110 protein-coding genes and 1 tRNA gene (1 of these 111 running past the window's edge) are annotated in these 112,049 nt (G+C 62.8%); 48 read left to right on the top strand and 63 right to left on the bottom strand.

The window, feature by feature from the left end; all coding sequences use genetic code 11:
• Window positions 1–190 precede the first annotated feature (190 nt).
• Window positions 191–586, top strand: coding sequence for a hypothetical protein (locus IAG25_RS19240; RefSeq protein WP_238291648.1), 396 nt, complete (start codon window positions 191–193; stop codon window positions 584–586).
• Window positions 587–592: 6 nt separating this feature from the next.
• On the opposite strand, the gene IAG25_RS19245 is transcribed toward IAG25_RS19240, so the two are convergent.
• Window positions 593–1,504: a LysR substrate-binding domain-containing protein gene (locus tag IAG25_RS19245; protein ID WP_187606268.1), complete on the bottom strand. Its 912-nt coding sequence runs from the start codon at window positions 1,502–1,504 to the stop codon at window positions 593–595.
• Between the two features lie 120 nt (window positions 1,505–1,624).
• Between IAG25_RS19245 and IAG25_RS19250 the strand changes: the two genes are divergently transcribed.
• The gene (locus tag IAG25_RS19250) at window positions 1,625–2,938 is read left to right on the top strand and encodes an MFS transporter (protein ID WP_187606269.1); all 1,314 of its coding nucleotides are present in this window, start codon (window positions 1,625–1,627) and stop codon (window positions 2,936–2,938) included.
• A gap of 53 nt (window positions 2,939–2,991) precedes the next feature.
• Here the strand turns inward: IAG25_RS19250 and IAG25_RS19255 are convergent, their stop codons facing one another.
• Window positions 2,992–3,684 (bottom strand): GntR family transcriptional regulator, encoded by a 693-nt coding sequence (locus IAG25_RS19255; protein WP_187606270.1) that lies wholly within the window; start codon window positions 3,682–3,684, stop codon window positions 2,992–2,994.
• Window positions 3,685–3,905: 221 nt separating this feature from the next.
• Between IAG25_RS19255 and IAG25_RS19260 the strand changes: the two genes are divergently transcribed.
• The 4 genes from IAG25_RS19260 to IAG25_RS19275 all read left to right on the top strand — a co-directional run bounded on the left by IAG25_RS19260 (window position 3,906) and on the right by IAG25_RS19275 (window position 9,115).
• Window positions 3,906–5,450 carry a Rieske 2Fe-2S domain-containing protein gene (locus IAG25_RS19260; RefSeq protein ID WP_187606271.1) on the top strand — a complete coding sequence of 515 codons (1,545 nt, stop codon included), beginning with the start codon at window positions 3,906–3,908 and terminating at the stop codon, window positions 5,448–5,450.
• A 66-nt stretch (window positions 5,451–5,516) separates the two neighbouring features.
• Entirely contained in the window at window positions 5,517–6,515 is a 999-nt protein-coding gene (locus tag IAG25_RS19265; RefSeq protein WP_187606272.1) for a PDR/VanB family oxidoreductase, read from the top strand.
• A 204-nt stretch (window positions 6,516–6,719) separates the two neighbouring features.
• Window positions 6,720–8,525 carry an alpha/beta fold hydrolase gene (locus IAG25_RS19270; protein ID WP_187606273.1) on the top strand — a complete coding sequence of 602 codons (1,806 nt, stop codon included), beginning with the start codon at window positions 6,720–6,722 and terminating at the stop codon, window positions 8,523–8,525.
• Between the two features lie 164 nt (window positions 8,526–8,689).
• A complete protein-coding gene (locus IAG25_RS19275; RefSeq protein ID WP_035501996.1) occupies window positions 8,690–9,115 on the top strand; it encodes an organic hydroperoxide resistance protein in 426 nt (141 codons plus the stop codon).
• Between the two features lie 48 nt (window positions 9,116–9,163).
• Here IAG25_RS19275 and IAG25_RS19280 read toward each other — a convergent pair whose 3' ends face one another.
• The gene (locus IAG25_RS19280; RefSeq protein WP_187606274.1) at window positions 9,164–10,600 is read right to left on the bottom strand and encodes an aldehyde dehydrogenase family protein; all 1,437 of its coding nucleotides are present in this window, start codon (window positions 10,598–10,600) and stop codon (window positions 9,164–9,166) included.
• 158 nt (window positions 10,601–10,758) lie between these two features.
• Here IAG25_RS19280 and IAG25_RS19285 point away from each other — a divergent pair, with 158 nt between their 5' ends.
• Window positions 10,759–11,160: a VOC family protein gene (locus tag IAG25_RS19285; protein ID WP_187606275.1), complete on the top strand. Its 402-nt coding sequence runs from the start codon at window positions 10,759–10,761 to the stop codon at window positions 11,158–11,160.
• Window positions 11,161–11,224: 64 nt separating this feature from the next.
• On the opposite strand, the gene IAG25_RS19290 is transcribed toward IAG25_RS19285, so the two are convergent.
• Window positions 11,225–11,722, bottom strand: a complete 498-nt coding sequence (locus tag IAG25_RS19290) for an H-NS family nucleoid-associated regulatory protein (RefSeq protein ID WP_187606276.1) — start codon at window positions 11,720–11,722, stop codon at window positions 11,225–11,227.
• Between the two features lie 77 nt (window positions 11,723–11,799).
• Here IAG25_RS19290 and IAG25_RS19295 point away from each other — a divergent pair, with 77 nt between their 5' ends.
• Genes IAG25_RS19295 through IAG25_RS19315 form a run of 5 tightly spaced genes read left to right on the top strand, consistent with a single transcriptional unit; the run spans window position 11,800 to window position 15,720 of the window.
• The gene (locus tag IAG25_RS19295; RefSeq protein ID WP_187606277.1) at window positions 11,800–12,138 is read left to right on the top strand and encodes a hypothetical protein; all 339 of its coding nucleotides are present in this window, start codon (window positions 11,800–11,802) and stop codon (window positions 12,136–12,138) included.
• A gap of 25 nt (window positions 12,139–12,163) precedes the next feature.
• Window positions 12,164–12,475, top strand: a complete 312-nt coding sequence (locus tag IAG25_RS19300) for a DUF485 domain-containing protein (RefSeq protein ID WP_187606278.1) — start codon at window positions 12,164–12,166, stop codon at window positions 12,473–12,475.
• A complete protein-coding gene (locus IAG25_RS19305) occupies window positions 12,472–14,145 on the top strand; it encodes a cation acetate symporter (RefSeq protein WP_187606279.1) in 1,674 nt (557 codons plus the stop codon). Before IAG25_RS19300 ends, IAG25_RS19305 begins: the two co-directional genes overlap by 4 nt.
• An 18-nt stretch (window positions 14,146–14,163) precedes the next feature.
• Window positions 14,164–14,751: a cytochrome b gene (locus IAG25_RS19310; RefSeq protein ID WP_187606280.1), complete on the top strand. Its 588-nt coding sequence runs from the start codon at window positions 14,164–14,166 to the stop codon at window positions 14,749–14,751.
• Between the two features lie 3 nt (window positions 14,752–14,754).
• Window positions 14,755–15,720, top strand: a complete 966-nt coding sequence (locus IAG25_RS19315; protein ID WP_187606281.1) for an NAD(P)H-dependent flavin oxidoreductase — start codon at window positions 14,755–14,757, stop codon at window positions 15,718–15,720.
• Window positions 15,721–15,768: 48 nt separating this feature from the next.
• Here IAG25_RS19315 and IAG25_RS19320 read toward each other — a convergent pair whose 3' ends face one another.
• The 4 genes from IAG25_RS19320 to IAG25_RS19335 form a co-directional block, all read right to left on the bottom strand.
• Window positions 15,769–16,701 (bottom strand): LysR family transcriptional regulator, encoded by a 933-nt coding sequence (locus IAG25_RS19320; protein ID WP_187606282.1) that lies wholly within the window; start codon window positions 16,699–16,701, stop codon window positions 15,769–15,771.
• 95 nt (window positions 16,702–16,796) lie between these two features.
• Entirely contained in the window at window positions 16,797–17,135 is a 339-nt protein-coding gene (uraH, locus tag IAG25_RS19325; RefSeq protein WP_035501861.1) for a hydroxyisourate hydrolase, read from the bottom strand.
• A 43-nt stretch (window positions 17,136–17,178) separates the two neighbouring features.
• Window positions 17,179–17,703: a hydroxyisourate hydrolase gene (locus IAG25_RS19330; RefSeq protein ID WP_187606283.1), complete on the bottom strand. Its 525-nt coding sequence runs from the start codon at window positions 17,701–17,703 to the stop codon at window positions 17,179–17,181.
• A 1-nt stretch (window position 17,704) separates the two neighbouring features.
• Entirely contained in the window at window positions 17,705–19,045 is a 1,341-nt protein-coding gene (locus IAG25_RS19335) for an MFS transporter (protein WP_187606284.1), read from the bottom strand.
• Window positions 19,046–19,333: 288 nt separating this feature from the next.
• On the opposite strand from IAG25_RS19335, the gene IAG25_RS19340 reads away from it, so the two are divergent.
• Window positions 19,334–20,281, top strand: a complete 948-nt coding sequence (locus IAG25_RS19340; RefSeq protein ID WP_187606285.1) for a LysR family transcriptional regulator — start codon at window positions 19,334–19,336, stop codon at window positions 20,279–20,281.
• A gap of 109 nt (window positions 20,282–20,390) precedes the next feature.
• The gene (gene uraD / locus IAG25_RS19345; RefSeq protein WP_187606286.1) at window positions 20,391–20,924 is read left to right on the top strand and encodes a 2-oxo-4-hydroxy-4-carboxy-5-ureidoimidazoline decarboxylase; all 534 of its coding nucleotides are present in this window, start codon (window positions 20,391–20,393) and stop codon (window positions 20,922–20,924) included.
• Window positions 20,925–20,945: 21 nt separating this feature from the next.
• Here the strand turns inward: uraD and hpaC are convergent, their stop codons facing one another.
• Entirely contained in the window at window positions 20,946–21,482 is a 537-nt protein-coding gene (gene hpaC / locus IAG25_RS19350; RefSeq protein WP_035501867.1) for a 4-hydroxyphenylacetate 3-monooxygenase, reductase component, read from the bottom strand.
• 292 nt (window positions 21,483–21,774) lie between these two features.
• Here hpaC and IAG25_RS19355 point away from each other — a divergent pair, with 292 nt between their 5' ends.
• Window positions 21,775–22,407 (top strand): response regulator transcription factor, encoded by a 633-nt coding sequence (locus IAG25_RS19355; RefSeq protein ID WP_187606287.1) that lies wholly within the window; start codon window positions 21,775–21,777, stop codon window positions 22,405–22,407.
• Between the two features lie 8 nt (window positions 22,408–22,415).
• On the opposite strand, the gene IAG25_RS19360 is transcribed toward IAG25_RS19355, so the two are convergent.
• Genes IAG25_RS19360 through IAG25_RS19380 form a run of 5 tightly spaced genes read right to left on the bottom strand, consistent with a single transcriptional unit; the run spans window position 22,416 to window position 26,417 of the window.
• On the bottom strand, window positions 22,416–23,159 hold the full coding sequence (locus IAG25_RS19360) for an SDR family NAD(P)-dependent oxidoreductase (RefSeq protein WP_187606288.1): 744 nt from the start codon (window positions 23,157–23,159) through the stop codon (window positions 22,416–22,418).
• A 12-nt stretch (window positions 23,160–23,171) separates the two neighbouring features.
• A complete protein-coding gene (locus tag IAG25_RS19365) occupies window positions 23,172–24,308 on the bottom strand; it encodes an amidase (protein ID WP_187606289.1) in 1,137 nt (378 codons plus the stop codon).
• On the bottom strand, window positions 24,305–24,823 hold the full coding sequence (locus IAG25_RS19370) for a nuclear transport factor 2 family protein (protein ID WP_187606290.1): 519 nt from the start codon (window positions 24,821–24,823) through the stop codon (window positions 24,305–24,307). The genes IAG25_RS19365 and IAG25_RS19370 overlap by 4 nt, the downstream gene beginning before the upstream one ends.
• A 4-nt stretch (window positions 24,824–24,827) precedes the next feature.
• Window positions 24,828–25,205, bottom strand: coding sequence for a hypothetical protein (locus IAG25_RS19375; protein WP_187606291.1), 378 nt, complete (start codon window positions 25,203–25,205; stop codon window positions 24,828–24,830).
• A gap of 36 nt (window positions 25,206–25,241) precedes the next feature.
• Complete coding sequence (locus IAG25_RS19380; protein ID WP_187606292.1) at window positions 25,242–26,417, bottom strand: acyl-CoA dehydrogenase family protein; 1,176 nt, start codon at window positions 26,415–26,417, stop codon at window positions 25,242–25,244.
• 187 nt (window positions 26,418–26,604) lie between these two features.
• On the opposite strand from IAG25_RS19380, the gene IAG25_RS19385 reads away from it, so the two are divergent.
• On the top strand, window positions 26,605–28,071 hold the full coding sequence (locus IAG25_RS19385; RefSeq protein ID WP_187606293.1) for a sensor histidine kinase: 1,467 nt from the start codon (window positions 26,605–26,607) through the stop codon (window positions 28,069–28,071).
• 50 nt (window positions 28,072–28,121) lie between these two features.
• Here IAG25_RS19385 and IAG25_RS19390 read toward each other — a convergent pair whose 3' ends face one another.
• Window positions 28,122–28,622 (bottom strand): aromatic-ring-hydroxylating dioxygenase subunit beta, encoded by a 501-nt coding sequence (locus tag IAG25_RS19390; protein ID WP_187606294.1) that lies wholly within the window; start codon window positions 28,620–28,622, stop codon window positions 28,122–28,124.
• Window positions 28,619–29,902, bottom strand: coding sequence for an aromatic ring-hydroxylating oxygenase subunit alpha (locus IAG25_RS19395; RefSeq protein ID WP_035501880.1), 1,284 nt, complete (start codon window positions 29,900–29,902; stop codon window positions 28,619–28,621). Before IAG25_RS19395 ends, IAG25_RS19390 begins: the two co-directional genes overlap by 4 nt.
• 157 nt (window positions 29,903–30,059) lie before the next feature.
• Here IAG25_RS19395 and IAG25_RS19400 point away from each other — a divergent pair, with 157 nt between their 5' ends.
• Window positions 30,060–30,980, top strand: coding sequence for a LysR family transcriptional regulator (locus tag IAG25_RS19400; RefSeq protein WP_187606295.1), 921 nt, complete (start codon window positions 30,060–30,062; stop codon window positions 30,978–30,980).
• A 2-nt stretch (window positions 30,981–30,982) separates the two neighbouring features.
• Here the strand turns inward: IAG25_RS19400 and IAG25_RS19405 are convergent, their stop codons facing one another.
• From IAG25_RS19405 to IAG25_RS19415, 3 genes are all read right to left on the bottom strand, one after another.
• Window positions 30,983–31,951: a PDR/VanB family oxidoreductase gene (locus IAG25_RS19405; RefSeq protein WP_187606296.1), complete on the bottom strand. Its 969-nt coding sequence runs from the start codon at window positions 31,949–31,951 to the stop codon at window positions 30,983–30,985.
• Between the two features lie 109 nt (window positions 31,952–32,060).
• A complete protein-coding gene (locus IAG25_RS19410; protein ID WP_187606297.1) occupies window positions 32,061–33,470 on the bottom strand; it encodes a spinster family MFS transporter in 1,410 nt (469 codons plus the stop codon).
• A gap of 102 nt (window positions 33,471–33,572) precedes the next feature.
• Window positions 33,573–34,880, bottom strand: coding sequence for an MFS transporter (locus IAG25_RS19415; protein ID WP_187606298.1), 1,308 nt, complete (start codon window positions 34,878–34,880; stop codon window positions 33,573–33,575).
• A 437-nt stretch (window positions 34,881–35,317) separates the two neighbouring features.
• Between IAG25_RS19415 and IAG25_RS19420 the strand changes: the two genes are divergently transcribed.
• From IAG25_RS19420 to IAG25_RS19470, 11 genes are all read left to right on the top strand, one after another.
• A complete protein-coding gene (locus tag IAG25_RS19420; protein ID WP_187606299.1) occupies window positions 35,318–36,259 on the top strand; it encodes a helix-turn-helix domain-containing protein in 942 nt (313 codons plus the stop codon).
• A gap of 263 nt (window positions 36,260–36,522) precedes the next feature.
• On the top strand, window positions 36,523–37,653 hold the full coding sequence (locus IAG25_RS19425; RefSeq protein ID WP_250484655.1) for an amine dehydrogenase large subunit: 1,131 nt from the start codon (window positions 36,523–36,525) through the stop codon (window positions 37,651–37,653).
• 9 nt (window positions 37,654–37,662) lie between these two features.
• The gene (locus tag IAG25_RS19430; protein ID WP_187606301.1) at window positions 37,663–38,220 is read left to right on the top strand and encodes a MauE/DoxX family redox-associated membrane protein; all 558 of its coding nucleotides are present in this window, start codon (window positions 37,663–37,665) and stop codon (window positions 38,218–38,220) included.
• Entirely contained in the window at window positions 38,217–38,861 is a 645-nt protein-coding gene (mauD, locus tag IAG25_RS19435; protein ID WP_187606302.1) for a methylamine dehydrogenase accessory protein MauD, read from the top strand. Before IAG25_RS19430 ends, mauD begins: the two co-directional genes overlap by 4 nt.
• Window positions 38,862–38,900: 39 nt before the next feature.
• On the top strand, window positions 38,901–39,422 hold the full coding sequence (locus tag IAG25_RS19440) for a methylamine dehydrogenase light chain (protein WP_035501898.1): 522 nt from the start codon (window positions 38,901–38,903) through the stop codon (window positions 39,420–39,422).
• Window positions 39,419–39,904: a c-type cytochrome gene (locus IAG25_RS19445; RefSeq protein WP_035501899.1), complete on the top strand. Its 486-nt coding sequence runs from the start codon at window positions 39,419–39,421 to the stop codon at window positions 39,902–39,904. The genes IAG25_RS19440 and IAG25_RS19445 overlap by 4 nt, the downstream gene beginning before the upstream one ends.
• A complete protein-coding gene (locus tag IAG25_RS19450) occupies window positions 39,901–40,365 on the top strand; it encodes a c-type cytochrome (protein WP_187606303.1) in 465 nt (154 codons plus the stop codon). The genes IAG25_RS19445 and IAG25_RS19450 overlap by 4 nt, the downstream gene beginning before the upstream one ends.
• Window positions 40,366–40,376: 11 nt before the next feature.
• Window positions 40,377–41,882 carry an aldehyde dehydrogenase family protein gene (locus tag IAG25_RS19455; protein ID WP_187606304.1) on the top strand — a complete coding sequence of 502 codons (1,506 nt, stop codon included), beginning with the start codon at window positions 40,377–40,379 and terminating at the stop codon, window positions 41,880–41,882.
• A 10-nt stretch (window positions 41,883–41,892) separates the two neighbouring features.
• A complete protein-coding gene (locus IAG25_RS19460) occupies window positions 41,893–43,107 on the top strand; it encodes a porin (protein ID WP_187606305.1) in 1,215 nt (404 codons plus the stop codon).
• Between the two features lie 219 nt (window positions 43,108–43,326).
• Window positions 43,327–44,232, top strand: coding sequence for a catechol 1,2-dioxygenase (gene catA, locus IAG25_RS19465; RefSeq protein WP_187606306.1), 906 nt, complete (start codon window positions 43,327–43,329; stop codon window positions 44,230–44,232).
• 29 nt (window positions 44,233–44,261) lie between these two features.
• A complete protein-coding gene (locus IAG25_RS19470; protein ID WP_187606307.1) occupies window positions 44,262–45,002 on the top strand; it encodes a DUF429 domain-containing protein in 741 nt (246 codons plus the stop codon).
• Here IAG25_RS19470 and IAG25_RS19475 read toward each other — a convergent pair.
• Complete coding sequence (locus IAG25_RS19475) at window positions 44,996–45,484, bottom strand: nucleoside deaminase (protein ID WP_187606308.1); 489 nt, start codon at window positions 45,482–45,484, stop codon at window positions 44,996–44,998. The two genes, IAG25_RS19470 and IAG25_RS19475, sit on opposite strands and share 7 nt — an antisense overlap.
• A gap of 44 nt (window positions 45,485–45,528) precedes the next feature.
• Window positions 45,529–46,437, bottom strand: coding sequence for a LysR family transcriptional regulator (locus tag IAG25_RS19480; RefSeq protein WP_187606309.1), 909 nt, complete (start codon window positions 46,435–46,437; stop codon window positions 45,529–45,531).
• Window positions 46,438–46,572: 135 nt separating this feature from the next.
• Here IAG25_RS19480 and IAG25_RS19485 point away from each other — a divergent pair, with 135 nt between their 5' ends.
• The 4 genes from IAG25_RS19485 (at window position 46,573) to IAG25_RS19500 (ending at window position 50,681) form a co-directional block, all read left to right on the top strand.
• Complete coding sequence (locus IAG25_RS19485; protein WP_187606310.1) at window positions 46,573–47,442, top strand: NAD(P)-dependent oxidoreductase; 870 nt, start codon at window positions 46,573–46,575, stop codon at window positions 47,440–47,442.
• A gap of 14 nt (window positions 47,443–47,456) precedes the next feature.
• Window positions 47,457–48,968 (top strand): aldehyde dehydrogenase family protein, encoded by a 1,512-nt coding sequence (locus IAG25_RS19490; RefSeq protein ID WP_187606311.1) that lies wholly within the window; start codon window positions 47,457–47,459, stop codon window positions 48,966–48,968.
• 59 nt (window positions 48,969–49,027) lie between these two features.
• A complete protein-coding gene (locus tag IAG25_RS19495) occupies window positions 49,028–50,368 on the top strand; it encodes a DUF3100 domain-containing protein (protein ID WP_187606312.1) in 1,341 nt (446 codons plus the stop codon).
• Window positions 50,369–50,462: 94 nt separating this feature from the next.
• Window positions 50,463–50,681, top strand: a complete 219-nt coding sequence (locus IAG25_RS19500) for a hypothetical protein (RefSeq protein WP_187606313.1) — start codon at window positions 50,463–50,465, stop codon at window positions 50,679–50,681.
• Window positions 50,682–50,758: 77 nt separating this feature from the next.
• On the opposite strand, the gene IAG25_RS19505 is transcribed toward IAG25_RS19500, so the two are convergent.
• The 7 genes from IAG25_RS19505 to IAG25_RS19535 form a co-directional block, all read right to left on the bottom strand.
• Window positions 50,759–50,835 (bottom strand) — tRNA-Val (locus IAG25_RS19505).
• Between the two features lie 233 nt (window positions 50,836–51,068).
• Entirely contained in the window at window positions 51,069–51,305 is a 237-nt protein-coding gene (locus tag IAG25_RS19510; RefSeq protein ID WP_187606314.1) for a hypothetical protein, read from the bottom strand.
• 61 nt (window positions 51,306–51,366) lie between these two features.
• On the bottom strand, window positions 51,367–51,615 hold the full coding sequence (locus IAG25_RS19515) for a DUF1488 domain-containing protein (RefSeq protein ID WP_187606315.1): 249 nt from the start codon (window positions 51,613–51,615) through the stop codon (window positions 51,367–51,369).
• A gap of 315 nt (window positions 51,616–51,930) precedes the next feature.
• Window positions 51,931–52,920, bottom strand: a complete 990-nt coding sequence (gene dhaK, locus IAG25_RS19520; RefSeq protein WP_187606316.1) for a dihydroxyacetone kinase subunit DhaK — start codon at window positions 52,918–52,920, stop codon at window positions 51,931–51,933.
• A 21-nt stretch (window positions 52,921–52,941) separates the two neighbouring features.
• Window positions 52,942–53,571, bottom strand: a complete 630-nt coding sequence (gene dhaL, locus IAG25_RS19525) for a dihydroxyacetone kinase subunit DhaL (RefSeq protein WP_187606317.1) — start codon at window positions 53,569–53,571, stop codon at window positions 52,942–52,944.
• Window positions 53,572–53,625: 54 nt separating this feature from the next.
• A complete protein-coding gene (locus IAG25_RS19530) occupies window positions 53,626–55,476 on the bottom strand; it encodes a glycoside hydrolase family 15 protein (protein WP_187606318.1) in 1,851 nt (616 codons plus the stop codon).
• 111 nt (window positions 55,477–55,587) lie between these two features.
• On the bottom strand, window positions 55,588–55,812 hold the full coding sequence (locus tag IAG25_RS19535; RefSeq protein WP_187606319.1) for a hypothetical protein: 225 nt from the start codon (window positions 55,810–55,812) through the stop codon (window positions 55,588–55,590).
• A 137-nt stretch (window positions 55,813–55,949) separates the two neighbouring features.
• Here IAG25_RS19535 and IAG25_RS19540 point away from each other — a divergent pair, with 137 nt between their 5' ends.
• Window positions 55,950–57,560 (top strand): Na+/H+ antiporter, encoded by a 1,611-nt coding sequence (locus IAG25_RS19540; RefSeq protein WP_187606320.1) that lies wholly within the window; start codon window positions 55,950–55,952, stop codon window positions 57,558–57,560.
• 3 nt (window positions 57,561–57,563) lie between these two features.
• On the opposite strand, the gene IAG25_RS19545 is transcribed toward IAG25_RS19540, so the two are convergent.
• Both IAG25_RS19545 and IAG25_RS19550 read right to left on the bottom strand, forming a co-directional pair.
• Window positions 57,564–59,093, bottom strand: coding sequence for a hypothetical protein (locus IAG25_RS19545; RefSeq protein WP_187606321.1), 1,530 nt, complete (start codon window positions 59,091–59,093; stop codon window positions 57,564–57,566).
• Window positions 59,094–59,482: 389 nt separating this feature from the next.
• Window positions 59,483–60,271: a TerC family protein gene (locus tag IAG25_RS19550; RefSeq protein WP_187606322.1), complete on the bottom strand. Its 789-nt coding sequence runs from the start codon at window positions 60,269–60,271 to the stop codon at window positions 59,483–59,485.
• Between the two features lie 143 nt (window positions 60,272–60,414).
• Between IAG25_RS19550 and IAG25_RS19555 the strand changes: the two genes are divergently transcribed.
• On the top strand, window positions 60,415–61,296 hold the full coding sequence (locus IAG25_RS19555; protein ID WP_035501922.1) for a LysR family transcriptional regulator: 882 nt from the start codon (window positions 60,415–60,417) through the stop codon (window positions 61,294–61,296).
• 94 nt (window positions 61,297–61,390) lie between these two features.
• Window positions 61,391–61,801 carry an HPF/RaiA family ribosome-associated protein gene (locus IAG25_RS19560; protein ID WP_187606323.1) on the top strand — a complete coding sequence of 137 codons (411 nt, stop codon included), beginning with the start codon at window positions 61,391–61,393 and terminating at the stop codon, window positions 61,799–61,801.
• Window positions 61,802–61,809: 8 nt separating this feature from the next.
• Here the strand turns inward: IAG25_RS19560 and IAG25_RS19565 are convergent, their stop codons facing one another.
• From IAG25_RS19565 to IAG25_RS19575, 3 genes are all read right to left on the bottom strand, one after another.
• Window positions 61,810–63,141 (bottom strand): hypothetical protein, encoded by a 1,332-nt coding sequence (locus tag IAG25_RS19565; protein ID WP_255503806.1) that lies wholly within the window; start codon window positions 63,139–63,141, stop codon window positions 61,810–61,812.
• 276 nt (window positions 63,142–63,417) lie between these two features.
• A complete protein-coding gene (locus IAG25_RS19570; protein ID WP_255503807.1) occupies window positions 63,418–63,840 on the bottom strand; it encodes a DUF3574 domain-containing protein in 423 nt (140 codons plus the stop codon).
• Window positions 63,837–64,076 carry a hypothetical protein gene (locus IAG25_RS19575; protein WP_187606326.1) on the bottom strand — a complete coding sequence of 80 codons (240 nt, stop codon included), beginning with the start codon at window positions 64,074–64,076 and terminating at the stop codon, window positions 63,837–63,839. Before IAG25_RS19575 ends, IAG25_RS19570 begins: the two co-directional genes overlap by 4 nt.
• Before the next feature lie 253 nt (window positions 64,077–64,329).
• On the opposite strand from IAG25_RS19575, the gene IAG25_RS19580 reads away from it, so the two are divergent.
• The gene (locus IAG25_RS19580; protein ID WP_187606327.1) at window positions 64,330–65,334 is read left to right on the top strand and encodes a hypothetical protein; all 1,005 of its coding nucleotides are present in this window, start codon (window positions 64,330–64,332) and stop codon (window positions 65,332–65,334) included.
• Window position 65,335: 1 nt separating this feature from the next.
• Here the strand turns inward: IAG25_RS19580 and IAG25_RS19585 are convergent, their stop codons facing one another.
• The 8 genes from IAG25_RS19585 to IAG25_RS19620 form a co-directional block, all read right to left on the bottom strand.
• Window positions 65,336–67,723: a DNA polymerase II gene (locus IAG25_RS19585; protein WP_187606328.1), complete on the bottom strand. Its 2,388-nt coding sequence runs from the start codon at window positions 67,721–67,723 to the stop codon at window positions 65,336–65,338.
• Window positions 67,724–67,884: 161 nt separating this feature from the next.
• Window positions 67,885–68,547, bottom strand: a complete 663-nt coding sequence (gene flhC, locus IAG25_RS19590) for a flagellar transcriptional regulator FlhC (RefSeq protein ID WP_035501929.1) — start codon at window positions 68,545–68,547, stop codon at window positions 67,885–67,887.
• A gap of 18 nt (window positions 68,548–68,565) precedes the next feature.
• Window positions 68,566–68,883, bottom strand: a complete 318-nt coding sequence (gene flhD, locus IAG25_RS19595; RefSeq protein WP_014250878.1) for a flagellar transcriptional regulator FlhD — start codon at window positions 68,881–68,883, stop codon at window positions 68,566–68,568.
• A 528-nt stretch (window positions 68,884–69,411) separates the two neighbouring features.
• Window positions 69,412–70,437 (bottom strand): purine-nucleoside phosphorylase, encoded by a 1,026-nt coding sequence (locus IAG25_RS19600; protein ID WP_375336532.1) that lies wholly within the window; start codon window positions 70,435–70,437, stop codon window positions 69,412–69,414.
• Between the two features lie 149 nt (window positions 70,438–70,586).
• Window positions 70,587–73,148, bottom strand: coding sequence for a mechanosensitive ion channel domain-containing protein (locus tag IAG25_RS19605; protein ID WP_187606330.1), 2,562 nt, complete (start codon window positions 73,146–73,148; stop codon window positions 70,587–70,589).
• Window positions 73,149–73,311: 163 nt separating this feature from the next.
• The gene (locus IAG25_RS19610) at window positions 73,312–74,238 is read right to left on the bottom strand and encodes a cation diffusion facilitator family transporter (protein WP_187606331.1); all 927 of its coding nucleotides are present in this window, start codon (window positions 74,236–74,238) and stop codon (window positions 73,312–73,314) included.
• An 18-nt stretch (window positions 74,239–74,256) separates the two neighbouring features.
• Complete coding sequence (gene selD, locus IAG25_RS19615) at window positions 74,257–75,303, bottom strand: selenide, water dikinase SelD (protein WP_187606332.1); 1,047 nt, start codon at window positions 75,301–75,303, stop codon at window positions 74,257–74,259.
• 40 nt (window positions 75,304–75,343) lie between these two features.
• Window positions 75,344–75,904, bottom strand: coding sequence for a putative glycolipid-binding domain-containing protein (locus IAG25_RS19620; protein ID WP_187606333.1), 561 nt, complete (start codon window positions 75,902–75,904; stop codon window positions 75,344–75,346).
• Window positions 75,905–76,121: 217 nt separating this feature from the next.
• Here IAG25_RS19620 and IAG25_RS19625 point away from each other — a divergent pair, with 217 nt between their 5' ends.
• The gene (locus IAG25_RS19625) at window positions 76,122–76,544 is read left to right on the top strand and encodes a BspC domain-containing protein (RefSeq protein WP_187606334.1); all 423 of its coding nucleotides are present in this window, start codon (window positions 76,122–76,124) and stop codon (window positions 76,542–76,544) included.
• 12 nt (window positions 76,545–76,556) lie between these two features.
• Here IAG25_RS19625 and IAG25_RS19630 read toward each other — a convergent pair whose 3' ends face one another.
• A complete protein-coding gene (locus IAG25_RS19630; protein WP_187606335.1) occupies window positions 76,557–77,081 on the bottom strand; it encodes an RrF2 family transcriptional regulator in 525 nt (174 codons plus the stop codon).
• A gap of 406 nt (window positions 77,082–77,487) precedes the next feature.
• Here IAG25_RS19630 and IAG25_RS19635 point away from each other — a divergent pair, with 406 nt between their 5' ends.
• The gene (locus IAG25_RS19635; RefSeq protein WP_187606628.1) at window positions 77,488–77,706 is read left to right on the top strand and encodes a hypothetical protein; all 219 of its coding nucleotides are present in this window, start codon (window positions 77,488–77,490) and stop codon (window positions 77,704–77,706) included.
• Between the two features lie 67 nt (window positions 77,707–77,773).
• On the opposite strand, the gene IAG25_RS19640 is transcribed toward IAG25_RS19635, so the two are convergent.
• The 5 genes from IAG25_RS19640 to IAG25_RS19660 form a co-directional block, all read right to left on the bottom strand.
• On the bottom strand, window positions 77,774–78,565 hold the full coding sequence (locus IAG25_RS19640) for an anti-sigma factor family protein (protein WP_187606336.1): 792 nt from the start codon (window positions 78,563–78,565) through the stop codon (window positions 77,774–77,776).
• Window positions 78,562–79,086 carry an RNA polymerase sigma factor gene (locus tag IAG25_RS19645; RefSeq protein WP_187606337.1) on the bottom strand — a complete coding sequence of 175 codons (525 nt, stop codon included), beginning with the start codon at window positions 79,084–79,086 and terminating at the stop codon, window positions 78,562–78,564. The genes IAG25_RS19640 and IAG25_RS19645 overlap by 4 nt, the downstream gene beginning before the upstream one ends.
• Before the next feature lie 46 nt (window positions 79,087–79,132).
• On the bottom strand, window positions 79,133–79,273 hold the full coding sequence (locus IAG25_RS19650; protein WP_187606338.1) for a hypothetical protein: 141 nt from the start codon (window positions 79,271–79,273) through the stop codon (window positions 79,133–79,135).
• 98 nt (window positions 79,274–79,371) lie between these two features.
• Window positions 79,372–79,752, bottom strand: coding sequence for a COG4315 family predicted lipoprotein (locus tag IAG25_RS19655; RefSeq protein WP_187606339.1), 381 nt, complete (start codon window positions 79,750–79,752; stop codon window positions 79,372–79,374).
• Between the two features lie 187 nt (window positions 79,753–79,939).
• Window positions 79,940–80,938 (bottom strand): AraC family transcriptional regulator, encoded by a 999-nt coding sequence (locus IAG25_RS19660; RefSeq protein ID WP_187606340.1) that lies wholly within the window; start codon window positions 80,936–80,938, stop codon window positions 79,940–79,942.
• A gap of 217 nt (window positions 80,939–81,155) precedes the next feature.
• On the opposite strand from IAG25_RS19660, the gene IAG25_RS19665 reads away from it, so the two are divergent.
• Together IAG25_RS19665 and IAG25_RS19670 are read left to right on the top strand one after the other, a co-directional pair.
• The gene (locus tag IAG25_RS19665; RefSeq protein ID WP_187606341.1) at window positions 81,156–82,208 is read left to right on the top strand and encodes an aldo/keto reductase; all 1,053 of its coding nucleotides are present in this window, start codon (window positions 81,156–81,158) and stop codon (window positions 82,206–82,208) included.
• A 194-nt stretch (window positions 82,209–82,402) separates the two neighbouring features.
• Complete coding sequence (locus IAG25_RS19670; protein WP_187606342.1) at window positions 82,403–83,584, top strand: 4-hydroxybenzoate 3-monooxygenase; 1,182 nt, start codon at window positions 82,403–82,405, stop codon at window positions 83,582–83,584.
• A 48-nt stretch (window positions 83,585–83,632) separates the two neighbouring features.
• Here IAG25_RS19670 and IAG25_RS19675 read toward each other — a convergent pair whose 3' ends face one another.
• Window positions 83,633–85,888, bottom strand: a complete 2,256-nt coding sequence (locus IAG25_RS19675) for an amylo-alpha-1,6-glucosidase (RefSeq protein ID WP_187606343.1) — start codon at window positions 85,886–85,888, stop codon at window positions 83,633–83,635.
• A 179-nt stretch (window positions 85,889–86,067) separates the two neighbouring features.
• On the opposite strand from IAG25_RS19675, the gene IAG25_RS19680 reads away from it, so the two are divergent.
• Window positions 86,068–86,862 carry a sulfite exporter TauE/SafE family protein gene (locus tag IAG25_RS19680; RefSeq protein WP_187606344.1) on the top strand — a complete coding sequence of 265 codons (795 nt, stop codon included), beginning with the start codon at window positions 86,068–86,070 and terminating at the stop codon, window positions 86,860–86,862.
• A 256-nt stretch (window positions 86,863–87,118) separates the two neighbouring features.
• Window positions 87,119–88,816, top strand: a complete 1,698-nt coding sequence (locus tag IAG25_RS19685; RefSeq protein WP_187606345.1) for an acid phosphatase — start codon at window positions 87,119–87,121, stop codon at window positions 88,814–88,816.
• A 3-nt stretch (window positions 88,817–88,819) separates the two neighbouring features.
• On the opposite strand, the gene IAG25_RS19690 is transcribed toward IAG25_RS19685, so the two are convergent.
• Window positions 88,820–89,212: a RidA family protein gene (locus tag IAG25_RS19690; protein WP_187606346.1), complete on the bottom strand. Its 393-nt coding sequence runs from the start codon at window positions 89,210–89,212 to the stop codon at window positions 88,820–88,822.
• A gap of 141 nt (window positions 89,213–89,353) precedes the next feature.
• Here IAG25_RS19690 and IAG25_RS19695 point away from each other — a divergent pair, with 141 nt between their 5' ends.
• A complete protein-coding gene (locus IAG25_RS19695; protein WP_187606347.1) occupies window positions 89,354–90,250 on the top strand; it encodes an NAD-dependent epimerase/dehydratase family protein in 897 nt (298 codons plus the stop codon).
• Window positions 90,251–90,314: 64 nt separating this feature from the next.
• Here IAG25_RS19695 and IAG25_RS19700 read toward each other — a convergent pair whose 3' ends face one another.
• The 3 genes from IAG25_RS19700 to IAG25_RS19710 all read right to left on the bottom strand — a co-directional run bounded on the left by IAG25_RS19700 (window position 90,315) and on the right by IAG25_RS19710 (window position 95,648).
• Window positions 90,315–91,424, bottom strand: coding sequence for a malate/lactate/ureidoglycolate dehydrogenase (locus tag IAG25_RS19700; RefSeq protein WP_187606348.1), 1,110 nt, complete (start codon window positions 91,422–91,424; stop codon window positions 90,315–90,317).
• A 180-nt stretch (window positions 91,425–91,604) separates the two neighbouring features.
• Complete coding sequence (locus IAG25_RS19705) at window positions 91,605–93,074, bottom strand: M20 family metallopeptidase (RefSeq protein WP_187606349.1); 1,470 nt, start codon at window positions 93,072–93,074, stop codon at window positions 91,605–91,607.
• Between the two features lie 96 nt (window positions 93,075–93,170).
• Window positions 93,171–95,648: a penicillin acylase family protein gene (locus IAG25_RS19710; RefSeq protein ID WP_187606350.1), complete on the bottom strand. Its 2,478-nt coding sequence runs from the start codon at window positions 95,646–95,648 to the stop codon at window positions 93,171–93,173.
• A gap of 140 nt (window positions 95,649–95,788) precedes the next feature.
• On the opposite strand from IAG25_RS19710, the gene IAG25_RS19715 reads away from it, so the two are divergent.
• A complete protein-coding gene (locus IAG25_RS19715; RefSeq protein WP_255503815.1) occupies window positions 95,789–95,965 on the top strand; it encodes an oxidoreductase-like domain-containing protein in 177 nt (58 codons plus the stop codon).
• 93 nt (window positions 95,966–96,058) lie between these two features.
• Complete coding sequence (locus IAG25_RS19720) at window positions 96,059–96,568, top strand: DUF1993 domain-containing protein (protein WP_187606352.1); 510 nt, start codon at window positions 96,059–96,061, stop codon at window positions 96,566–96,568.
• A gap of 95 nt (window positions 96,569–96,663) precedes the next feature.
• Here the strand turns inward: IAG25_RS19720 and IAG25_RS19725 are convergent, their stop codons facing one another.
• Together IAG25_RS19725 and mprF are read right to left on the bottom strand one after the other, a co-directional pair.
• Window positions 96,664–97,956, bottom strand: coding sequence for a virulence factor family protein (locus IAG25_RS19725; RefSeq protein WP_187606353.1), 1,293 nt, complete (start codon window positions 97,954–97,956; stop codon window positions 96,664–96,666).
• Window positions 97,953–100,547 carry a bifunctional lysylphosphatidylglycerol flippase/synthetase MprF gene (gene mprF, locus IAG25_RS19730; RefSeq protein WP_187606354.1) on the bottom strand — a complete coding sequence of 865 codons (2,595 nt, stop codon included), beginning with the start codon at window positions 100,545–100,547 and terminating at the stop codon, window positions 97,953–97,955. Before mprF ends, IAG25_RS19725 begins: the two co-directional genes overlap by 4 nt.
• Window positions 100,548–100,994: 447 nt before the next feature.
• On the opposite strand from mprF, the gene IAG25_RS19735 reads away from it, so the two are divergent.
• On the top strand, window positions 100,995–101,306 hold the full coding sequence (locus IAG25_RS19735) for a hypothetical protein (protein ID WP_255503816.1): 312 nt from the start codon (window positions 100,995–100,997) through the stop codon (window positions 101,304–101,306).
• A gap of 16 nt (window positions 101,307–101,322) precedes the next feature.
• Here the strand turns inward: IAG25_RS19735 and IAG25_RS19740 are convergent, their stop codons facing one another.
• Both IAG25_RS19740 and IAG25_RS19745 read right to left on the bottom strand, forming a co-directional pair.
• Window positions 101,323–101,841 (bottom strand): hypothetical protein, encoded by a 519-nt coding sequence (locus IAG25_RS19740; protein WP_187606356.1) that lies wholly within the window; start codon window positions 101,839–101,841, stop codon window positions 101,323–101,325.
• A gap of 161 nt (window positions 101,842–102,002) precedes the next feature.
• Complete coding sequence (locus IAG25_RS19745) at window positions 102,003–102,698, bottom strand: response regulator transcription factor (protein ID WP_035501961.1); 696 nt, start codon at window positions 102,696–102,698, stop codon at window positions 102,003–102,005.
• A gap of 196 nt (window positions 102,699–102,894) precedes the next feature.
• Between IAG25_RS19745 and IAG25_RS19750 the strand changes: the two genes are divergently transcribed.
• Window positions 102,895–103,347, top strand: a complete 453-nt coding sequence (locus IAG25_RS19750) for a response regulator transcription factor (protein WP_035502017.1) — start codon at window positions 102,895–102,897, stop codon at window positions 103,345–103,347.
• Between the two features lie 120 nt (window positions 103,348–103,467).
• Here IAG25_RS19750 and IAG25_RS19755 read toward each other — a convergent pair whose 3' ends face one another.
• The 7 genes from IAG25_RS19755 to IAG25_RS41465 all read right to left on the bottom strand — a co-directional run bounded on the left by IAG25_RS19755 (window position 103,468) and on the right by IAG25_RS41465 (window position 112,005).
• Window positions 103,468–104,403: an aldose epimerase family protein gene (locus IAG25_RS19755; protein WP_187606357.1), complete on the bottom strand. Its 936-nt coding sequence runs from the start codon at window positions 104,401–104,403 to the stop codon at window positions 103,468–103,470.
• A 48-nt stretch (window positions 104,404–104,451) separates the two neighbouring features.
• Entirely contained in the window at window positions 104,452–105,369 is a 918-nt protein-coding gene (locus IAG25_RS19760; protein ID WP_187606358.1) for an ABC transporter permease, read from the bottom strand.
• A complete protein-coding gene (locus tag IAG25_RS19765) occupies window positions 105,369–106,235 on the bottom strand; it encodes an ABC transporter permease (RefSeq protein ID WP_035501965.1) in 867 nt (288 codons plus the stop codon). The genes IAG25_RS19760 and IAG25_RS19765 overlap by 1 nt, the downstream gene beginning before the upstream one ends.
• The gene (locus IAG25_RS19770; RefSeq protein ID WP_187606359.1) at window positions 106,232–107,308 is read right to left on the bottom strand and encodes an ABC transporter ATP-binding protein; all 1,077 of its coding nucleotides are present in this window, start codon (window positions 107,306–107,308) and stop codon (window positions 106,232–106,234) included. Before IAG25_RS19770 ends, IAG25_RS19765 begins: the two co-directional genes overlap by 4 nt.
• A gap of 81 nt (window positions 107,309–107,389) precedes the next feature.
• Window positions 107,390–108,493, bottom strand: a complete 1,104-nt coding sequence (locus IAG25_RS19775; protein ID WP_371882254.1) for an ABC transporter substrate-binding protein — start codon at window positions 108,491–108,493, stop codon at window positions 107,390–107,392.
• Between the two features lie 641 nt (window positions 108,494–109,134).
• Window positions 109,135–109,827, bottom strand: a complete 693-nt coding sequence (locus IAG25_RS19780) for a FadR/GntR family transcriptional regulator (RefSeq protein ID WP_187606360.1) — start codon at window positions 109,825–109,827, stop codon at window positions 109,135–109,137.
• A 159-nt stretch (window positions 109,828–109,986) separates the two neighbouring features.
• On the bottom strand, window positions 109,987–112,005 hold the full coding sequence (locus IAG25_RS41465; RefSeq protein WP_309243947.1) for a YadA family autotransporter adhesin: 2,019 nt from the start codon (window positions 112,003–112,005) through the stop codon (window positions 109,987–109,989).
• Here IAG25_RS41465 and IAG25_RS41470 point away from each other — a divergent pair.
• Window positions 111,980–112,049 carry the 5' portion of a hypothetical protein gene (locus IAG25_RS41470; protein WP_255503817.1) on the top strand. It continues 1,070 nt past the right edge of the window, so 70 of the gene's 1,140 nt are visible here — the first part of the coding sequence; it begins with the start codon at window positions 111,980–111,982; its stop codon lies off the right edge, out of view. The genes IAG25_RS41465 and IAG25_RS41470 overlap by 26 nt on opposite strands.

The raw sequence follows: 112,049 nt of genomic DNA on the forward strand, positions 1-112,049 counted from the left end.
TGTGCTTTAGCGTAGCTGCGTCGTGCAACACATTTATAAAGATGCACACGAAGCGACGTCGCGCAGTGGCGAGCGTCGCGCATATCTCTTGGCGTCGCAGGTGATTTCCAGGCAACCGGTTACCGTCATCGATTTTTAGTGACGGTGGAATGTCGCACGCATACGATCCGCGCACAATGCGGGAGGACATGTGGAAACGGAACTCAGTCAACGGCTTGCGAAAGCGTTATGGCGTTGTGCATCGCACGGGCACGTGCTGACCTATCAGCGTTTTCATGCGCAATGCGACAAGAGCGTGCCTTTGCCACAGCGCTATGCCGCGCTCGAATCGGCGATCAAGACGCTCGGTGATGTAAGCAACCTAGACTACGGCGTGCTCATGGCGCTCGACAACGGCTTGCCGGGCGCGGAGTTCTTCCAGCGCTATCTGCGTTATCGTCATGGGGAATACGTCATGCAGATGGGCGATCCGAAATATCAACGCCAGACGCTTGCGCGCAAGCGTACGCTCGTCGCGCGCGAACGCGATCGCGTGTATGCCCATGCACGTACCGTGGAGGAGGAAAGGGCCAGGCAGGCGGCATAGCCGGAATCATGTTTCGGCCTCGTCCGTTTCTCCGAGGCCGGCCTGCGCCAGCACCCAGTCGCAGAAGCATTTCACTTTCTCGACATCGCGTTCCTTGACGCGATAGGAAAGAAAGTGCGTCTCCTTGGCGAGCGGCGCGAACACACCCGCGCCCAGCTCGATCAGATCGCCGCGCGCAAGCTCGCGCTCGGCGAGGCGCGTCGTTTCCAGCGCGACGCCCATGCCATCCACCGCCGCCGATATCGCGAGCGCCGCACGGTCGAACGAAGGGCGTGGCCCGCGCGGCATTTCGAGGCCGTTGAGCGCGAACCATCCCGGCCATGTCACGCGGCTCAATTGCGAGTCGATCAGCGTCATCCTCGCGATCTGCTCCGCGGCCGGCACGCCGTCCTTCAAGAGCGAAGGCGAACACATCGGGATGATGCGCTCCGTGCCCAACGCGCGCGAGACGACACCGGGGCGATCATGCGCAAAGCCATACGAGATGGCGACATCGACCTCACGCGCGCGGGCGAGATCGGCGGGCTCCGCGTCCGATGACAAACGGATCGTCACGTTCGGATGCGTCTGCATGAATTCAGGCAGACGCGGCCCGAGCCATTTCACCGCGAAGCTCGGCGCGCAGTGAACGGCGAGCACTTGCGCGAGCGGATCGAGCGTCACTTCGGCGCATGCGGCTTCGATCACATCGAACACACGTCCGAGGCTCTCATGCAGGCGCCGGCCTTCGGATGTCGTCTCCACACGCCGGTTGCGCCGATGAAAAAGCGGCCTGCCGAAATACTGTTCGAGTTCCTTCACCTGATGGCTGATCGCCGATTGCGTGAGATGAAGCTCGCTTGCGGCAAGCGTGAAGCTTTCGAGCCGCGCTGCGGCTTCGAACGCGCGTAGGAGGACGAAGTTAGGGATACGCCTCATGGAAACACCTTATGCATGAGCCCTCGTCATGGTTCTATGAACAGGCATCGTTTGTCTTTCGCGTGCGGGGTGACGAACATGTGAGCGATCAAGACGCATCACATAACCAGGAGACAGAGCATGAGTTCCCACAGTCCGGTTGCGTATCTGACGGGCGACGAGTCGTCCACGTATGCGAAAGTGACATGGCGTCTGCTGCCATTTCTTTTCGTGTGTTATCTCTGCGCGTATCTCGATCGCATCAACGTGAGCTTTGCCAAGCTGCAGATGCTCAACGACCTGCATTTCAGCGAGGCCGTCTATGGCGCGGGCGCGGGCGTGTTCTTCGTCGGTTATCTGCTGTTCGAAGTGCCGAGCAATCTTATTCTGTTGCGCGTGGGCGCGCGCCGCTGGATCGCGCGCATCATGGTGACGTGGGGCGTCATCTCGGCGGGCATGATGTTCGTCACCACGCCGACGAGCTTCTATATCATGCGCTTTCTGCTCGGCGTTGCCGAGGCGGGCTTCATTCCCGCGATCCTGCTCTATCTCACGTACTGGTTTCCCGCGTCGCGCAGAAGCAAGGTCACCGCGCTTTTCATGACAGGCATTCCGATGTCCGGCGTGGTCGGCGGTCCGCTGTCTGGGTGGATCATGACGCATATGAGCGGCGCGCACGGCATAGCGGGATGGCAATGGCTCTTCCTGCTCGAAGGCATTCCGACAGCGATCTTCGGCGTGGTCGCGTACTTCTATCTCGACGACAAGGTGGCCGATGCGAAATGGCTCAGCGATTCGCAAAAGGCCATGCTCGAAGCCAATCTGCGCGACGAAAAGCCCGCCCATGCGCTGCATTCCGTGCGCGACGGCCTGCTGCATCCGAAGGTGCTGTTGCTCTCCGTGACTTACTTCTTCTTCACGATGGGCCTCTACGGCGTGAGCTTCTGGCTGCCGACGCTCGTGAAGGCGAGCGGCGTCACCGATCCGCTCAATATCGGCTTGCTCGCGGCGATTCCCTATGCGGCGGGCGCCATTGCGATGCTCGCGGTCGGCCATAGCTCCGACAAACATGGCGAGCGCCGCTGGCATCTGGCGGGCGCGGGTTTCGTCGGGGCGATCGGACTGTATCTGAGCGTGGTCTATGCGCACTCGACGCTCTTCGGCATGATCGGCCTCACGCTCGCGACGATGGGCGTCGTCACGACCATCTCGCAGTTCTGGGTCCTGCCTCCCGCGATTCTCAGCGGTGGCGCGGCGGCTGCGGGCCTGGCGCTCGCCAATTCCGTCGGCAGCATTTCGGGCGTCGTGAGTCCGTGGGTCATCGGCGTGATTCAGACGCATTCGGGCTCGACCGGCAGCGGCGTGCTGGGCCTCGCGGCGAGCTGCGTGATCGGCAGTCTGCTCGTGTTCGCCGTGCCGGCCGCGCTCGTGAACAGCCGCCGCCGCAACGATTGAAGAACGCCCGCAGGGAAGGACGGCCCCGTGAAAGCGGGGCCGTTGGTCTGTCATCACGTGGCGCTCGCGTCCCGGTCGCGCTGTTCGCTCAGCACGAGGCCGAGCCGCTCGACGAGATTCTTGCGCGCGTTCGCGGTGTGCAGATCGGTGAGTTCGGCGGCACGCTGGCCGTCGCCTTCGGAGATGGCGGCCGCGATGGCCGCGTGCTCGTCCCAGATCGATTTGCGTTGTCCCGATGCTTGCAGTACAGCGCCCATCACGCGGCGCAGATGGACCCAGTGTGTCTGCGCGGTCTCCGCGATCAAAGGATTGCCCGACGCCGTATAGATCGCGTTGTGGAAGGCCATGTCGGCGTCGATCATCGCTTTCACGTCGTCGCTCTTCGACGCGCGCCGGCCGTTAGCGATGATCGATTTGTCGATCTTCGCACCGCGTTCGGCGGCAAGACGCGCGGCGAGCGAATCGAGTGCGCCGCGAATCTCATAGAGATGACTGATCCACGCGGGATCGAGCGGGGTCACGAGCAGACCGCGCCCGGGTGCATCGACGACGAGGCCGTCTTTCTTTAAAAGACGCAGCGCCTGAAGAACGGGGGAGCGCGAGACGGCGAGCTGCTCGGCGATCTCTTCCTGCGTGATGCGCGTGCCGGGCGCGAGCGAACCGGAGCTGATGGCGTCGAGCAGCACCTTGTAGACCTCGTCCACGTAGTCGGTGCGAGCCTGAAGCTTGAGAAGTTTGGCGGGCATGATATCGGCCGTAATTTCTGGATACAGAATACGGCAAGGTTACAGCGCGCCGATGTGGCCCGTCAACGCGCATCGTTGCAGCACGTGATCGCATTCAGGTTTACCCATAGAGACAAGGCTGCTTCGCGTCGCTAATCTTTGTATACAGAGTTCGGAGTTCGGTAACCGAAACACAGGACTCAGGCATCAATCCATTCAACCCCACTCGAACAGGATCTCCCATGACCATCAAATCGGACAAGCTGGAAGGACAGAAGAGCAGCGGCGGCCCGGCCGCGACAGTCAAGAAGCTGGTGCCGTATGGCGGTTACTACGTGAACAAGGTGCCGGGCCACGATCCGGAACTGACGGAAACCGGACCGGGCACGCCGATGGGCGAGTACATGCGCGCCTTCTGGCATCCGGTCTGCATGTCGATCGAACTGACCGACACACCGCGCTTTCTCAAGATCCTCAACGAAGAACTGGTGGCGTTCCGCGACGGCAGCGGGCGCGTCGGCCTGCTGCATGCGCATTGCGCGCATCGCGGGGCGTCGCTCGAATACGGCGCGATTCAGGAGCGCGGCATCATGTGCTGCTATCACGGCATGGTGTTCGACGTGGACGGCGCATGCCTGCATGTGCCTTTTCCGAAAGGCGAGGAGAAGGAGGCCGAAAAATACGCGTGTTCCATTCGTCAGGGCGCGTATAAGGCGGTCGAGCGGCACGGTCTCGTGTTCGCATATATGGGGCCGCCGGAGAACGAGCCGCCGTTTCCCGAGTGGGAAGGCGATTACACGGTGATGCCCGGCGACGAACTCGTGCCCTATAGCAACTTCCAGCATTGCAACTGGCTGCAAGTACAGGACAACGCCGCCGATAACTTTCATCCGACCGCATTGCATGCCGCAAAGAACGTGGTGAAAGGACAATTTCAGGGCACGACATTCGATGAAGTCGGCGCAGCGTCGATGGAAGTGGCGCCCGACATGCACTTCCAGCCGGTCCAGCAAGGCCGCAGCCTCGCGTGCGCGGGTGCGCGCCGCGTCAACAAGGACCGTTTGTTCATTCGCGTTCAGCATCAAGTGCTGCCGAATCTGAGCCTGCACGCATATACGTCGGAAGACGGCTCGAAGAAAAAGCTCTTCAGCCGCTTCCATATCATTCGCTGGACGGTTCCCGTCGACGATGAAAACAGCAAGATGATCGGCTGGCGCGTGATGGGTCCGGGCATCGATACGCGCGGCGTCGGCAAGAAGGAACTGGTGGGTTACGAATCGATCGATTTTCTCGACGGCCAGGTCGCGATGCGCCGTCCCGAGCGCTTCGGCGATCACACGATCGAGGACATCGTGCCGATTCCGTCGAATCATCGCGAGCGCGCGAACTACAAGCAGGCCCAGTACGCGCCCGGCGACTATGAGGCGATCATCAGTCAGCGGCCGATCGCGCTGCATGCACTGGAAAATCCGACGAAATTCGATGCCGGTGTCTTCGTGTTTCGCAAGATGCTGCGCGATGCATTGCGCGGCTCGAACCCGGCCGCATCCGCGCAAAATTTCGCGGAATGGTTTCGCGATAACGCGGGTGCGCCGAACAGCTTCTGCTCCGGCAACGTGTTCGAGATTCCTGAAGGCGAAACCGTCGAGGAAGAAGTGGTGCGCCGCCGCAAGGTGACGAAGCAGATCGTCGCGATTCTCGCGGAAAGCGAGCAGTTCAAGGGCCAGGCGCGCGCCGCATTCGTACGCGAGCGCTTCGAGGAACTCGAGCAATCGATGAAGCAATAACGCGGGCGACGCGCGGGCGCATGGCGCGCTCGCGATGCCGGATCATCGATTCGAGGAAATACGATCATGTCGACACAACCCATCTCAACCGAAGCGCATGAGCACACTTTGAAACTGCTCGTGCGTCAGGTCCGGTTCGAAGGCCGGGGCATCAATTCATATGAACTCGTCGATCCTGAAGGCGCGCAATTGCCGTCTTTCACGGCGGGCGCGCATATCGACATTCATCTCGCGGACGGCGTCGTGCGGCAATATTCGATCAGCAATGCGCCGCGCGAACGACATCGCTATGTGATTGCAGTATTGCGCGATGAGCGCGGACGCGGCGGATCGAAGGCGCTTCACGATCAATTGCGCGTGCAGGATATCGTGCGCGTGAGCCGGCCGCGCAATAACTTTCATCTCGTCGACGGCGCGCGCCGCGTGTTGCTGATAGCGGGCGGCATCGGCGTCACGCCATTGAAGGCGATGGCGCATGAACTCGACGACGCGGGTATCGACTACGAAATGCACTACTGCGCGAAAGATGCGCGCAGCGCCGCGTTCGCCGAGGAATTCGAGCCGATGCGCGCGAGTGGACGCCTGCATTTTCACTTCGATGGCGGCGATCCTTCGGCGGGTCTCGATATCCGCGATCTGCTGAACACCCCGCGCGAAGGCGAGCACGTCTACTACTGCGGTCCGGGCGGCTTCATGAAAGCGTGCGCGGATGCGGCGCAGCATTGGCCGATAGGCACCGTGCACTTCGAGCACTTCAAAGCGCCTGAACGCGCTCCCGGCGAGCAGGCCGCCAACGATGCAAGCGATAGCTTCATCGTGCGTATCGCGAGTACGGGACAGGAGATCGAAGTCACAAAAGACGAGAGCATTGCCGAAGCGTTGGCCGGAGCGGGCGTGGCGATGGAGACGTCATGCTGCGCAGGCTTGTGTGGAACGTGCAAGGTGCGCTATCTGCAGGGCGAGGTCGAGCACAACGACTGCATCATGAGCGACGAAGAGAAGGCCGAATTTCTCACCGCGTGTGTGTCGCGTGCGACGAGCAAGCTGCTCGTTCTCGATCTCTGATCAACTGAATGGACCGACGACGAAGTCGGTCAACTCGACCTCATGCCGGCAAATCTTTTGAAGCGCAATGAGCGGCAGCAAACACAAGCTATGCCTTTCGCGCCAAGACATAGTTCGTTTGCACATATTCGCCCTGCCAGACAGCGTTACGCAGGAGCCGCTTAATATAATCGTCTCGATACCTCGACACGAGGATGAGATCGAATGAGACCGGTTGTATTCGGGAACCGCTTCGGATGGCTGCATCCGGGAAGTGGCACACGTGGCGTGGTGCTCTGCAACACGTATGGCCACGAATACGTATGGACATACAGCGGCATGCGCCAGCTCGCGGACGCATTGGCCGCGCGCGGCATCTGGGTGTTGCGCTTCGACTACCGAGGCACGGGCGATTCGGCGGGCGCGGATCTCGCACCCGATCAGTTCGAATCGTCGGTGGAAGATATCAACGCGGCGGTCGACTGGTTCAGGACATCCGCCGGTATCGAGCATGTCACATTGTGCGGTTTTCGCGTCGGCGCGGCATTCGCGCTGACTGCGGCACTGCGACAGCCCGTCGACGAACTCGTGCTGCTCGCGCCCGTTGCGAGCGGCCGCGTATATATGCGCGAGCTGGGCATCGTGCGCAAGACATGGCTCGAACTGCTTGCACCGCCTTTGCGCGAAATGCAGCAAGACGATGTATCCCTGAACGTGCTTGGCCAGGTCTATAGCAAGCCGTTCGCCGACTCGCTGAAGGCGATCGATCTCGTCGCGAGTCTGAACGGCGCAACATCGGCGCCTGCACGTCGTGCCTTGATCATGAACGTCAAGACCGGCGGCAAGGATCCGTTGCGCGACGCCCTCGCTGACAAGGGCGTCGAAGCGGAGGCCCGCCCGTTCGAGGACTTGACCGGATTCATTCAGGAAACCGCCTTCAACGCATTGCCGCGCGCCGCTTTCGCCGAAGTCGTCGCGTGGATCGCGGGCGGCGCTGCGCCGCTTTCGCAAGCGGCCTCCACGGTCGATGCCGATAGCTGGCCCGCGCTGCGGATCGACACGCCCGAGGCGATCGAACGTCCGGTGCGTATCGGCGACGAAGGGCTTTTCGGCATCTTGTGCGAGCCGCGCACGGGCTCGTCGCGCGGGCCGGTCTATCTGATCGCGAATACATCGGCGAGCGCGCGTGTGGGCGATAGCAGGTTATCGGTGCGCATCGCGCGCGAGCTTGCACGACGCGGCGTGGCATCGCTGCGTTTCGATGCGCGCGGTCGCGGCGATAGCCCAGCCGCGCCCGGCGAGGTGCAATCGGATACGGCATTCGGCCGCATCTACAACCAGATCGCCACCGACGACACCGCGGCCGCGGCACGCTGGCTCGCGCGGCAAGGCTATAAGTCGATCTTCGCGTTAGGCGTCTGCTCCGGCGCATATCACGCGCTCAAGGCGGCGGTCGTCGAGAAAGCGATCAACGGCGTCGTCACGGTGAATCTGCCGACGTTCAAGCGGCCAGCGGACATCACGCCCGATGGCCTGCGTCAATCGACGCGCAATTCGATGGCGGGTTATGCGTTCTCTATGCTCGATCCGCAGAAATGGAAAGCTATCCTGCGCGGCGAAAAGCAATTGACGCGTGTACTGCGCTTTATGCTCGGCTATGCAATGACGCGCGTGCGTTCACGTATCGTCGATGTTCTGAAGCTCGATCGCCTGAGCCAGACGCCGCCCGAACTCGCGACCGAGCCCGCTGCGGTCATGCGCGCGCTCGATGCAAAGGGCGTGAAGACGGTGCTCGTCTATGGCGCCTACGATGCGGGCATGGATTTGATCGCCGCGCACTTCGGCAAGCAGGGCGCGCGACTGTCGCGTTATCCATCGGTGCGCATGATCGTATATCCGAATCTCGATCATTCGCTCTTCATGACCGCCGGTTCGACGCAGGTCGTCGCGCTGTGCGAGCGCATCGCCAAGGAATCGAATTCACCCGTCGCCGATCCGGCTTTTCCGCGCGAGGAACCCGTCGTACTGTGATTCGCGGCACCGCGCGTCAGCGAGTTCGCCCCGTCTTGGGTATCCTTCGATATTGGAACCCGCCCCTTCGCGGGCAGTGTCCCATCGGGAATCCATGTCAGCGGAGTTCGAGCGGCGCGTTTGCGTCGCGCGAGCCGCTCAACACAATGCACAGGAGTCTGGCGATGTCGATTGAAAAGGTTCTATACCGTGCGCATGCTCATGTCACCGGCGGGCGCGATGGCCGCGCAACCGTGCCCGAAAGCAATCTGGATCTCAGGCTGACGACGCCGAAAGAACTCGGCGGCGGCGGCGGCGATGGCACGAATCCCGAGCAACTCTTCGCCGCGGGTTATAGCGCGTGCTTCATTGGCGCGATCAAGTTCGTCGCCGCGCGCGACAAGATCACGCTGCCGAAAGACGTGGCGGTAGACGGCAGCGTGGGAATTGGACAAATCCCGAACGGCTTCGGCATCGAGGTCGAACTGAAGATCTCGCTGCCGGGCATGGATCGAAGCGAGGCGCAGGCCTTGGTCGACAAGGCACACATCGTGTGTCCTTATTCGAACGCGACGCGCAATAACATCGATGTCAAATTGACGCTGGCATAAGCATATCGTGCGTTCGAGCGTTCTTTTGAACGGACGCTCGAACGCGGGTCACCATGCTTCGCGCATTACCATCAGGCGTGCTTCGGTCATGTCCTCGATCGCATAGCGAATGCCTTCCCGGCCGAGGCCCGAATCTTTCACGCCGCCATAAGGCATGTTATCGACACGGAAAGAAGGCACATCGTTGATCACGACACCGCCAACTTCGAGCGAGTCCCAGGCCTCGTGCGCATGCGCGAGCGAATCCGTAAAAATGCCCGCCTGCAAGCCAAAATCGCTGTCGTTGACGGTATTGAGCGCGTCCTTGAAATCATCGAACTTTTCGAGGATCGCGACAGGCCCGAACGCTTCCTTGCGATAAAGATCCGAATCTCGTCCGACACTTTCCAGAAGCGTCGCTTCGAACATCGCGCCTTCCACCTTGCCGCCCGCGATGATTTTCGCGCCTGCCGCCACCGCGCTTTCCATCCAGCCGGCGAGCCGTTTCGATTCCGACTCGGAAATCATCGGCCCGACGAAGGTTTTCTCGTCCTTGGGATCACCCATTCTGAGCGACTTCGTTTTCGCTATCAGCCGTTCACGCAAGGCCTCGTATAGCGACGCGTGCACGAGAATTCGCTGCACCCCAATGCAACTTTGCCCGGATTGATAGAAAGCGCCGAACGCAAGCCGGTCAACGACATAGTCGAGCTTGCCGCCCTGATCGCTATCGACGATCGCGGCGGCATTTCCACCGAGCTCCAGAATGACTTTCTTCTTGCCTGCTTTAGCCTTCAGATCCCAGCCGACAGCGGGCGAACCGGTAAAGGAGAGGAGCTTGAAGCGCTCGTCGGTCGTGAACAGATCGGCGCCGTCGCGATGGGCCGGCAGTATCGAGAACGCGCCTTTGGGCAGATCCGTTTCCGCGAGCACTTCACCGATGATCAACGCACCGATAGGCGTGCGGCTCGCGGGCTTCATGACGAAGGGCACCCCGGCGGCGATTGCGGGCGCGACCTTGTGCGCGGCAAGATTCAAAGGAAAATTGAAAGGCGAAATGAAGGAACAAGGGCCAATCGGCACGCGTTTTACATAGCCGTGATAACCCTTGGCGCGCGGCGAGATTTCCAGATTCAGTATTTCGCCGTCGATGCGAACCGACTCTTCGGCCGCGACTTTGAACGTATCGATGAGACGCGTGACTTCGCCGCGTGAATCGTTGATCGGCTTGCCGGCTTCGATGCACAAGGCCATCGCCATTTCATCGGCTCGCTCGCGAAAGCGCTTCACGCAATGCTCCAGTACGGCCTGTCGTTTGAACGGAGGAAAGGCGCGCATCTCGGGCATCGCGGCGACCGCGAGGCCGATCGCCTTGTCGATGGCTTCTGCATCGGCGAGCGCGACGCGCGTCGCGACTTCACCGCTGAACTTGTCGGTCACTGCCAGATCGGTATTGGCGGCAACGGGCTCGTTGGCGAGGTAATACGGATAAGTTGACTTCAGCATGAACGCTCTCCTGTCGGGACGCGTTGTCGATATCAGCCAGATTACCGCTTAAATGCAGTACGTGCAGGCGAGCAGGTGATGCGGAATGAGATAGCATGCGAACGGAATCGAACGAAGCGTGGCGTCACGCTTCACATGTCCGACATGCGGAGGAAACGATGCTGACATCTGGAATCGATCACGTGGGACTCACCGTGCGCAATCTCGACGCGACGCGAGACTTCTTCGTTCAATGTCTCGGCTGGCAGATCGCCGGCGAGCGGCCTGACTATCCGGCCGTGTTCGTATCGGACGGAAAGTTGCTGGTTACGCTATGGCAGGTGAAAGACGAAGCGGCGCCGATAGCATTCGACCGGCGAAAGAATATCGGGCTTCATCATCTGGCGTTGCGCGCAGCGGACGAAGCCGCGCTCGCGACAATTCTCGAACGCGTGTCGGCGTGGCCTGGCGTGACGGTTGAATTCGCGCCGGAACAGCTAGGAGCAGGGCCGAAACGCCATATGATGATTTACGAACCGGGCGGTATTCGGATCGAATTCGATTTCGATCCCCGCGTTTAGATCTGACACGACTGCAAGCGAACGGCGGAGTCGTCAACGAACTCCGCCGTTTGCGGATTCACTGTCAGGCGATCAAAAATGGCGTGCGGTCTTCGATGGACGCGAGCCATGCGGGTGCGCGGCCGCGACCGCTCCACGTTGCGCCCGATTGCGGATCGCGATAAAGCGCGGGTTGAGGACCGCGCGGTTGACCCTTTCCGTTGCGCTTGACCGTAGCTTGCGCCTTTCCTTTAGCCTTCTTTGCTGGCGCACTCGCGCCCACCGCGAACTTGCTGCGGTCCTTGGCATTGGCGATCCAGCCGGGTGCGCGTCCACGGCCGCTCCAGGTCGCGCCGGTTTTCGGATCCTGATAAGCAACGGTGCTTTGCTTTTTTGCCGCGGGCGATCGACCTGGTTTCTTGCGAGTACCCGAATACTTTTCGATGTCCGAGATGGTCAATCCGTGGCTCGACATCAATTCATGAATCTTTCGCAGTACGCTTTCGGATTCTTTGGCGACGAGCGCATCGGCTTTCGCTTGAAGTGCTTCGATACGTGCCTGAATACTTTCTAGCGTTGACATGATTTACCTCTAATAGATTGTCATTTGAACTATGCCACGTACATGCGCGACGCGCTAGAGGAGATTCGTGTTAATACATGGCAAATCAGATTGCCAAACGCGCTTTAGGGGATAAGTGGCGCGACACACATTGCGAATTTCATTGCTTTCCAGTCAAGAAATCCCAAAGCTGCTTTCAATACCTTTCTTTAAAGCGCCAGCCCTTCGAGTTCTTTGAGTGCAATGCCGAGGATCGATCAAACGATCGCAATGATCGAAAGGTCACTCGGTTCGTCATCGACCCTGTAAAACAGGCAGACTTCATCAGAAGTGATGCGTGCGATCATCAATCATCATTTTACATGAGGTCGCCTGGCACCTATCTTGTCGATAACAGCAGAAAAACGCAGCCGGCGACCGCTGGACATGCGACATAACGTTCTGAAGATAGGAGACACTGTGATGACCTCGCTTTCCAGCCAGGAACTCTGGCTGACGCCCGCCTTTAAACGGCTCGTTTCCCGTCGCCGCAGATTCGTTGCGCGCCTGACGCTCGGCACGCTGGTGCCTTACTACGCCTTCGTTCTGGTGGCCGGGTTCGCGCCGAAACTGCTCTCGGCCAAGATGTTTGGCGCGAGCGTCATCACGACCGGTTGGACGATCGGCGTATTGCTCATTGCAGGAACGTGGCTCCTCACGGGTCTTTACATACATCGAGCGAACGGAGAATTCGACGCGCTCACCAACGAAATCCTGAACGGAGGCGCGCAATGAATCGTCGCGTCCCAAAGGGCATAGGCTTGCTGAGCGCATGCGCCACGCAATCCGCTCTCGCCGCACCCGAAGCGATCGGCCACGTGCAAAGGCAGCCGCTCAATCTCACGGCAATTTCAATGTTCCTCGTTTTCGTCGTTGCAACGCTCGCTATAACGTGCTGGTCTGCATCGAAGACGCGTTCCATGAAGGATTTCTATAACGCGGGAGGAACGATCACCGGCTTTCAGAACGGTCTCGCGCTTGCGGGCGATTACATGTCGGCGGCGGCACTGCTCGGTCTCACGAGCATGATTTTCTTCAACGGCTATGACGGCATGATTTACGCGGTGAGCTTCTTCGTCGCATGGCCGCTCTTGATGTTTCTGTTCGCGGAAAGGATCAGGAATCTCGGACAGGTCACCATCGCCGACATCGCGTCATTCCGCCTCGATCAGCGAAGAATCCGGACGATGACGGCGTTCGGCTCGCTCACCGTCGTCTGTTTCTATCTCGTGGTTCAGATGGTCGGGGCAGGGCAGCTCATTCAACTTCTTTTCGGCCTCAGTTATGACCAGGCGATCGTGATCGTCGGTGCGTTGATGGCTATCTATGTCACGTTCGGCGGCATGGTGGCGACGACCTGGGTGCAGATCATCAAGGCTGTGCTGATGCTCTTCGGCGCGACATTGCTTGCATCCCTGGCGCTTCGGCAATTCGGCTTCTCGCTCGATACGATGTTCGAGCAGGCGATCAAAACGCACAAGAACGGCATCGGCATCATGTTGCCGAGCAAGCTCGTCGCCGACCCGTTCGCCATGCTTTCGTTGTCGGTCGGTCTCGTATTCGGCACGTCGGGATTACCTCATATCCTCATGCGCTTCTTTACCGTGCGCGATGCGAAGGAGGCGCGCAAGTCGGTATTCGTCGCGACGGGCTTCATCGGCTATTTCTTTCTCGTGGTCGCGTTGCTCGGCGTGGCATCGATCGCGATCGTCGGACGCAATCCGCTCTTTTATGAGGGCGGTGTCGTCGGCGGGAAGCTGATCGGCGGTTCCAACATGCCCGTGATGCATCTCGCGAAGGCGCTCGGCGGCGATCCGGCACTGGGCTTTCTATCCGCCGTCGCATTCGCGACGATTCTCGCTGTCGTGGCCGGCCTCACGATGGCGGGCACCTCCGCGATCTCTCACGATCTCTACGCGATGGTCTACAAGAAGAACCAGGCCACACCGGAAAGCGAGAAGCGCGTTTCGCGCGTGGCGTCGATAGGCATTGCATTCGTCGCCATTGTGCTTGGCATGGTCTTCAAGGATCAGAACGTGGCGTTTCTCGTCGCCCTGACGTTCAGCATCGCGGCTTCCGTCAATTTCCCTGTGCTGACGCTTGCTATCTACTGGAAAGGACTGACCACGCGTGGCGCGCTGATCGGCGGAATCGCCGGGCTCGTGAGTGCGATTTCGCTCGTTGTGTTATCACCCGCCGTGTGGGTCAAGGTGCTGGGGCACGCGGCGCCGGTCTTCCCTTACGACTACCCGGCGATCATTTCGATGAGCATCGCGTTCTTTTTCATGTGGCTGGGCTCGGTCACGGACCGCCGCGCGCAGGCCAACGAAGAACGACAAAGATTTCACGACCAGTTCGTTCGTGCTCAAACCGGAATCGGCGCGTCGGGCGCGGTGAGTCACTGATCCTCGAAAGGAGTTGCCATGAGCCACATTCAGCAAGATGTCACATCGGGACAACCGATACGTTTCAAGTTCAGAGATAACGGCCTCGGGTTTTCGCCGATCACGATCGCGCTTCACTGGATGATCGCGTTGCTCGTGTTGTCGATCATCGCATCGAAAATCGTCGGGCTGGTCGAGCCTGCAAGCGAGTCCGCGCGATTCGTCAATCTGTGCGGGACACTGTTGTTTCCGCTATCGGTCTATCGCTTCTGGGCGCGCATCACGTCGTGGCATCCGTTGCCCGTCGGCACGCCCAATCCCGTGGAAGTGATCGCGAGCCGCTCGGTTGCCGTCGCGCTGGCTTTGGCGATGGTGCTGCTGCCAATCGCCGCGTGGCTCGGGAAATCGAGCGCGGGCGTGCCGATCGGGTTACCGGGTAGATTCACCGTGCCGCCGCTCATGGGCCCGCATGCGGCCGCCGCGCATGTTTTCAGCGTGCTCTTCGATATCGGCGCGGGCGCATTCCTGTGCGGGCTCGCCCTTCATATGTTCGGTGCTTTCAAGAACCATTTCGTGTTGAAAAACGATTCCCTCAAACGAATGCTTGGCAAGCATGTGGAGCTTTGAACCATGACTGCAATCAATCGAAAAGGACAGGCGAACGGAATCGCCGCGCTTTGCGGCGTCAGATATCCGATCTTCCTTGCGGGGATGGCGGCGATCTCCGGTCCCGCGCTCGTCGCCTCAGTTGCAAACGCCGGCGGCATGGGCACGATAGGCGGGCTGAGGTTGCCGCCGCTCGCACTGCGCCGCTGGATCAACGAAACGAGAGCCCTCACGGATAAGCCATTCGGTGTGAATCTCGTGCCCTCGTTCGGCGGACCGGATGTATTCGAGGCGCAATTTCAGGTTGTGCTGGAAGAAAAGCCGAAGATGCTTTCGCTCTTTTATGCGGAAAGTTATCCAGATATGATCCAGCGCGCGAAAGACGCGGGGATGATCGTGATGGTTCAGGTCGGTTCGGTCGAACTGGCGCGCAGCGCCATCTCCAATGGCGCCGATATCGTCACCGCGCAGGGCAGCGAAAGCGGCGGCCATCTGAATCGCGGGACGATCGGCTTGCTGTCCTTGTTGCCGGGAATACTTTCGATAGCGGGAGACATTCCCGTGCTGGCCGCCGGCGGCATCACGAATAGAAACGACGTTGAGACAGTGATGAGCATGGGCGCATCGGGCGTGCTGGTCGGCACGGCGTTCGTGGCCTGCGAAGAATCCAACGCGCATCCGCTTTACAAGCAGAAGATCATCGAAGCGACCGTCGACGATACCGAATACCGCACCGGTTATTCGTTCGGCTGGAAATACGGCACGCCGCACCGTGTCATGCCGAACCGGGACAGATGGAATCTGCTGCGATTCATCGGCGGCGGCGCACGTGTCATCGACAAGCCGAAAATGGCGCGGAAGTTATCGCTCTATGCAGGGCAGGGTGTGGGCAAGATCGATCGTGTCATGCCGGCTGCGGAGCGCGTGGCCGAACTTGCCGAAGGCCTGATGTTCGAGCCCGAGGAAGCATTGCAGCTACGTTACGCGTGATCGAACGTGACTGCGCCCACGATGCAATTCGGGCGCGGTCATTCTCGCTCATAGGCTTGCGTTATCCGCGAGCGAAAGCTCGGATTCGACATTCGATGCCTGAGATCCGTTGCTGAACTGCTCATGCGTTAGCGCGAGCAATGCCGATAAAGCAGGCGTCACCACCGCATCCTGATTGCGAATAAAGACGGTGGTCACATTGGCGAATGCGGATGGCAATTCGTGGCATCGAACGGAGCGCCGGCTGCCATGCCGTTCGACCACTGCCTTCGGCAAAAGCGTGATGCCCATTCCCGCCGCGACACAGGACATGATTCCGTCGAGCGTGCCCAATTCCATGACCTGTCCCGGAATGAGGCCCGACTGATAAAACCATTGTTCGAGCGTCGAACGATAAAAGCAGCCGGTTCTGAACACGAGCACCGTTTGCCGCGACATCGCTTCGACAAGCTGATCCAGCGAGCGGAACTGGACGCTGCTCAGCAACGCGAGTTCTTCGCGAAAGACTTCTTCCTGATGCAATGCGGCGTTCTGATGAAAGCCGCCGACGAAAGCGCCATCGAGCCGATGATTCTCTACTGCTTTGATGAGCTCGCTGGTCGTGCCGGTAATGAGCGAAAGCTGAACCTGCGGATACTTCTTGTGATATTTGGCGAGCACTTTCGGCAAGCGAATGGCCGCGGTGGTTTCCATCGAACCGAGACGCAGCGGCCCCTTCGGTGTGGTGGCGTCGAGCATCGCGCTGCGGCTTTCGTCCATCAGTTGCAAAACACGCCGCGCATAGCCGAGAAACGTGTGGCCGGCGGACGTGAGCATGACGCCGCCTTTCGAACGCACGAACAATTGCTGGCCGAGTTCGCTTTCCAGTTCTTTGATGCGCATCGTGACATTCGACTGAACATTGTGCACTTTCTCTGCCGCCGCGGTGAAGCTGCCGGTCTCAGCCACAGCGCAAAAGATTTTCAAGTGTCGCAATTCCATCGATACGCCCCTTTAATCATCACGAATGATGAAGCATCAGCGCTTCCATTCTGATCGATGATAAGTGGCGTGTAAAGCAATCCACGCGCTGCGATTCAGCTTCCGCGATAGGTGCCGAAACTCCACGGCGAGCATAGAAGGGGCACGTGATAGTGCTGCGCCGCATCGGAAAGCGTGAAGCGCACCGGCACGACATCCGCGAATACATCGGGCGTCTTGAAGTAATCCGCTACCCAGAAGCGCAGTTCGAAATCGCCTGCACGTGCTTGTGCGGCCGGCAGAATCGGTGAATCCGTGCGCCCGTCGCGATTGGTGCGCGTGCGCGCGAGCAGCGTCGGCGGCTGGGTGGCTACGTCGAACAATTCGATCTGCATGCCGGCAGCGGGCTGGCCGAGCGCGACGTCGAGTACATGGGTGGTGATGCCTGCGGCCATGATGTGTCTTCTCCTGATCTCGCGTTTTTGTTTTGCGCTTTGTTCAACTGCCGCGGTAGTAGTTATAGCTCCACGGTCCGAATAACACCGGCAGGTGAATGCGCTGATTGATATCGATGATGCGAAAGCGCAGCGGGATCTTCGAGAGAAACATCGGCTGCGGCAGATTCGCCTTGCGCGCGGCGAAGTATTCGTCCGCATGCAGCAGGAGCTCATACGTGCCCGCGCGATACGTATCGCCGATCAAGAGCGGCGGCTCGCTGCGGCCGCTCGCTGCCAGCGTGATCGTTTGCAGAAGCTTCGAGCGTCCGTCTTCGATCGCGAACAAGTCCACGCGCATGCCCGCGGCGGGCGTGCCGTGCCACGTGTCGAGGCCGTGCATCGTGAGGCGCGGGCTCAGGCCATCCTGTTGCACCGGACCCGTCGTCTGGTTCGGTGCGGGCGACGTCGGGGCATCGGCGGCAAGAGCGGTCTTCGCCATCAACATGCTGCCGCCCAGCGCGACCGATTGCAGCGCAAAGCGGCGGCGGCTCACATCGAAAGCCGGGGAAGTGTCTTTGTCGCGCATGTCAGGCCTCTTGTTTGTTGCCGAGCTTGCGGATGCCGATGATCACGAGCACCGCGGCCAGCACTTCGATGACGGCCACGAGATAGAGACCGGTCGTCAACTTGCCCGTCGCGTTCTTGACGAGTCCCATCACATAGGGCGCGCCGAAACCCGCGAGATTGGAGACGGAGTTGATGAGCGCCACGCCGATCGCCGCCGCGCTGCCGGCCAGATAGCGGTTGGGCAATTGCCAGAACACGGGGATCGCGCTCATCGTGCCGATCAGCGATGCCGTCATGGCCAGCAACGCGATAACCGGCGAAATCTTGTCGAAGCCCATCAGCACGGCGAGCAAGGCCATCGATACGCCGCCGACGATCGCCGCGCCGCTGAAGTGCCAGCGCACTTCATTGCTGCGGTCCGAGTGCGCGCCATTGATGATCATGCCGGCCGCGCCGCACAAATAGGCAAGCGCCGCGATCCAGCCGACGGCCATCGGCGTGCCCACGCCTACATCCTTGATGACGGTCGGAATCCAGAAGGTGAGCGTCGAATTCGCGCACAGCAGGCAGAAGAAGATCGCGATCATCAGCCATACCTTGCGATTCGTGAAGAGCGAGCGCCAGTCGTGGCCACGCTCGCCCATCGCGGCGTTGTCGCGTTGCAAGGCGTCGAGCACGACACGCTTTTCATCGGCGGTCAGCCAGCCTGCTTCCTCGGGCTTGTCGGTCATGTAGAAGTACGCGAACACACCGGCGAGCACGGACGGAATGCCTTCGATGATGAAGAGCCATTGCCAGCCGTGCATGCCGTGCACTCCGCCCATCGACGTCATGATCCAGCCGGCGAGCGGACCGCCGAGCACGCCCGCGATCGCCGATGCCGACATGAACGTGCCGAAGGCCCGCGCCCGCCGCTGCGACGGATACCAGTACGTGAGGTAAAGAATCACGCCCGGATAGAAGCCCGCTTCGAAAGCGCCGAGCAGGAAGCGCAGGATATAGAACTGCGTGGGCGTGTTGACCTGCGTCTGCAACATGCAGATGATGCCCCAGCAGATCGTGATGCGCATGATCGTTTTTTTCGCGCCGATCTTCTGCAAGAGCATGTTCGACGGCACCTCGAACAGAAAGTAGCCGATAAAGAATATGCCCGCGCCGAGGCCATATACCGCTTCGCTGAAATGCAGCGAGTCCAGCATCTGCAGCTTGGCGAAGCCGATGTTCACGCGATCCAGCCACGCCAGCACCCACAGTACGCCGAGAAACGGCAAGAGCCGCCATGAGACCTTGCGATAGACGCTCGCTTCGGCGCTTTCGGCCTCGCTCGCGAAAACCGGCATCTCCTGTTTGATGAGCGACATGGTTTCTCCTTTCCAGTCGGTCTGCGGCGCACGGACAAGGTCGTGCGTTCGGTTGGAAGCAAGTATAGAAACGGCCAGAAAATCGGTAACGGGGGACGGGCCAATAAGCCCCATAGCAACGCGTATATGGGCTGAAAAGCCTTGTGTGGTGCGGCTCCGCGCCGTTTTTTGCAGCGCTTTTTCGTACCTATGGATTACCCTAGCGAGGCTTGCATGAAGCGGTTCCCGCGACGCCGGCTGGCAGAATAACGCCGCGGCGACGCGAACCATCGAGACACGGAACTCACCATGAATCGCACCGACGATCCATTCGATACCTATCTGCTGCGCGTGCTGTGCACGCTGATCGGCGAGCGCAGTGTGTCGCGCACGGCCATTCGTATGAACCAGTCGCAGCCTGCTATCAGCTCTGCGCTCAAACGGCTGCGTGCGATCTTCAACGACCCGTTGCTCACGCGCGAAAAGAACGTGATGGTGCCGACCGAGCGCGCCATTCAACTGGCGCAGAGCGCGCAGGCCGCATTGAGCGCGCTCGATAACCTGCTCGTATCGGACGATCATTTCGATCCGGCGACCACCGAGCAAAGCTTTACCGTGGGCATGCCCGACTATCTGGCGCCGCCCTTTTTCGCGCATGTCGTGCGCGAATTCAGGCGCGCTGCACCACATGCGCGCCTCGTCGCGGTGCCGCTTTCGGCCGCATTCAACTATGAACAGGGGCTATCGGAAGGCTCGCCGGATATCGTCATCGGCAACTGGCCCAATCCTCCCGAGCATCTGCATTTGTCGGTGCTGCTCGAAGACGAGGTCGTATGCGTTGTTGCCCGCGACAGCGTCCACGCGCAGTCAGGCAAGTTCGATGCCCAGGACTATCTGAGCGCGTCGCATATCGTGCCCACGCCGTATTCGCGCGATCAGCGCGGCGTCGTCGATACCGGGCTCAGCACCATGCGCGTGCATCGCGACAACCGCGTGAGTTGCCCGTACTTCAATCTCGCGCCGAGCCTGATTCCGGGCACCGATCTGATTCTCACGACAGGCCGGCACTTCGCCAACTATCATGCGCAGCATCTGCCGCTCGCCGTGCTCGATGCGCCGATCGAATTTCCATTCATGCGGTTTTATCAGCTGTGGCATCCATCGCGACATCGTTCGGCGTCGCACGTGTGGTTGCGCGGCATGCTGACGGCTGCGGCGCAGGAGTTGCGCGCGCTGCGCGACATGAATCGCGCTTAGCGCTATCGCGTTCTGTTATGCGGTCAATAGGATCGGGTGTCTCGCCGCCCGTTCGCGCGCTTCCTATACTCGGCACGAATCGCCATCGATGCCCTATAGGAGAGCCGTCATGTCACAGTCGATCAATCTCGAACCGGTCAATGCGTTCGATCACGCGACCTTCGTCGGCGCCTTCGCGAGCGTGTTCGAACATTTTCCGCAGGCAGCGGAGGGCGCGTGGAGTGCGCGTCCATTCGCCTCGGCCACGGCATTGCACGACGCGATGATGAATGTTATCCGCAGGATGGACGACAAGAACCAGCGCGCATTTCTGAACCTGCACCCGTTGTTGTCCGGCGCGAACATTCGTGCGGGAACCATGACGGCGGATTCCGATGCCGAGCAAAAGAGCGCCGGGCTCGATGCGATGTCGGCCGAGCAGGAAGCATCCCTAGATCGTCTCAATGCCGCCTATCTGGAGCGGCATGGGTTTCCGTTCATCATCTGCGTGCGGCATTACACGCGCGAAGGCATCTTCAGCGCGCTGGAGCGGCGTATCGGGCGCAGCACGCAGCAAGAGCTGGATGAGGCTCTGGCGCAGATCGCGTCGATCACGCGTGCGCGCCTCAACGCGCGTCTCTGCGCGCTGCCTGCAATCATTTAACGCCGCAACGGCGATAACTTTTCATTGCGTGGCGCACACGCGCGGCACGCGATGAAAGTTGCGATCGAAATAAATCAGGCTGTCGCCATCGTCGCGCACGCGGATCGCGGTCGCTTCGACGAACATCACCGAGTGCGATCCCACTTCCTTCGCCTCGACGATGGTGCCCTGCAGGCTCGCCAGCGCATCGCGCAATACCGGCACGCCGTTCACGCCTTCGTCCCATACCGGCAACGAGAAACGTTCTTCCATCGAGAGTTGCGTGAGGCCGGCGAAGTGTCGCGCGATCTGTTCGAGATGACCCGGCAACACGTTCACGCACACGTTGCGATTGTTCACGAACGCGGCATGCATCGCGCTCGACCGGTTGATGCAGACGAGCAAAGTCGGCGGCGCATCCGTGACCGAGCACACGGCGCTTGCCGTGATGCCGCAGCGGCCATGGGTGCCCGTGGTGGTGATGACATTCACCGCAGCGCCGAGATGGGCCATGGCCTGGCGAAACTGCTTGCGCACCTGATCGATATCGGTGAAGTCGGGGCGGGGCAGCGCGGACATAGGAGCGTCTCCAGTTCGTTTCATGTTTAACGTTGTGTATAGCAAACCGTGAATCAAGCGTACGCGCTGAACCGCACAAAGAACATCGGCACGAGCCGCCGACATGCCCGGCGTGGTTACCGAACGCACTAAAGCTTTTACCTATCGCGTGTCGTCGAAGTAAAGAATGGACTTTCGCGGCGCATTTCGGCTGGTTATCATGGCTGTTCCAATAAAACGAGACCTTGCGACGAGACAGCCGAATCCCCCGGCGCGCACGGTCCCTGAAGCCCGCATCGAAAGAGCCATCGCAATGAATTCTCCCGCTCCCGTGGTGTATATCGTCGACGACGACAACGGCATGCGCACCTCGCTTGCGTGGCTGCTCGAATCGGTCGGCGTGAAGTCGGAAGGATTCGCGAATGCCGCGGAATTTTTGCGTGCCTTCGACGTGAGCCGCCCCGCGTGCCTCGTGCTCGATGTGCGCATGCCCGAGACGAGCGGCTTCGATGTGCAGGCCGAGCTCAACCGCCGCGGCGCGACCTTGCCGATCATCTTCGTGAGTGGTCACGGCGATATCCCGATGTCGGTGCGCGCGCTTCAGCATGGCGCGATCGATTTCGTCGAGAAGCCCTATAACTCGCAGCAAATGCTCGATCGCGTGCAGCGCGCCATGAAGCTCGCGACGCAGCGCCATGCGAAAGATCAGCGTCAGCGCGAACTGCGCGAGCGCGTCGAATCGCTGACCGCGCGCGAGAAAGAGGTGTTGCGCGGCGTGATCGAAGGCAAGGCGAGCAAGCGCATCGCCGCCGATCTGTCGATCAGCGTCAAGACCGTCGACGTGCATCGCGCGAGCATCAAGGACAAGCTGGGCGCGGCATCCATCGCCGCGCTCGTGCGTGACGTGCTCGAAGTATGGAGCCCGCCCGGCGACGGACCCGCCTGATACGCGCGCTAACGCATGTACAGGCCGCCGTTCACGTCCCAGCATGCGCCGTTGGCAAAATACGCGTCGGGTGATGCAAGCAGCACGGCAACATCGGCAATGTAATCCGCCGACCCCAGACGTCCCACCGGAATGCCAGCGATAACCTTATCGAGCTTGTCGGCGGGCACGCTCTCATGGACGATAGCCAGATCGAGCGGGCCGGGCGAGATCGCATTCACCGTCACACCATGCGCGGCGAGGTCGCGTGCAAATACCTTGGTCAGCGTGATCGCGCCGCCTTTTGCGGCCGCGTAGTGCGCGCCGGTCGCCGAGCCGCCGTTCTGTCCCGCAAGCGACGCGATATTGACGATGCGTCCCGCGCCACGATCCGCGAAATAGCGGCCCAATACCTGACACCCGAAGAGTACGCTGCGCAGATTCACGTCGATGACCTGATCGAACTGCTCGGCGGTGATCTCCATGACGGGCACGACCTTCGATGCGCCCGCATTGTTGACGAGCACATCGATACCTCCCAAGCGTTCGTGCACGGCGTCACGCGCGCGTTCGAAGTCCGCTTTCGATGTGACGTCGAGTTCGAGTGCGAATGCGCTGCTTTGATCGGCGCTCAACTCCAGTGCGAGAGAACGGGTTGCTTCGATGGCGATATCGGCCAGCGCGACCTTGTAGCCCGCGGCATGAAAGCGGCGCGCGACCGCGGCGCCGAGGCCACGCGCGGCGCCCGTGATGAGCGCGATTCTGTTCGACATGTTTGAGTTCCTTTATTGAGCGAGCGCCGCTTCGACATGCGCGGCGACCGCGCATACCTTTTCGTCCGCGCCCTTGCGCCCGACGATCTGCAAGCCGGCCTTGAGCGATGAACCTTCGACCGGAAGAGGAAGGCTCAACGCAGGATGCCCGCTTAGATTGAACGGCCTGATCAACGACGACATTGCGATCACCGGCGTTCCCCCGCGCGCGGCTTCGAGCGTGATCGGAAACGCGGGCAGCGTGGGGAGCACGAGCACGTCGACATCTTCGAGCGCGCTATCCACGGCCGCCGTGAAGACGCGCCTCACGTTCTCCGCCGCTTCGAGATCGGCCGGCGTGGTTTTCGATGCAAGACGCAAACGCGCGTCGAGATCCGCGCCGAGCTTGCCGGTCTCGACGAGATGACCGAATGCCTTCCACGTTTCCGCGTTGATGACCGCGAGACCGGCGGAAAAAGCATCGGCCATCGACGCCAGTTCGATGCCGCGTGACGCGAATCCCGCTCGACGCACGGCGTGCTCGACCGCTTTGCGGATACTCGCATCCGCATCGACGGCAACGATGCCGATACGCGCCTTCGATGCATCCCTTCGCGCGATGCCCGTATCGAACGAAGGATCGATTGCGGCCATTGTCTCGATCAGCACGCGCATGTCGCGCGCGAAGGGGCCTACGCAATCGAGTGTGGTTTCTACTGGCGCCACGCCGCGACGCGACACCCGACCGAAGGTTGGCTTCAATCCGGTCACGCCGCAGCATGCCGCGGGGCCGCGCACCGAACCGCCCGTATCGGTGCCCAGTGCGGCATCGACGAGCCCGAGTCCGACAGCCGAAGCCGAACCGCTCGACGACCCGCCAGGAATCCGCGTCGCGTCCTGAGGATTCTGCGGCGTGCCCGTGAAGTCGTTGATACCGGTCATGCCGAATGCAAGCTCGTGCATGTTGGCTTTGCCCTTGATGCGCCAGCCCGCATCGAGCAGACGCTGCACGACTTCTGCATATTCGGTGGCGGCGGGTGCATCGGCGAGTGCGCGGCTTGCAGCCGTGGTCAGATATCCCGCTATGTCGATGCTGTCCTTGATCGCGATGGTCGGTGCATCGGCATCGTCGTGCAAGCACAGATCGAATTCGCTGATGAATGCGCTCATGCGTGCGTCTCCTTGCGTGGATTCACTTGCCAGGGCGCGTCGAAGAGACGCTCCGTGCGGAAATGGCGAATCAGCCACGCGTTGTTTTCATCGCGTGAAGATGGCGCGAAATCGATTTCCAGCCGCGCGGAGATAAGCTCGGCCTTTGCATCGACATAAGCGGATGCCTGCAACATGATCCATCGTCCCTTGACGATATCGCCCATAACCTCGATATGCTCGGACGTCAGAAAGTGCACATTGCTGGCGAAATGCGGCGTCGGCGGCAGATAACGTTGAAGCATTTCGACGATCGCCGCTCGTCCTTGCAGACGCCCGAACTTCTTCGCATACTGCGGCCCGATGCCTTCCCACACGGCGTCGTCGGTGAAGAGCGCGGCGAGCGCTTCGCCTTCGAGCGGTGCGCAAGGCACATCGCATAGCGCCATATAGCGCGCGATGGTCTTGCGCACTGCGTTCTGCGCCTCCAGCGCTGCAAGGCGCTTGAGCAATGCGTCGATGTTGGCTTGCGTCATGGCTTCACGCGTTATTGGCTGTGGCCGGCGGCACCGTCAATGCACGTCCCACGCGCGCCTCGATCTTTCCATAGCGCCACAGGTTGTAATCGCCGACGGGCGTCGTGCGATAGAGATTGCACACGGCGACAGCCGTATCGAAGTCGGCGACATCGGCCATGATGTAAAACGTCCACGGCGCGCCATCGGACTGTCCGACGACCAGGCGGTCGTCATCCATCACGCCCAGCACGCGCACGTTCTCCATAGCCTCGATGGCGGATAACATCTTGCCGTAGGCTTGCCACACGTCTCCAATCTGTTCGCGCGGCAAGTCGAAAAAGTTCTGGGTTACGCCGCAGCAGAACAGCACGCGCAAAGGAAGATTTCGGTTATCGGTCATGAAGCGTTACTCCTCTTGTTATGCGATGAAAATGGATCAGAGATAGCCGGGAATCGGCGGCACGCCGACGAACACGGCGCCCGCGCCGTCGTAGTTGCCTTCGCCGAGAAATGCGTGTTGCGTGACGACCATCGCGTCGCGCATCAGCCGTTGCAACGGATGCGTGCGATAAATCGCCATCGTGCCGCCCAGGCGATACGCGCGATTCACTACGTCCGCGCCTTCACGCGCGATCTGCGTTGCCGCCAGGCGCAACAGGCTGACCTGTTCCGCGGAGACTTCATTGCCCGCGAGAATGGACTGCCATACGCTGTCGGTCGATTCGTAGAAGAATGCGCGCGCTGAGCGCAATTGCGCTTCCGCTTTTGCAAGTTCGATACGGTAGTAGGCGCGATCGGCGAGTTGCGGCGCGCCGGTCGTGGTCTTGCGGCCGCCCGCCATATGATTGGCGACGTCGAGAGCTGCGCGCGCGAGACCGAGGTTCACGACGGCGAGCACTTGCGCCGCATACGCGATGGTCGGATATCGATAGAGCGGTTCATCGATTGTCGATACGCCGCCGCGCACGAAGGTCCAGTCTTCGGCGACGAACTGATCCGTCACGCGCAAGTCGTGACTGCCGGTGCCCTGCATGCCGACGACGTTCCAGTTCTCGACGATCTCCACCTGCTCGGGGCGAAACACGGCGGTGCGCGGCTTGCCCGGCGCTTCGCCCGGTTTGCCGGTGCCGATGCCGACACCGAGCCAGTCCGCGCCCTTGCAGCCGCTCGCGAACTTCCACGTACCGTTCACGCGATAGCCGCCCGGTGCGGGTTGTGCGTTCTGCACCGGAAAAAGCCCACCCGCAAAGACCTGATCGGGCCCATCCGCATAGATCGCGGCCTGCGTCGCGACCGGCAACGCGGCGAGATAGAGATTCGCCGAACCGAAGCTCGCGACCCACGCGGCGGAGCCGTCGGCGACCGCGATGCGCTCGATCATCTCCAGAGATTCGCCGGGGGCGCGCGCATCGCCGCCGAAGCGTTTCGGCGTGGCGGCACGATAGATGCCAGCGCGCTTGAGCTTTTCGATGACATCACGCGGCACGTGCGACAGCCGGTCGAATTCGTCGCGGCGCTGCGCGATTTCGGCGATCACATCGTCGAGCGTGATGGCATCGGTTTGATTCGACAGATCGTCGCGGATAGCGAAGGCAGTCGCGGAAGCTGACATGGGTAAGTCTCCTTTTCGTTCGTTTTGCATTGATGTCAGTCTAGAAACGCAAAAAGACCGAAGCAATTGGGAAGGCGAGCGTGCGATTCAGTGAAGCATCCCGGTCTTCTAAAGAAATCTTTAGGGACGCGCGGGACGCGCCGATGCTATGGTTTGTGCTGGTACTGTCTTTTCCTCGCACCTCGATATGAACTTTCCCGCCGAAGACGATTTCCGCCGGCTGCTCGACGCCTTGACGCAATGCGTGCTTCTTCACGATGCGAAGACGAAGGCCATCGTCTGGGCGAATCGTGCGGCGTGTGTCGCGCTCGGCTTTTCGGTCGAGGAACTGCTGCCGCTCAAGGCGCACGACATGACTCGCGACGACATCAGATATCGTCGTGAAATCGCGGTGAATGCGATGGACCGCTCGATCACCGAAGGCCCGCAAAGTTATGAATGGTGTTATCGCTCGCGCGCGGGCGTCGACATGCTGTCCGAGGCGATCGCGACTTATGTCCCGCTTGCCGGGCGCGCGGTGGTGATGGTGCAGTTTCGCGATATCAGCGCGGAAGAAGCGATGCGCCAGAAACTGCGCCGCTATGAAACGCGGCTGCGCGAGTACATGCAGGATCTGGGCGAGGGCGTCGCGGTGCTCACGCCGCGCGGCAAGGTGAGCTTCATCAGCGAATCGGGACGGCGCGTACTGGGTGTTGCGAGCGATGCACCGCTGGGCGTCGCGCTCGACTATTGCGCGAGAGAGGATCGCGACCGGCTGATCGCGCAGTTGCGCAGCGCGACGCGGCAGCAATCGACGCCTGCGCAACGCTATGCGATCACGCGTCGCGACGGCGCGAAGCGATGGCTGCGCATCACGTGCAGGCGAATCGATATCGAGGACGGCACGCTGGTGCATTTCCGCGATATCACCGATGAAGTCGCAATCGAGGACGCGCGCCGCAACGAAGCGCGCATGCTCGAATACGCGGGGCGAAACAACGCAATGGGCGAGATGGCGACGGCAATCGCGCATGAATTGAGCCAGCCGCTTGCCGCCGTGCGCAATTTCATCGAAGGCGCGATTCAGCGGCTCGCTCAGCCCGATTCCATCGATAGTGCGATCTGGGGCTTGCGCGCAGCGGATCGCCAGGCCGAGCACGCGGCGCATATCATCAAGAGTGTGCGTGAGTTCATCGTGAAGCGAGAACCCGTCGAAGCACAGGCGGATCTTCGCGACGTGCTCGCGGATGTCGCGTACTTCATTCAATTGCGCGCGCGAGACGAGGGCGTGACGCTCAGGATCGAGCAATGGAGCGAGCCGTTGCCGGTACGTTGCGAACGCGTGCTCATCGGCCAGGTGATCCTCAATCTCGCGTTCAACGCCATCGAAGCATTGAGCGCCGCGAAATCGTCGACGGAGATCGTCACGCTCGCCACATCGATGAACGGTGACGCGGCCGAGCTTCATGTGATCGACAACGGACCGGGCGTGCCCGACGATGCGCACGAACGCCTGTTCGACGGCTTCTCTTCGTCGAAGGCGGGCGGCAATGGCATTGGCTTGTCGTTGTGCAAGAGCATCGTGTCGCGGCACGACGGCCGTATCTGGGCGCAACGCGCAGCAGGCGGCGGCCTCGAATGCCGCTTCGCGCTGCCCCTGTCTCATCGCGCATGATCGACGGGCAGGCACGCATCGGCGCGTATGCATCGATGCGTGCGCCGCGCTCAAAGCAGGAAGCCGATCGCGCTCAGCGCTTCGGTCGAATCGATCAGGCGGATCACCTTTTCGAGGAGCTTCGGCTCGCCGCTCGCCATGCTGATCTTGTGCGTGAGATCGGCGGCGAAGATCGTCGACACGCCGCGCTTGTACGCGACGATGACTTGCGACGACTTCACTTCGACGACATCGGCGCTATCGCTCGACAACGTGAAGCGCGATACGGTGCGCACCGTTCGAGCCGCGTCGGATGCGGACGCCGAATAACCCGACGTCATGCGCTGCACGCGCAGTTCGCGCATGTGCTGATCGTCGTAGGCGTAGTTCAGGGTGGCGGCGAAGTCGGTCGCGTTCGGATCGATCGGCACCACATAGAAGCCTTTCTCGTCCCACAGATCGAGCCACGCGTGATAGTCGCGCCGATCCAGCAGTTCGGCTTCACGCCAGATGAATTCGATCGCGCGCGCGAAGGTCCGTTGAGAGAAGAGTGCGTTGCGATCGTCCATCATGCCTGCTCCATCATTGCGCGCCATTGTTTGTAGGCTTCACGCATGCCGGTTTCGTCGGTGGCATGCGCGGTCTTTTCTCCGTTCGGTGCGGTCGTTTCGCGGTTCAGGCCGCGATTGACGAGGATCGGCACATCGGGCCCCGCGTGCGAGCCGCGCTGCACGCGTTCCCATGCTTCGGCGTCGTCGGGGCTGCCGAAACCGAACGGACCCTGGAAGTGTTCGTGAATGCGCAGGCGCACGCGATTCGCTTCTTCCGGTCCGCCGTCCATCGCGAGTGCGACGTGGCGAATCTCCGTTTCGTCGGCGGAAATGGGCCGCAGCACACGGAAGAACGCCATCGAGAGCGCGAGGTTCGGAAACAGATTCAGATTGAAGCCGACGCCCATCAGCGAGCGCACGATACGGCGCACTTCATCGGGCGTATGTTTCTCCGCGAGGGTTGCGGCCAGATCGTTGAAGCGTTCCGGCAAGGGTGCGCCGTCATCCTTGTCGAGATCGACGATCTCGGGCACCAGCACGGCGAGGCTATGGCCGTTGCCGAGCGAGCGGCAGAACGCGTCTTCGCTCGTCATGAAGCTCGTAATGGCCGCGGCGGTTTCGTCGTCGATCGACTTCATCCACGATTTATGCACGACGGGAAAGTGATAAAGATCGGTTGTGTTCTCGAGCTGGATTTTCCAGTTTCCCTTGAACTTGAACTTATGCTCGCCGTTGGCCTTGATCGGATAGCCCGCGCCTTGCTTCATGAAAAGATCGATCCAGGGCTTTGCACCGCCCAGAAAGTCTTCGAGCGGTTCGATAGCTTCGTTGAAGCTCGCGAAAATCAAGCCCTGATAAATCCCGACGCGCAATTTCTTGAGCGGCAGATCGCCTTTTTCGCAGACGCCTTCATACCCGTCGCCGTAGGGCAGGGCACGCAGCGTGCCGTCGAGCGCATAAGACCAGCTGTGATACGGACACGTGAAGCCCTTCGCGTTGCCCTTGTGCTCTTCACAGACGGTTGCGCCGCGATGACGGCAGCGGTTTTGCAGCACATGGACCGCGCCTGTCTTGTCGCGCACGACGATCACGGGCTGGCGACCGATGGTCGTCGTGACGAAATCGCCGGGTTTCGGCAACTCGCTTTCATGCGCGACCCAGATCCACGTCTTATAGAAAATGCGCTCGAGTTCAGCTTCGAAAAGATCAGGATCGTAGTAGAGCGAAGGCGCGATGCGGTCGGCTTGCGCACGGCGGCCGAGCGCGCTCGTGTCGATGATTTGGGTTGTCGGCGTACTCATCGTTTCGATGTGGGGTGAGGTTGATCGGCTAACGAGGATGGCGATGAAGATCGGCACATCCTCTCGTTGACATCAGTCTCGCTTTGCGAAGATCATGCGTCAAATCGATTAAAAAACGGGTGCTGGATAAATCCGGCCGATATCTTGAGAGTTGCCGATGAATTCCCTCGACCATGTCGATCTCAACTTGTTGCGCGTCTTTCAGGCGATCGTGGAAGAGCGCAGCCTCACCAAAGCAGGCGAGCGGCTCGCGCTCTCGCAGCCCGCGGTGAGCTATTCGCTGGGCCGTCTGCGCACGCTTTTCGATGACACGCTCTTCATCCGCACGCGCGCCGGCATGCAGCCGACGCCCGTCGCACTGGAACTCGCCGAGATCGTCGGACGTGCGCTCGATACCGTGCGCGAAGCGTTGCGCTTCGCCGAGCGTTTCGATGCGTCCACGAGCAGTCGCACGTTTCGCCTGTCCCTTTCGGACGCGGGAGAAATGGCGTACTTGCCCGCGATCTGCCAGGCGCTGCACGAGGCCGCGCCGCGCGTGAAGCTGCTGGTCGAGCCTTTGCCTGTGGAGGACATCGAGGAAGCATTGCGTTCGAGCCGGCTCGACTTCGCGATCGGCAATCTGCCATCGCTCTTGCCGCGCACGCGTCACGCGCTGCTTTTCGAAGAAGCTTATGTGTGCATGACGAGGAAGCGCGAAGGCCTGCCCGCAGGAGAGACGTTGAATCTCGATCAGTTTCTCGCGGCGTCGCATGTGCAGGTGCGATCGCTCGAACATAGTCACCATGCGCTCGACGACGCATTGCGAGCGCAAGGTGTCGGGCGCAATATCGCGCTGGCGCTGCCGCATTTCGTGGCCGTTCCCGGCGTGCTCGCGGTGACCGATCTGTTCGCGACATTGCCCGAGCGGCTCGCGCATATCCTCAATCGCAACGAGGCGTTCAGGATCTATGCGTTGCCGGTTCAATTGCCGAAGGCGGCCGTGACCATGCACTGGCACGAGCACTTTCACGAGGACGAAGGCATCGCGTGGATGCGCGGCCTGATGACCGACATCCTCGCGGGCTTCGAGAAGCTATGAGTTCAGAGGTCGAGCACGAGAACCGGCGAGCGTGAACGGGACACGCAGCAGCAGATTACGCTGTTGCTCGCGCGCTCCGCCTTGCTCAAACAATGATCGCGGTGCTCGGGCTGGCCGCTCACGACATCGACCATGCAGGTTCCGCAGACGCCTTCGCCGCATGAGGTATCGACCTCGATGCCGATCGACGCAAGCGCATCGACGATGGACGTGGCTGCATCCACACGCACGGTTTGCCCGGTCCTCGCGAGCTGGACATCGAAGGTATCGAGCGATTCATCCGTCGGGGCTTGCGGCTCGGCCTTGAAGCGTTCGAGATGAATGGCACCGGCGGGCAAGCGCTTTTGCGCAGTATCGACCACCACATCCATGAACGGAGCGGGACCGCATGTATAGACGTGCGCATCCTTGTCCGCGTCGCCGATGCAGGCATCGAGTTCATCGGCGAGTACTTCGCGTTCGACACCGAAATGCAGCCTGACATGTCCGTCGAACGGCGCGCGTGCGAGGAGCGGCAAGAACGCCGCATGCGTATCGCTGCGCGCGAAATAGTGCAGCGTGAAGGGCGCACCGATCGCGACGAGACGATACGCCATCGAAAGCAGAGGCGTAATGCCGATGCCCGCGCCGATCAGGATATGCTCGCTCGCACTTGCTTCGAGGCGGAACAGATTGCGCGGCGCGCCGATCGACAACTCGCTGCCGATGCTGACTTCGTCATGCAACGAACGCGAGCCGCCGCGCGATTGTTCCTCCTTCTTCACCGCGAAGACATGCGAATCGCGGCAAGCCGGATCGCCGCACAGTGAGTACTGGCGCGTGATGCCGGATGGACTCGTGACATCGATATGCGCGCCGGGCTCGTAGGCATCGAAGGGCTGGCCGTCGAGGCGCGAGATGCTGAACGAACGCACGCCGTGAGCTTCTTCGCGCAATGCGTCGACGCGAACTTTGAAGGTTTGAGCTTGCATGATGCTGCCTTTCCAATGTGTCGAGGGACGATGCGTCGAGCGTAACGTCCCTCGTCGGATAAGCAAAATAGATTAAAAAGCGCAGGTCACATCAAATCGGCGGATATCTTCAGGCCGTCGTCGCCGCGCCCGCCGGCATTTTCTCTGGCGCTTGTTCTTCGGCGATCGTGACACGGGCTTCGCGAGCTTCACGATCGAGACTCGCGCGATACTGCCTGCATCCGGCATGGAGCAACACGACGGCCAGCACGATCGCCACGGCGTTGATGATGGCCATAGAATCGCCGACCGCCAGTGGCGAGCCGAACACCTTGTCGGTGATGAGCGCGACGAGCGTGGTCCCGAGACCCAGTCCGATCAGATTCGACACGAGCAGGAACATCGCTGAAATCTGCGCGCGCATCTGATTGGGCGCGAGCGCCTGCATGGCGGCGGCGGAGGTCGGTAGCGGGAACGAAGCGAAGAACATCGCCGCGACGAGCCATGCGAGCGACGCGTTGAGGCTCGTCGTCTGCGTGAATGCGATAGCCGGAACCAGCATGCAGGCCGCGCCGATCCATGCCGCGCGGATCGGCGCATCGCTGCGGCCGCGGCGCAGCAGCCAGTCATTGAGCCAGCCGCCGCAGAACACGCCCGTCGTGTTGGCGACGAGCATCACGATGCCGAGCATATAACCCGTTTCTACAGGCGTGAGACCGAAACGGCGCATATAGAAAGCGGGCGTCCAGCCCATCAGGCAATAGAGGCCCATCGCATAGAACGAGAAGCCGATGTAATGACAGAAGAACGTCTTGCGATGGCTCGCGATGAAACGCAGCGCATCGCCCATCGCGACGCGTTTGACCTTGCCCGTGGTGTCTTGCGCGAGCCCCCTGCGTGCGGGATCACGCACCGTGAGCATGAAAACGAACGCGACGAAGAGACCGGGCAAGCCGACGATAAAGAACGTCAACTGCCACGCGCGCAATTCGCCGATGAGCGGCAACGTGAACACGCTCGCGTGCTTGAGCAGTGCAATCACATATCCGCCGACGAGAAACGCGATGCCGCCGCCAATGAACGAGCCGAGCGAATAAATGCCGATCGCGCGGCCTATCTTCTCCTTCGGAAAGTAATCCGCGATCATCGAATACGTGCCGGGCGAGAGCGCGGCTTCGCCCACGCCGACGCTCATGCGCGAAGCGAACATATGCACGAAGCTTTGACTGAGCCCGCACGTCGCCGTTGCGACGCTCCACAGCGCGATGCCCGCCGCGATGATGCGCGGTCGCGCGAAACGATCGGCGAGATAGGCAATCGGCATGCCCATCACCGCATAGAAGAGCGAGAACGCGAATCCATGCAGGAGGCTGAATTGCGTGTCGGTGAGATGCAGATCGCGCTTGATCGGCTCGATCATGAGCGCGAGCACCTGGCGGTCGATGAACGAGAAAACATACGCCAGCATGCAGATCACGACGACATACCATTCGTATGTATGGCGCTTGCCTTTTGGTTTCATGGTGTTTGGGGAATGCATCGTGTGTCTCCGATGAATGCGGGTCTCTGGGCGTGCGCAGGCATTCGCGCGGGCAAGCGCCGCGCGAATGGCAATCGAATGAAACGAAAAGAAAAGCTCGGGTTATCTGGCGCGCGTCTCGTGCGTGTACTTCAACGTAATGACGGTGACGAGCGCGAGCGCGATGAGGAAAACGGAGACCGGCCAATACGCGTGATAGCGCGCGAGCAGCGCCGTGGCGATGAGCGGAGAAAGCCCGCCCGCGAAGATCGACGCGACCTCATGGCCGAGCGCGACGCCCGAGTAGCGCACTTCGGTACTGAAGAGCTCGCCGACGAGCGAAGGCAGTGTGCCGATCATCGCGCCATGACATACCGCCGTGCCGAGCACGAGCGCGAGCCAGATCAGCGGCGTCGAATGCGTATTGAGCAGCCAGAAGAAGGGGAACGCCATGAATGCGAGCGACACCGCGCCGATCATGTACACCGGTTTGCGGCCGATGCGATCGGAGAGCTTGCCCCATAAAAGCATCGCCGCCATCTCGACGATCATCGCGATCATCACGCCGGTGAGCATCGTCCAATTGTCTATGCCCGCATATTTGCCGTAGACGAGCGAGAAGGCGAGAAAGATATAGGCGCCGCCGTTCTCGGCGACACGCAATCCCATCGCCATCAGGATTTCTTTCGGATGGCGTTTGATGACTTCGATAACCGGCATGTGAGAAGTCTTGCCAGCACGATCCGCGTTTTCGAAGTCACGGCTCTCGGGCAGGTTATGCCGGATATATACGCCGAGCGCGAAGATCAGAATGCTCGCGAGAAAGGGCAGACGCCAGCCCCATGAGATGAACTGATCGTGCGGCAAGGCCTGTACGGCGAGAAACGCGCCCGACGAGAGCACGAAGCCGCCGCCCACGCCGAGCTGGCTCCACGCCGCGTAATAGCCGCGCTTTTCGGGCGGTGCGCTCTCGCTGATCATCAACACGCCGCCGCCCCATTCGCCGCCCGAAGCGACCCCTTGCAGCAGCCGCAGCGCGACGAGCGCGGCAGGGGCCCATAGCCCCACACGATCATAAGTGGGCAACAAGCCGATGCCGAAGGTCGCGAAGCCCATGATGAGCAGCGTCCATACGAACGACGCGCGCCGTCCATACTGATCGCCGATATGCCCGAACACGATGCCGCCGAGCGGTCGTGCAACGAAGCCCATCGCGAACGCGGCGAATGCGCCGAGCGTTCCGACGAGCGGGTCCGCATTCGCGGGAAAGAACAACTGGCCGAACACGAGCGCGGCGGCCGTGCCGTAGACGAAGAAGTCATACCACTCCATCGCATTGCCCGCGACGGAAGCGACGACGATCCGGCTGAGCGCGCGATCCTGCGTTGCGGCGGGGCGGTCCGCTGAAGCCTGGGAGTGAACGGAAGACATAGGGGCTCGCTTGGGGAATGAGGAGGCGTCGATGCTTTCGAAAGGCTTCGTTTCGCAGGCAGTGTCGATGTGACGGATATCCAGGTCAAATTCGCCGAAAAGGGCGTCGGCTATCAGTGCGGCAAATATGAAACCGCATCAGCGGGCTTTATCGATGGATGCGCTTTTGACTGATTTGCCGCGCTGGACGGGTGAGCGCAGACTTCTGTTCACGCAAATCCACCGTGGGCGCAGGCATCCGGCGCGAGTTCTAAAGTAATCTCTGAAGTGCGCACGAAGCGCGCGTGCGCCTACGCATGCGCGCGCCCGTTTTTCAATCGTGCATTCTCAGAATTGCGCAACACGCAACAAGCGAGAACAATTAGAAAGCTTGACGCCAAAAAATCGAGAACCTATAAGCAGTCGCATCGATGCCGACGCAAGTAGCAGGAGGAGGGATGTACGCCAACTATGAAACCTTCGAGGACGCCGACCGCCACGCGCATGCGCTGACAGGCTGGGAACAGCGTTACGACCAGGTGGGCGAAGGCGCGTTTCGCAGCACGGTCAAGCAGGTTTCGGTGGCGGGCGTGCAGGTCTTTCAGGAATCCGCGAACGTTCGTATCGTTCAACGCGGGCAACTGCCGGCGGGTTTCGTCACGTTCGGACTCGTGCTGGGCGGCGGCGCACCGTTTTCGTTTCAGGGCGTGCGTGTCGACGAAAACGCGCTCGTCGTCGCGCCTGGCAACAAGGAATTCCTGTTGCATTCGCCACCCGACATGTCGATGCTCGGCGTGGCCGTCGAAATGAGTCTGCTCGCGTCGGCAGCGGATGCGGCGGGCATCGATGTCCAGGACGAAATTCTCAACCGGCACGTGCTGAGCATCCCCGGCGCGGCCGGCGCGCGCGCGGGAAAGCGCATCATCGCGGCGGTCGAAGCGGTGCTTGCGCACTCCGATCCGTTTTCATCGGACGATGGCGCGCAGCGATTCACGCACACCGTGACAGAAAGCATTCTGGATCTGCTGACGTTTCATGTGCCCACGCGCGAGGACCGGCTCACTTATGCGTGCCGCGCCGATGTCGTGCGTCGCGCGCATGAACTGGTGCTTGCGCGTCCCGAACAGCCGATCTCGGTGCTGGATCTGTGCGAGAAGCTGCGCGTGAGCCGGCGCACCATTCAGAACAGCTTTCAATCGGTGACGCAGATGAATCCGGTGAGTTATCTGCGCGCCGTGCGTCTTGCGCAAGTGAGACGGCTCCTGACGACGACATCGCCAAACGAAATTCCAGTGCGCGAAGCCGCGATGCGCTGGGGATTTTCCAACCTCGGACACTTCGCGAGCGATTACAAAAGCCTGTTCGGCGAACTTCCCTCTCAAACGCTGCGCACTCGCTGATTCAGCACTAACGCATTCCCTCCATGCCGATTGCAGGCCGCATTGCCGCGGTTTGCAATCGGCATTTCTCTTTCCGAAGCCGGCTTTGCAAGCGGCCTGAACACGCGCATTGAGCGCGTCTCTGTCGGCTCCCTTTCGAATGCTCCATTTCGGCACGCACGCGCTGCCGGTTACGAAGTGCTCTTTTTTATTGTCGTCTTTAGAGTCAATTCGACGATAACTAAGGAGGAGCACAGATGAAGCTGAGACGGCTGGCCACCGCCATGGGGGCCTTATTCTATGGATTGCTTGCGTGTCAGTCGCACGCGGGCGCGGCCGAAAAGCCGGAAGAACTGACGGTGGCGAAGGTGCCGCCGTATAGCCCGCATCGCGTGTTCGTCACGGATGTCTCGTTTGCGAGCATGACCGATGCGCGGGTTCATGTGTTCGACGGCGACACGAAACGCTTCGTCGGCGAGATCGACGCCGGCTTCGCTCCGGGTTTCACGATCTCGCCCGATCACAAGACGAGCTATGTCGCGACGACGTACTTCGCGCGCGGCAGTCACGGCGCGCGTACGGATGTGGTCGAGATCATCGATAACACGACACTCGACGTGACCGGTGAAATCGTGATCCCGGCCAAGCATGGTCAGACCGTGCCGACGCCTTACCTCACGAATCTTTCGGAAGACGGCAGCCGCCTGTATGTGTCGAACATCACGCCGTCGACCTCGGTAACCGTCATCGATACGGCCGCGAAGAAGGTGCTCGGCGAGATCGATACCGATGGCTGCGTGCTCGCATATCCGAGCGGCAACGACCGCTTCTCGGCGCTGTGCGAAAGCGGCAAGGCGCTCACGGTCAGGCTCGATGCCACGGGCAAGGAAGCGAGCCGCAAGCTCTCCGACGCGTTCATCGATGTCGATCACGATCCCGCGTTCGTCAACGCCGTGCGTGACGGCAACAAGTACGTGTTCACGACCTTCCACGGCAATGTGCGCACCGCCGACTTCTCCGGCGATGCGCCTGTGTTCGGCACATCGTGGTCCTTGCTGAGCGATCAGGAGCGCAAGGCAGGCTGGCGTCCGGGCGGCTTGCAGCAGACCGCGCTGAGCACGGCCACTCATCGCCTCTACGTCGCGATGCACAAGGGCGCGGACGGCTCGCACAAGGATCCGGGCACCGAGATCTGGGTCTACGACACCGAGAGCAAGAAGCGCGTGGCGCGCTGGGATCTCGCGAAGCAGAAAATCGACCCGCTCCTCTCGATTCAGGTCAGCACCGACGACAAGCCGCTCTTCTACGGCCTTACGCCGACCTCCGATCTCGTCCTGATCGATGCGACGACCGGCAAGCGCCAGCACGTCGAAAAGCAGCTCGGCACGACGTCGACGCTGCTGCTCAATCCCTGAGGTGACGCGATGATCGATCCCGTCATTCTCATGGTGTGCATCGCGTCCGCGACGATCATCGCGCTCGCGAGCGCCGCGCCGAAGTGGCGCGAGCCGGCGCGTTTTCGCGCGTCGCTCGAAGCGTTCGCGTTGCTGCCGTCGTTCGCGCTGACGCCTTTGTCGTTCGCGTTTCCCGCGCTGGAAACCGCGGGCGCAATCGGCCTCTTGTTCGCCGATACGCGCACGGTCAGCGCCCTCGTGCTGATCGCGTTGTTCACGCTCTTCGGCGCGGCGCTCGCGATCAACGTGTTGCGTGGTCATACCGATATCGATTGCGGCTGCTCGGGCTTCATCGCGGCACGCGCCACGGAACGCGCGCCCAAGTCCATCGGCTGGTGGCATGTATCGCGCGCCCTGATGCTGGCCGCGCTCGCGACCGCCGCGCTCGTACCCTCGACTGCTCGCGCGCTCATCGGCTTCGACTACCTGAGCGCAGGCGCCTGCACATTATTCGCCGTCGCCGCGTGGTTCACGCTCGACGTGCTGCTGGTCAATCTTCCCAAGCTCGATTCTCTGAGGAATTCATGATGCAAACCGCCCTGATGATTTCGGCCGCACTGTCGTGGGCCGCTTTGCTCGCGCTCGGCGCGATCTGTCTCGCACTCGTTCGCCAAGTCGGCATTCTCTATGAACGCATGATGCCCGCGGGCGCGCTCATGATCGACAAGGGCCCGGCAGTCGGCACCATTGCACCGGTGTTCGAACTGGGCGATATCGCGGGCCGCGCGGTGAAGGTCGGCGGCCTGTCGAACTCGAAGCGCAACACGCTGGTGTTCTTCCTCTCGCCGACGTGCCCCGTGTGCAAGAAGCTGTTGCCCTTGCTGCCGTCGATCCAGGCACGCGAAGGCAATACGGACATCGTGCTCGCAAGCGATGGCGAATTCGACGAGCACTCGGCCTTCTATCGCAAGACCGGTCTCTCGCAATACCCCTATGTGCTGTCGCAGGAACTCGGCCTTTCCTATCAGATCGGCAAGCTGCCTTATGCCGTGTTGCTCGACGAAGAAGGCAAGGTCCGCGCGAAGGGTCTCGTGAATACGCGTGAGCATCTGGAAAGCCTGTTCGAAGCGAAAGAACGCGGTGTCGCTTCGCTGCAGGAGTTCGTGCACGGCAAGCATGACGATCACGCGCATCACGAACATGAAGGTCAAGTCGGGCAGCACGCCTGAAGACGCCAATAAATCATTCATTCCTACAGGTGAGCGTCCATGAAATGGCTGGATTCATTCTTCGAACATAAGGCGCGCGGCGTCGCGCAGCGCAGCTCGCGGCGCAGTGCGATGGCGAAGCTCGGCAAGGTGCTGGTCGGCTCGGCGATGGTGCCGCTGCTGCCGGTGGATCGGACCGCGTATGCGACGGAGCCGAAGAAGCCGGGCGCATCGGCAAGCGACGATCCGACGAGCTGCGACTACTGGAAGTATTGCGCGATCGACGGCTGGCTTTGCAGTTGCTGCGGCGGCACGTCGAGCAGTTGCCCGCCGGGCACGACGCCGTCGCCGATCACGTGGATCGGCACATGCCGCAATCCGCACGACGGCTCGGATTACATCGTGTCCTACAACGACTGCTGCGGCAAGACGAGTTGCGGGCGTTGCTTCTGCAATCGCAATGAACGCGAGAAGCCGCTCTACAAGCTGTCGCTCAATAACGATATCAACTGGTGCATGGCGAACGGCAATTCGAATTATCACTGCTCGGTATCGGTACTGTTGGGAGCGGCAACGCAATGAAGACGGCAAGTGTTTTGATGGCGGCGCTCGCCGCCGGCGCGATGAGTCTTGCGCCTCAGGCATTCGCGCAAACGGTGCATTATCCCGGCGGCAAATCGACATTCGACGGCAAGTGCGCCGTCTGCCATCAGGCGGGCGGCAAGGGCATGGACGGACTCGCGCCGCCGCTCGTCGAGTATCCGGGAAAATATGCTGGCTCGCCCGATGGCCGTTCCCAATTAGGGCATACCGTGCTCTATGGCATGTTCGGTCCGATCAAGGTCAAGGAGAAGAGCTACAACTTCAAGATGCCGAGCTTCGCATCGCTCTCCGATGAAGAGATCGCCGACGTGCTGAACTACGTCGTGTTCGATCTCAACGCGGAGCACGGTTCAGCCAAGCCCTTCGACGTCGCCGAGGTCAAGGCATGGCGCGCGGGGCCGCTCGATCAGACCGCCGTGCATCAGCGTCGCGATGCGGTCGTGAAGGGCCTCGGGCTATGAAGCCGCGCGCGGTCCTCGTGGCGGCAGCGCTTGCCGCGCTCTTCATGGCGGCCGCGCCGCAGGCGCAGGCGGAGGAGTACGACGCGCCGCGCGCGCGTCAGGACTGGGTCCTCAATTGCATGGGATGTCACACCGCCGATGGCTCCGGCATCCCCGGCAAAGTGCCCGCGTTGCGTAACTCGCTCGGTCACTTCGTCTCGATGCCCGAGGGCCGTCAGTTCGTGATGCGTGTGCCGGGCGCGGCCAATTCCGCATTGAACGATGCCGAGCTCGCGAACGTCCTGAACTGGCTGCTCGCGACGATGAACGAGCAATCGCGGCCCGCATCGTTCAAGCCCTATACGGCGGAAGAAATCGCGGCGCATCGGCGTCCCGCGCTCACCGATGTCGCGCGCACACGCATGAAGCTCGTGAAGGAATTGCAGGAGAACGGCGTCGACGCCGTCCCCGAACATTACTAGGAGACACCTTGATGAATAACAGCCAGCATCTCGCGATGCTCGATTCGACGCGCGCGTTCGTCGCATCGGCAAAGAAAATGTTGATCGACGGCGCATGGGTGGAAAGCGCAAGCGGCGCGACACTCGACGTGATCAATCCCGCCGATGGCGAACTGCTCGCCCGCGTGCCGAGCGCCGACGAAACCGATGTGGATCGTGCGGTGCTCGCCGCGCGCCGCGCATTCGACGACTCCGCGTGGTCGCGCATGAAGCCGACCGATCGCGAACGCCTCTTGCTGCGCGTCGCCGATCTGATCGAAGCGAATGCGCGCGAGCTCGCGGAAATCGAATCGCTCGACAACGGCAAGCCGGTGACGGTGGCGCAAGGGCTCGATGTGTCGATGGCCGCGCAATGCTTTCGCTATATGGCCGGCTGGGCGACGAAGATCGAAGGCAACACCATCGAAGCATCCATTCCGTATAGCCCGTCGAACGATTTCTTCGGCTATACGCGCAAGGAAGCGGTGGGTGTCGTCGGCGCGATCATTCCGTGGAATTTCCCGTTGCTGATGGCTTCGTGGAAGCTCGCGCCCGCGCTCGCGACGGGTTGCACCGTCGTGCTGAAACCCGCTGAAGACACGCCGCTTTCCGCATTGCGCCTCGCGATGCTGATCGAAGAGGCGGGCATCGAGAAGGGCGTCGTGAATGTGGTCACGGGCCTCGGCCGCACGGCGGGCGCGGCGCTCGCGCGTCATCCCGGCATCGACAAGATCGCGTTCACGGGTTCGACGCCGACCGGTAAGGCAATCGGTCACGCGGCGCTCGATAACATGACGCGCATGTCGCTCGAACTCGGCGGCAAGTCGCCGGTGATCGTGCTGCCCGATGTCGATATCGACAAAGCGGCCGAAGGCGTCGCCAATGCGATCTTCTTCAACTCGGGACAAGTCTGCACCGCGGGTTCGCGCGTCTATGTGCACGATAAGGTATTCGATCGCGTGATGGAACGCGTCGCCGCCATCGCTCAATCCTTGCCGATGGGACCGGGCCTCGATGCATCGACGCAGATCGGTCCGCTCGTGTCGGCGCGGCAGATGGATCGCGTGCTCGGTTATATCGAAGCGGGACGCGATGAAGGCGCGCGCGCGATCGCGGGCGGTGCGCGCAAGGAAGGCGCGGGTTTCTTCGTGAAGCCGACCGTGCTCGTCGATACGGATCATTCGATGAAGGTCGTGCGCGAAGAGATCTTCGGGCCGGTGCTCGTCGCGATGCCGTTCAGCGATATCGACAGCGTCGTCGCGAAAGCGAACGACACACCCTACGGACTCGGCGCGAGCATCTGGTCGAACAATCTCTCGGCGATTCACAAGCTCGTGCCGCGCATCAAGGCGGGCACCGTGTGGGTCAATTGTCATTCGCTTCTCGACAACGCGATGCCTTTCGGCGGCTTCAAGCAATCGGGTTTCGGGCGTGAACTCGGACGCGCGGTGATCGACATGTACACCGAAACCAAGTCGGTGCTGATCAACTACGCGTGAGGACGCTCGCATGACAACTAAAACGATCGCGCGGCAGCTCGTTTCGACGGCGGCGCTCGCCGTGTGCGCGAGCGCATCGGCGCAAGGCACGGTGACGCTGTACGGCACCGTCGATGCCGGGCTGACCTACACGACCAATCAGCAAGTCACCAACGCGGACGGCAGCGTCAGTTCGGGGCATAACTTTGCATTCTCGGGCGGCAATCTCGTGCCTTCGCGCTTCGGCTTGCTCGGGGTGGAAGATCTGGGCGGCGGCTTGCAAGCGAAGTTCAACGTGGAGAACAGCTTCTATACGGGAACGGGTGGCTTGGTGCAGGGCGGGGCGCTGTTCAACCGTCAGGCCTGGGTGGGACTGGCGCACGAGCAGTTCGGTACGTTGTCGCTCGGACGCCAATACGATTCGTATTCGGATTTTCTCGGGGTTTACGTATCGAGCAATTCATGGGCGACGCTCTACGGCTCGCACATCGGCGACGTCGACAACCTGAACGAAGCGTTCAACTTCAACAACTCGATCAAGTATACGAGCCCGGACTGGAACGGTTTCTCGTTAGGTGGCACGTATAGCCTCGGCGGTGTGGCCGGCGATTTCGCACAACGGCGCGGCTATTCCGTCGCGGCGGCTTATACGCGTTTGCCCGTTTCCATCAGCGCGGGCTATCTGAACCTGCGTAATCCGCTCGATGCGGCTTTGGGCGGTACGAACGGCTATATCGGTGATTTCGCCTGCTCGAATCCGTCGGCGCTGTATTGTCAGTTGCAGAATGCGGAAGCGCTCAAAGCGTATGGCGCGGGCGCATCGTATGCGATCGGGCCCGCGACCATCGCGTTGACCTATACGCATACTCGCCTTGAGCATAGCCAGTTCTTCGCCGATAGCGCCAATCCGCAGGGCCGCGATATCGCATTCGATATCGGCGAAGTGAATCTGACTTACGCGGCTACGCCGTTCCTGCAACTGGGTCTCGCCTACATCTATAACAATGCGAAACCCGACGGCAGTTCATCGACGCGCTTTCATCAGGTGAACCTCGGCGCGAATTACTCGCTATCGAAGCGCACCGCGCTGTATGGTGTCGCGATCATGCAGAAGGCGGTAGGAGCGGGACTCGGCATCGATCCCGCGACGGGCGGCCCGGCGAATTACGCGCAGATTCCCAATCTGCCCAACTCGAACAGCGACCGACAACTGTCCGTGACGGTGGGCATACGGCATAACTTCTAAATATTTCCGAGGGCGTGCGTTGACCCGGCCGGGATGATTCCCCGCCGGGTTTTTTTCGTTTGCGTGTTGGTTCGACCGATCAATCTTATGGATGCGCATCGGCTTATATGACTGATTTGACCGATATATGCGTGTCGTTTAATTTCGTTGCGAGCGTCCATCGCAATGCATCGATCATCGAAACATCCCCACACATACCGACTCACGGAGACATCGAAAATGAACAGAGCAACCATCGACGCGCTGCTGAAAAAAATCAACGACAGCGCCACGAACGAAGGCAACGCACGCACGAAAGCAATCGTGAACCGCATCGTGCGCGATCTTTTCTACACGATCGAGGACCTTGACGTTACCCCGGGCGAGTTCTGGGCCGCGCTGAACTATCTCGGCGAAACCGGACAGAGCGGCGAGTTCGGCCTGATCGCCGCGGGCCTCGGCTTCGAGCATTTTCTCGATGCGCGTCTCGACGAAAAGGAAGCGAAGGCAGGTCTCGAAGGCGGCACGCCGCGCACCATCGAAGGGCCGCTCTATGTGTCGGGCGCGCCGGAATTGGTCGGACATGCGCGACTCGACGATGGCACGAGCCTCGGCGAAACGCTGGTGATGCGTGGCCGTGTATTGACGCAGGACGGCGCGCCGCTCGCGAATGCATTGGTCGAAGTGTGGCACGCGAATCATCTCGGCAATTACTCGTACTTCGACAAGTCGCAGTCCGCGTTCAACCTGCGCCGCTCGATTCGCACCGATGGCGACGGCCAATACGCATTCACGAGCGTCGTGCCGGTCGGCTATAGCGTGCCGCCCGGCGGAAAGACACAGCAATTGCTCGATCAGCTCGGCCGGCACGGTCATCGTCCGGCGCATATTCACTTCTTCGTGTCGGCGCCGGGTTATCGCAAGCTGACCACGCAGATCAATATCGAGGGCGATCCGTATCTGTGGGACGACTTCGCGTTCGCGACGCGCGACGGACTCGTGCCCGAAGTGAAAAAAGCCGAAGGGGCCGAAGGCAAGCCGTATGGTGTGGAAGGACGCTTCGCGCTCATCGACTTCGACTTCACGCTGTGCAACGAACGCGACGACGTGCCCGGCACGGAAGTGGAGCGCGTGCGCGCGGCGTGAGCATCCGCGATCGTTGATACCATTGCCGCATGAACAACGAGCTCGATACAGATGCCGATCTATTGGGCGTCGACGGATGCAAGGCGGGCTGGTTCGTCGCAAGGCAATGCGGACGTAGCGGGATCATCACGACGAGCGTCGTCGGCCACTTCGATGACCTGCTCGAATGGGCGCGGGCGCATGCTGTCGTGGCCGTCGATATTCCAGTCGGACTGGCCGCGAACGGCGCCCGCGCATGCGACACGCTCGCCCGCAAGCTGCTCGGGCGTCCTCGCGCAAGCTCCGTCTTTTCTCCACCGACACGCGCAGCACTGGCCGCATCGAACTATCGCGAAGCATGCGACGTCAACCACGCTGCATCGGGAAAGCGAATTTCCATTCAGGCCTTCCATATTCGCGGCAAGATCGCTGAAGTCGATGATGTGCTGCGCATGCGCGCGGGCGCAGCGGCGCGCGTATTCGAAGTGCATCCCGAACTGAGCTTCATGCACTTGCGAATGGAGCAGGGCGGCCCGGCGCACGGTCTGCACGAAAGCAAGGCGCACGCGCCGGGGTTTGCGCTACGTCACGCGTTGCTCGTGCAGTGCTTCGGCAGCGCAGTCGATGCGGCGCTCGCCGCGCGCAATCCCGCGCAGGCTTCCCGAGACGACGTGCTCGATGCCTTTGCCGTGCTATGGAGCGCACGCCGCATCGCGTCGGGACAAGCATGCCATCTGCCCGAAGAGATTCAAACCGATGCGGCGGGCATACCCATGACGATCTACTACTGAGCACCCGCCTTTCGATAGTGCGCCACGTGAAGCGCCTTGATGCGTTCGGCGAATTCATCGACGGGACCATCGACGACGGTATCTTCGATAACTTCCTGAATCGCCAGCGCACGCACGCGCCCCGGCTTCGCGCCGAGTTCGGCACGCCAGCGCGTGAACTGTTCCGTTGACGCCGCATAGACGATGCGCCCCAGACCGACCCACGCATGGGCCGCCGCGCACATCGGGCAATGCTCGCCGGACGTGTACACGACCGCGTCCTTGCGTTCGGCTTCTGGCACGTTCTGCGCCGCCCATTTCGCAATTTCGAATTCCGGGTGCCGCGTCTGATCGCCGCCGCTCACGCGATTGCGGTCTTCGAAAAGCACGCGCCCGTCGCTTGCGACGAGCATCGAGCCGAAGGGCTCGTCGCCATTGTCGAGCGCCTCCTGCGCCAGTTCGATGCAGCGAATCAGATGCTTCTTGTCTGTATCGTCGATCATGCCGTGTCCTCCTTGTTTGACTGCACGATCACGATGCTAACGGACTAGCGAAACGCCCGCATCTGCGCGGTCATGAGTTGCAGCATCCGGTTCGACGCAACCGATAGCCTGCGTCCGGCGCGCGTGACGAGATGGGCTTCGGCATCGGCGAGAATCGGATGCGTGATGTCGATGGCAAAGAGATCGCCGGCTTCCATCTCGCTCGTCACGGCGAACGCGGGCAGCACGGTGATGCCGAGTCCCGACTTGACGAACTGCTTCAGAATGGCGATGGAGTTCGTCGTCACGACCGGATCGAGCTTCAACTTTTCCGCATACTCCACAGCCTGCAGCATCTGCCGCGTGCCGTACGACGCGTGCGTCACCGCGAGCGGATGCTGCGCGAGTTCCTGCACGTTCATCGACTTGCGTTCCTTGCGCGGAAAGTTCGGGCCGACGATCGCCATCATCGGCTGTCGCTTGATCGCGCGCGATACGAGCTTCGGTTCCTGCGGCGGGTTATAGACGAGGCCGATTTCGCCTTCGTCCTCGGAGATCTTGCGGATCACATCGTTGGTGCCGCCGAGATCGAGGTTCACCTTGATGCCCGTGTATTGCTTGCAGAACTGCTGCATCGGCCCCGACAGAAGATCGGATACGAAGCCTTCGCCGAGCACGATATTCACCTGGCCCGTGCGCAATCCTCGCAATGCCTGAAGACGCGAGAGCAGATCGTCGCGATGCGCGAGCTGCTCGCGAAAGTATTCGATCACGCATTGCCCGGCTTCGGTCGTCTTCACGCCGCGCGCGTGCCGTTCGACGAGCGCCGCGTCCAGTTCCTTTTCCAGCAGGCCGATCTGCCGGCTGACCGCCGATGGCGCGACGTTGAGATAGTCGGCCGCCGCGCGGATGGTCCCGCAGCGCACGGCCTCGAAGAAATAGACGATGCGGCTGTCGGTGAGGTTATCGGTCATCGGAATCGAGTGTTCTAAAAAACAGAACACTTCCAATATTGGCGTTGATTGATTGTACGGCTTTCACGACCGAAGATGACAGGAACGCGGACCGGCTGCCCGAAGCACGGCGCGCATGAGAAGGAGAATTCGCTGATGAAGACGGTAGGTGTGATCGGTCTGGGAAACATGGGACGCGGCATGGCGCGCTCGGCCAGACGCGGCGGGTATCGCGTGCTCGGTTTCGATGCCGCGCAAGGCGTGGCGCAGGCGTTACAGCCGGACGGCATCGAGGCGCGCGCGTCGATCGCGGCCATCGCGAGCGAGGTCGACGTGCTGATACTGTCGTTGCCGACATCGGCGATCGTCGAAGAAGTCGTGCTCGGGAAGGACGGCGTCGCATCGAACGGGAAAGCCGGGCTGATCGTCGTCGATACGACCACCGCCGATCCGGCCAGCACGAAGAAGGTCGCGGCCGCGCTCGCGGAATGCGGGATCGGTTTCGTCGATGGCCCCGTGAGCGGCGGCCCGAAAGGCGCAGCGACCGCCACGATGACGATGGTTCTCGGCGGCTCGGAAGCGGACGTCGCCGCCGTCGAACCGATCCTCGCGGTGATCAGCGCGAAGCGCGTGCATGTCGGGCCGGTCGGCGCGGGTCATGTGACGAAGATCATCAACAACATGCTGACGGGCGTGCATCTGCTCGCGGCGAGCGAGGCGGTGCGTGCGGCGAAAGCGTCGGGCGTCGATCCGGAAAAGCTCGTCGAGGCGCTCAACGGCGGCTCGGGCCGCAACAGCGCGACGCTCACCAACTATCCGACGTGGATCTTCAACGGCAAGTTCGACTCCGGCTTCACGATGAAGCTCATGCGCAAGGACGTGCGCCTCGCGATGGCCCTGCTCGATGGCGTCCACGAGAATGCGCCCATCGCGAAGGAAGCGGGGCGCCTGTGGGCGGCGAGCGAGGCGAGCATCGGCGACGCGGAGGATTTCAATCGCATCGTGCAGTTCATCGAATCGAAGTAAGGGGAACAGAAAAAATGGAATACGACGCAGCAGAACAGCTTCTCGCGGCATTCAAACATTTCTTTCCGGACGCGAAGACGATCGGCTCGTATGTCGGTGGTGAACTGATCGAAGGCGCGGGCGAAACCATCCAGCTTTACGACGCCGCCACCGGCAAGCCGAGTCTCGCGTACAAGGACGGCGGCGCGGCCGTCGTCGAGCAGGCGGCGGCTGCGGCCACGCGTGCGCAAAAGCAATGGTGGGCGCTCACCCATGCGGCGCGCGGCCGCGTGATGTTCGAGATCGCGCGCGAGATTCGCAAGGAAGCGGAACAGATCGCGCGGCTGGAAGCGCGCGGCTCGGGCAAGCCGATTCGCGATTGCCGTGGCGAAGTCGCGAAGGTCGCCGAGATGTTCGAGTACTACGGCGGCTGGGCCGACAAGTTCTATGGCGACGTCATTCCCGTGCCGAGTTCGCATCTGAACTACACGCGCCGCGAGCCGACGGGCACCGTGCTGCAGATCACGCCGTGGAACGCGCCCGTCTTCACGTGCGGCTGGCAGGTCGCGCCCGCCATCTCGATGGGCAATGCGGTGTTGCTCAAGCCGTCGGAGCTCACGCCGTTCACATCGATCGTGATCGGCTTGCTGGCGGAGCGCGGCGGTGCGCCGAAGGGCCTCATCAATGTGCTCGCGGGACTCGGGCAGACGGTCGCGCAAGCGGCGATCGCGCACAAGGCGGTGAAGAAAGTCGTGTTCGTCGGCTCGCCGGCGACGGGCGCGCGTATCGCCGAAAGCGCGGCGAAACGCGTGCTCCCTTGCGTGCTGGAACTGGGCGGCAAGTCGGCCAATATCATCTTCGCCGATGCGGATCTCAAGCGCGCCGCGCTGACCGCGCAGGCGGCGATTTTCGCGGGCGCGGGGCAAAGCTGCGTCGCGGGTTCGCGCTTGCTGGTGCAGCGTTCCGTCTACGACGAATTCGTCGCGATGGTCGCAGCGGGGGCGAAAAAGATCAGAGTCGGCGCGCCGCTCGATGATGCGACCGAAGTCGGCCCGATCAACAATCGCAGGCAGTACGATCACGTGATGTCGATGATCGGCAAGGGCATCGCCGATGGCGCGACGCTCGCGGCCGGCTCGGCCGAGCGCTCGGATGCGGGCTACTATGTCGCTCCGACCGTGCTCGCCGGCGTGACTAACGACATGGACGTCGCGCGCACGGAGATCTTCGGGCCCGTGGTCGCGGCGATTCCGTTCGACACGGAAGAGCAAGCCGTCGCGATCGCCAACGACACCGACTTCGGTCTCGCGGGCGCGGTATGGACCAACGACGTCGCGCGTTCGCTGCGCGTCGCAAGCCAGGTCGATGCGGGCACGTTCTGGGTCAACGGCTACAAGACGATCAACGTCGCGTCGCCATTCGGCGGTTATGGTCTGAGCGGCTACGGACGATCCAGCGGCGTCGAGGCGCTTTACGAGTACACGCAGACCAAGAGCGTGTGGGTCGAAACGGCAAAGGATCCGGCCACGACGTTCGGCTATCTATGATCAAAAACGCCCGGGCGTCGCCATGACGGCGGCGTCCGGGCAATCAAGGGGAGAAGGGAATGCAAAGCACGTTGAGCGCGGATCGCGCGGAAGGAAGCGGCCTCAGAACCGCGAAGCTCTTTTTCTATGCGGCGGTCATTCTGTTGATCGCGGAGTTCATCGGGTCGTTCACGTTCAGGATCGGCCCGGGCAAGGTCATTCTGCTTCCGATGATCTGGGCGCTGTTGCTCGGCGCCGCGCTCGGTCTCGTCTCCGAGCGCTGGAAAAGCCCGGCGCGGCTCGACGTGCGCAGCCAGTTCTACGCCGCCGCGATCCTGCAGCCCGCGCTCCTGCTGTTCGTCGCGAAGCTCGGCCTCCTGGTCGGCAGCGCATTGCCGAAGCTTGCCGCGGCGGGATGGGCGCTCGCGTTTCAGGAACTCGGCCACTTCGTCGGCACGATCCTGCTCGGCTTGCCGCTCGCGCTTCTGCTCGGCATCAAGCGCGAGGCGATCGGCGCGACGTTTTCGGTCGGGCGCGAACCGAGCCTCGCGATCATCGGCGAAAAATACGGCATGGATTCCGCCGAAGGTCGCGGTGTGCTCGCGGAATATCTGACGGGCACGGTGTTCGGCGCGGTGTTCATCGCGATCTTCGCGGGCTTCGTCGCGAGCCTGCACATCTTTCATCCGCTCGCGCTCGCGATGGGTTCGGGCGTCGGCTCGGGCAGCATGATGGCGGCGGCGTCGGGCGCGATCGCCGCGCAGCAGGACCCGGAGACGGCGAAAGCCGTGCTCACGTTCGCGGCGGCGAGCAATCTGATCACGACGACCATCGGCACGTACTTCACGCTCTTCATCTCGCTGCCGATGGCCGTATGGGGCTATCGGCTGCTGGAGCCGCTCATCGGCCGCACGACAAAGGCGTCGAGCGCGGGCGAGACGGCTTCATCGGCGCCGAAACTGGGCGACGTACAGACCGAGGCGCCTCATCTCGGCTACGGCGGCAAGATGCTTGCGTGGGGCGCAACCGCGCTGATGGCGCTCGTCGCCGACTGGATCACGCACGGCACGACGCCGCTGCAAGGTTTGCCCGGCATGGCGGTGATGGTGCTCGCGACGATCGTCGGCGACGCGATCGCGCGGGCGACGGGGCGCAAGATTCCGGCTGTGTGCTGGGTATCGATCGTCGCGATGTTCCTGACGTCGCCGTGGTGTCCGTGGGGTGCGCAGATCGCCGCGGCGAGCGCGCAGAACGACTTCCTCGGCGTGACGACGCCGATGCTGACCTTCGCGGGATTGTCGATCGCGAAGGACATTCCGGCGTTCAGAAGGCTCGGCTGGCGCATCGTGCTGGTGTCGTTCGTCGCGAACGCGGGGACGTTCCTGGGCGCGGCGCTGGTGGCCCAACTCTTCCATATCTGAAGCCGGTTTGAAAGCCTGGAAACGATCTACGGCGGCGGGCAGGGCGGTATAAAATCGAGATGTACTTCTCTCGCGCTCGAATGCGCCCGCCGCCATGGATACTCCCTCGGGCAAAGAAACCTCTCGCAAGCCGATGTCGCCTCGCATGCTCAATGTGCTGACGGCGCTCATCGGCATCGCCACGCTGGCGCTGGGTGTCGCGTGGCTGATCTACACGTGGATCGTTCATCTCGAGATCCCGTATTTCGCCATTCCGCTCGTGCTTACCGTGCCCGTGATCGTCGCGGTGGCGTTCCGCAATTGCTGGGACTGATGCGCCGCCGAAGTGCGGTCGCGGAAATGAAAACGCACCACGGCGATAAAGATCGCCGCGGTGCGTTTGAATGTCGCTGGTAGGCTCGATTGGACTCGAACCAACGACCCCCACCATGTCAAGGTGGTGCTCTAACCAGCTGAGCTACGAGCCTACGGAAGCCGCGAATTATAGGGGAAACTTTCGCGTTGTGGGGGTTTTTGGGCGAAATTTTTTGATCGGGGGTTTGGGCGGGGCTTCCTCGACAGTTCGATGTCGGTGTCCCTTGGAGATTATGGATGACCGATCAGCGCGTTGTTGATTTTACATAACATAAATTATCGAACTTTTGAACTTATGATAAGGGTTCCTAAGTTCGTGCTCAGAGCGAAACGAGAAAAGCTGGAATCACTCATCCGGCCCAAGCAACACGTCGATCGCTGCTTGTCCGGCAATCTCGGCAACCAGGTACGCCCATCGTTCCGTGAACGGCCCGTTGCGCAGCGGTATGCGGCCTCCTCGCGCGCCCAGTACGCCGAGATTGGTGCCGCCTTTGATCTGGAAAATCACGTTGAACGTGTCTTCATCGGCTGGCGTCAATTCGACGTGAATCTCGAACCCGCGATACTCGATCACTCGCTGCATGAAAGACAATACCTTGATCGGTTTGCACGGCCGTCAGCGGCCAGGCCGGACCGAAGCCTCATCAAATCGAATATCGATTCTGCGGGCCACGAACGTATCGCTTTTGCGCGATTTCAAGCAGCTTTTCGCGGAACTCGTCGAATGCCACGAGAAACGACCGCTCGTCGGACCCGAGCGCCGGTTGCAGGCCTTTGAGCGTTGCGCCGCCGACCTCGAACGTGATTTCCCGCGAGTCGTCGTAACCCCAGAAAAACACGCAATGCCTGGCGGCATCGTAGCTTCGGCTCGGATTCGGAAAATGAAGCGCCATAGTCAGCCTCGGCCTCTTATGGCGTTGGCGGAAATCGCCACTTGCTTGCGGTGGAATCGATGAGCGCATAGCTGATGCGCCTCTGGTCCGCCCGGTTGGCGTCTTCGGTTTTGAGCGTGAGAAGCCGGGCCTGACGCTCCCGGTTGTAAGCACTCTCATTTGCCGCGAGAGGGACTGCTTTCTTTATATCTAATCGCATGACTACCTCTGAAAGACCGGTCCACGTAGTGAGACCGGCCTGCTCACTATATACCCTTCCCGCCGCGCGAACTCCTTTTATTACGACGTCCGATGACCACGCCACGCTATCGACGCTCACATTCCCCAACGCAATCCCGCTGTATGCACCGGACTGTCCCAATGTCTCATCATCTCATCATCGAGCGCGCATAGCGTGATCGACGCACCCGCCATTTCCAGCGATGTCGTCAGCGCGCCCACGTGTGAGCGCGCCACGCTCAACCCGCGCCCATCGAGCCACGTGCGCGCCGAGTTGTAGAGCAAATAGAGTTCCGACAACGGCGTGCCGCCCAGGCCATTGACAAGCAGAAGCAACGGCGCATCCGCCGCGGGCTTCAGATCATCGACGATCGCCGCGAGCAATTCATCCGCGATCGCGTTCGCCGTTTCGAACTTCGCGCGTCTGCGTCCCGGCTCGCCGTGAATGCCCACGCCGATCTCGATTTCATCGTCGCCGAGCGTGAAGGTCGGCCTGCCCGCGGCGGGCACCGTGCAGCTCGAAAACGCCACGCCCATCGATGCGATCCGCGCCGTCACGCGTTCGCCGAACGTCCGGCAGGCCTGCAGATCGGCGCCGGCTTCCGCGAAACTGCCGACGAGCTTCTCGACGATCACCGTGCCCGCGACGCCGCGCCGTCCCGTCGTGAAGCTGGAGTTCTCGACGGCGACATCGTCGTTGACGAGCACCGACGCGTTAGGCATCTCGCACAGCTCTGACGCCATCTCGAAGTTCATCAGGTCGCCTGAATAATTCTTCACGATGAACAGCACGCCCGCACCCGTGTCCGCCGCCTGGGCCGCGGCCATCATCTGATCGGGCGTAGGCGATGTAAAGACCTGTCCGGGGCACGCGGCATCGAGCATGCCGTGCCCGACGAAGCCGCCATGCAGCGGCTCATGACCCGATCCTCCGCCCGAGATGATCGCGACCTTGCCCGGCTTCAGTACCTTGCGCACGATGTAGAGCGGATCGAAGCTGACCGTCACGAGGTCCGCATGCGCCGCGGCGAAACCCGCGAGGCTTTCGGTCAGATAGTCATCGACGCGATTGATGAATTTCTTCATGTCCCCTGCTCCTTTTTGTGTTCAGGCGTCGCCTTGCGCAAGCCGCGCGCAGACGGCTTCGATCATGAGCTGGCTCGAACGCGCGCCCGGATCGATATGGCCGCGCGAGCGCTCGCCGAGAAACGACGCGCGTCCCTTCGTGGCGAGCATGTCGCGCGTCGCAAGCATGTTTTCTTCCGCGATGCGCGGCAGTTCTTCGAGTACGTCCTGCTTCGAAGCGAGCGCATCGGCCATTGCGGTGAAGCGTTCGGCGACGGGAATCAGCACGTCCATCATCGTCTTGCTGCCGGTGCCCGTCTTGCCGCGCTGACCGACGGCGTCGACGCCCGCCGCGAACGCGCGCGCGAAACCGGCGACGCCGGCATCGTCGGTGGATGTTTTCGCCATGCCGGTCAGCATCGAAAAGAAGAGCGGGCCGGACGAGCCGCCGACCGTCGACAGCACCTTCGTCGCCGCGAGTTTTAGCGCGGGCGCGAAGGCTTCGGCTTCGATCTGCGCGCGCAAGCTGGTGAGCGCATCCATGCCGCGCAGCAGGTTGATGATGTGATCGCCGTCGCCGATCGCCTGATCGAGCGAGGCGATTTCGTCGGCATGTTCCTTGAGCGACGCATGCGCCGCGTCGATGCACGCCATGACCGTCTTGCCGTTCATCGGGCTGTCCTCCGTTCATGCTCAGAGTGAGCTGAAAGGATACACGCAGATCGGTCAGGTCCAGGGAACATGCACGCGGTCGAGATTCCGGTCCAGTTGGTACGCCGCGCTGATGAGCGCGAGATGCGTGAGCGCCTGCGGAAAATTGCCGAGCGCCTCGCCGCTCGTCGCCACTTCCTCCGAGAAAAGGCCGACGTGATTCGCATACGCGAGCATCTTCTCGAAGACGAGCCGCCCTTCGTCCACGCGCCCCGCGCGCGCGAGCGCCTCCGCATACCAGAACGAGCAGGCGGAAAAGCTGCCTTCCGTGCCGGGCAGGCCGTCGAGCGTGGAGCCGCGCGTATAGCGGAAGATCAGCGGATCGACGCGCAAGTCGCGACCGATCGCATCGAGCGTGCCGATCCAGCGCGGATCCTTCGGGCCGATGAAGCGCACGAGCGGCATCATCAGCGCGGACGCGTCGAGGGTGGCCGAGCCCGGCGTCTGCACAAAACTCCTGATGTCGTCGTTCCAGAATTGTTCGTGGATGTCGCGATGAATCTCGTCGCGCGTCTTGAACCAGTTCGCGAGCGGCGCGGGCAGCGAGCGTTTCTCGGCGAGCCGCACCGCGCGGTCCAGCGTCACCCAGCACATCAGACGCGAATGCAGAAGCGCGCGCGTGCCGTTGCGGAACTCCCAGATGCCGTTGTCGGGCTCGCGCCAGTGCTCGACGACGTAATCGACCGTGCGCGTCACGTGCCGCCAGCCTTCGTAGGAAATGGCCGCGCCGTACTTGTTGTACAGGTAGACCGAATCGAGCAGCGCGCCGTAGACATCGAGCTGCATCTGATCGCGCGCCTCGTTGCCGACCACGACACGTCCCGGCACGTCACCCACGAGGCTCGTCAATGGGCTTTCCGCGAGCGCGTCGGCGCCATCGACCGAGTACATCACGCGCAACTGGCCGTGCAGGCTGCAATCGCGGCTGCGCTCGGCGATCCATTTCATGAAGCATTCCGCCTCGCCGGTGTAGCCGAGCCGCAGCAAGGCGTACACGGAGAACGCGGCGTCGCGTATCCAGGTGAAGCGGTAATCCCAGCGGCGCGAGCCGTCCTGCGCCTCGGGCAGGCCGAAAGTCGGCGCGGCGACGATCGCGCCGAATTCCTCCGAACTCAGGAGCTTGAGCGTCAGCGCCGAGCGCAGCACGACTTCGCGATAGCGCCCGCGATACGTCGAGCGCGACGACCACGCCTTCCAGTAATCGATGGTGTCGGAGAGGATCGCATCGTGATTCGCTTGGATATCGGCGAGCCCTTCCGCGTCGCCGAGCGCGAAGCACGCGCAGTCGCCCGCCTCGAAATCCAGCGTCGCGCAGGCGCTTTGCCCGTCGATCTTGAGCGGCACGTTCGCGATCAGGCGCACGGACGGCGAGCCATCCGCGCGAATGAAATCGACGCCCTTCTCCACCGCCTGCGCCGTGTGCGTCGCGCGCGCGTAGTCGAAACGCGGATCGCAGCGCACGTCGAGCGTCATGCGCCCGTACACGAGGCGCACGATGCGCAGCACGCAGTTCGGCACTTCATCGGCGCGGGCTGCAGTCGATGCGACCGGCATCAGATCGAGCAGTTCGCACACGCCTTCGTCGGTCATGAAACGCGTGAGGAGCACATTCGTTTCGGGCAGATACATCTGCTTGACGTTGGCGCGGCGGTTCGCATGAGGCGTGCGCGGCGTGATCGAAAAAGCGCCGCCGCGTTCGCTATCGAGCAGCCCGGCGAAGAGCGTCGGCGAGTCGATGCGGGGAAAGCACATGAAGTCGATCGCGCCGCACAGCGACACGAGCGCCGCCGTCTTCATGTTGCCGATCATGCCGCGCCCGTCGACGGGCAGCGCGGCGGCTGGAACCTGCTCTGGATGGTGTCCCATCGCGATTTGCTCCCGACGTGCCTCCATTGGCATCGTCAGACGGCGAGCAAGGCATATTCCTGTCGCGCGCGACAGGTTCCGATACCTGCGACAAAGACTGGACGCCGCGTGTCAGCGTGCGGCGGTTTGATCGCCCTGCACGGTTTCGGGTTGTTTCGGCGCGTTCCCGAAACCCGCCGCGCTCGCCGCGCCGTCCTGTGCGGCGAGCGCCGAGGGCGTCGGCACGGGGGCATCGGCGTGGCGAGACCTGCCGAAGCTCGCGATATAAAGCACGGCTGCCACGGCGACGCCCACCAGCACCGCCGCCACCGCCACGCCTGACGACTTTCGTCTCATTTTCCCTTCCTTTCAGATACGATGTCCCCGGCTCGCGGCCCGGCCCCGCGTCGATCGTAGCAGCGCGATGCGCGGCATCTGCGTGGGCCGCCGCGCATTTCAGCGCAAGAACTCACCGCACAACCCGAGGACAATTCATGCACGCCGCCACGGCATTCAATCTGGTGCTCGTCTCGCTGATCGCGATCATCGCGCTCGAAGTGCTCGCCAAACGCTTGCGCTTGCCGCCCGCGGCTGCATTGCTCGTCGGCGGCGTCGCGATGGCGTTCGTGCCGGGCCTGCCGCATATCGAGCTCGATCCGGAACTCGTGCTCATCGTGTTCCTGCCGCCGCTTCTGATGTACGGCGCGTACTTTTTCGTGTGGGACGACTTCAAGCGCAATCTGAGCGGCATCCTGCTGCTCGCGATCGGCGCTGTGGCGTTCACGACGCTCGTCGTCGGCATCGCGGTGCATCTCGTCGTGCCCGAGCTGCCGTGGGCCGCGTGTTTCGCGCTCGGCGCGGTCGTTTCGCCGCCCGACGCTGTCGCCGCCAAGGCCGTGCTCGAACGCGTCGCGCTGCCGCGTCGTCTGATGGTGCTGCTCGAAGGCGAAAGCCTGCTCAACGATGCGGCGGGCCTCGTGCTGTTCCGCTTCGCGCTCGTCGCCGCGATGAGCGGCGTGTTCAGCGCGCCGCGCGCCGTAGCGAGCTTCGCGGGACTGGCGATCGGCGGCGTCGTGGTCGGGATCGTCGCGGGCTTCATCGCCGTCAAAATCATGCGCGCGCTGGAGGACGATTACCTCGTCATCACCACGTCGATGTTGACGTCGTGGGTCAGCTATATCGCGGGCGAAGAACTGGGCGTGTCGAGCGTCATCGCGACGGTCACGTGCGGCATGGTCGTCGGCTGGCATCAGCACGAAGTGTTCACGGCGGCGCAGCGCATGCGCGGCACGGCTTTCTGGCAGGTCGTCGTGTTCGTGCTGGAAGCGCTCGTCTTCGTGCTGATCGGCTTGTCGCTGCGGGGCATCGCGGTGCGGCTCGGCGGCGTCGGCGATGCTTTCTCGCTGCTCGGGCCCGCGACTGCCGCGGTGATCGCCGTCGTGATCCTGTCGCGCTTCGTGTGGGTGTTCGGCGCCGAGGCGGTGAAATGGATCGCGTGGACCGTCACCGGACGCAAGCGCGGGAACGGCCCCGAAGCCGGCGCCGCGGTTCCCGACTGGCGCGCGGCCACCGTCGTGAGCTGGGCCGGCATGCGCGGCGTGGTGACGCTCGCGGTTGCGCTCTCCTTGCCCGAAACGATGCCGGGCCGCGATCTCATCCTGTTCGCCGGCTTCGCGGTGATCCTCGTCACGGTGCTGCTGCAGGGCGCGACGATCGGCCCGCTCATCGCCCTGCTTTCGCTGACGCGCGGCCACGAGCGCTCATCGCGACATCTCACCGAGCCGCAGGCATGGGCGCGCCTGGAGTCCGCGCAACTGGAGGCGATTCAGCCGCTCGTGCACGACGCGGACGGCAATGTGATCCATCCGCGTCTCTTGGAGCAATACTCGTATCGCGCGGGTCTTACGAGGCGCTTCGAGGACATGGAGGAATTCCCGACCGACGCGCGCCACGCGCATTACGACGTCGTGCTCGCCGCGATCGCGGCCGGGCGCGCGGAGTTGCTGCGCATGCATCGCGCGGGTGAGATTCACGACGAGCTTCTGCACTCGCTGGAGCACGACCTCGATCTTCAGGAGATCATCGCGCTCCATTCGCGCGGTTGAGCGCTACTTGCCGTCATCGCGCGAATGCGACGGAACGACGAGCGGCGTCTCGTCGAACGATTCGTCGCACTGCATCCACGCATAGGCGGTGACCGTCGCGGGCGCGTTGTTCCTCAGGCGAATCAGCCACTCGCCTGCCTCCGCGCGGCGCATGCCGCTGCGTGCGGCGGTCGGCGCGAGCGCGACGAGGATCATGTGTCCTTCGCCGCGCGCGCCCCGGCCGAGATGCACGACGGTGCAGATCGCATCGCCGCCACGCGTATATGTGCCGATATCGCCGAGCGTGAGCCACGCGCTCGCGATTCCCTCGGGCGGCACGATCTGCACATCGACGGCGGGAGCGCCCGCATCGCTCGAGCACCAGATTTCCGCGAGACTCGGCGATGCGGAATGCGCGCGCACGGGCCAGCGCAACGCCGACTCCGCGCGATCCGCGATCGTCAGCGCCCCGCGGCAGTGCGACAAATCGACGTTGCCCGATGGAAGCACGACGGAGCAGGCGCCGGTGTCCATCAATTCGTCGAGCGCGCTTTCGATGAGCGAACTGCCGTCCTGCTGCCACGCGACATTTCCGGCATTCAGGCTGACGAGCGCATGACAGCCCGCCCCGCCGATGTCCTGCGCGCGCTGCACGACGTAGCGGACGGCGTCGAGCACTTCGGCATCGGGACACGGGCCGAACGCGTCGCGCATCGTGCGGCAACGTCTCTTGAGCTTCACGCCGATCATCGGCAGGGGCGCGTCGCGGCTGCCGTCGTCGTCTGCGGAAGCGGTGCGCCGCAATGCGCGCGAAGGATAACGCCCCGCAAGCTCGGCGGCCGCCGGGCCATCATGCGCGAAACCGTAGACACGTGCGCCGCCGGCCGTCTGCGCCGTTTCGGCATGAAGACGCGCATCGTTCAGCATCGCGTCCATCTGATGTTTGAGCAGCTCGCTTCCGTAGCCGAGACCGGCTGCCGGTTCGGCCGCATCGTTCTGATTCCAGAAGCATTGAAAGCGTGTGCGCGTGCCGGTGACGTCCTCGGAGAAACGCGCGTGCGTGAACGCGATATCTTCATCGCATACGCCGACGATCGCGTTACCAAGCCCTTCGCGCATCGGCGCATGCTCGGCTGCTACCTGTTCCACGGCCGCATCGACATGCGACGTGATCACGAGCGCTTCCGTGAAGCGTTCGAATTTGCCCGCGAGGTCGGTGTTCAGATGCGCGTAGAACTCGCGCGTCACGTGAGCGGTGCAGAAGCGCGTCGCCTCCAGCGCGGCGGGCGGATCGCGATAGAGCGCCGACATCCAGATCCACTCCTGCCAGCCGTTACGCTCGATGGTCTGCGCGAATTGCTGCGCGGTATCGCCGCCCTGCTTCATCTCGATGGCGATCGGCACGCGGCCGCGCGGCGTGCCGCCGAGGTCGCGATAATGCGTTGCGTTAGCCCACACGATATATGGATCGATGCGCGAGACGGATGCGAGCGCTTGCGGCGCGATGGGCTCGAACCCGACGCTCGCCGTGCCGATCTCCCAATGCGGGCTCATTCGTCCCTCCTGTGGCCTGCATTCCGAGGCGTCTGATCAATCGGGGCGACCGTTGTTCTTGTCTTATCGTTTCTTTTCTGCCGACGATTGATCGCGGTGCGCGAAGCGCAATTTCATCGGTGGATATTTCGGGAACCGAAAGAAATCAGGCGTTCGCTATCGCATAACGTAGTCACTTGCCGTGCGAGAAGCAAGCGGAATTCCCGATCGGACGTGCGTGAACTGCGAGCCGGCGCACAGTCGGGTCGAAGCTGCGCGGATGGTCGTTTCATCGCGGGAGCATTACGGATTTCTTCAGCCGCATCAGGCTGATAGCGCGCGGCTCCCCCGTTTGTCCACAGCCTTGTGCACCAAAGCTGTGGATAAGCGCCGCGCGCCCCGTTCGAAGGTCATCCGGACACGCCATCCAGACGCGCGCGGTTTTCCGTCTGCACATTCGCGTCCGGCTTGCCCTTCACGCGCCGCGCAAGCAGATTCAGGCCTTCGACGAATCCCGCGAAGCCCATCGCCGCATAGATGTATCCCTTCGGCACGTGCGTTCCGAAACCTTCGGCGATCAGCGTCATCGCGATCACGAGCAGGAACGAGAGCGCGAGCGTCACGACCGTCGGATTACGCTCGATGAAGCGCGAGAGCGGTTGAGCGGCGAACAGCATTGTCGCGACCGCGAAAATGACGGCGATGAACATGATCGGCAGATGCTCGGTCATCCCGACCGCCGTAATGATGCTGTCGACAGAAAACACGAGGTCGAGCAGCAGGATCTGGACGATCGCCGACCACGCCGTGATGCTGCCGAGACTCGACGCGACACCGGCGGCTTCGTCGTGATTCTTTCCGACGTGATGGTGCATCTCCTTGGTCGCCTTCCAGACGAGGAACAGACCGCCCGCGAGCAGGATGAGGTCGCGCCACGAGAACGCATGATCGAACACGGAGAAGACCGGCGTGGTCAGTTGCGCGATCCACGCGACCGTGCCGAGCAGCGCGAGCCGCATCACGAGCGCAAGCATGATGCCGATGCGCTGCGTGCGCGCACGTTGGGCGACGGGCAGTTTGTTGCTGAGTATCGAAATGAAGACGAGATTGTCGATGCCGAGCACGACTTCCATCACGATCAGCGTGACGAGTGCGGCCCACACGGCGGGATCGGCGGCGAGCGAGAGTAGATATTCCATGAGCGCGGGAAGGTTCGATTGACTGGATGTATCGCGCCATGATCGTCGTTTCTCGCAATCGAAAAAATCAGCGATAATCGAAATCAAACTTCGGGTTTTTCGAAGTATCGGATCATCACCGGAACTGCGAGGACGCGCGACGCATGCTCAACTATCGACATTTGCATTACTTCTGGGTCGTTGTGAAGGAAGGCGGGTTCGCACGCGCGGCGGAGCGGCTCGACATGGCCGTGCAGACCATCAGCGCGCAAGTGCGCGAGCTGGAAAAATCGCTCGGGCATCAACTGCTCAAACCGGCGGGACGCGGCGTCACCATGACCGAAGCGGGACAGGCCGCATTCGCGCGCGCCGAGGAAATCTTTCAGCTCGGGCAGATGATCCAGGATGAAGTGCGGGAAGCGGCGAGCGGTACGCTCGCGCGTCTCGCCGTCGGGCTGTCGGACGGCATCTCGAAGCTCGCCGCGCATGCGCTGCTTTCGCCGGTGCTCGCCAATCCTTCGTTGCGTTTGCTCTGTCACGAAGGCGAAACGGACGAACTGCTCGCCGAACTGGCGCTGCATCGGCTGGATCTGGTGCTCGCGAGCCATCCCGCGCCGCACAACCACAATCTGCGGCTTACGAGCGAGCGCCTCATCGCGTCGCCGGTCGATTGGTACGGGCCGGCTTCCATCGTGCGCAAGAGCGCGATCGATCACTTTCCGGAGAGCCTCGCCTCGCTGCCCATTCTCCTGCCCACCGGCCATTCGTCGCTGCGCGCGCGGCTCGATCGGTGGCTGGAGACGCAGGGCATCGCGCCGCGCATCGTCGGCGAGTTTGAAGATAGTGCATTGATGGCGGTGTTCGGCGCGCGCGGCCTGGGCGTGTTTCCGCTCGCGGAATTCGGCGCGGGCGATGCGCCGCTGTTGCGCGGCCTGCGCTGGCTCGGCCGCTCGCCCGACGTGAAGGAGGAAGTCCACGCGATCATTTCGCGGCGCGGGCGGCATCATCCGTTGACGCAGCAAGTGCTTGCGCGCGCGGGAGCGTAACTTCGGTTTTTTCGAAGTTCGTGTTCCGTTCCTTCTGCTTTTTCGCAACGCGCTCGCGCCTTACGCTGATCCCATGTTCAACGAGGAGGCGTCAATGAAAGTCCTGTTCAAGTCCCGCGATCCCGAAGCCATTGCGATGCACGAACTCGCGAAGGCGCGCAGCGAATTCGTTTTTCGACGCCTAGCATGGCTGATCTCGAAGGCGACTGTCAGCTTGTCCGACATCAACGGGCCGCGCGGCGGCGTCGATAAGCGCTGTCAGGTGGAAGTGCAGTTGAATCGGGAGAACAAGGTCGTGGCGACGTCGATCGCGCGCGACTGGCGCGGAGCAATCGACCTCGCGCTCGCTCGCGCCGTGCGCTCGCTGGTGCGCCGGCGTCAGAACGTCAAGCCGACGCGCCGCGTCCGTGCACGCGGCTTTGCATGGGATCTCGCGCCGGAGCCGGCGCTACAGGAAGCGGTGGACCCGCGCGCGCGTCTCATGAGGAAGATGGCCGGCGCGTAAGCCGAACATCACGCCGGCGTGCGAATCAGTATCTGCGTGCGCGGCGTGGCGCCGTAAGCCGCGCGCGGCGCTTCTCGTTCGATAGCCTCGAAACCGCCTTCCGGCACGGCGTTCATCGACATATACAAGGTCCGCATCTCGGTGCTCAGGCCGTGGAAATGGCACAGGAACGTGCTCGGGTCCGCGTAGTACCACGGCGTGTTGAGCTCCCTGAAACTTACGAGTTCGGGCGAGTCCATGTCGGGGCACAGGCCGTGCGCGATGAGTTGCTCCATGAAGACATACTGGTCGCCCTGACTCGAGAACGTGTACTTGACGTCCTCCATCTCACGCACCTTCGCGAGCACGTCATCGAGTGCGCGGGCGTTTTCTTCCGTGTTGCGAAAGCCCATCACGCCCGAGTTGAAACGCCAGCCGCAAATGTCCGCGGTCAGTAAGCGCTCGCGTCCTTCGATGAACTTCTCGAGCTTCACCGTCTGATTCATCGCGATGATGTCCGCGTCCATCCAGAAGACCCAGTCGTGCTGCGGCAGATACTTCTGGAGCAGGAACGGCTTGGCCCAGTTGCCACAAGCGTCGCGCCCGAAGTCCGGCGGCACGTCGCGATGCACATACAGCGTATAGCCATGCCGCTCGCAATAGGCGCGCAGACTCGCTTCGCCGTAACGCGCATAGCTCGCGATGTTGGGCGTGTAGAGCATCACGACCGCGATGGAGCGTCCCGGCTGATAAGTGGAAAGCGGCTCGTTCGAATCGCTCGACAGCGGCGCCGCGCTTTCGAACACGCGCAGTTCGCCCGACGCGTGGCACGCATTCAGATGGCGCGCGAACATCGCGCGCCACAGCGGGCCGCACTTGCTGTAAAGACGCGGCGTATAAACGAGCGAGACGGCGATGACTTCCCTGCCCTGCAAATCCGGATGCTGGCTCGACCACATCGATGCGATCGGCACCACGCCGTTCAGATCATCCCAGTCAGGCACGGTCGGCAGATCGTCGAGCAAAGCTTCCTCGGTGACGAAATCGCCGTAATCGTAGTATTGGCGGCATCGCGCCGCGAATCCTCGCGCGATGCGCCGGTTCTCTTCAGTGTTTCTCAGCACGAACATTTCGGTGTTGACGCCGAAATGTCCTTTGGTCAGGAGCACGTCGCGGCCGGCCATGATCGGTTCGAAGTCGTGAAAGCGGACGAACAGCGCGTTTTCCGTCGCAAAGATGACCAGCTCGCCCTCTTCGGCTTCCCGCAACATGTCGCTTACGAGCTGGTACTTGTAGAGCGTGCGCAACTCGATCGAATCGACGCAGGCCGACATCGCCTCGAAGCGATGCCTCACATTCATGCGGCGACAATATTCATCGTGGTTGTCGCGCGATGACGTTGCGTTGCGATCGGAGAAATAGCTGACCAGAGTCACCATAGCGGTTTGACAATCGAAAAGATGGAAATCGGCGAAAAGCATGCAGGCCGTCCGCCCGCATGAAGCGTCGGAGCATATCGGGCCTCGTCCGTGGATTTGTAAATTATTGATGCAGCCACGATGATCGACGCTAGGAATCGGCCGATTTTTGAGAAGTTTTTGCGGAAACGCAGAGGTGCCGCGTGGCGCGAAACCGGACTAGAAAGACGCGCAGGCCGTGTGCCGCACGCGCAGCGTCGATTCCTGCTCGAAGCGCGCGCGATAGTGTTCGCGAATTTCGCCGATGGCCGTGTCGCTCGCTTCGTCGTCAGGATGGGCGAGGCTCAGCACCCAGGTCGGCTCATGCACCATCGAGCCATCCGCCGCGCGCCATTGCCCGCTCGCGCGCCATGTCGTGAAGCCTTGCGGAAAGCGCGGCGTGACTTCGGTGCGCAGGAAGTCGTCGAATTCCGCGGGCGTGACGAAATCCACCGGCTTTGCGGTGCCGAAATAGACGAGGTCGTTCACGACGCGCTGCTCGCCCGTCGCGCATGTTTCGTGGATCAGCGTCGTACAGGACGAAAGAAGCGGCGCGAGCATCAGCAGCGCGATCGTTCCAAATCCCAGGCGCGACGCCTTCAACCCGATACCGCGACGCGCGGCTCGCGGCCCGTCAGGCGGCCGTCGAGTTCCGCCTTGCCGCATTCGATCGCGTAGTTCGCGGCGGCCTGCGCCGTCGGAAACGAGCGAAGCGGTCCGATCGCGCGCCGCACGCCGCCGGGCCGCTCGATCAAGAGCGTCGCCGCGAATTGGCCGGACACGTGCCGGACGATGACCGAAAGCTCACAGCCTCGATATTCGATTGGAGTGGAGTCCATCACTGACCTCGCTTGCTCGATTTCACTGGAATGAAATCAATCTACGCAAGCTGGACGAAAGACGTAACCCCGCGTGTGAGTGGCTGCGAACGTAGGCCGAGCGATTGTCCGTCGCGGCAAGCGCGCAAACGTTTGACTCCGGCCTCGGCGTAAACAGGAATGACTCAGATTTCTGCGCGAATCTTCTTATGTCTGTATTCTGCTCGAACAGGCCCATACGAAAGTTGCCGGACTTGCGAATCCGACCTCGCCGATGACACCCTCCAGGAAAGCTCGACCTTGCCGAACCGCCGCGTGGATGATCGCCTGCGCGGCACTCGCCATCGTGACAAAAGTGGCGCACGCCCAGGAATTTTCCTTCCTCGCCGGCCCGCTCAAAAGCAGCAGCCAGAACACCTATTCCTGGGAAGCGAACTATCGCGAAGGACTCGGGCGCTATGCCGCCTGGAGTTTTTCGTGGCTGAACGAAGGCCATATCCCCGATCATCACCGCGACGGGCAGTCCGTGCAGATCTGGGGACGCCTGCCGCTCTGGAACGACCGGCTGGAATTGTCGGCGGGCGCGGGACCGTATCGCTATTTCGATACCAGCCAGGCGCAGGCCGGCGGCGAATATTCGAACACGCACGGCTGGGGCGGCATGTTCACGCTGCGCGCGGCGTATTACTTCGACAACCGCTGGATCGCGGAGATGAAGCTCAATCGCGTGCAGGCGTTCGGCGGCCCCGACACGACCGCGCTGCTCTTCGGCATCGGCTATCAGCTCGACGCGCCCGAAGGACGCGGATCGCGCGCGCGCCCCGTATCGCGCACGACGAACGTCACGAACAACGAAGTCACCGTGATGCTCGGCACGACGATCCTGAACAGCCTCGACTCTGAAACGAATCTGGCGGAAAGCATCGAGTATCGGCGCGGACTGTGGCATTACATCGATTTCACCGCATCGTATCTGCACGAAGGCGGGCATGTGCAGTCGCGTCGCGACGGCCTCGCCGCGCAGATTTGGGCGACACGCGCGTTCTTCGACGACAGACTCACGCTCGGCGTCGGCGCGGGACCCTATCTGTCGATCACGCAAAACGACGACCTCCCGCAAAACCGTACCGGCGACGGCCGCTTCTCGGGCCTTGTCTCGGTATCGGCGAGTTACCGGCTCACGAATCGATGGCTCGCGCGCGTGACGTGGAACCGCATGGTCACGCGTTATGACCGCGATGCGGACATCATCGAGGCAGGTTTCGGCGTGCGTTTTTAGCCTAGAACAGCTCTTTCTGGCCGGACATCAGCGCGGTGAAGTCGTCGCGCAGGAACGGCAGGATGCCGTCCGCGACCGGCTGAAGCTGTTTGCTCACGTAGTGCTCGTAATCGATCGGCGCGTGCCGCGCTTCCACCGGTTCGGGACCGGCCGTCGTCATCACATAGCTGATCCAGCCGCCGTTCTGATATTGCAGCGGGCGGCCGGCGCGCGCGTTGTATTCATCGGCGATGCGCGCGGCGCGCACGTGCGGCGGCACGTTGCGCTGATAGTCGCCGAGCGTGCGACGTAGCCGCTTGCGATACACGAGCAGTTCGTCGAGTTCGCCGCGCCGCGTGCTGCCGACGTAATCGCGCACGTACGCCTCATACGTCTCGCCCTTGAAGACGCGCATATAAAGCTCGCGCTGGAACCGCTGCGCGAGCGGCGTCCAGTCGGTGCGCACCGTTTCGAGCCCTTTGTAGATGATTTCCTCGCTACCGTCAGCGCGCGTCGTCAGTCCTGCGTAACGTTTCTTGCTGCCCTCTTCCGTGCCGCGAATCGTCGGCATCAGGAAGCGTTTGAAATGCGTTTCGAATTGCAGTTCGAGTGCGCTGTCGAGTTTGAACGTCTCGCGCAGATGCTCGCGCCAGTATTCGTTCACATGCGCGACGAGCGCGCGGCCGATGCGCGCCGCATCTTCTTCATCGCGCGCGCGCCGCAGCCACACGAAGGTCGAATCGGTGTCGCCGTAAATCACGCTGTATCCGCGCGCTTCGATCAGCTCGCGCGTGCGATGCATGATTTCATGACCGCGCATCGTGATCGACGATGCGAGACGCGGATCGAAGAAGCGGCAGCCGCTCGATCCCAGCACGCCGTAGAACGAGTTCATGATGATCTTCAGCGCCTGCGACAGCGGCTTGTTGTGCTGGCGCTTCGCCGCCTCGCGTCCTTCCCACACTTGCGCGACGATCGCGGGCAGGCAGTGCGTGTCGCGTGAAAAGCGGGCGCCGCGAAAACCCGGCACGGTGTCGGCATCGTCCTGCGTGGCCATGCCTTGCGCGAGCCCGGCCGGATCGATCAGAAACGTGCGGATAATCGACGGATACAGGCTCTTGTAGTCGAGCACCAGCACGGAATCGTAGAGGCCGGGGCGCGAGTCCATCACGAAGCCGCCGGGGCTCGCTTCCTCGGGCACGTCGCCGAGATTCGGCGCGACATAGCCGAGCCGATGCATCCGCGGCATATAAAGATGCGTGAACGCCGCGACCGAGCCGCCGCTGCGATCGGCCTGCAATCCGGTGACGGTCGCACGTTCGAGCAGAAACGACAGCAGTTCGGTCTTCTCGAAGACTTTCGTGACGAGTTCGCAGTCGTTCAGGTTGTAACGTGCGAGCGCGGGCTTGTCTTCCTGAAAGCGCCGCTCGATCTCGTCCATGCGCGCGTATGGACTGTCGATCGCCTTGCCTTCGCCCAGCAGCGACTGCGCGACGTATTCCAGGCTGAACGACGGAAAGTTCCACGTCGCGGAGCGCAGCGCCTCGATGCCGTCGATCACGAGCCTTCCTGCGATCGAGATGAAGAAGTGATTGCGCTTCATGCCATGCTCGCGCCATTCGACCGCGCTGCCGTCGCGGCCGAGCGTGAGGGGCACGCCGTAGTCGTCGGCGTGTCGCTGGAGGATGCGCAGGTCGAACTGCACGACATTCCAGCCGATGATCGCGTCTGGATCGTAGTGCGCGATCCACGCGTTGAAACGACGCAGCATGTCGGCGCGGCTTTCGCAATAATCGAGCGCGAAATCGGCTTGCTCTTCTGCGCCATTCGGCGAACCGAGCATGTAGACCTGACGCGCGCCGCAGCCTTCGAGCGCAATCGAATAGAGATCGCCTTTCACGCTCGTTTCGATATCGAGCGACACGACTTTCAGCGATGGCCGGTAATCTGGCGCGGGCTTCAGTTCGCTGGAAATGTAACCGTCGCCAGCGACGCCATCGAACGACACCGGCGCCGTGATGAAGCGCTCCATCAGATAGCGCTCATGCGGACGGATATCGGCTTCGAAGACATCGACGCCCGCGCTTCGCAGGTTCTTCTCGAGCGCGAGCAACTGGCGATATTGCGGGCAATAAAGGCCGAGCACGGGCTTCTGGCGAAAATCCTTGAGCGGCAGCTCGCGCAGATACGCGTCCCGCACACCGGCGACGACCGGTTCGGCCTTCGCGCGATCTTCCGCGCGAATGAACGCGACGCTCGTCTGCAGCGCGATGCGGATTTTTTTCGGACCGTCGTCGGTGGCGAGCCAGAAATCGACTTCCGTCCCGGCCGCGGTGTCGCGCCAGTGACGAGTCAGCAGAAAACCCTTTTGTGCGGAAGCCAAGCCGAGACCTTCGAGAGCGCGTGCCATCGAAGCATTTTACTTGGGCGGAAAACAAAAGAGCCCGGCACATCGAGATGCGCCGGGCTCGGGAATTCGGGAAAAGAAAAAAGTAAAACACGGTAGCGGCAAGCCGGTCATCCACCATCCTCGCGGACAGTCCCCGGAGGATGGCCGGCGGCCGCTACCGCCTAAGCAGCCTGTGCGACCAGGCTTGCCCGTTGCGGCTGCAACGCCGCTACGTTACCGAGTGCCGTGTGCTCCGCATGCTCCGGCACTTCGTTCTTCGACATCACTACCTCCAGCGCGGCTTCTTGACTGGCCTGTCTTGCGGCCGCCGCTTTCTTGGTCTTCCCCGCGCGTGACGGCGGCTGGCAGGCCCCGCACACCACGTTGTTCTGCAAATCATGTTTGTGTGCGACGAACTTCCCGGTGCAGCGGCAGCAAGGTGTCATCTGCAGCATGCCCGCGTCGAAGAAGCGCACAAGAGTCCAGGCCCGCGTAAGGTCGAGTACCGCCTCGGCACCGCTATGGTTACAGTGCTCGAGGTACAGCCGATACCCTTTGGTCAACGCATCGAGATGCGAACAGCCAGCTTCGTTCTTCAGGAACGTATAGGTGTTATAGAAAAGCGATGCGTGGATATTGGCGAGCCACGTCATGTACCAGTCGGCCGAGAACGGCAGCATGCCCTTGGGCGGCGATACGCCCTTCACTTCGCGATAAAGGCGGATCATGCGATCGCGCGAGAGCGTGAGTTCGCTCTCCAGCACTTGCATGCGCGCGCCGAGCTCGATCAGCGCGATGGCGCGGAACACTTCCTGGGCGTCTTCGGTGAGGCTCTTCTTCAGCATGGCTCGCTCCGTCATCACTTAAGCGAACTGTTCGGCCGGCTGGCCAGCCAGCAGGATTGCCGCGTGCGTCGGCGCGATGTCCGCGTTCTTCGCGGGTTGCGTCAAGGCCGACAGCATCGTGTGATCGTTGAAGCGGAATGCGCAAAGCAGGTTATCCGACGACGCGAGCTTGACGACCTGAGCGAGCGTGAGGCCCGACAGCAGATCGGCGAGTTCCGCCGACAGACCGAGCCGGAACATGCCGATGGCCCGGTCCTCGCGCAACAGACGCTGCGCGAGCATGATGTAAGACAAGTTGATTTCCCGGATCGATTCCAGCGTTTCGCGACCGTTCATGGTTGCAACTTCCAGTAAATCCCCGAATTTCCCGCCGGCTTTTTGCCGATATCTTTTTTGTGCCTCACCGGACTCGTTCTGCCCGGCTACGTCCTGCGTAATCTTTGTTTCAGTGCGTTACATCTTGTAACAACCACTGTGAGACGGATTCTAAGTACGGTCTGAATCTAAAGCAAGGGTGTCTCAATAATATTTTGTTGCAAACAACACTTTCGATCGGTAATTTTTTCGGTCTGGCAATTTCAGCCGGATTTACCGCGCACGGTCTATTCTTCTTATGTTTACGGCGCTTAATCGGGGCGGCTTGGTTTTAGTCGGAATAATTACCTGCCGCCAGCAATAACGGGGGATTGCGGGAATCGGTTGACGTCCGTGACAGCTATTTTTGGGATTATTCCTCTGATGAAAAACCCGAAAAATAACCAGCAAAACGATCTTTACCGATCTCTCCACGACTGAGTAATAGTTACCTACACCTTGTTACGTTGATGTTACGGTCCGTGTTACCCGGTTTTGTAACGTCGCTTGTTACCGTTGCGGGACACCTTTACTCCACGCGTCCCAATGTGTAACAACCTCCTGCACCAGAGGATTACCGGTCCGGTATAGATTTTCGAGGGCCGGCGCAAAGCCGCCCTGCTCCGCGTAATTGAGCAGATTGTCGACGGCCGGCTGGCCCTTGTAGGGGCGATCGAAATCGGAACCGGCGCGCAGCACGGCCACGCGCGACACATCCACCCGCTGCACGCTCGCCGCCCGCTTGAGCGCCTCGTAGGTCGCGTTGTCCTCCTGTTGCGTCGTGCAGTACACGCCGCGACCGTCGGTCAGAAGCCGCGTCCATGCGCGCGCCCGCTCGCCGATGTATTTGCCCGACCACCACGTATCGCCCGCGAGCGTGTCGCACTGGATCACACGTGGCGGCCGGTTCGCCGGCGCGTAGTTGAATTTTTTGCGCGCGGCTTTGGCCTGGTCGCTGTCGGAGAGCGCGACGTTGCGCGAGATCGCGTAGGCCGTGTCGGCGAGCGTCGCGTTGAGTGCAAAGACTTCTGTGCGATAGTCGGGCGCGGGCTTGTCGTTCGGCCCCTTCGTGTTGATGCCGATGAATCCGCTCGGCCAGCGGGCAGGCTTCTCGCGCGCGTCGAGTTCCCATTGCGGGCCAAAATCGACGAGATACTTGGCCCAAGCCGCCGAGCCGACCGTGCCCTGCGCCGGATCGATGCCTGCGATGCCCGCGATCAGAAAGTACGTGTTGCGCAAGTCGAAACGATCGGAGAACGCGAGCGCCATCATCGACGCGGCCGCGTTGGTGTGGCCCATGCCGGTCGTGACGACGCACACATCGTCGCGATTGCAATGTACGTCGGCGTAATCCGGCGAGAGTCCGGCCACCTTGATCGCGTCCCACGGGCCGAGCTTGTCAAGCCACACTTTGCCTTCGGGCGCGAACATCGTGACGATCATCACCTTGACAGCGCGCACGCCGCTCGCGCTATCGGACGCGTGCGGCGCGGATGCGCATCCCGCGAGGCCCGTTGCACCCACGGCGATCGTCATGGCGACGACCGCGCGCCCCAGTCTGTTCGATGTCTTTTTCGATTCCGATGCGGCGACTCTCATGGCAGGCGTGATCCTCGTAAAAGTTCGACCTTCGAAAAAAATCGCGCCCGTGAGAGGGCGCGATTCAGGGCCGAACGATTATAGGATCACGTGCCGCTTTGCGAGGTCCGCGGCGGCGGCGCATTCGACGCGACGTTCGCCGAGCCCGCCGCCTCGCTCGTCGGATGCTGCGCAGCCTTCGACGGCTCGCCACGCTGATCCGCGCCCGCTTCTTCCGCGTCCTGAACGCCTTCCGGAGTGCCTTCAGCATTGCCGCCGTTGACGATCACGAAGTTGCGCTGCGGATTCGCGATCTCGATGCCGCGCGCCGTGAACTCGTTGAGAATGCGCCGGTTGAACTCGCGCTGCACCGGCCAGCGCGCGCTGTCGCGGCACTGAATCTGGCCGGCGAGCGTGACGGTCGAACCGTCGACGGCATCGACGCCCCAGAAGCTGAAGTCGGAGAGAATGCCGTCGCGGAAGGCTTCGTCCTCGCGCAGCGCCGCGCCGATTTCCTTCAGCGTGGAGATCGCGCGATCGACATCCTGGCCCAGCGCGATCGATACGCGCACGGCTGCATTGCCGATGCCGCGATTCGTGTTGTTCACCGTCGATACCGAGCTGAACGGCACCGTGTAGAGCGAGCCGTCGCCGCCGCGCAGGCGCACCGTGCGGATCGACAGATACTCGACCGTGCCCGATACACCCGCGAGCGTCACCCAGTCGCCGACCTGCATCGCATTTTCCATCAGCAGGAAGATGCCGGTGATGAGATCCTGCACGAGCTTTTGCGAGCCGAAGCCGAGCGCCACGCCGAAGATGCTCGCGCTCGCGAGCAGCGGCGCCGTGTTTACGCCGATCTCGGAGAGGCCCGTCAAAACGACGACCATCGCGATCACGATGAAGAGGCCGGAGCGCATCATCGGCAGCAGCGTGCGCAGGCGCGCGGCCCGCAGACGCTCGCCGCTCGCGGTCCATTGTTCGAGCCGCTGCTCGACGACGATGTTCGCCGCCTCCCACACCAGCACGGCGAACACAGCCGCGACCACGATCGTGAGAAGCGCCGACGCGAGCCGGTTGCCGACGCCGCCCGAAGTGAAGAAATGCAGGATGTTCACGTGCCACACTTCGAGGAGCGCGACCACCGTGACGACCGAAATCAGCGCCTGCACGATACGCCGCAACGCCGGGTAATAGCGATAGGCGCGGCGGCGCACGATGGAATCGGTCGCGAGATCGTCCTCGTCGCCGTGATGAAACACGCGGCCGAGCGCGCCGAACGCGACGATCGCCAGCACGCGCGCGCCGACCAGCACGAGCAGCGACACGCCGCCCAGATGGAACAGCGTTCGATAGCCGTTCTGCACGTCGAGCGCCCACACGAACCACAGCGCGATCACGAAGAAGATGGCGACGCCCGCCCAGACATCGGCGACCCAGTTGCCGAAGAGTCTCACCGAGCGATTCGTCCGCGCCTGCTCGCGGATACGCTCGGCCACCGACGTGCGGCTCTGGAAAATCACGAACGCGATCATCAGATGCACGATCAGCAGAACGATCTTCAGGATCGCGATGCGCGCATCGCCGGACAGACCAAGCGGCTCGGCAGCGTTGGCGAGCGCGATGCCGGCACCCGCGATGCACACGATGCGCTGCACCCAGCGATGCAGATAGATCGCATAGAAATCGCGAATCTGGATGAGGCGCAGGCCGGGCGCACGCGGCGCGATGAAAAATCCGCTCACGATCACGATCGCGCGGCAGACCAGATAGACGTCGATGAGCGATCCCGCGACGCGCGCTTCGGGCGTGTTGTCGTCGATGAAGATCGACATGAGCAAGGTCACGACACCGATGAAAACGACGAGCGGAACCAGCGAAAGAAAGCCGTACAGAAGCGCGCTCGGCAGACGCTGCAACAGCGTCCAGTGGCGCGCGGCGTGACGCTGCCCGCGCGCCGTATCGGCCTTGCGCTCGGCGAGATGCATGGCGGTCTCGTCGCCGCTGCGCGCCGCGGCGTCTTCCGCACGCTCGGCCGCGCGTTGTTCGCGCACGAGATCGGGATCCTGCACCTCGGCATCGGCGACGCCGCGTGCCGCGATCCGCGCGCGCGGCCGCTTCAAGAGGCGCAGGCACAGGAATTCGAGCAGTAACGCGGGAACGAGCGACGCCAGCACCGTCCACACGACATGGCCGACGAGCGCGCGCGCATCCGCGCTCGAGGTCCGGTCGCGCCACCACGAAGCGACGGAGCCGAAATCGAGCAGCGCCACGGTCGAATGCCGCAGCCCCGCGCCGATCTGCACGAGCCAGTGCCCTGCCTGCCGCGACAGTTGCGATGCGAGACCGTTCGCGGTCAGCGAATGGGCAAGCACGCTCGACGCGCCCGATGCCGGCGCCGCGGCCGCCGCCGATGCGGACTGCGGCGCGCTTGCGGGCGCGGCCAGCGCACCCGCCGCGGCAATGGCGCGCAGCGTATCGGAGACCTGCGAGCGGCGCGCGGGATCGTTGAGCACCGAGAGCGCATCGCGCGCCTGCTGGGGCGTCAGCGCGACGCCCGCTTGCGACGCGTGCTGCGCGGAATCGGCAGCGGCGAAGGATGATTGGGAAAAGATCGGAAGAACGCTCGACACGACGACGAGCAGTACTGCAAGGAGCAATTTGCGCATGGGTCGGATGAAGATCACGAAATGTCAGGGACTCGATGCGGACGACGCGCACCACGTATGTTAACGCGGTGCTGTCGATACGGCAGAAGCGGTCCTGAACGACCCTTGTTTCGGTAGCACGCGGCGCTCCTGCCCCGTCGTGCCCCTTGTGCCCCTCGTGACCTTACAACGCCGCCGGCTCGCCGCGATCGCGTGCGATATCGGGTTCGAAGAACACCCATCGCACTTGCGGAAACGCATGTTGCAGATCGTCCTCGATGATGTTGATCGCATCGATCATCGCGCGGCCGCTCGCGTAGTCGATCATCTCGGCCTGCACCGCGACGACGACATGCTTGCCCCATTGCAGCGTGATGAGGCTGATGATGCGCGTGATCTCGGGACGCGCGCGCAAGTGCGCGTCGATCGCCTTGCGCACTTCCGGGCTCGCGGATTCGCCGACGATCATCGACTTCACTTCACGCGCGACGAGAAACGCGATGATCATCAGCAGCACGCCGACGCCGATGGAACCGGCGGCGTCGTAGGCCGGATTGCCGGTGAGCATCGTCATGAGCACGGCGGCGAACGCGATGGCGAGGCCGAGCAGCGCCGCGACATCCTCGCCCGCGACCACGAGCAGTTCCGATTCGCGCGTCTCGCGGAACCATCGCCATAAGGTCTTGTCGGGCGCGCCTTTGCGGATTTCGCGGATCGCGCCCGCGAGCGAGAACGCTTCGAGCACGACCGAGATGCCGAGAATCACGAGCGCGACGATCGGATTCGACAAGGGCTCGTGATGCATCAGCCGATGCGCACCCTCGTACACCGAAAATACGCCGCCGACGAAGAACAGCAGCAGCGCGACGATCAGCGCGTAGAAATAGATCTCGCGCCCCGAGCCCAGCGGATGCAGCGCATTCGCGGGCGCCTGCGCGCGCTTCAGGCCGAAAAGAAGCAGCAATTGATTGCCGCAATCGGCGGTGGAATGGATGGCTTCGGCGAACATCGCGCCGGAGCCGGTAAAGGCGGCCGCGCCGAACTTGCAGACGGCGATGCCGAAGTTCGCGGCGAGCGCGTAGAAAATGGCTTTCGGGGATTCTTCCTTCATGCGCTCTTTTTTATTGGTTCAGATCACGTCGACGCGGCCCGCGCCGTCCACCATCTCGCCGATGACCGTCGCATCGTCGAAGCCGTCCGCGCGGAAGATCGCGAGCACGTCGTTCACCGCTTCCGGCGCGCACGACACGAGCAGGCCGCCCGAGGTTTGCGGATCGGTGAGCAAGGTGCGGGCCTCGTCGCCTTCGATGTTCAACGTGATTTCACCGCCGTATGCGTTCCAGTTGCGGCCCGACGCGCCCGTGAAAATGCCCGCGCGCACGAACTCGCGCACCTGCGGCAACCACGGCAGGTCGGCGTAACGGATGCGCGCCGTGAGCTTCGCGCCGCGTGCGAGTTCGAGCGTGTGACCGAGCAGGCCGAAGCCGGTGACGTCGGTGAGCGCATGGACGCCGTCGAGTTGCGCGAGATCGGCGCCGGGACGGTTGAGCTTGGTCGTCGCGTCGATCATCGCCTTGTAGCCGGCGGCATCGAGCTTGTCTTTCTTCAGCGCTGCCGACAGCACGCCGACGCCGAGCGGTTTGCCGAGCACGAGCACGTCGCCCGCGCGCGCGGCTGCGTTGCGCTTCACGCGCGAGGGATGCACGATGCCGAGCGCGGCGAGTCCGTAGATCGGCTCGACGGAATCGATCGAATGGCCGCCCGCGACCGGAATGCCCGCTTCCGCGCAGACCGCTTCGCCGCCTTTCAGCACTTGCGCGATGACTTCATGCGGCAACACGTTGATCGGCATGCCGACGAGCGCGAGCGCGAGAATCGGCTTGCCGCCCATCGCGTAGACATCGGAAAGCGCGTTGGTCGCGGCGATGCGGCCGAAGTCGAACGGATCGTCGACGATCGGCATGAAGAAATCCGTCGTCGCGACGATCGCCTGCTCGTCGTTGAGCTTGTAGACGGCGGCATCGTCGGCGGTGTCGTTGCCGACGAGCAGATCGGGAAACGCCGGCAGCGGCGTGGCGCGCTTGAGCAGGTCGGCCAGCACGCCGGGCGCGATCTTGCAGCCGCAGCCGCCGCCGTGGGAAAGGCTCGTGAGACGGGGTGAAGTCGTATCGTTCATCGTTCGGATCTCGGATCAGGGCAAGCATTGAACCGCATTATTACGCGACGCGCTTGTAGAGTCCGGGATAGTCGAGCACGAGGCCGCTTTCGTCGACGGTGATATCGGCCGTAAAGCCCGTGTCGAGCCCTTCGTAACGATAGCGATGATTCGGCTCGAGGCACGTGTACGCCTGCTCGACCGCGCTCACGCTCAACTCCGGCACGCGCACATAGACGACGCGGATCACGCGGCGCTCGCCGCGCGCGAGTTGCAGACGGCGAATCGGCAGCGTATTGGTGAACGGTGTCGCGGTGATGTCCACGTCGATGCAGCCGTGAAGTCGCTCTTGCGCCTCGCCGTTCGCGTCGGTCCACACATGCGCGTCACCGTTGTTGCCGTCTCTGCGATGCAGATCGAGCGCTGCGCCGCCCGCGAGCTTCAGCGCGAGACGCGTGACCTGCCAGCGTGCATCGCATTCGATGCGATAGACGAGGCCGAAGGCATGCGTCTCGTCCTCGCCCACGACCGCGCTCTCGATCACGATGCCATCCTGCGCCTCGTTCAGAACGAGATGTTCTAGCCCTGTGCCGTCCTGTTGCGACCACCGCGCTGCTTTCATCGCGTACCTCTTCGGTGTGTTGTGTTCGTCCCCATCGAAGGATACAACGCGCCGCGCAATGCTTTCGATCAGCATTCGAAATGCGCGATACGCTCGACGTCACAAAACTTCACACGGTATACTCCGCGCCATTCCTGCGCAGGCGCGCGCATCGCACTCACAGCGCCGTTCACGCGATCCGCGCTCTGCCCGAACGCCCCTTTCCATCGCCCATCGCATGAAGACCATTCTCGCTCCCGCATTGCTCGCGCTCGCGCTGTCGGCGTCGATGTTTCAGCTCGTCCAGGCGCAGGAAACGCCGGACCTGCCCGAAGATTATTCGTATCTGACGAAGCTCCACGTACCCGACGCCGTCGCGCAATGTGTCGCCGCATTCGACCGCTGGGTGGAGAACGCGCCGAAGTACGACACGCTCATCGTGCCCGACCGCCGCGTGCTCTCGGCGACAATCGACGACGATACTCCGATCTTCAGTGTCGGCGACCCGATTCCGGTCGACAAGGTCATCGTGATGCGCGCGTTCGCGAAGGCGCGCGGCAAGGCGCAATGGACGCGCATGGACAGCCGTTGCGGCGTGCGCGATGGCCGCGTGGTCGGCGTTTCACTCACGCCGAACATGAAGCCGAAGATCGTTCGCTGAGTTCGCTCGGCTTTAGCTTTTCGCCGCGCGCCGCTGGCTGGTGCGTTCGTCGAGCCACTTGACGACCTGCGGCCCGAACGTGCGCGGCGCCTTGGCATGCACGCGGCCCGCGAGATCCGCTAACCGGTCCGCCGCGAGCGCCTCGCGCATGCGCTTCTCCGCGTTCTTCATCACCGCGTGGACGGCGCACACGCCGCTCGTCGCCCAGGGCGGCGCGTCGTCGCCGAACACCGCGCAGCGCGCCCGAATCTCCCTGCAATCGAAAAGCGGCTTGTCGCCGTCGATCGCATCCACGACATCGAGCACGCTGATCTCGCTCGACGGGCGCGCAAGCGCAAAGCCGCCGCGCGCACCTTCCGTCGCGACGACGAGTCCCGCCTTGTGCAGCTTCGTGAAGAGCTTCGCGACGTACTCCGCGGGCACGCCCTGCAATTCCGCGAGATCGCGCACGCTCGCCTCGCGCACGCCGTGCGGCGGCTCCGCGAGATAGAGCATGCAGTGCAGCGCGTACTCGACGCCCGTGCTGATGTGAGACATATACACTCCGACATTCCGAATCGGAGTTCAGGATAACGCGTCGTGCGTCCGCATGCAACGCCGAGACGCCCGACGCCATGCCTTTACAGCCGCCCGTCGCAAATATTTCAGATTACACGTTTGCTTACAAACGAACACGGCTTGTCATTTTGCGAACCGCTAAATTGCTTTCCATGGATTCACAGGGAGAAACCAATGAAGAAGCTAGCGATCCTTGCAGCGCTGGGCGTGTTGTTGAGTAGTGCGCTCTCGGGCTGCATCGTCGTGCCGGACGGTGGCGGGTATCACCATCATCACGATTACTACCGCGATTGACTCTCGCGCAAAGCACTGAACTATTACGAAACTGCTACCTCCTGACTCGCGGTTTCGACTGCAAGCAAACGATCAAGGAGCCAACATCATGATGAACAAGACGAAGAAGAGCCTGCTTATCGCTTCCCTGGCTGCCGCACTCGGCATGGGTCTCACGAATGTCGCATCCGCCGACATGCATCACAATCCGCCGCATCGTGTGTCGGTGGGCTGGCACGGCGAGCGTTACTGGGACGGTCATCGTTACTGGCAGCGCCAGGAATGGGAGCGCCATCATCATGTCGCGCCGCCGCCGCATCGTTACTACTAAGCCGCTTCACGCGTGAAAAAGGCCGCAGCGAAACCCATCGCTGCGGCCTTTTCTTTTGATCGCCGGTTCACCAGTTCTTCGGATCGCCGCCCAGCTCCTTGCAGGTATCGTAAGCGATCGCCTGCAGCTTTTCCTGGCCGATCTGACCCGAGAGCGCATAGCCGACGCGATCCCACGCCCAATAGAACGTCGTGCGCTGCCCGTCCTTGAGCGTTCTGATCTTGCTGTCGTTGCGCCGAATCGTCGCCGTCGTCATGTAGAGCGTGAGCCGCTCGCCGGCTGCGTTCTGATACATGAACTGCGCGGCCGGGCCTTCCTCGTCGGGCAAGAGGCGGCCGCCGACGAGCTGAAAGCCGTATTCGGCCAGCGACGGAATCGTCACCGCGCGATTCAGCCGCTTCGACAGCCACGTCACGAGATGATCCTGTTGCGACGCCGCGACCTCCACCGCGTGCCGCTGCTCGGGCGCGTACACGGCGTAGGCGATATCCGCGCGCTCCGCGAAACGCGGACTCTCGCCGATCGCGGGCAGGAGCATGTGCATCAGGAATCCGCACGCGACACCGACGACCAGAAAGCACGCCGCGATCAGATAACGCTCGCGCGCGCGCGGCCGCAAGCGTACGACTTGCGGCTCGCTCTGATCGGCGAAGAGCGCGCGCAGCGCATTGTCCTGCGCGCGATAAGCGGCAACGGTGGCCTCGCTCGCGGGGTCGTGCGCGATGTGTTCAGCAACGGCGTCGCGTTCATCGCCGTGCAGTTCGTCGTCGATGAAGGCCGACAGCGCCTGCAGATCGCGATCGGGTTTGGGGGGACCCATACGGTCGCCGCCTTCGAACGGACGGTCTTGGCTGGTCATGATCGGCTCACCACTTTCAGTGACGACGGCGACGTCTTGCGGCCGGGTTCTTCGCCGAGCAGAACGCGCATATGCTCCCGCGCTCTCGACAAGCGCGACATCACGGTTCCGGTCGGCACATTCAACACCACGGATGCCTCCTGATAACTCATTTCCTCGACGCACACGAGCAGCATCACTTCACGCTGCTCGACCGGCAGGCAATAAAGCGCGCGCTGCACGTCGCGCAGCACGAGGCCATCGACTTCGCCGCGCGGCGCAGCCATCTGCCGCCAGGGCGCGGTTTCATCGTCGACGGCGATATCGCGCCGCCCGCGCAACTGGTCGATATACAGGTTGCGCATAATCGTGAACAGCCACGCGCGCAGGTTCGTGCCTTGATGGAACGATTTGGCGCGATTGAGCGCACGCTCGGTCGCGTCCTGCACGAGATCGTCGGCCCAGGCGCGGTCGCCCGTCAGCGCGCGCGCGTATCGGCGCAACTGCGGCAGCAGCGCGAGAAGATCGCTCTCGAAGCTCAAGGCCGTACGCCCGCGTGCCTGACGCAACCGTGAGAGGCGTTCGACATCAGTAGCTGCCTCCTCCGGCCGGCCCGCTCGGCGCGCCCGACGAATTCGGCGCACTTTGCGTGCCGCTCGCACAACCCGCCGCGCCGAGTGCGAGACCGAGCGCGATCAGGAGCGCCGTCACTCCGATCGTTCGTTTCATGATCGTTACCCTTGATTTCATAGACCGGCGGGCTCACCGATTTATTCCGCGAACCCGCCTCTCGCGATGTGTCTTTCAGACTGCGCGTCCGAAGAAGCTCAGGGCTTCACGACGTGCCAGACATCGCGGAAATTATCCCCGTTCTTGTCGCCGGGCTTCGTGTCCTTCGCGAAGCGATAGACGCGCTTGCCGTCGTAGGCCCACTGCTTGCCGCCGTCGGCGGCTTCCATGGTCCATTTGCCGCTCGCCTTGTCGGCGTCGGTCGCCATCGCCGCCGGCCACGCCTGCGCGCAGCCGCCGGTGCAGGCGCTCGCGCCGCCCTTGGTGTCCTTGTCGAAGGTATAGAGCGTCATGCCGTTTTCATCGACGAACATGCCGTTCGCTTCTTTCGGCGCCGCAGCATAGGCGGATGAAGCAAGTGAAGCGAAAGCGGTGGCGACTGTTGCGGCAGCGGCGAACATCTGGATGCGCTTCTTCATTTCATCTTTCCTTTTTTGTAGAAGTATCCGTAGAACGTTCGGAAGCGCTGCACTATTCCGCGGACGATGAAATAAATCGATGCGGCAGCGCCGTCGCATCGCCAGTCGGCAATCCATTCAAGACCATTCGCGCGCGCCTTGCCAGAGGTTCATCGAAATTTCGTCGCCGGGACCGTGAAAACCGTGTTCAGGCGCCGACCGCGGCGGCGGTCGCGTCGCGCCAGCGGCGGGTGTCGCGCAACGGCGGCGCGCCGAAGAGCCGGCTGTATTCGCGGCTGAACTGCGAAGCGCTTTCATAGCCCACGCGATGCGCGGCCGTGGCGGCGTCGACGATATCGAGCATCATCAGGCGGCGCGCCTCCTGGAGCCGCAACTGCTTCTGATATTGCAGCGGGCTCATCGCGGTGACAGCCTTGAAATGATGATGCAGCGATGACACGCTCATGTGCACGTCGCGCGCGATATCCTCGACGCGCAATGGCTGGTCGAAATGCTGGCGCAGCAACTGAATGGCCTTCGCGATGCGCTGCGTCTGGCTGTCCTGCAGCGCGATCTGCCGCAGGCGCGCGCCCGAGCCGTTCATCAGCAGGCGATAGAGAATCTCGCGCTTCACGAGCGGCGCCAGGATCGGCACGTCCTCGGGCGTGTCGACGAGGCGCAGGAGCCGCAGCACGGCGTCGAGCATCGAGTTGCCGAGGCGGTTCACGTAGAGACCGCGCGACGCGTCGGCCGACATCGCGGGCGGCAGGTTCTCGTCCTGGATCAGCGACGTGATTTCCTCCACATCGAGTTCGAGCCGCATGCCGAGATACGGCTCCGACTCGCTCGCAACCGACACCTGTCCGCACACGGGCAGATCCACCGACGACACCAGGTAATGCATTGGATCGTAAATATAGACTTCGTCGCCGACCATGAGACGCTTGCTGCCCTGAGCGATCAGCGCGAGCGCGGGCGTCTGGATGCCGTGCTTCGGCCCGCCCGGATTCATGATCCGATGCAGCGCGAGCCCCGGCACCGGCGTTTCGACCGAGCCTTCGCAACCGGCGGTGAAGCGGTCGAGCAGCGCGACGAGATCCAGCCGCGCCTGATCCAGCCCCGGATCGGGCGCGCCGTCGTGGCGTATTTCCTTTGCCTGGTCGTGACTGTCTTTTCCGGCGAGGCCGGGCGTGTCGTTCAGAGCCATGATTAAAGGACGATTTTCGGATGAGAGGAAGTCTGACTAGCTTACTCGCGCGGGCGCGGGATTGCTCGCGGCCCACCCCAGCGTTTGCAGGAACAGGCAATGATTGAACAGGATCAGGCTATGGAGCCGCCGCGCGCCGGGACGATACTGCATTGCCGGCCGGATCGTTCGCTTGGGTCGAGCGATGCCGCGCCTTTCCAGTCAATCGGGAGCAACCATGCGCTACAGGAAATTCGGCAATACCGGTCTTTTCGTCTCTGAACTGTGCTTGGGCACGATGACCTTCGGCGGCGGGACGGGCGGGATCTGGGACAACATCGGCCAGTTGCAACAGGCGGACGCGGACAAGCTGATCGGCCGCTCGCTCGACGCGGGCATCAATTTCATCGATACCGCCGACGTCTACGCCGACGGCCAGTCGGAAATCATCACCGGTCAGGCGCTGAAGAATCTGAAGGTGCCGCGCGAAAACGTCGTCGTCGCGACGAAAATCCTCGGCGAAACCGGAACGAAGGGTACGAATTCGCGCGGCGCGTCGCGCTATCACATCATCGACGGCGTGAAGGCCAGCCTGAAGCGGCTGCAGCTTGATCACGTCGATCTGTACCAGATTCACGGTTTCGATCCCGCGACGCCGATCGAGGAAACGCTGCGCGCGCTCGACAACCTCGTGCAGCACGGGCATGTGCGCTATATCGGCGTGTCGAACTGGGCTGCGTGGCAAATCATGAAGGCGCTCGGCATTTCGGAGCGGCTCGGGCTCGCGCGCTTCGAATCGCTGCAGGCGTATTACACGATCGCGGGCCGCGATCTCGAACGCGAAATCGTGCCGCTGCTGCAGAGCGAAAGCGTCGGATTGATGGTCTGGAGTCCGCTCGCGGGCGGCCTGCTTTCGGGCAAGTTCACGCGCGACGGCGCGAAGGAAGAAGGCAGCCGGCGCACCAAGTTCGATTTCCCGCCGGTCAATGTCGAGCGCGCGTATGACTGCGTCGACGTGATGCGGCGCATGGCCGAGGCCAAGGGCGTGTCGGTCGCGCAGATCGCGCTCGCGTGGCTGCTGCATCAGAAGGTGGTTTCGAGCGTGATCATCGGCGCGAAACGCATCGAACAGCTCGACGACAATATTGCGGCGACGAAAGTCCGGCTCAATGAGGACGAGCTCGCGGCACTCGAAGAAGTTAGCCACTTGCCCGCGGAATATCCGGGCTGGATGCTCACCCGGCAGGGCGAATATCGGCGCAATCAGTTGAAGGAAGAGTCGGCGGAGTAACGCTGCGTGACGTGCGGGCGGCCTGGTTGCCGTCCGCACGCCGTAGGGATTTACCCGCAGTTCACCCGTTTTCAGGGCATTTTCGGGCCTTTATCTCAAAATTAGATAGACCGTATCCTCCGTATCGCGTTGCGGCATAAGGCCGCTCTGCCGACACTGTACGCACAACATCACCACTGCCTCACGGAGACAACATGCGTACTCAGGTCGGCATCATCGGCGCGGGCCCCGCCGGGCTTCTTCTCTCTCATCTGCTGCATCTGCGCGGCATCGAGTCCGTCGTGCTCGAAGCGCGCAGCCAGAACGCTATCGAATCGACGATTCGCGCCGGCGTGCTCGAACAAGGCACGATGGACACGCTCAATCAGGCCGGTCTCGGCGCGCGCATGCAGGCGGAAGGCGCGCTGCATCATGGTTTCGAGCTCGCGTTCGAAGGTCAGCGCCGCCGTATCGCGCTGACGGAGCTGACCGGGCATTCGATCACGGTCTATGCACAGCACGAAGTCATCAAGGATCTGGTCGCGGCCCGACTCGCGGCGAACGGTGCGTTGAAGTTCAACGTATCGAACGTGTCGCTGCACGACTTTCAGGAAGGCAGCGATCGCAAACCGCGCATCAAGTATCAGCATGAAGGCCGGGACGAAGAGCTGGAATGCGACTTCATCATCGGCTGCGACGGCTCGCAGGGCGTGGCGCGCCAGTCGATTCCCGAGGCGGTCCGGCAGGACTATCAGCGCATCTATCCGTTCGGCTGGTTCGGCATTCTGGTCGAAGCGCCGCCCTCTTCCGACGAGCTCATCTACGCACGCCACGATCGCGGCTTCGCGCTCATCAGCACGCGCTCGCCGGGCGTGCAACGCATGTACTTCCAGTGCGATCCGAAGGACACGGTCGATGCCTGGTCCGACGACCGCATCTGGGCCGAACTGCACGCACGCGTCGATAGCGCCGATGGCTGGCAGATCACCGAAGGCAAGATCTTCCAGAAGAACATCGTCGGCATGCGCAGTTTCGTGTCCACGCCGATGCAGTCGGGCAAGCTCTTCCTCGCGGGAGACGCCGCGCACATCGTGCCGCCGACTGGCGCGAAGGGCCTGAATCTCGCGGTGTCGGACGTGCGCGTGCTGAACGCCGCGCTCGACGACTTCTACAAGGAAGGCGGCACCGAGAAGCTTGCGCGCTACACCGAGACGGCGCTGAAGCGCGTCTGGCGCGCCGAGCATTTCTCGTGGTGGATGACGCGCATGCTGCACAAGCTCGACGACACGTCGCCTTTCGAGCAGCGTCTGCAGGTGGCCGAACTGGAACACGTGACGACGTCCCGCGCGGCCGCGACCGCGCTTGCCGAGAACTACGTCGGCAGCGTGGCCGTTTAAGCGCGCATCACACGCACAGCGCCACCGTGGCGCTGTGCGCTCACCGCATCAAAGCACCGCAACCACTCGCACATCTCCTTCCACCGACGGAATCACCTGCCCGCCGACGCGCCGGAACGTGATCGTCGCGGTCTTGTCGCCGAGGCGCAGATCGCCGATTTCCAGCCAGTCGATGCCTTCGGGCAACGCCGGCCTGTCGATGCGCACTTCATCGTTGACGGCATCGACGGTCACGCCCAGACACGCTTCCAGAACCATGAAAGGCGCGCCCGCCGCCCACGCCTGAGGCAGACACGCGACCGGATACGCAATCGGCCGTTCGCCGCGCTGACGCGTGAATCCGCAGAACAGCTCCGGCAGACGCATGTCGAAAGTGACCGCGGCTTCGAACAACGATTGCAGCAGCCCCACGGTCGCGCTACGGTCGCCGTAACGCGCGAGACCGCGTGCGCACAATGCGGTGTCGTGCGGCCATACGGAGCCGTTGTGATACGACATCGGATTGAAGCGCGGTTGCCCCGCCGCCAGCGTGCGCACGCCCCAGCCGGTATGAAAGAGCGTGGATTCGAGCTGACGCGCGACGGCCTCGCCGCGCTTGCGTTCGACGAGATCGAACGCAAGCAGATGTCCCGCATTCGACGACAGCACGCGGCACAGTTCGCCCTTCCCGTCGAGCGCGATGCCGTAGAAGTCCATCTCCGGCATCCAGTACATTTCCTCGACACGCTCGCGAATGTGACGCGCCCGGCGCTCGTAGTCGGACGCACTTTCGTCTTCGCCGCGCTCGCGGGCGAGGCGCGCCATCGTGGAGAAAGCCGTCGACGCATAACCCTGCACTTCGACGAGCGAGATCGGACCGACCGGAAATTTCCCGTCCGCGTGGAACACCGAATCCTGACTGTCCTTCCAGCCCTGATTCGCGAGACCGTGTTCCGATGCGCGCTGATAGTCGAGCAGGCCGTGCGGATTCTTGTCGCAATGGCGGGCGACCCATTGCGCCGCGAGCTGCAACGACGGCCAGATTTCGTCGATCAGCGCGCTGTCGCCGGTGCGTTCGGCATAGGCGCCCGCCAGCACGATGAAGAGCGGCGTGCTGTCCACGCCTCCGTAATACAGCGCGAACGGCACCTCGCCGGTCGCGGCCATCTCGCTCTTGCGCGTCTCGTGCATGATCTTGCCGATTTCGGCATCGCGGAAGGCCGAGTCCTCGCGCGCCTGATGAGCGGCGAGGAAGCGCAGCACACCGCGCGCGAGCGTCGGATGCAGCCAGAGCATTTGCAGCGACGTGATGATCGCGTCGCGGCCGAATGCCGTCGAGAACCACGGAATGCCCGCGTATGGATAAGGGCCGGTTTCGAGATCGGTGGTGAGCAGGCCGAGATCGGCGAGCGAACGGTCGATCCATTCGCTGAAAAGCGGATTGCTCGAACGCACGCGCGCGCTCGCGCGGCGTCTGTCGCGCATGCGGCGATGCGCTTCGACGAGCGCCTCCCGGATCGCCGGACGCCCCGATTCGGGCGCGCATTCGGCGGCTTCAGCGGCGTTGCGCTTGCTTTCCTCGCTGGCGTCCGAGAGCGCATGCGTCACTGCCGTCACCGACAGATACACGGAGATCGCGGTTTCCGACTGGATATGCAACGCGTAATCGGCGCGCGTGGGCGACAGCACGTCCGGTGCGGGCGTGAACTGAATGCGTGCCGTGCGCTCCACTTCGTCCAGCCCGACATAGCGCAACACGACTTCGCCGTTCTCGATCGCGGGCGCACGCAAAGTGCCGCGCTTGCCGCGTTTCGCGCCGCGCACCTCGAACATGTCGAGAAAATCCGCCGCGAAGGAGATCGAAAGCGGCACGGTGGACGGCTCCGTGCCGTAGTTCGTCAGCACGATGCTCTCATGCAGCACGTGCCCCGAGAGCACACGCTTGCGCTCGACGTGGATCACGCCCTCCGGCGTATGGGCCCCGCCGATCGGCGGCAGCGGGCGGTTGGTCAGGTGCGCCGTAAATACGGCGTTATCGCTCGATACGCTCCCGGAAAGCAGCGATGGCGCGCGCCCACCGAACGTCAGCACGAGCTCGGAAAGCACCCGCGTGTCGTTGACGAAGAGGCCGTCGTCGCCACCGCGAATGTCGCCGTTCGCATCGTAGACGGCGAATGTGTTGCCGGATTTCAGGACGAACTGGCGTTCGCTCGGCATGTTGGCATGCTCGGTGGGGATGAACGCTTCGTCCGCGAGTCGCGGCTGCGACTCCTGCGCTTGTTGTTGCTGTCGTTGCTGCTCTTGCGACTGTTCCTGTGTATTCATTGCACCTTCCTGAAAGTAATCTGAAGGGTTTTTCTGAGCCGCTCGGGGAACGCGCTCGAAGCTCCCGGGATGACGCAATCGCTCGGCCGAGCAGTGCTCTCGTGCAGCAAGTGAGCCACTTACCCGCTATCATCGACGGTTTTTCGACCCAACCACGCCTGACGGGTTCTCCGCGCGCAATGTCATTTCCGCATATCGACTTACTTTATTCTGCCTCAGGGCTGGCGGTGGGCTTCCTGGTTGGCCTGACGGGCGTGGGCGGCGGCTCTCTGATGACGCCGCTGCTCGTCCTGCTGTTCGGCATCCACCCGGCGACCGCAGTCGGCACCGATCTGCTGTACGCGGCCGCGACCAAGACCGCCGGTACGCTCGTGCACGGCATCAAGGGCTCGGTCGACTGGCGCATTACCGGCCGTCTCGCGGCGGGCAGCGTGCCGGCGGCGGCCATCACACTGTTTTTCCTGCACTCGCACGGCATTGCATCGCCCGGCACCGCGCGGCTCATCCAGTTGATACTCGGCACGGCGCTCCTCATCACCGCTATTTCGCTGGTCTTTCGGCCGCAACTCGCGCGCTTCGCGTACAAGAAAGGACATGGCCGCCCCGAACACCCTGTGCACACCGCGGCCTGGACGGTTTTCACCGGCGCGATTCTCGGCGTGCTGGTTTCGATCACGTCCGTGGGCGCGGGCGCGATCGGCGTGACCGTGCTGCTCCTGTTGTATCCGCGTCTCGCGACGGTTCGCATAGTCGGCTCCGACGTGGCGCACGCCGTGCCGCTCACCTTGATTGCCGGCGCAGGCCACTGGATGCTCGGCTCGGTCGACTGGAACCTGCTCGCCTCGCTCCTCGTGGGTTCGATTCCGGGCATTGCCATCGGCAGCATGCTGTCCTCCAGGGCGCCGGAAGCGCTGCTGCGCCACGTGCTCGCCGCGACGCTCGTTCTTGTCGGAGCAAAGCTCGTATTCAGTTGATGTTAGTCACGCTCGTTCACGCTTTCCAGTCGGCTGAAAGACATAGGCCGATTCGCACGATATTGCTGTTTTTTGCCTATGCCGTTCGGCCGGGTTTCGCACGGCGGGGCGATACGGCATCATCCCCACTCAGTTGAGCCGCGCGTAGCAACGCGGCAAAGTCGGGGCGCCGGGTAATGGGCGCGTCATCTTTCGGCGTCGATAATGCAGGCGCGCGTCATCGGACGTGCGCGGCATGTTCACGAGGAGTCAGGCGATGAATGAGAAGGACCATCCGCAACATGAGCTTCCCTCCAGCATTGACACCCCGGCCGGCGACGCACCGGCGGACCCCGCGCGGCGGCGGCTTCTTGCGGCGGGGGTGGGTCTCGCAGGGCTGTCGCTCGGCGGATGCAATCTGTTCGAAAACAAGCCGACCACCCCCAAAACCGCAGCCGATGTTGCACTCGACCGCACGCTCGCGGCGAAGGTTCAGCAGATCGTCGTGATTTACGCTGAGAATCGCAGCTTCACGAATCTCTACGGCAACTATCCGGGCGTGCAATACCCGCTCTCGGCGGTGCCCGCATCGCATTACACGCAACTCGATCGCGACGGCCTCACGCCCATGCCCACGCTGCCGAAAATCTGGGGCGGGCTCGTGCCGCAGGCACAGGAAGTAGGCGGCAAGCGCTTTGCGATCACCGAGCAGCAGATCACCGATCTGAGCAACGCGCCTTTCCAGATCATGGACGCCAACGGCGCGCCGCTTCCCAATTCGGTCATCACGCGGGATCTGGTGCACCGGTTCTATCAGAACCAGATGCAGATCAACGCTGGCCGTAATAATCAGTTCGCGGCGTGGGGCGACTCGGGCGGCCTCGTGATGGGCCACTATCGGAACTCGCCTGACACGCTGAAGCTGTGGGGACTCGCGCAGCAATACACGCTCTGCGACAACTTCTTCATGTCGGCGTTCGGCGGCTCATGGCTGAACCATATTTTTCTGATTTCCGCGCAGGCGCCCTTCTATCCGGATGTCAAAGGCAGCCCGGCCGCCAAGCTGCTCGCGGTCATCGAAGGCGACGATCCCACGGGCTCGCGTCTGAAACTTGCGCCGGATTCACCGAAATCCGCGCTCGAAGGCCCGCCGAAATTCGTGCGCGACGGCGCTCTCACCGCCGACGGTTACGCGGTCAACACCATGTTCCCGCCCTATCAGCCGAGCAATGTGCCGCCTCCGCAAGGCGGCGATCCGCGTTATGCGGACCGGTCGAACGCGCTCGTGCTGCCGCCGCAGACTTACGCGACCATCGGCGACCGTCTGTCGGACAAGAATATCGATTGGGCGTGGTACAGCGGCGCCTGGCAATACGCGCTGGAGCATCGCGATACCGGCATGGTGCCGGATTTCCAGTACCACCATCAGCCGTTCAATTACTTCGCGAATTACGCACCGGGCAGCGCGGCGCGCGTGCAGCATCTGCGCGACGCGGGCCTGGGCGACGATCCATCGACGAACAAGCTGCTCGCCGACATCGACGCGGGCCGGTTGCCCGCCGTCACCTTCTACAAGCCGCAAGGCAATCTCAACATGCACGCGGGCTATGCGGACGTCGCGTCGGGCGACCGGCATATCTCGAACGTGATCGAGCACATCCGGCGCGGACCGCAGTGGGACAACACCGTGGTGATCGTCACCGTCGACGAGAACGGCGGATGGTGGGACCACGTCTCGCCGCCGAAGGGCGATCGCTGGGGACCGGGCTCGCGCATTCCGGCGCTCGTGATCTCGCCGTTCGCGAAGAAGGGCTACGTCGATCACACCGTGTACGACACGAACTCGATCCTGCGCTTCATCTCGCGCGTGCACGATCTGGTGCCGCTCGACGGCGTGGCCGCACGGGATCGCGCGTTCGCCGCGAACGGCCAGACGCCGCTCGGCGACCTGACGAAACCGCTGGACCTCGCGTAACGGCTAGCCGCGCTCGATCCAGGCGCGCGCGGAGATCTCCAGCAAATAGCCATAGTGCAGCGCGCCGACCGGCACGACGGCGCGCGCCGGCTTCCACGCGCCGAAGTGACGCGCGTAGATCTCGTTGAACGCCTTCCAGTGTTCGACGCCGGCGAGATACACGGTCACTTCGATGCAGTCCGCGAGACTCGCGCCCGCCGCTTCGAGCACGGTGCGCAGATTGGACAGCGTCTGTTCGGCCTGCTCTTCGAACGGCAGGTCGCCGGTATGCGTGCCGTCCGGGCGGATCGGCAACTGGCCGGACACGCAGACGAGATTGCCGGCGCGTGTCGCGTGGCTGTAGTGTCCCGCCGGAATCGGCAGACCGGGAGCATTGATGGTTTCGATCGGTGGCATCGTCGGTTCAGGTGTAGGGAAACGCAGTCAGTGGATTGTTGATTTCGAGTCAAGTTTCATTTGAGACTATCACCGTTTTTGCGAAAGTCGAAGCGGCTCATACTGTGCTCATCGTAGTTTGAACATCAACGGAGCACGAACATGAACATCTTCATTACTGGCGCGGGCGGCTTTATCGGCGGCTCGATCGCGGCGGGACTCGCGCGTGACGGTCATCGCGTGCGCGGGCTCATCCGGCGCGCGGAACAGGCCGACGACCTGAAGCGCCTGAATATCGAACCGGTGATCGGCAGTCTGGATGACACGGACTTGCTGGTCACCGAAGCGCGTGCCGCCGATGCGGTCATCAACGCGGCGAGCAGCGATCATCGCGCCGCGGTCGAGACGCTGATCGGCGCGCTCAAAGGCACGAACAAGCCGTTCCTGCATACGAGCGGATCGAGCATCGTCGGCGATGCGTCGGGCGGCGAGGCATCGGACAAAATCTACTCCGAGGACAACCTGCCCGCACCGACGCCCGACAAGGCGCCGCGCGTGGCGATCGACACGCTCGTGCTCGATGCCGCCAAACGCGGCGTGCGCTCGGCTGTGCTCTGCAACACGCTGATCTACGGCCACGGCGCCGTGCCGAATGCGACAAGCGTGCAGTTGCCGCGGCTGGAGCGTCAGGCGAAGAAGAGCGGCATCGTGCGTCACGTTGGGCGCGGTCTGAACATCTGGTCGAACGTCCATATCGATGATGTCGTCGATATCTACCGTCTGGCGCTCGAAAAATCGCCAGCGGGCACGTTTTACTTCGTCGAAAGCGGCGAAGCGCAGTTTCGCGACATGACCACCGCGATGGCGCGCGCGCTCGATCTGCGCGGTCCGGAAGACTGGCCGCTCGAAGAAGCGATCGAGGAATGGGGCTATGAAATGGCGTCGTACGGTCTCGGCTCGAACAGCCGCGTGCGCAGCAAGCGCACACGCGAGGTGCTCGGCTGGCAGCCGAAACGCACGTCCGTTATCGAATGGATCGAGAAGGACATGGTCCGCTGATCGCGAATCGTGATTCGCGCGGCAAACTGGCTTGACCAATTTGCCGCGCAAGCGACTTCACGCGTTACTTCAGCGCTGCCGCAAACTTCTCGATTTCCGCTTCCGGCATGCCCGATTTCGTTGCCGAATCGCGGATCTGCTTCCATGTCGTCGGATCGATCGCGATGCCATTCGCCGTGCGATCCGCGCGACGCGCTTCTTCCGGCTCGCCCGGCGCGTAGATCGCGTCGACGCCCTCGGCGCGCGGCGAGGCCTTCATCCATTCGAGGAACGCTTCGGCTTCGGCCTGCGCGGCGGGCGCATCGAAGGCGTTCGGATCGACGATCACCGAGGTCATGCAGTTGATGATCGCGCTCGACTTCTCGAGCGTCTCCTCGTGCGTCGTATAGCCGCCCGAGAGCGCCCCGCCGAAAATCTCGCACAGCGCAGCGAGGCCGGATCCCTTGTGCAGCCCGAACGCCGTCAGCGAGCCGAACGGCTCTTCGTGCATCACCTTCGGTTCGATGGTCGGCCTGCCTTCGTGATCGAGGAGCATGCCCGGCGCGACCTTCACGCCCTTGTTGTACGCGACGCGCGTCTTGCCGTAAGCGATGCCGGCCGTCGCGAAGTCGAGCACGAGCGGGCTCTTGCCGTCGCGCGGATAGGCCGCGCAGAACGGATTCGTGCCGAAACGCCGGTCGATGCCGCCGAAGGGCGCGACCAGCGGATCGCCCGCGACGTTCACGAAATGGAACGACACGAGTCCCGCCTTCGCGCACTGCTCCGCCCAATGGCCGATACGCCCGATGTGATGCGCGTTGCGCAAGCCCACCGCGCATACGCCGAGCTTTTTCGCGCGCTCGATGCCGTGTTCCATCGCTTCGTAGGCGACCACTTGCCCGAAGCCCTTGCGACCGTCGATGGTCAGCACCGCGCCCGCATCGCGCACGATTTCCGCGTGCGTGTTGAGCTTCAACTGGCCCTCGCCGAGCGACGCGACGTAACGCGGGATCATCCCGACGCCGTGCGAATCGTGACCCGACAGATTCGACATCACGAGGTGATCCGCGACCAGTTCCGCCTCGCGCGGCGCGCTGCCGGCTGATTCCCAGATCGCGCGGACATAGGCGTGCAGCGTGTCGGCGGCGATGCGCTGTTCGGTGGCGGAAGGGGTGGACGTGGGGGATGCATTCATTGCGGCACTCGTCTCCGTAGTTAATGGCTCGCGCGTTCGATTTTCGAAGCACGCGCGGGCCTATCACTTTACAGACGATCAACTGGCCTTACCAGTTTGTTTTTACAAAATCGCTGAAAAGGCGCGCAAAAAAGCCCGGTCGAACCGGGCTTTTCCGTGACTTCGACCGGCGACCGAAGCTCAGGGCGCCGCCGCAATCACTTCCGCGACCGACGCCGTCAGCTTCTTCGCATACGGAACGTGGAGGAATTCGTTCGGACCGTGCGCGTTCGATTTCGGGCCGAGCACGCCGCACACCATGAATTGCGAACGCGGAAATCCTTCCTTCAGCGTGTTCATCAGCGGAATCGTGCCGCCCTGCCCGATGTAAGCGACATCCGCGCCGAAGTGACGTTTCGACGCCTCGTTCAGCGACGAACGCAGCCAAGGCGCGAGGTCCGGCGCATTCCAGCCCGTCGCGGCGCCCGCTTCGGGCTTGAACGTCACCTTGGCGTTGTACGGAGGATCCATTTCGAGCAGGCGCTGCAACTTCACGACTGCCTTATCCGCGTCGACGAGCGGCGGCAAACGCAGCGACAACTTGAACGCTGTGCGCGGCGCGAGCACGTTGCCCGCATCCGCGAGCGGCGGCAGGCCCGACGCGCCCGTCACCGTGAGCGACGGACGCCAGGTGGAATTGAGGAGCGCTTCGCGAGGATCGGTGGTGGTCGGCAGAACGCTGCCGCCGTCCGCGCCGCAGCTCCACGGCAGCTTCTTCCAGACATCGTCACCGAGGATGCGCGCGGTCATTTCGGCTTCGCGCCGACGCAGCATCGGGATCGGACAGTGAAAGCCTTCCGGCAACAGATTGCCGGTGCCCGAATCTTCGAGGCGCTCGAACAGTTGCCGCATGATACGGAACGTCGATGGCGCGATGCCGCCGTAGCCGCCCGAGTGAATGCCCTCGTCCAGCACCTGCACTTCGAGATCGCCCGCGACGAGACCGCGCAGCGACGTCGTAAGCCACAGTTGGTCGTAATTGCCCGCGCCGGAATCAAGACAGATCACGAGGCCGACATCGCCGAGCCGGTCGCGCAACGCGTCGATGTAAGGCAGGAGATCGTAGCTGCCCGATTCCTCGCACGTCTCGATGATGCCCACGCAGCGCGGCCGCTCGACGCCCTGCGCGTCCAGCGCCGCGAGCGCGGTGATACTGGCGTAGGTAGCGTAGCCGTCGTCGGCGCCGCCGCGGCCGTAGAGCTTGTCGTCTTCGAGCTTCGGCGTCCACGGGCCGAGGTCGCTGCGCCAGCCTTCGAACTCCGGCTGCTTGTCCAGATGGCCATACAGCACGACCGTCTCGTTGCTGCCGCTACGCGTGGCGGGCGTTTCGAAGAAAATGACCGGCGTGCGCCCGGGCAGGCGCACGATTTCGACCGTCAGACCTTTCACCGGCTGCGTCTTGATCCAGTCGACCGCATCCGTGACCACGCGCTCGATGAAGCCGTGGCGCGCCCAGTCGCTGTCGAACATCGGGCTCTTTGCGGGCACGGCGATGTAGTCGGTCAGCGCGGGCACGATTTCGTCGTTCCATTTGCGCTCCACGAACTCGCGCAGCGCGGCGGAATCGAGCCGTACCGTTTCGTCGTGTTGCGTGCTTTCGCCGATAGTCATGACCGTGTTTCCATTCGAGACAAACTTCAATGATAGACGCGTTTTGCCCCCGGCTGGCGCGGCCGCGGCCCGTGTTTGCCCCATTTGCGTGATTTTTTAGCGCGCGGGCGCGCCCGCTGCGCCATCGCGCGTTCCCGAAACGACGACGCGCGTCGCGGCGGGATCGGAATCGATCGCCTGATCGGAAAACGGGAAGCGCAACCAGCGCTTCGCCGCAAACGCGCGCGTGGCGTCGCCCGAGTGCGGCGAGGCCGGATCGTCGGATTCGGCGTGCGAGAGCATGGTGTCGGCTTCCACGCCGTTCTCGCCGAAGGTGACGACCTGCACGTAGCTGTCGCCCTGGCCGCTGACGTCCATCGGATAACCCTTCGAATCGAGCGGACGCCGCGCGCAGACGATCGTGAAGTAGCCTTCCTCGTCGCAGCCGCCGTAGAGCGGCACCCGCGCGCCGTTGCGTGTCGTGTAGAGAATGTCGCCGCGCCGCGAATCGAGCGCGAAGCCGTTCAGCTTCAGCGCGAGCGCCGCGCCCCCCAGCGCCTGGCGCAAGTCCTGAATCACCGCGGGGTTGTCGGCATTGAAGCCTGCCGGCGTCGCGAGCGGTTTGTTCGGATCGAAGCCCGACTCGTACAGGCGCTCCGGCGCGATACGCGTCGCGCGCAGCCAGAACTCGTCCCAGAGATTCGCGCCGCGCGCATCGATATCCGCGGTGCCGTTCCAGTTGCGCAGGACCTCGCAGGCCTCGTGCAGCGGTCCGACGGCTTCGTTGACCGTGCAGACCACGTCGAGCAGCGGCTTGCGGAAAAGCCGCTCGGACATCGAGTTCGTCTCCAGCACGGCCGATTCGAGCGCCTCGCGTGTCACGCCGCCGCGCTCGCGTTGCAGGCGCGCGGCGAGCAGATGCCCGTAACGCGTGCGCAGCGACTGCTCGACGCCGGTCGCGCCCGCGATGCGCGGATAGCCCGACATCGGCGCATTCGCATTGGTGAGCCAGTAGCTGTCGTTGAAATTGCCGACGTAGTCGCCACGCGTCGCGTTCGGCAGTTGTTCGACGCTCAGCGTGCCCGGCTGCACGCTCGCCGGATCGACGCGCCATGCGCACGCGCTCTTCGAGCCGTCGAGAAACGGCACGCCCGGCACGCGAGCCGCGAACGCGCGGCCGGCCGGCATCGTGCACGCCTCCCCGAGCGCGTCGGGCACGTTCGGGATCGGGCCGATGTCGGCGAACCAGACCCGGTCGTCGCCGCGCCCGATCGCGAAGGTGTTCGCCCACGGCATCGCGGCGTAGCGCTTCTGGATCGCCATGAAATCGGCGAGCGAGCGCGCCTGATTCCACGCGAAGAAGTTCTGGAACGAGCGCGTGTTGTCGATGTTCACGTCCGCGAGCGCATACGCGCGCTGCGCGCTCCAGCCGAGTCCCTGCGCCATCGGCGACAGATCGACGACCGGGCCGAAGCGCGTCCTGTACAGCGTGCGCGACACCGATTCGTAGGTGCCATCAGCGCGGCGCGAGCGCACCGTGAGCGGCACGGGCGTCATCGCTTCGCTCTGGCCATCGACGAGATAACGCGTCGGATCGGCGGGATCGAGCGTCAACTGGAATATGCCGAAGCGCCGCGCGCTCGACACCGTGTGCGTCCACGCGATGTTCTCGTTGAAGCCGAGCACGATCAGCGGCACGCCGAGAAACGACACGCCCGCCACGTTCAACTGGCCGGGAATCGTCAGTTGCGCCTGATAGAAACGGTCGGGGCCGCGCCAGAACCAGTGCGGATTGCCAAACAGGATGCTGCGTTTGTCGCGCGTGATCGGCGCGCCGAACGCGAGCGCGTTGCTGCCGATGCCCGGATTCTCGCCGAGGGAAAAGCGCAACGATGCGAGCGCCGTTTGCGCGGTGTCCGATACCGCGGGCGCGTCGGTGTCGCTGCGCGGCGCCGTCGTGGCCGGCTTCGGTGGATGCGCCATCGCGATTGGCGTCACGAAGCGCGCCGAGCCGCTCGCGAGATTGGCCGCGATCAGGCGCAGGTAGATGTCGTCGGCGCTGATCTTGTCGACCCACGGCTTGCCACGGCACGCCGCATGCGCGTTCGGAAAGTTGCCAGCGTTCAGATCGGCGAGATAGCGGTTGTATCCGTTCGCGAAACCGTCGATCAGATTGCGCAGCTCGGCGGGCTGCGCCTGACGGGAACGCTCGACGGCCGCATGATCGCCGACCAGACGAAAGAAGAAATCCGCGTCGATATTGCGCGGCTGGCCGAAGGTCGCGGTGGATGGCGGGCGTGCATCCGGACCGAACCACGCCGATCGCTCGCTGCGATACGTGACGAAGCCGTCCGCGAGTGTGCACAGATTGTCCTGCGCCTGCGCGTAGCCGAATCCGAAGCCGAGACTGCCCCAATCGGCGGCGCGAATATGCGGAATGCCGTCCTGCGTGCGGCGGATCTCGGCGCTCCAGTTGCTCTGCGCGACCGGATTCGTCTGGCCGGGTCCGACCGACGCTTCCGGCGGCGCGACGCAGCCGGCCAGCAACGCGCTCAGAAGCGCGCCGGAGATCGCAAGGCTGACGAAGTGATTCATCGCGTGAGTCCCCCGGTCCGATCGACGTGATGACGGGCGCATCGACGCCCCGCGCGCAGTATCGCATTGCGGGCAGCGCGATTCGCCGCCAAAGTTTAGCCGCTCGCGTCCGTCAGGCGTTGCCGATGCACAATGAAGCGATGAATGATCCGTCCATTCGCCCCGCTGATCCGCGCCCGATGCCGCCCGAGCGTCCGCTGCCGGAAGACTGCTGCCAGAGCGGTTGCAGTCCGTGCGTCTTCGACATGTATCAACAGGAGCTGGAGCGCTATGAGGCGGAACTGCGCGCGTGGGAAGCGCGGCGTGCCGCGCAGTGAATCGTTCCGGCCGGTTCGAGCAGGCAAATGTGCGCGGCGCTATGCTTGTGTCCCCTGTCGCTGTAGAAACCAGAACTCAAGGAGAACAATTCCATGTCTCTCACGATGTATCGCGCATCGATTCCCGTCTTCATCCGCGGACTCGAGGTATGCGCGGACTTGCTGAAGAAAGGCGCCGCCTTCGCCGATGAAAAAGGCCTCGCCCACGCCGACGTGATCAACGCGCGCCTCGCCCCCGACATGCTGCCGCTCGCCGCCCAGATTCAACGCGCGAGCGATACGGCGAAGCTGTCGGCGGCGCGTCTTTCCGGCGTCGAAGCGCCGCGTTTCGAGGACGACGAAGACAGTTTTCCAGCGCTGCAGGCGCGCATCGAGAAGACGATCGCGTTCCTGAAGAGCATCGACAAGGCTTCGTTTGCCGGCTGCGAGACCCGCACCGTTACGTTGAAGTTTCCGGACTTTTCGCCGTCGTTTTCGGGCGACGATTATCTGTTCGGCTTCGGGCTGCCGAACTTCTATTTTCACGTCGTTACGACGCACGACATCCTGCGCCACCTCGGCGCGCCGATCGGCAAGCGAGATTTTCTCGGACCGCTCAAATGAGGTTGTGATGCGGGTCGCGCACGTTGAGTGAACGTGGCGTTTGACAAGCCGCTCGATCGGACGATCGAGCGGCCAGGTGAAGACGTGTGTGAGAACTATCCTTGCCGCGCCGCGATCTGCTTGCGCCAGCCCGCGAGAATTCGACGCGCGAGCGCGTCGTAGTCACCGCCGAAGTGATGATCGCCCGGCAGCTTCACCACTTCGATGCCGGTCTTCGTCAGTTGCGGGCAGAGCGTGTCCTCTTCCTTCTCGCCGTAAATGCATTGCACCATCGACGGCGGCAGCTTGTTGAATTCCGGCCGCACCTTGAGCGCCTTTTCGCTCGCGTGCATGCCGAGCCAGCCCGTGACGCGGATCTGAAAATCCGCGTCGGGCGAGAATCCCATCAGCGAGATATACGACACCTGTTCGCGCACCGCGTCCGGCAGACGGTTGTACGCGAACGGCATCACGTCCGCGCCGAACGAATAGCCGACGAGCGCCACATGGCTCGTATGCCAGCGCGCGTTATAAGCGCGGATCACGCGCGCGATGTCGTTGGCCGTTTGCTGCGGCGTCTTCTCGCTCCAGAAGTAGCGCAGCGAGTCGATGCCGATCACCGACACGCCATCGCGTTGCAGCGCGAGCGCCATCGTCTTGTCGAGATCGCGCCAGCCGCCGTCGCCGGAAATGACGATCGCGAGCAGATCGGTCGGTTGCGCGGCGCGCAGTTCGATCAGCGGGAGATCGGAGACGTCGCTGTCGGTCGCGGGCTCGATTTTCTTCAGACGCGGCGCCGTCATCGCGACGAGCGCGGCGGCCTTCGTCTGACCCGGTTGCAGCGCCGTGCGCTCCATGAAGCCGGGCAAACCCTTCGCGTGGATGATGGTCGGGTCCGGCGGGCACGGTTTGAAGCGTGCGTCGAGTTGCGCGTCGGCCGAAAGCGACACGGCGCCCGCGACGGTGTTGTCGGGCGCCTGCTTCAGCGAGCTTTCCGCGACGGTCGCGCCCTGCCCCGTGCCGACCAGAATCGGCGAGAAATAATGATTCGACTGCACGGTGCGTTCGAGCTGATGGCTCATGTTCTCCGCATCGCCGACGAGGTTATGGCAGGACTTCTCCGTCTTGTCGGCCGCGAGGCGCGCGGCGTAACGGGGCGTATCGACGCCGATCACCATCGCGCCCTTGGCGGCGAGCGCATCGGCGGCTTCCTGATCGGCCGGCGTCCAGCCGCTTTTCTCGGAGAACAGCACGACGAAGCCGGTCATGCCGCCGGTGGGCTTCGTGAGCGTCACCTGGCCGTAACGTCCGCCGGAAATCGATTCGGCGGCATGCGCCGCGTTGAACAACGACACACCACAGACGGCGGCCACCACGAGCGCCGCCGCTTTCTTGCAAAGGAATTTCATGAACGCCAACCGCCCGCGAGGAGCGAAAGATCCGCCAAAGTGAAAAATACGCCGACCGAACCGGACGCCGCCAGATAACGCGGCTCCCAGCGCGGCTGGAACTTGCTTTTGAATCCGCGCAGTCCGCGGAAGTTGTAGAAACGGCCGCCGAAACGCCAGACGAGCCCCGCGAGTCGATGCCAGTGCGATGCCAGCGGCGTCGGCTCCATGCCCGACAGCGGCGCGATACCAAGCGACAGCGACTTGAACCCCGCTTCCTTCAGATGCAGCGCGAGCTTGGTGAAGAGGTACTCCATCGCGTAAGGCGACGCGGCCGACACATGGCGCATCACGCCGACGGTCGCTTCGGTGTTCATGTCGGTCGTCATGAAGGTGACGAACGCGACCGGCTCGCCTTGCTGGCGCACGAGCAGCACCGACTGCGCCGCGAGGTATTCCTCGTTGAACGCCGCGACCGAGAAGCTCTTCTCGCGTGCGGAGCGGCTTTCGAGCCAGTCGTCGGAGATCGCGCGCAGCATCGGCATGCTTTCGGCGATGTGCGCCGGCCCGATGACTTCCGTATCGAAGCCATCGCGCTCGCCGCGCTTGAGCGCATAGCGCAGATGCGACCGGTGCGAGCCCTTCAGATCGAATTCGGAAAGCGCGACGTGCGCTTCCTCGCCGAGCTTCATCAGCGTGAGGCCGGCGTCGAGATAGAGCGGCAGCGCATCGGCGCGGACCTGATAGAACGCCGCGCGGCCGTTGTGCGCATGTGCGAGCTCGACGAATTTGCGGATCAGTTCCGCCCACTCGCGGCGCGGACCGACCGGATCGTGCAGCGCGGCCCACGTGCGGCCATGCTTCGCGTACATCAGGAAAGCTTCACGCGACTCGGAAAAGAGGAAGCTCTTGTCGCCCATCATCGCGAGGCCGGCGTCGCTGCGTTCCTGCGCGCGGAAGATGCGCGCGGCATCGGCGAGATCCTGCGGCGCGGGTTTCACGAAGCGGCCCGCCGCCGGACGCAGCAGTTGCCACACGCCGAATGCCGACGCGAACACCGCCGCCGCGAGCGTGGCGCGCAGCGCACGCGGGGCGCGCTCGTCGAAGGCGAACTGCCACCAGAGATCGCCGCTGTACGGCACGTCGCGGAAGGCGAAGAGCATGATCCACACCGCGAACGCCATCACGACGCCGATCGAAATCAGCCATGTCGCGGTGAAGCGCTCGGCGAAGAGCGACGAGCGGCGATTGAAGCGCTCGCGCGTCAGAACGAGCAGCACGACGAGAAACGCGAGCACGCCGACTTCGACGAACGCGAGACCCTTTGCGAGCGACAGCGCGAGGTTCGCCACGGCCAGCACGAGCGCGAGCCACCAGGCGGCGTCGAGGCGGCGCATCAGGCCGCGCGCGACGAAGAGCAGCAGCACGCCGAGCACGGAGCCGAGCAATTGCGAGCTTTCCAGCACCCACAGCGGAACGATGGTCTGCAGCAGCGCGATGCGCATCTTGAACGCGGGCGTCGCGCCCGAGATGACGAGCATCGAGCCCGCCGCGAACGTGACGATCGAGAGGAACAACGGCGCGAGCTGCGATACGTGACGCGGGCTCAGCAGACCGAAGCGGCCCTTCAGAGCGCGGCCTTCGAACGCGGCCATCACGCCGGCGGAAAGGATCAGCGGAAGGCCGAAATAGATCGCGCGATACGCGAGCAGCGCGGCGAGCACGTCCGGCGTCTGGGCGCTGTTGCCGAGCGCGAACACCATCGCCGCCTCGAACACGCCCACGCCGCCCGGCGTATGGCCGATCATGCCGAGCAGCATCGCGGCCGAGAAAACCGTCATGAATTCGCCGAAGCCGACTTGCGGGTTCGGCAGGAGCGCCCAAAGCGCGAGTCCGGCGCCGAGCACATCGACGACGGCGAGCGCAGCCTGCGCGACGAAATCGCGGCGCGCCGGCACGGTGAACGAAAGCCACGTCCAGCGCGAACGCAGCGTGCGCGGCGCGGCGCCGCAGACGATGACCATCGCCACGAACAAGGCGAGAAGCGCCGCGCCGGTCACGCGCAGCACGGTCGGCGGCACGTGCATCATGCCCGAGAGCGTGCCCGCGCCGAACAGCATGCCGGCGGCGGCCATGAAAGCGAGGGACAGCGCCAGCGTGACGCTCGTGAAAATCGTCAGTCGGCCGACCTGCGCCGGCGTGACGTCGGCCGCGCCGTACACGCGGCAGCGCACGGCGCCGCCCGTCAGAGCGCCGAAGCCCGTCACGTTGCCGAGCGCGGAGCCGACCGTCGCGCCGACCCAAAGCAGGGAACGCGGCACCGCGACCCCGATGTGACGCAGCCCGACCGCGTCGCGCCCGACGAGCGCGGCGAAGCTGAGCGCGGTTGCGAAAAGCGCGGCCATCCAGGCTTGCGGCGTCATCAGACGCAGCGAGTGGATCACCGACTTGTAATCGACCGAGCGCGAAAGATGCTGGAAGACCACCAGCAGCAGCACGCAGATGATGACCGTGAGCACGGGCGCGGCGAACCGCTGAAAATCGATACCGCCGGACGAACGTCCGGTCGGGGCAATGGCGCGAAGCCGGGCAAGCAACTTTGTGCGAGACATGCGTTCTATCAAACTGGCAACCGCTGCACACCGGCCGCAAGCGATCGATGGCAACGGTACAACACGGTTTATCGGGACCCGCGCACCACACGCGGTCGGAGAGCGCCACTTCGGCTCCCGCCGCCCGCGCTCGCGCCATACAAAAGGCTTTAAGGCATGAAACGCCTATATAACGGCGGCGGTTGACCCGACTTGACTAATATTGGGAAAACTACGGATCGAAAGGTTGCAATCAGATCTGGCGCGGTTTTCCGGACGGCTAAACCGGCACGAATGACCGATCACGCGCGCTTTACGGTTTGTCAGGAGAGCGGGTAGGATCGACGGCCACGAGGCTTGCTGGCGTCGAACGAGCACGGGACGCTAGCTTAAGCGGATACTACAAAAAAAGGCATCGGAATCATGAGAAAAAACATCGCAATCTTGTTTGCCGCAATCGGCGCTTCCATGTTGAGCGCGTGCGTTGCGACCGACGACGCCCTGCTCAAGACGGTACCCTTCGGGTCCGGCACGTCGCAGTACAAGCCCTACGACTTCATCCGATGCGTGAAGGAAAAATGGACGCCGATCGCGCCGCGTGTGCGCGAATACTCGCCGAGCTCCGATACGCTGGCCGTTTCCGTGCCCAGCGGCGGCATGACGAGCCAGTCGGTGGTGTTGGTGATCGCGCAGGCGTCCGCGAACGGCACGGGCTACACGATATACGGGGATGTCGCAGCGGCCGGACGCTACGTCACGGCGACGCACACGTGCGATTGAGCCCCCGTTTTCTCGATCAGGAAGGCTTGCCGTTGCGCATGTCGACGCCGGCCAGATGCGTCCCGACGACGCGTCCGATCAGATAACCGTCCGATGCGCACGCGTTGACGCGTTCCTTGCCGTCCCACTGGATCTTGTACTGATCGTCGAGGGAATGGACCGTCGATGCGTCGAATTTGCGCTTCGCCTTGCCGCCATTGCGCATGTCCTCGCTGACGAGGCGGTTCCAGGTCAGCGCGTAGCCGTAGCGCACGCCGTCGGCGAATGCGCCATCGTCGCAGACTTGCGATGGGGGAGTCGTCTTGAGCATCAGATGGTAGCCGTTCGCGGAGCCGACCATGATGCGCCGCTCGCCCGGCGGCGCCGGCGGTGCTGGCTTGACCGGAACTTGAGCCGCTTGCGCGGCCGATGCCGCCGACGCCGCCGCGGCTGCGTCGGTGTCGTTCTGCTGCGGAAGCGGCGCGCATGCGCCGAGAAGCAGCGCCGCTGTCACCGCGATGGCCGTGCCGGCGCCTTGCATTTTTATGAACGTCATCCTGCGAATCACCTACGCTGACCCCATCTCAAATATAGTCCGGGCTATACCTTACCATCCCCGGGCGCATTCCTCGGAACGATGAAAAAAAGGCGGCGCAGATGCGACGACGCGGGCGCCTTTCGAGCCGCCCGCGTCGAAAAGAAGGTGAATTTGACGGTTCAGGACGCCGACGACGTATTGCTCATCGGCATTTCGATCCCGCGCCGCGCCATCTCGACGATCAGGAACGTTCGCCGCGTGACGTGAAAACGCGCGAGCAGATCGCTCGAATATTCCTTGGCGGTGTTTTCGCTGATATTCATCTTGCGCGCGATGGCCTTGTTCGACAGCCCCTGCAGCAAATAGCGCAGCGTCTCGGTCAGGCGAGGCGGCAGATCGAGCGATTCGACCGTCACGCCCGCGTGCGGCGAAACCGGCTTCGGGCTGTGGCCGCCCTTGCCGAGCACCGTGTTCGGCAGGTACACGCGTCCGTTGAGGATGGTTTTCAGCGCTTCGCGGAACACGCCCGCGCCCTGCTCGCTGCCCTTCGAGATGAAGCCGCACGCGCCGTTCTTGATGCATTCGAGCACGGTGTCGCGGTCGTCCTGCGCGGAAAGCATGATCGTCTGAATCTCGCGCTCTTCCTCGCGGATCCAGTTGAGCAGGTCCATGCCTGTGGCGTTGCCGCGCAAGTGGTAGTCGAGGAACATCAGATCGTAGGTATTGGCGGAAAGCTTGGCTTTCGCCTGCTCGAACCCGTCGGCTTCGTCGATCTCGAGCAAAGGCTCGTTCGCCAGGATGAGGCTTTTCATGGCGCTCCTGGTGAGCCCTTCGTCCTCTACTAGCAACACTGTTTTGAAATAGCCATTTTCCATTGCGACGCTCCGAGAACGGTTCCGATATTACGCGTGCCCTGCGCGACTTCCACCCCCCTTTCGCAGGGATACATTCGGCAGTCCCCCAAAATTCCCCGCATCCCCCTCCCGTGCCGGGTTTAGCGATCAGCACGTTCCGTCGACACTGGTCGCAGTCGATTCAACCACGTAATGCAATACGAGAATGGAGGATGAGATGTCAAGCCGTCTGGCCGACAACGAACGCGAATTCGCGTTGTGGCGTATCAAGCGGGCCCGCGCCGGAGACGCATCGCGCCGTGTGCTGATCGCCCACAAGGACAAGTCGATCGGCGATTCCCTCGCCGTGCAACTTCGGCTCAAAGGCTTGCAGGTCATTCATTCGCAGGATCTGAAATCGGTGCGCGCGCTGGTGCATAGCTGGCAGCCGCAGGCGCTGCTGCTCGATACCCGCCTCGACAATGATTCCGGGTACGTCTTTCTGCGCACGCTGCGCATGGACGCCGACGTCACCGGGCGGCTCCTCGTCGCGATGAGCAATGTGTGGCCGGCCGATCCGGTTCAGACGCTCAAGGAAGCCGGTTTCGACGCCCACTGCCGTCGGCCTTGCGCGACCTGGCGCATCGTCGATCTCGTGGAATCGTTCTTTTCCATGCCGCTCACGCGCTGATACGCATATCTGGAGGTGCCGCCATGAACAGGGATGCATGCCTCGTCGCCGGGGGGACGTTGCCGGCGAATGCGTCGCGCTGTCCCCCGGTTCGCGAACGCGCCGGTGTCGAGGCGCGCGTCAGGCGCCGCCGCCGTCGTACGGGGCCGGGATCGCGCCGGCTGCCATCACGAGCGACGCCCGTATTTCACTACCTGGCTCGATGACCGCGATGCCCGTCCCGGGCAGCCCTTGCGCCGCGAGGTTGAAGCCGTCGCTCACGTGCGACACCGGTTCGACGCACAGATAACCCGCGCCCGCCGGACAATGCACGACGACGTGGTTCAGCGTGTCGCCGGCTTCCAGTTCGAGCGTGCGGCCGTCCGCGTAACGCAGCGTAGCGCGGCCATTCCAGCCGCTCAGATAACGCGTGTAGCCCTCCGTTTCCCGCACATGCCGATGCGCTGGCGGCTCGGCCATCGGTTCGATCGCGATCTCCGCTTCGTGACGCCAGTGCGTCGTCGCATGAAGTTCGGCTTCGTGCGCGCCGAAGTAAGGATGAAAACCGAGGCCGACGGGCATCGGGCCGGACGACCGGTTCGCGATCCGCATCGATAGCCGCGCGCCTTCTGCATTCGCTTCGATCAGCTGCACGGCCTCGAAAGCCCACGGCCAGCCATGCTCGCCCTCGCCGTGCACGTAGCGCAACACGACGCAATCCGCCTCCTGAAGCTCGACGCTCCATGCCGCGAACTGGCCGAAACCATGCAGCGCGTGCGCCATGCCGGGAAACGTCGCGATCTCGACGATGGAACCGTCCGGCGTGGCAAAGCGCGCATCGCGCACGCGATTGGAAAACGGCACGAGCGGATAACTGCCGCCCTTGGGCCATGCATCGCACGGCCAATTGGCGGCTGTCACCGGCACGAGCCAGTCCTGCAACCCGCGCGCGCCTTGCGTGGCGAAGCGCGTGATGCGCCCGCCCGCCGCCGGCGCGATCTCGATGACATGCGGCCCGCTCGAAATGCTCAGGCGCGGCGCGGCGTCCAAAGGTACGACTTCACGAAATTTCGTCACGACACGGCTTCGAATTGAAAAGAACCCGCGCGCAGGCGCGGGTGAACATCACTGCTTCTGTTCCTTCACGCGCGACACGAGCTGCGTCGGGCTCACGAACTGCAGCGCGATCAGCACCCAGACCATCGTGATGGCCATGTAGATCATCGCCATCGCGTCGATGGACTGCGGCGCGCGCACGCCCGTGGAGAACACGGCGTAATAGAGCGCGACGACGAGCGTCTGAGTCGTCGGCCCAGCGGTGAAGAACGTCAGCTCGAACATGCCGATGGTGCGCACCAGGACGAGCAGGCCGGCCGCCAGCATGCCGGGCACGAGCAGAGGCAGCAGCACGTAGCGGAAGTACCGGAACGTGTTCGCGCCGAAGATGCGCGCGGCCGATTCCAGATTCGGATCGATCTGCTCGATGAACGGCGTCATCACGAGAATGACGAACGGCAGCGCAGGCACCAGGTTCGCGAGGATCACGCCGGTCAGCGTGCCCGCGAGATGGAACTTGTACATGACCGTCGCCATCGGGATGCCGTAGGTCACGGGCGGTACCATCAGCGGCAGCAGGAACACGAGCATCGCGAAGCGCTTGCCGGGGAACTGCACGCGAGCGAGCGCATACGCGGCCGGCACGCCCAGCACGATGGACAGCAGCACCACCGCGCCCACCACTTCGAGCGTCACGAGGAGCACGCTCGAAAGCTGGAAGTCGCTCCATGCCTGCGCGTACCAGTGCAGCGTGAAGCCCTGCGGCAACAGCGTGCCGAACCAGCGCGTCGCCACCGAGTTCACGGCGACGGTCGCGATCAGCAGCAGCACGTTGACGAGGAAGAAGCCCATCGTCGCCCAGACGAAGAACTTCCATAGCCTGTCGCGCAGGCTCACTTGCTGTTTCATGTGCTTGCCGGTGCCGTTCGTGGTTTCGGTCAGCGCGCCGGCCTGCCAGCCGGACGCCGCGCGGTTATCGGTCGTCATTATCCCTTGCCTCCCGTCACCGGACCCGTATAGAAGAAGCGACGCGCGCCGAGCATGCCGCCCACGACGAGCAACTGCACGAAGCCCATCACGATCGCGATCGTCGATGCGAGCGCGTAGTCGTAGTTTTCGAACGCGGCTTCCGAAGCTGCGATCGAGATCACGCGCGTCGGACCGGCGGGCGCACCGAGCAGCACCGCCGACGGAAACACCGAGAACGCCTGCACGAAAGAGAGACAGGCGGTCATCGTCAGGCCGGGCAGCAGCAGCGGCAGGTAGATCTGACGGAACTGCTGCCACGGGCTTGCGCCGAGCGTTGCAGCGGCGCGCGCGAGCGTCGGGTCGATGCCGGTCACATACGACAGCGTCAGCAGAAACGCGAACGGAAAGCCCGACACGATCAGCGAAATCAGCACGCCCCAGTAGTTATGCGTGAGGCGCACTTCATCGCCATAGAGATGCAGCGCCTGCAATGCCTGCGGAAACCAGCCGTTCGGGCTGAAGTACGTCAGCATGCCGTCGGCGATCAGCACGGTGCCGAGCGTCACCGGCACGACGAGCAGCGTCGTGACGAACTTCTGCCACGGCGACGTGCGGCGCAACGCGAAGGCCACCGGCACCGACACGCCTACGTTGATGATCGTCGCGGGCACGGCGAGCTTCAGCGTGACGACGATCGTCGGCCACATCGACGAATCGGTGAAGAACGTGATGTAGTTCGCCCAGACGCTGCCGCCGTTCATCGGACTGAACGACAGCATCAGCCCGTAGGCGAACGGATAGATGAACAGCGCGATGATGAAGAAGAGCGCCGGCGTGACGAGCCAGCCCTTCGGATCGCGTGGCTGCGCGGGAAGCGCGATCATTTTTCCTCTCCATACACGAGCGTTTTCGAAGGCACGACGCGCAGCGAGATGCGCTCGCCTTCGCTGCATTCGCCCGCGATGCGCGCCCAGAGCTTGCCGAACGCCGTATTGACGATGATGAGCGAATCGCGCCCGCCATATTCGACGACTTCGACGTGCGCATCGAAGGCGTTCTCGGCGCCGGGCGCCGCGCGTTCCATGTCTTCGGGACGCAGCGCGACGGCCACGCGCTTGCTGTCGAAACCTTCCATCGGCGTGCCGAGCAGGCGCACGCCGTTTGCGTTCACCGCGACGGCTTCGCCCTGCGTGCCTTCGAGCGTTGCCTGCACGACATTGCGGAAACCCATGAAGCGCGCGACGTGCAGATTCTTCGGCCGCGAATAGACTTCCTTCGGCGCGGCCACCTGCTGGACGACGCCCTCTTTCATCACGACGATGCGATCGGCCATCGACAGCGCTTCGTCCTGATCGTGCGTCACATAGATGGTCGCGCGCTCCAGCTTGCCGTGGATGCGGCGAATTTCGGCGCGCATCTCGATGCGCAGCTTGGTGTCCAGGTTCGAGAGCGGCTCGTCCATCAGAACGAGCGGCGGCTCGATGACGATCGCGCGCGCAATCGCCACACGCTGCTGCTGGCCGCCCGAAAGCTGACCGGGAAGCTTGGCGTCGTGGCCGATCAGTTGCACGAGCTGCAAGGCGGCCTTCGCGCGCTTCGTTGCTTCCGCCTTCGGCATGCCGCGCATCTTCAGGCCGAAGCCGACGTTATCCAGCACCGACATATGCGGAAACAGCGCGTAGTTCTGAAAGACCATGCCGAAGCCGCGCTTTTCGGGCGGCAGCACGTCGATACGCTTGTCGTCGAGCCAGATGCCGCCGCCCGTCAACGGCTGCAATCCGGCGATGCAGTTCAGCGCGGTCGACTTGCCGCAGCCCGATGGCCCGAGCAGCGCGATGAACTCGCCGCGCTGGATATTCAGATCGAGTCCCTTCAACGCCGCGAGCTGCTGCCCTTCCGCGTTGGTGAAACTGCGCGAGACCGCGTCGAGGCGCAACTGCTCAAAAGTGTGCTTCATGACAATTTCCTGCGCTTTTTTGTACAAGCGGCGACGCGCCCTGACGGGAGCGTCGCCGTCTCATTACCGCGTTACGCCGAGTTACTTCGTCTTCGCCGCGCCGACTTCGCGATCCCATTTCTGGAATGCCGCGACCATCGCCTGCGCATTGAGCGGAAGCACGTGCGGACGGTCGGCGAGCAGCTTCGCGTACTCGGGCCGGCCGAACTTCTGGATGACTTCCTGACTCTTCGCGGGCGCCATCGAGAGCGGCACATCCTTCACCGCAGGACCCGGATAGAAATAGCCATCGTCATAGGTCAGCGCCTGCTGCGCCGGCTCGAGCATAAAGTTCATCAGCTTGTAGAGCACGTCGAGCTTTTCCTTCGGCACGCCCTTCGGGATCACCATGTAGTGGGCGTCGTTCACCCAGGTCATGTTGTCGAACGCGGCCACCTTGAATTCCGCCGGCACGATGCCGAGCGCGCGCGGATTGATGTCCCAGCCGGTCACCGTGACCGTCATGTCGCGCGTGCCTTCGCCCAGTTCCTTCATGACGGCCGAGGTTCCGCCCGGGTAGTACGGAATGCAGTCGTTCAGTTGCTTGAGGAACGCCCAGGTCTTGTCCCAGCCGTTGATCGGGTCCATCGGGTCCTTGTCGCCGAGCACGTACGGCAGGCCCATCAGGAAGGTGCGGCCAGGGCCGGAGTTCGCCGGGCGCGCATAAATCAGCTTGTTCGGATGCGCCTTGCACCACGCGAGCAGTTGATCCGGCGTCTTCGGAACGTCGGTGACCTTGGCCGGGTTGTATTCGAGCAGCGGACCCGCGGGCATATAGGTCACTTCGAGACCATAGCCCTGCGCGATGTCCTGCATCTTGCGCGGGCCGGGCGCGTACTTGTCGAGCACGCCGGGGAACGCCTTCGCGTTATCGGGAAGCAGTTTCTCCCACAGACCTTGCTGGATGCCGGCCGCGAGCGCGTCAGTGCCGGTCACGACGAGGTCGATGTCCGAGCGGCCCGCCGCCTGCATCGCCTTGATCTTGCCCGGCAGTTGCGGCGCGGGCGCGTTCGTGAAGGTGATGCTGGAAACCAGATCGGGATATTTGGCCTTGAACGCCTCGAAGCCCTTTTGCGTCAGTTGCAGATTGCCCGCAACGTCGACGATGTTGATCGATACGGGATCGGCCGCGTATGCCGCGCTCATGCCGAAAGCCGCGCTGACGGCGACGCAAACCGCCGCCAGTTTCACTGACAGTCCTGCCTTGAAAGCCATTTTGTCTCCTCACTTCTCTCGCAACCGGTGGTCGGGAAAAGGTCCGGTCGAATTCTTCGATTTCGTCGATCGCCGGCCTGTGTGTGCTTCGTTCTGATTCGTTTGTGCGCCGCTTGCTGGCACCTTGAATGTAGCGTGTCTCTGTACGCGTGCGTCCTCATGGCGACCGGATGCTGAAAAATAGCTAACGGGGTCATAGGATGTCAAGCAAATTGGTTTCCGCGAGGGTGTTACCGAAACAATGGGAAGGCGCTTTTTCCTCTGGCGATAGCGGTTTGCAAGCTATGTTGGGAGATACCCCGAGCAGTTGTTTCCTATCTTTTTAACCAGGATTTAACCGTTGTTTCCTGCGGAGTTATCGCGTCTTTCCTTTGGGTTGAATCGTCGCCGGATGTTCAACGTTGGGGTAAAGCGGATGGGATTCGCCTGCTGCCGGGACGCAGGGCGCGATGTTTCATGGCGACCAACCACATGGTGGAGCCGCAGCCACCCAAAGTTGTCAAACAACTTACCCGCTAGCAAGGGAGTTTTTGCCCGCCTGACCCAAGGTTGTGTGACAACTGCAGCAGTGGCTAGTCGCCGAATATCCGGTCGAGCGCGTTTTGAAGATGCGCCTTCATCGCTTTCCCGGCGCGCGCAGGATCGCGTGCGCGGATCGCTTCGAGGACTTCGCGATGTTCACGCTGGACGAGACGCTGGCGCTCGAGCGTTTTCACCAACGACAGATTGCGCGACAGGTTCATGCTGACTTCGACCTGTTCCTCGATGAACGCCAACGCGGTAATGAAGAACTGGTTCTTCGACGCACGTGCGACCGCGAGATGGAACGCGAAATCGTCTTTTGCGCCGATGCCCTGCTGCGTCTCGACGATGCGCTCGAGCCGATCCCATGCATCCTGAATCGCGCGAAGGCCGTCTTCGTCGGCCTTGATGGCGGCGAATTCCGCCGCGCCGGACTCCGTCACGATCCGAAATTCGTAGCAGCGGCGGATGTCGGATAGCGTTTCGAGCGGGGCGAACCGGCGCACATCCGGATCGGGACGACGTCCGACGATCGTTCCCGAACCGCGCCGCGTCACGATGATCCCGTCCGCGCGCAATCGCGCGAGCGCTTCGCGGACGGTCGGTCGAGATGTTGCGAATCGTTCAGCGAGCGCATGCTCCGTGAGAAGCCGGTCGCCCTCCTTGAACTCGCCTTCCACGATGCTGTTGAGGATGTCGCTGTAAATTCGGTCGGCGAGTCCGGATGACTTACGCTCGTTCATGTTCGCGCTTGTCGTGCTTGTCAGGGTGGGAGACCGATTGTAAGGCAGATTTTTCGCACGAGGTCACGCGTAGAGATCAGGCGCGAGCAATAAAAAAAATTCGGTCGACGCAGTGGCTGCGTCGACCGACTTCGATTGCTCCGGTGTTACGTCAGAGGCTTACCACTGATGGCCTGCGCCGATCGTAAACCCGACGTTGCCGGAACTGCTGGTATTGCCCGAAGCCTTCACGACCCATCGATCGTCCTGCGTCACGTACGAGACGCCGATCGCCGCACCGGATGCGCTCGCGTAACGCGCGCCCGCGATCGATACCATTGTTCTGCCCGGAGCGGTCGGCTGCGGCAATCCCGCTGCGGCCATCGCCGCGGCGATACCGCCGTATGCCGTGCTGGCGACATTGTTGATCTGGCTCTGCACGCCGGCGATGCGCGAATCGGTGTAGCTTTGCGCCTGCGCCGATGCCAGATTCAATTGCCGGACGTTGACCGCATCGGTTTGCTGCTCGCCGTTGGCAACGTTCGTAATCTGGCGTTCGTTGCCTGCCGAGCCGACTGATACCGTGTTCGCCCGGTCGGCCACCGAATTCGCACCGAGCGCGACCGAATTGTCCGCACTCGCGTTCGCGTTCGCGCCCATGGCCGTAGCATGCGTGCCGGTGGCGCTGGCGACCTCGGTGGCGCGATTGCCATCGGCGGCAAACAATGTGTTTCCGCCGCTTTCGGCAATGTTCGTCACGCGGTCGAGCGCGGCGTTCATCTGGTTCACGTTCACGGCATCGCTGCCGGCTACACCTTCCGCGACGTTGTGAATCGTCGTTGCGCCGGTGTTATTGCCGAGCGTAATGCTCGTGTAGTCGGGTTTGCCATCCGCACCCGCGTCATAGGTGACGGCGGCCTTCGTCGAGCCGTCGCCATCGATCAGGCCCGCCCGCTTCAACTGCGACACGTTGACGGCGTCCGTATCCGCAGTACCGGCCGCGACGTTCGTGATCTGGCGTTCCGCGCCTGTCGCGCCGACCGAGACGGTATTCGGACGATTCGCGACCGAGTTCGCGCCCAATGCCACCGAGTTGGCCGCCGTCGCCGACGCAGCGCCCCCGATCGCCACCGAATCCGCGCCCATCGCGGACGAATCCGGCAGCGTGGAATTGGCGTGGAAGTACTTGATGCCGCCGCCTGTCGTGATGTTGTTCAGCGTGTTGTTGATCGTGTCGATGTCGGTCGAATTCTGGGCAGTGCGTCCATCCAGATTTGTCAGTGCGCTCTCGACGGAGTGGTGCTTCGTGTTATCCGTGAATTTGTAGGTTGGCTCGGTGATCTTGCCGTCCCCGTCCACGCTTGCTCCGCCACCCAGTGCGTCCGCGGCGCTTTGTGCGGTCGCGAAGAGCTGCGAACCGTTGATCGCTTCGAAGCTCCCAAGGGCGACATTTCCGTTTGCCACGTTATCGATTGTCACCTTGGTTTGAGGATTCAGTGTGATCCTGCTGTGCGTCGAATCGTCGTAGGTCACGGCGTTCGCGACACTGCTCGCGATCGTCGAGTTCAACTGAGAGACGTTGACCGCATCGGTGTTTTCCGTACCCGTTGCGACGTTCGTGATCTTGCGTTCCGCGCCCTTTGCACCAACGGAGACAGTGTCGGCACGATCCGCACGCGAACCGGAGCCGAGCGCGACGGCATTATCTGCGGACGCGATCGCATCGCCGCCGATTGCCACCGCGTTGACGCCGGACGCGGACGAATCCGTCTGGGTCGAGTTGGTGTGGAAGTACTTGATGCCGCCGCCGTTGTTGATCGTGCTCAGCGTCGTATTGATGATGCTGATGTCCGATGTGTTCTGCGTGACGCGACCGTCGAGATTCGTGAGCGCGTCGCCGACGTTGTTGAATGTCGAGTTGTCGGTGAACTTGTAGGTCGGCTTGGTGATCTTGCCGTCGGTGTCCACGGATGATCCGCCGCCCAGCGCGTCGGCGGCGCTTTGCGCGGTGGCGAAGAGTTGCGAGCCGTTGATCGCTTCGACGCTGTTTTCGTTTACCGCCCCAGGCGCGATGTTCTTGAGCGTGACAGGCGTGCCAAGTGTGCCGAGCGTTACGCTCTTGTGATCCGGATCGTCGTATTGGACGGTGTTGTTAATCGCGACCGACAGCGAATTGACGCCCGTCGACAGCGAGCCCACTGCGCTCGAAGTCGAGGTCGAAAGCGTATCGATGCCGGTTGACA

Origin of the sequence: Caballeronia sp. EK (assembly GCF_014384845.1) — a bacterium.
GTDB classification, from domain to species: domain Bacteria; phylum Pseudomonadota; class Gammaproteobacteria; order Burkholderiales; family Burkholderiaceae; genus Caballeronia; species Caballeronia jiangsuensis.

Coding starts and splice junctions, on each gene's coding strand:
- IAG25_RS19245 (WP_187606268.1), bottom strand. CDS start 1,504: ATGAGGCGTATCCCTAACTTCGTCCTCCTACGCGCGTTCGAAGCCGCA.
- IAG25_RS19250 (WP_187606269.1), top strand. CDS start 1,625: ATGAGTTCCCACAGTCCGGTTGCGTATCTGACGGGCGACGAGTCGTCC.
- IAG25_RS19255 (WP_187606270.1), bottom strand. CDS start 3,684: ATGCCCGCCAAACTTCTCAAGCTTCAGGCTCGCACCGACTACGTGGAC.
- IAG25_RS19260 (WP_187606271.1), top strand. CDS start 3,906: ATGACCATCAAATCGGACAAGCTGGAAGGACAGAAGAGCAGCGGCGGC.
- IAG25_RS19265 (WP_187606272.1), top strand. CDS start 5,517: ATGTCGACACAACCCATCTCAACCGAAGCGCATGAGCACACTTTGAAA.
- IAG25_RS19270 (WP_187606273.1), top strand. CDS start 6,720: ATGAGACCGGTTGTATTCGGGAACCGCTTCGGATGGCTGCATCCGGGA.
- IAG25_RS19275 (WP_035501996.1), top strand. CDS start 8,690: ATGTCGATTGAAAAGGTTCTATACCGTGCGCATGCTCATGTCACCGGC.
- IAG25_RS19280 (WP_187606274.1), bottom strand. CDS start 10,600: ATGCTGAAGTCAACTTATCCGTATTACCTCGCCAACGAGCCCGTTGCC.
- IAG25_RS19285 (WP_187606275.1), top strand. CDS start 10,759: ATGCTGACATCTGGAATCGATCACGTGGGACTCACCGTGCGCAATCTC.
- IAG25_RS19290 (WP_187606276.1), bottom strand. CDS start 11,722: ATGTCAACGCTAGAAAGTATTCAGGCACGTATCGAAGCACTTCAAGCG.
- IAG25_RS19295 (WP_187606277.1), top strand. CDS start 11,800: ATGGCAAATCAGATTGCCAAACGCGCTTTAGGGGATAAGTGGCGCGAC.
- IAG25_RS19300 (WP_187606278.1), top strand. CDS start 12,164: ATGACCTCGCTTTCCAGCCAGGAACTCTGGCTGACGCCCGCCTTTAAA.
- IAG25_RS19305 (WP_187606279.1), top strand. CDS start 12,472: ATGAATCGTCGCGTCCCAAAGGGCATAGGCTTGCTGAGCGCATGCGCC.
- IAG25_RS19310 (WP_187606280.1), top strand. CDS start 14,164: ATGAGCCACATTCAGCAAGATGTCACATCGGGACAACCGATACGTTTC.
- IAG25_RS19315 (WP_187606281.1), top strand. CDS start 14,755: ATGACTGCAATCAATCGAAAAGGACAGGCGAACGGAATCGCCGCGCTT.
- IAG25_RS19320 (WP_187606282.1), bottom strand. CDS start 16,701: ATGGAATTGCGACACTTGAAAATCTTTTGCGCTGTGGCTGAGACCGGC.
- uraH (WP_035501861.1), bottom strand. CDS start 17,135: ATGGCCGCAGGCATCACCACCCATGTACTCGACGTCGCGCTCGGCCAG.
- IAG25_RS19330 (WP_187606283.1), bottom strand. CDS start 17,703: ATGCGCGACAAAGACACTTCCCCGGCTTTCGATGTGAGCCGCCGCCGC.
- IAG25_RS19335 (WP_187606284.1), bottom strand. CDS start 19,045: ATGTCGCTCATCAAACAGGAGATGCCGGTTTTCGCGAGCGAGGCCGAA.
- IAG25_RS19340 (WP_187606285.1), top strand. CDS start 19,334: ATGAATCGCACCGACGATCCATTCGATACCTATCTGCTGCGCGTGCTG.
- uraD (WP_187606286.1), top strand. CDS start 20,391: ATGTCACAGTCGATCAATCTCGAACCGGTCAATGCGTTCGATCACGCG.
- hpaC (WP_035501867.1), bottom strand. CDS start 21,482: ATGTCCGCGCTGCCCCGCCCCGACTTCACCGATATCGATCAGGTGCGC.
- IAG25_RS19355 (WP_187606287.1), top strand. CDS start 21,775: ATGAATTCTCCCGCTCCCGTGGTGTATATCGTCGACGACGACAACGGC.
- IAG25_RS19360 (WP_187606288.1), bottom strand. CDS start 23,159: ATGTCGAACAGAATCGCGCTCATCACGGGCGCCGCGCGTGGCCTCGGC.
- IAG25_RS19365 (WP_187606289.1), bottom strand. CDS start 24,308: ATGAGCGCATTCATCAGCGAATTCGATCTGTGCTTGCACGACGATGCC.
- IAG25_RS19370 (WP_187606290.1), bottom strand. CDS start 24,823: ATGACGCAAGCCAACATCGACGCATTGCTCAAGCGCCTTGCAGCGCTG.
- IAG25_RS19375 (WP_187606291.1), bottom strand. CDS start 25,205: ATGACCGATAACCGAAATCTTCCTTTGCGCGTGCTGTTCTGCTGCGGC.
- IAG25_RS19380 (WP_187606292.1), bottom strand. CDS start 26,417: ATGTCAGCTTCCGCGACTGCCTTCGCTATCCGCGACGATCTGTCGAAT.
- IAG25_RS19385 (WP_187606293.1), top strand. CDS start 26,605: ATGAACTTTCCCGCCGAAGACGATTTCCGCCGGCTGCTCGACGCCTTG.
- IAG25_RS19390 (WP_187606294.1), bottom strand. CDS start 28,622: ATGATGGACGATCGCAACGCACTCTTCTCTCAACGGACCTTCGCGCGC.
- IAG25_RS19395 (WP_035501880.1), bottom strand. CDS start 29,902: ATGAGTACGCCGACAACCCAAATCATCGACACGAGCGCGCTCGGCCGC.
- IAG25_RS19400 (WP_187606295.1), top strand. CDS start 30,060: ATGAATTCCCTCGACCATGTCGATCTCAACTTGTTGCGCGTCTTTCAG.
- IAG25_RS19405 (WP_187606296.1), bottom strand. CDS start 31,951: ATGCAAGCTCAAACCTTCAAAGTTCGCGTCGACGCATTGCGCGAAGAA.
- IAG25_RS19410 (WP_187606297.1), bottom strand. CDS start 33,470: ATGCATTCCCCAAACACCATGAAACCAAAAGGCAAGCGCCATACATAC.
- IAG25_RS19415 (WP_187606298.1), bottom strand. CDS start 34,880: ATGTCTTCCGTTCACTCCCAGGCTTCAGCGGACCGCCCCGCCGCAACG.
- IAG25_RS19420 (WP_187606299.1), top strand. CDS start 35,318: ATGTACGCCAACTATGAAACCTTCGAGGACGCCGACCGCCACGCGCAT.
- IAG25_RS19425 (WP_250484655.1), top strand. CDS start 36,523: ATGGGGGCCTTATTCTATGGATTGCTTGCGTGTCAGTCGCACGCGGGC.
- IAG25_RS19430 (WP_187606301.1), top strand. CDS start 37,663: ATGATCGATCCCGTCATTCTCATGGTGTGCATCGCGTCCGCGACGATC.
- mauD (WP_187606302.1), top strand. CDS start 38,217: ATGATGCAAACCGCCCTGATGATTTCGGCCGCACTGTCGTGGGCCGCT.
- IAG25_RS19440 (WP_035501898.1), top strand. CDS start 38,901: ATGAAATGGCTGGATTCATTCTTCGAACATAAGGCGCGCGGCGTCGCG.
- IAG25_RS19445 (WP_035501899.1), top strand. CDS start 39,419: ATGAAGACGGCAAGTGTTTTGATGGCGGCGCTCGCCGCCGGCGCGATG.
- IAG25_RS19450 (WP_187606303.1), top strand. CDS start 39,901: ATGAAGCCGCGCGCGGTCCTCGTGGCGGCAGCGCTTGCCGCGCTCTTC.
- IAG25_RS19455 (WP_187606304.1), top strand. CDS start 40,377: ATGAATAACAGCCAGCATCTCGCGATGCTCGATTCGACGCGCGCGTTC.
- IAG25_RS19460 (WP_187606305.1), top strand. CDS start 41,893: ATGACAACTAAAACGATCGCGCGGCAGCTCGTTTCGACGGCGGCGCTC.
- catA (WP_187606306.1), top strand. CDS start 43,327: ATGAACAGAGCAACCATCGACGCGCTGCTGAAAAAAATCAACGACAGC.
- IAG25_RS19470 (WP_187606307.1), top strand. CDS start 44,262: ATGAACAACGAGCTCGATACAGATGCCGATCTATTGGGCGTCGACGGA.
- IAG25_RS19475 (WP_187606308.1), bottom strand. CDS start 45,484: ATGATCGACGATACAGACAAGAAGCATCTGATTCGCTGCATCGAACTG.
- IAG25_RS19480 (WP_187606309.1), bottom strand. CDS start 46,437: ATGACCGATAACCTCACCGACAGCCGCATCGTCTATTTCTTCGAGGCC.
- IAG25_RS19485 (WP_187606310.1), top strand. CDS start 46,573: ATGAAGACGGTAGGTGTGATCGGTCTGGGAAACATGGGACGCGGCATG.
- IAG25_RS19490 (WP_187606311.1), top strand. CDS start 47,457: ATGGAATACGACGCAGCAGAACAGCTTCTCGCGGCATTCAAACATTTC.
- IAG25_RS19495 (WP_187606312.1), top strand. CDS start 49,028: ATGCAAAGCACGTTGAGCGCGGATCGCGCGGAAGGAAGCGGCCTCAGA.
- IAG25_RS19500 (WP_187606313.1), top strand. CDS start 50,463: ATGGATACTCCCTCGGGCAAAGAAACCTCTCGCAAGCCGATGTCGCCT.
- IAG25_RS19510 (WP_187606314.1), bottom strand. CDS start 51,305: ATGCAGCGAGTGATCGAGTATCGCGGGTTCGAGATTCACGTCGAATTG.
- IAG25_RS19515 (WP_187606315.1), bottom strand. CDS start 51,615: ATGGCGCTTCATTTTCCGAATCCGAGCCGAAGCTACGATGCCGCCAGG.
- dhaK (WP_187606316.1), bottom strand. CDS start 52,920: ATGAAGAAATTCATCAATCGCGTCGATGACTATCTGACCGAAAGCCTC.
- dhaL (WP_187606317.1), bottom strand. CDS start 53,571: ATGAACGGCAAGACGGTCATGGCGTGCATCGACGCGGCGCATGCGTCG.
- IAG25_RS19530 (WP_187606318.1), bottom strand. CDS start 55,476: ATGGGACACCATCCAGAGCAGGTTCCAGCCGCCGCGCTGCCCGTCGAC.
- IAG25_RS19535 (WP_187606319.1), bottom strand. CDS start 55,812: ATGAGACGAAAGTCGTCAGGCGTGGCGGTGGCGGCGGTGCTGGTGGGC.
- IAG25_RS19540 (WP_187606320.1), top strand. CDS start 55,950: ATGCACGCCGCCACGGCATTCAATCTGGTGCTCGTCTCGCTGATCGCG.
- IAG25_RS19545 (WP_187606321.1), bottom strand. CDS start 59,093: ATGAGCCCGCATTGGGAGATCGGCACGGCGAGCGTCGGGTTCGAGCCC.
- IAG25_RS19550 (WP_187606322.1), bottom strand. CDS start 60,271: ATGGAATATCTACTCTCGCTCGCCGCCGATCCCGCCGTGTGGGCCGCA.
- IAG25_RS19555 (WP_035501922.1), top strand. CDS start 60,415: ATGCTCAACTATCGACATTTGCATTACTTCTGGGTCGTTGTGAAGGAA.
- IAG25_RS19560 (WP_187606323.1), top strand. CDS start 61,391: ATGAAAGTCCTGTTCAAGTCCCGCGATCCCGAAGCCATTGCGATGCAC.
- IAG25_RS19565 (WP_255503806.1), bottom strand. CDS start 63,141: ATGAATGTGAGGCATCGCTTCGAGGCGATGTCGGCCTGCGTCGATTCG.
- IAG25_RS19575 (WP_187606326.1), bottom strand. CDS start 64,076: ATGGACTCCACTCCAATCGAATATCGAGGCTGTGAGCTTTCGGTCATC.
- IAG25_RS19580 (WP_187606327.1), top strand. CDS start 64,330: ATGACACCCTCCAGGAAAGCTCGACCTTGCCGAACCGCCGCGTGGATG.
- IAG25_RS19585 (WP_187606328.1), bottom strand. CDS start 67,723: ATGGCACGCGCTCTCGAAGGTCTCGGCTTGGCTTCCGCACAAAAGGGT.
- flhC (WP_035501929.1), bottom strand. CDS start 68,547: ATGCTGAAGAAGAGCCTCACCGAAGACGCCCAGGAAGTGTTCCGCGCC.
- flhD (WP_014250878.1), bottom strand. CDS start 68,883: ATGAACGGTCGCGAAACGCTGGAATCGATCCGGGAAATCAACTTGTCT.
- IAG25_RS19600 (WP_375336532.1), bottom strand. CDS start 70,437: ATGACGATCGCCGTGGGTGCAACGGGCCTCGCGGGATGCGCATCCGCG.
- IAG25_RS19605 (WP_187606330.1), bottom strand. CDS start 73,148: ATGCGCAAATTGCTCCTTGCAGTACTGCTCGTCGTCGTGTCGAGCGTT.
- IAG25_RS19610 (WP_187606331.1), bottom strand. CDS start 74,238: ATGAAGGAAGAATCCCCGAAAGCCATTTTCTACGCGCTCGCCGCGAAC.
- selD (WP_187606332.1), bottom strand. CDS start 75,303: ATGAACGATACGACTTCACCCCGTCTCACGAGCCTTTCCCACGGCGGC.
- IAG25_RS19620 (WP_187606333.1), bottom strand. CDS start 75,904: ATGAAAGCAGCGCGGTGGTCGCAACAGGACGGCACAGGGCTAGAACAT.
- IAG25_RS19625 (WP_187606334.1), top strand. CDS start 76,122: ATGAAGACCATTCTCGCTCCCGCATTGCTCGCGCTCGCGCTGTCGGCG.
- IAG25_RS19630 (WP_187606335.1), bottom strand. CDS start 77,081: ATGTCTCACATCAGCACGGGCGTCGAGTACGCGCTGCACTGCATGCTC.
- IAG25_RS19635 (WP_187606628.1), top strand. CDS start 77,488: ATGAACAAGACGAAGAAGAGCCTGCTTATCGCTTCCCTGGCTGCCGCA.
- IAG25_RS19640 (WP_187606336.1), bottom strand. CDS start 78,565: ATGACCAGCCAAGACCGTCCGTTCGAAGGCGGCGACCGTATGGGTCCC.
- IAG25_RS19650 (WP_187606338.1), bottom strand. CDS start 79,273: ATGAAACGAACGATCGGAGTGACGGCGCTCCTGATCGCGCTCGGTCTC.
- IAG25_RS19655 (WP_187606339.1), bottom strand. CDS start 79,752: ATGAAGAAGCGCATCCAGATGTTCGCCGCTGCCGCAACAGTCGCCACC.
- IAG25_RS19660 (WP_187606340.1), bottom strand. CDS start 80,938: ATGGCTCTGAACGACACGCCCGGCCTCGCCGGAAAAGACAGTCACGAC.
- IAG25_RS19665 (WP_187606341.1), top strand. CDS start 81,156: ATGCGCTACAGGAAATTCGGCAATACCGGTCTTTTCGTCTCTGAACTG.
- IAG25_RS19670 (WP_187606342.1), top strand. CDS start 82,403: ATGCGTACTCAGGTCGGCATCATCGGCGCGGGCCCCGCCGGGCTTCTT.
- IAG25_RS19675 (WP_187606343.1), bottom strand. CDS start 85,888: ATGAATACACAGGAACAGTCGCAAGAGCAGCAACGACAGCAACAACAA.
- IAG25_RS19680 (WP_187606344.1), top strand. CDS start 86,068: ATGTCATTTCCGCATATCGACTTACTTTATTCTGCCTCAGGGCTGGCG.
- IAG25_RS19685 (WP_187606345.1), top strand. CDS start 87,119: ATGAATGAGAAGGACCATCCGCAACATGAGCTTCCCTCCAGCATTGAC.
- IAG25_RS19690 (WP_187606346.1), bottom strand. CDS start 89,212: ATGCCACCGATCGAAACCATCAATGCTCCCGGTCTGCCGATTCCGGCG.
- IAG25_RS19695 (WP_187606347.1), top strand. CDS start 89,354: ATGAACATCTTCATTACTGGCGCGGGCGGCTTTATCGGCGGCTCGATC.
- IAG25_RS19700 (WP_187606348.1), bottom strand. CDS start 91,424: ATGAATGCATCCCCCACGTCCACCCCTTCCGCCACCGAACAGCGCATC.
- IAG25_RS19705 (WP_187606349.1), bottom strand. CDS start 93,074: ATGACTATCGGCGAAAGCACGCAACACGACGAAACGGTACGGCTCGAT.
- IAG25_RS19710 (WP_187606350.1), bottom strand. CDS start 95,648: ATGAATCACTTCGTCAGCCTTGCGATCTCCGGCGCGCTTCTGAGCGCG.
- IAG25_RS19715 (WP_255503815.1), top strand. CDS start 95,789: ATGAATGATCCGTCCATTCGCCCCGCTGATCCGCGCCCGATGCCGCCC.
- IAG25_RS19720 (WP_187606352.1), top strand. CDS start 96,059: ATGTCTCTCACGATGTATCGCGCATCGATTCCCGTCTTCATCCGCGGA.
- IAG25_RS19725 (WP_187606353.1), bottom strand. CDS start 97,956: ATGAAATTCCTTTGCAAGAAAGCGGCGGCGCTCGTGGTGGCCGCCGTC.
- mprF (WP_187606354.1), bottom strand. CDS start 100,547: ATGTCTCGCACAAAGTTGCTTGCCCGGCTTCGCGCCATTGCCCCGACC.
- IAG25_RS19735 (WP_255503816.1), top strand. CDS start 100,995: ATGTTGAGCGCGTGCGTTGCGACCGACGACGCCCTGCTCAAGACGGTA.
- IAG25_RS19740 (WP_187606356.1), bottom strand. CDS start 101,841: ATGACGTTCATAAAAATGCAAGGCGCCGGCACGGCCATCGCGGTGACA.
- IAG25_RS19745 (WP_035501961.1), bottom strand. CDS start 102,698: ATGGAAAATGGCTATTTCAAAACAGTGTTGCTAGTAGAGGACGAAGGG.
- IAG25_RS19750 (WP_035502017.1), top strand. CDS start 102,895: ATGTCAAGCCGTCTGGCCGACAACGAACGCGAATTCGCGTTGTGGCGT.
- IAG25_RS19760 (WP_187606358.1), bottom strand. CDS start 105,369: ATGACGACCGATAACCGCGCGGCGTCCGGCTGGCAGGCCGGCGCGCTG.
- IAG25_RS19765 (WP_035501965.1), bottom strand. CDS start 106,235: ATGATCGCGCTTCCCGCGCAGCCACGCGATCCGAAGGGCTGGCTCGTC.
- IAG25_RS19770 (WP_187606359.1), bottom strand. CDS start 107,308: ATGAAGCACACTTTTGAGCAGTTGCGCCTCGACGCGGTCTCGCGCAGT.
- IAG25_RS19775 (WP_371882254.1), bottom strand. CDS start 108,493: ATGAGCGCGGCATACGCGGCCGATCCCGTATCGATCAACATCGTCGAC.
- IAG25_RS19780 (WP_187606360.1), bottom strand. CDS start 109,827: ATGAACGAGCGTAAGTCATCCGGACTCGCCGACCGAATTTACAGCGAC.